General features: G+C 51.4%; 96 protein-coding genes, 3 tRNA genes, 2 rRNA genes and 7 pseudogenes (2 of these 108 cut by a window edge). 63 read left to right on the top strand and 45 right to left on the bottom strand.

Translation table 11 applies throughout. From position 1 onward, the window contains the following. A protein-coding gene (locus NB640_RS09375) for an HDOD domain-containing protein (RefSeq protein ID WP_269308446.1) crosses the window boundary here: on the top strand, positions 1-1,349 show its 3' portion. 790 nt of this gene lie to the left of the window's left edge; 1,349 of the gene's 2,139 nt are visible here — the last part of the coding sequence; the start codon falls outside the window, past its left edge; the stop codon is at positions 1,347-1,349. 23 nt (positions 1,350-1,372) lie between these two features. Then, entirely contained in the window at positions 1,373-3,502 is a 2,130-nt protein-coding gene (locus NB640_RS09370; RefSeq protein WP_269308445.1) for a putative bifunctional diguanylate cyclase/phosphodiesterase, read from the top strand. 7 nt (positions 3,503-3,509) lie between these two features. Here the strand turns inward: NB640_RS09370 and NB640_RS09360 are convergent, their stop codons facing one another. The 4 genes from NB640_RS09360 to NB640_RS09345 all read right to left on the bottom strand — a co-directional run bounded on the left by NB640_RS09360 (position 3,510) and on the right by NB640_RS09345 (position 12,416). Further along, positions 3,510-3,854: a PsiF family protein gene (locus NB640_RS09360; protein WP_332880210.1), complete on the bottom strand. Its 345-nt coding sequence runs from the start codon at positions 3,852-3,854 to the stop codon at positions 3,510-3,512. A gap of 144 nt (positions 3,855-3,998) precedes the next feature. After that, positions 3,999-7,457, bottom strand: coding sequence for a DUF748 domain-containing protein (locus NB640_RS09355; RefSeq protein ID WP_269308444.1), 3,459 nt, complete (start codon positions 7,455-7,457; stop codon positions 3,999-4,001). A gap of 88 nt (positions 7,458-7,545) precedes the next feature. Then, positions 7,546-9,561 carry a DUF748 domain-containing protein gene (locus tag NB640_RS09350; RefSeq protein ID WP_269308443.1) on the bottom strand — a complete coding sequence of 672 codons (2,016 nt, stop codon included), beginning with the start codon at positions 9,559-9,561 and terminating at the stop codon, positions 7,546-7,548. Further along, the gene (locus tag NB640_RS09345) at positions 9,561-12,416 is read right to left on the bottom strand and encodes a DUF748 domain-containing protein (RefSeq protein WP_269308442.1); all 2,856 of its coding nucleotides are present in this window, start codon (positions 12,414-12,416) and stop codon (positions 9,561-9,563) included. Before NB640_RS09345 ends, NB640_RS09350 begins: the two co-directional genes overlap by 1 nt. Positions 12,417-12,749: 333 nt before the next feature. Between NB640_RS09345 and aspT the strand changes: the two genes are divergently transcribed. Both aspT and NB640_RS09335 read left to right on the top strand, forming a co-directional pair. Continuing rightward, entirely contained in the window at positions 12,750-14,450 is a 1,701-nt protein-coding gene (gene aspT / locus NB640_RS09340; protein ID WP_269308441.1) for an aspartate-alanine antiporter, read from the top strand. Between the two features lie 29 nt (positions 14,451-14,479). Then, positions 14,480-16,192, top strand: coding sequence for a bifunctional aspartate transaminase/aspartate 4-decarboxylase (locus NB640_RS09335; RefSeq protein WP_269308440.1), 1,713 nt, complete (start codon positions 14,480-14,482; stop codon positions 16,190-16,192). Positions 16,193-16,266: 74 nt separating this feature from the next. On the opposite strand, the gene cysE is transcribed toward NB640_RS09335, so the two are convergent. From cysE to rnr, 3 genes are all read right to left on the bottom strand, one after another. Then, positions 16,267-17,016: a serine O-acetyltransferase gene (gene cysE, locus NB640_RS09330; RefSeq protein WP_269308439.1), complete on the bottom strand. Its 750-nt coding sequence runs from the start codon at positions 17,014-17,016 to the stop codon at positions 16,267-16,269. An 82-nt stretch (positions 17,017-17,098) separates the two neighbouring features. Beyond that, positions 17,099-17,842, bottom strand: coding sequence for a 23S rRNA (guanosine(2251)-2'-O)-methyltransferase RlmB (gene rlmB / locus NB640_RS09325; protein WP_269308438.1), 744 nt, complete (start codon positions 17,840-17,842; stop codon positions 17,099-17,101). Beyond that, complete coding sequence (rnr, locus tag NB640_RS09320) at positions 17,839-20,322, bottom strand: ribonuclease R (RefSeq protein WP_269308437.1); 2,484 nt, start codon at positions 20,320-20,322, stop codon at positions 17,839-17,841. Before rnr ends, rlmB begins: the two co-directional genes overlap by 4 nt. Before the next feature lie 232 nt (positions 20,323-20,554). Here rnr and NB640_RS09315 point away from each other — a divergent pair. From NB640_RS09315 to NB640_RS09305, 3 genes are all read left to right on the top strand, one after another. Beyond that, a tRNA-Leu gene (locus NB640_RS09315) sits at positions 20,555-20,639 on the top strand. A gap of 200 nt (positions 20,640-20,839) precedes the next feature. Further along, positions 20,840-21,868 (top strand): ParA family protein, encoded by a 1,029-nt coding sequence (locus tag NB640_RS09310; RefSeq protein WP_269308436.1) that lies wholly within the window; start codon positions 20,840-20,842, stop codon positions 21,866-21,868. Beyond that, entirely contained in the window at positions 21,868-22,539 is a 672-nt protein-coding gene (locus tag NB640_RS09305; RefSeq protein ID WP_269308435.1) for a hypothetical protein, read from the top strand. Before NB640_RS09310 ends, NB640_RS09305 begins: the two co-directional genes overlap by 1 nt. Here the strand turns inward: NB640_RS09305 and NB640_RS09300 are convergent. After that, positions 22,517-23,467 (bottom strand): IS481 family transposase, encoded by a 951-nt coding sequence (locus NB640_RS09300; RefSeq protein ID WP_269308434.1) that lies wholly within the window; start codon positions 23,465-23,467, stop codon positions 22,517-22,519. The two genes, NB640_RS09305 and NB640_RS09300, sit on opposite strands and share 23 nt — an antisense overlap. Before the next feature lie 227 nt (positions 23,468-23,694). On the opposite strand from NB640_RS09300, the gene NB640_RS09295 reads away from it, so the two are divergent. The 5 genes and pseudogenes from NB640_RS09295 (at position 23,695) to NB640_RS09280 (ending at position 28,575) form a co-directional block, all read left to right on the top strand. Next, on the top strand, positions 23,695-25,128 hold the full coding sequence (locus tag NB640_RS09295) for a hypothetical protein (RefSeq protein ID WP_269308433.1): 1,434 nt from the start codon (positions 23,695-23,697) through the stop codon (positions 25,126-25,128). Positions 25,129-25,303: 175 nt separating this feature from the next. Continuing rightward, positions 25,304-26,345 (top strand): annotated as a pseudogene (locus tag NB640_RS09290) (IS481 family transposase). A 280-nt stretch (positions 26,346-26,625) separates the two neighbouring features. Next, positions 26,626-26,748, top strand: a pseudogene (locus NB640_RS13060) (tetratricopeptide repeat protein); the annotation flags it as partial. Between the two features lie 15 nt (positions 26,749-26,763). Next, positions 26,764-27,339: a tetratricopeptide repeat protein gene (locus NB640_RS09285; RefSeq protein ID WP_269308432.1), complete on the top strand. Its 576-nt coding sequence runs from the start codon at positions 26,764-26,766 to the stop codon at positions 27,337-27,339. Between the two features lie 285 nt (positions 27,340-27,624). Beyond that, the gene (locus NB640_RS09280) at positions 27,625-28,575 is read left to right on the top strand and encodes an IS481 family transposase (RefSeq protein WP_269308431.1); all 951 of its coding nucleotides are present in this window, start codon (positions 27,625-27,627) and stop codon (positions 28,573-28,575) included. Between the two features lie 89 nt (positions 28,576-28,664). Here NB640_RS09280 and NB640_RS09275 read toward each other — a convergent pair whose 3' ends face one another. Both NB640_RS09275 and NB640_RS09270 read right to left on the bottom strand, forming a co-directional pair. Beyond that, a complete protein-coding gene (locus NB640_RS09275; protein ID WP_269308430.1) occupies positions 28,665-29,720 on the bottom strand; it encodes a linear amide C-N hydrolase in 1,056 nt (351 codons plus the stop codon). A gap of 221 nt (positions 29,721-29,941) precedes the next feature. After that, positions 29,942-30,550 (bottom strand): annotated as a pseudogene (locus NB640_RS09270) (DUF2461 domain-containing protein). Between the two features lie 303 nt (positions 30,551-30,853). Here NB640_RS09270 and NB640_RS09265 point away from each other — a divergent pair. From NB640_RS09265 to NB640_RS09255, 3 genes are read left to right on the top strand one after another with little or no spacing between them, the layout of a single operon-like run. Next, the gene (locus NB640_RS09265) at positions 30,854-32,014 is read left to right on the top strand and encodes an FIST N-terminal domain-containing protein (protein ID WP_269308429.1); all 1,161 of its coding nucleotides are present in this window, start codon (positions 30,854-30,856) and stop codon (positions 32,012-32,014) included. Between the two features lie 32 nt (positions 32,015-32,046). Beyond that, complete coding sequence (locus NB640_RS09260) at positions 32,047-34,428, top strand: PAS domain-containing sensor histidine kinase (protein ID WP_269308428.1); 2,382 nt, start codon at positions 32,047-32,049, stop codon at positions 34,426-34,428. Positions 34,429-34,441: 13 nt separating this feature from the next. Next, entirely contained in the window at positions 34,442-35,359 is a 918-nt protein-coding gene (locus tag NB640_RS09255) for a diguanylate cyclase (protein WP_269308427.1), read from the top strand. Between the two features lie 35 nt (positions 35,360-35,394). On the opposite strand, the gene NB640_RS09250 is transcribed toward NB640_RS09255, so the two are convergent. Next, positions 35,395-35,661, bottom strand: a complete 267-nt coding sequence (locus tag NB640_RS09250; protein ID WP_269308426.1) for a hypothetical protein — start codon at positions 35,659-35,661, stop codon at positions 35,395-35,397. 82 nt (positions 35,662-35,743) lie between these two features. On the opposite strand from NB640_RS09250, the gene NB640_RS09245 reads away from it, so the two are divergent. Both NB640_RS09245 and NB640_RS09240 read left to right on the top strand, forming a co-directional pair. Continuing rightward, positions 35,744-36,331 (top strand): flavin reductase family protein, encoded by a 588-nt coding sequence (locus tag NB640_RS09245; RefSeq protein WP_269308425.1) that lies wholly within the window; start codon positions 35,744-35,746, stop codon positions 36,329-36,331. Positions 36,332-36,364: 33 nt separating this feature from the next. Then, the gene (locus NB640_RS09240; RefSeq protein ID WP_269308424.1) at positions 36,365-37,000 is read left to right on the top strand and encodes a TenA family protein; all 636 of its coding nucleotides are present in this window, start codon (positions 36,365-36,367) and stop codon (positions 36,998-37,000) included. Between the two features lie 60 nt (positions 37,001-37,060). Here the strand turns inward: NB640_RS09240 and NB640_RS09235 are convergent, their stop codons facing one another. Continuing rightward, positions 37,061-37,519, bottom strand: a complete 459-nt coding sequence (locus NB640_RS09235; protein WP_269310439.1) for an Lrp/AsnC family transcriptional regulator — start codon at positions 37,517-37,519, stop codon at positions 37,061-37,063. Positions 37,520-37,658: 139 nt separating this feature from the next. Here NB640_RS09235 and NB640_RS09230 point away from each other — a divergent pair, with 139 nt between their 5' ends. The 3 genes from NB640_RS09230 to NB640_RS09220 all read left to right on the top strand — a co-directional run bounded on the left by NB640_RS09230 (position 37,659) and on the right by NB640_RS09220 (position 40,177). Continuing rightward, positions 37,659-38,390, top strand: coding sequence for an AzlC family ABC transporter permease (locus tag NB640_RS09230; RefSeq protein WP_269308423.1), 732 nt, complete (start codon positions 37,659-37,661; stop codon positions 38,388-38,390). Further along, on the top strand, positions 38,380-38,676 hold the full coding sequence (locus NB640_RS09225) for an AzlD family protein (protein WP_269308422.1): 297 nt from the start codon (positions 38,380-38,382) through the stop codon (positions 38,674-38,676). The genes NB640_RS09230 and NB640_RS09225 overlap by 11 nt, the downstream gene beginning before the upstream one ends. 133 nt (positions 38,677-38,809) lie before the next feature. Next, complete coding sequence (locus NB640_RS09220; RefSeq protein WP_269308421.1) at positions 38,810-40,177, top strand: sodium/glutamate symporter; 1,368 nt, start codon at positions 38,810-38,812, stop codon at positions 40,175-40,177. Between the two features lie 99 nt (positions 40,178-40,276). Here the strand turns inward: NB640_RS09220 and NB640_RS09215 are convergent, their stop codons facing one another. The 3 genes from NB640_RS09215 to trxA all read right to left on the bottom strand — a co-directional run bounded on the left by NB640_RS09215 (position 40,277) and on the right by trxA (position 41,754). Continuing rightward, positions 40,277-40,633, bottom strand: a complete 357-nt coding sequence (locus NB640_RS09215; protein WP_269308420.1) for a DsrE/DsrF/TusD sulfur relay family protein — start codon at positions 40,631-40,633, stop codon at positions 40,277-40,279. 50 nt (positions 40,634-40,683) lie between these two features. After that, positions 40,684-41,349: an ArsR/SmtB family transcription factor gene (locus NB640_RS09210; protein WP_269308419.1), complete on the bottom strand. Its 666-nt coding sequence runs from the start codon at positions 41,347-41,349 to the stop codon at positions 40,684-40,686. A 78-nt stretch (positions 41,350-41,427) separates the two neighbouring features. After that, positions 41,428-41,754, bottom strand: coding sequence for a thioredoxin TrxA (gene trxA, locus NB640_RS09205; RefSeq protein ID WP_269310438.1), 327 nt, complete (start codon positions 41,752-41,754; stop codon positions 41,428-41,430). Between the two features lie 218 nt (positions 41,755-41,972). Between trxA and NB640_RS09200 the strand changes: the two genes are divergently transcribed. The 5 genes from NB640_RS09200 to NB640_RS09180 all read left to right on the top strand — a co-directional run bounded on the left by NB640_RS09200 (position 41,973) and on the right by NB640_RS09180 (position 45,512). Next, positions 41,973-42,416 carry a YgiW/YdeI family stress tolerance OB fold protein gene (locus tag NB640_RS09200; RefSeq protein ID WP_269308418.1) on the top strand — a complete coding sequence of 148 codons (444 nt, stop codon included), beginning with the start codon at positions 41,973-41,975 and terminating at the stop codon, positions 42,414-42,416. A 7-nt stretch (positions 42,417-42,423) separates the two neighbouring features. Continuing rightward, entirely contained in the window at positions 42,424-43,083 is a 660-nt protein-coding gene (locus NB640_RS09195) for a response regulator (protein ID WP_269308417.1), read from the top strand. Beyond that, positions 43,084-44,511, top strand: a complete 1,428-nt coding sequence (locus NB640_RS09190; RefSeq protein ID WP_269308416.1) for an ATP-binding protein — start codon at positions 43,084-43,086, stop codon at positions 44,509-44,511. Between the two features lie 133 nt (positions 44,512-44,644). Beyond that, on the top strand, positions 44,645-45,184 hold the full coding sequence (locus tag NB640_RS09185; RefSeq protein ID WP_269308415.1) for an HdeD family acid-resistance protein: 540 nt from the start codon (positions 44,645-44,647) through the stop codon (positions 45,182-45,184). A gap of 130 nt (positions 45,185-45,314) precedes the next feature. Next, positions 45,315-45,512 carry a hypothetical protein gene (locus NB640_RS09180; protein ID WP_269308414.1) on the top strand — a complete coding sequence of 66 codons (198 nt, stop codon included), beginning with the start codon at positions 45,315-45,317 and terminating at the stop codon, positions 45,510-45,512. A 72-nt stretch (positions 45,513-45,584) separates the two neighbouring features. On the opposite strand, the gene NB640_RS09175 is transcribed toward NB640_RS09180, so the two are convergent. Next, positions 45,585-45,983 carry a rhodanese-like domain-containing protein gene (locus NB640_RS09175; protein WP_269308413.1) on the bottom strand — a complete coding sequence of 133 codons (399 nt, stop codon included), beginning with the start codon at positions 45,981-45,983 and terminating at the stop codon, positions 45,585-45,587. A 135-nt stretch (positions 45,984-46,118) separates the two neighbouring features. On the opposite strand from NB640_RS09175, the gene NB640_RS09170 reads away from it, so the two are divergent. The 11 genes from NB640_RS09170 to NB640_RS09120 all read left to right on the top strand — a co-directional run bounded on the left by NB640_RS09170 (position 46,119) and on the right by NB640_RS09120 (position 55,785). Further along, on the top strand, positions 46,119-46,322 hold the full coding sequence (locus tag NB640_RS09170) for a hypothetical protein (RefSeq protein ID WP_269308412.1): 204 nt from the start codon (positions 46,119-46,121) through the stop codon (positions 46,320-46,322). Then, positions 46,315-46,593, top strand: coding sequence for a hypothetical protein (locus NB640_RS09165; RefSeq protein ID WP_269308411.1), 279 nt, complete (start codon positions 46,315-46,317; stop codon positions 46,591-46,593). Before NB640_RS09170 ends, NB640_RS09165 begins: the two co-directional genes overlap by 8 nt. 75 nt (positions 46,594-46,668) lie before the next feature. Beyond that, complete coding sequence (locus NB640_RS09160) at positions 46,669-47,286, top strand: hypothetical protein (RefSeq protein WP_269308410.1); 618 nt, start codon at positions 46,669-46,671, stop codon at positions 47,284-47,286. Positions 47,287-47,409: 123 nt separating this feature from the next. After that, positions 47,410-47,847 (top strand): hypothetical protein, encoded by a 438-nt coding sequence (locus NB640_RS09155; protein WP_269308409.1) that lies wholly within the window; start codon positions 47,410-47,412, stop codon positions 47,845-47,847. Between the two features lie 192 nt (positions 47,848-48,039). Then, positions 48,040-48,816 carry a hypothetical protein gene (locus tag NB640_RS09150; RefSeq protein ID WP_269308408.1) on the top strand — a complete coding sequence of 259 codons (777 nt, stop codon included), beginning with the start codon at positions 48,040-48,042 and terminating at the stop codon, positions 48,814-48,816. Positions 48,817-48,874: 58 nt separating this feature from the next. Then, complete coding sequence (locus tag NB640_RS09145) at positions 48,875-49,270, top strand: hypothetical protein (RefSeq protein WP_269308407.1); 396 nt, start codon at positions 48,875-48,877, stop codon at positions 49,268-49,270. Positions 49,271-49,401: 131 nt separating this feature from the next. After that, positions 49,402-49,836, top strand: coding sequence for a hypothetical protein (locus NB640_RS09140; RefSeq protein WP_269308406.1), 435 nt, complete (start codon positions 49,402-49,404; stop codon positions 49,834-49,836). A 157-nt stretch (positions 49,837-49,993) separates the two neighbouring features. Continuing rightward, entirely contained in the window at positions 49,994-51,628 is a 1,635-nt protein-coding gene (locus NB640_RS09135) for a sensor domain-containing diguanylate cyclase (protein WP_269308405.1), read from the top strand. A 329-nt stretch (positions 51,629-51,957) separates the two neighbouring features. Continuing rightward, entirely contained in the window at positions 51,958-54,291 is a 2,334-nt protein-coding gene (locus NB640_RS09130; protein WP_269308404.1) for a bifunctional diguanylate cyclase/phosphodiesterase, read from the top strand. A 257-nt stretch (positions 54,292-54,548) separates the two neighbouring features. Beyond that, the gene (locus tag NB640_RS09125) at positions 54,549-55,613 is read left to right on the top strand and encodes a porin (RefSeq protein ID WP_269308403.1); all 1,065 of its coding nucleotides are present in this window, start codon (positions 54,549-54,551) and stop codon (positions 55,611-55,613) included. Between the two features lie 98 nt (positions 55,614-55,711). After that, positions 55,712-55,785 (top strand) — tRNA-Gly (locus tag NB640_RS09120). A gap of 22 nt (positions 55,786-55,807) precedes the next feature. Here NB640_RS09120 and NB640_RS09115 read toward each other — a convergent pair. Together NB640_RS09115 and NB640_RS09110 are read right to left on the bottom strand one after the other, a co-directional pair. Continuing rightward, on the bottom strand, positions 55,808-56,146 hold the full coding sequence (locus tag NB640_RS09115) for a helix-turn-helix domain-containing protein (protein ID WP_269308402.1): 339 nt from the start codon (positions 56,144-56,146) through the stop codon (positions 55,808-55,810). Between the two features lie 134 nt (positions 56,147-56,280). Then, positions 56,281-56,787, bottom strand: a complete 507-nt coding sequence (locus NB640_RS09110; protein ID WP_269308401.1) for a DJ-1/PfpI family protein — start codon at positions 56,785-56,787, stop codon at positions 56,281-56,283. Between the two features lie 113 nt (positions 56,788-56,900). Here NB640_RS09110 and NB640_RS09105 point away from each other — a divergent pair, with 113 nt between their 5' ends. Next, positions 56,901-57,455, top strand: coding sequence for a cysteine hydrolase family protein (locus NB640_RS09105; protein ID WP_269308400.1), 555 nt, complete (start codon positions 56,901-56,903; stop codon positions 57,453-57,455). 157 nt (positions 57,456-57,612) lie between these two features. After that, the gene (trmB, locus tag NB640_RS09100; RefSeq protein WP_269308399.1) at positions 57,613-58,332 is read left to right on the top strand and encodes a tRNA (guanosine(46)-N7)-methyltransferase TrmB; all 720 of its coding nucleotides are present in this window, start codon (positions 57,613-57,615) and stop codon (positions 58,330-58,332) included. 2 nt (positions 58,333-58,334) lie between these two features. Here trmB and NB640_RS09095 read toward each other — a convergent pair. From NB640_RS09095 to rpsO, 3 genes and pseudogenes are all read right to left on the bottom strand, one after another. Beyond that, positions 58,335-59,338, bottom strand: a pseudogene (locus tag NB640_RS09095) (NAD(P)H-quinone oxidoreductase). A 188-nt stretch (positions 59,339-59,526) separates the two neighbouring features. Next, positions 59,527-61,644: a polyribonucleotide nucleotidyltransferase gene (gene pnp, locus NB640_RS09090; RefSeq protein WP_269308398.1), complete on the bottom strand. Its 2,118-nt coding sequence runs from the start codon at positions 61,642-61,644 to the stop codon at positions 59,527-59,529. 215 nt (positions 61,645-61,859) lie between these two features. Then, complete coding sequence (gene rpsO, locus NB640_RS09085) at positions 61,860-62,129, bottom strand: 30S ribosomal protein S15 (RefSeq protein ID WP_269308397.1); 270 nt, start codon at positions 62,127-62,129, stop codon at positions 61,860-61,862. A 178-nt stretch (positions 62,130-62,307) separates the two neighbouring features. Here rpsO and bamE point away from each other — a divergent pair, with 178 nt between their 5' ends. From bamE to NB640_RS09050, 7 genes and pseudogenes are all read left to right on the top strand, one after another. Then, positions 62,308-62,883: an outer membrane protein assembly factor BamE domain-containing protein gene (gene bamE / locus NB640_RS09080; protein ID WP_269308396.1), complete on the top strand. Its 576-nt coding sequence runs from the start codon at positions 62,308-62,310 to the stop codon at positions 62,881-62,883. A gap of 26 nt (positions 62,884-62,909) precedes the next feature. Continuing rightward, entirely contained in the window at positions 62,910-63,410 is a 501-nt protein-coding gene (locus tag NB640_RS09075; protein WP_269308395.1) for a hypothetical protein, read from the top strand. 12 nt (positions 63,411-63,422) lie between these two features. Further along, the gene (locus NB640_RS09070; protein WP_269308394.1) at positions 63,423-63,974 is read left to right on the top strand and encodes a hypothetical protein; all 552 of its coding nucleotides are present in this window, start codon (positions 63,423-63,425) and stop codon (positions 63,972-63,974) included. A gap of 147 nt (positions 63,975-64,121) precedes the next feature. Then, on the top strand, positions 64,122-64,907 hold the full coding sequence (map, locus tag NB640_RS09065; protein ID WP_269308393.1) for a type I methionyl aminopeptidase: 786 nt from the start codon (positions 64,122-64,124) through the stop codon (positions 64,905-64,907). A 201-nt stretch (positions 64,908-65,108) separates the two neighbouring features. Beyond that, positions 65,109-65,975 carry a PAS domain-containing protein gene (locus tag NB640_RS09060; RefSeq protein ID WP_269308392.1) on the top strand — a complete coding sequence of 289 codons (867 nt, stop codon included), beginning with the start codon at positions 65,109-65,111 and terminating at the stop codon, positions 65,973-65,975. A gap of 99 nt (positions 65,976-66,074) precedes the next feature. Further along, positions 66,075-67,116, top strand: a pseudogene (locus NB640_RS09055) (IS481 family transposase). Positions 67,117-67,241: 125 nt separating this feature from the next. Further along, on the top strand, positions 67,242-68,519 hold the full coding sequence (locus NB640_RS09050; protein WP_269308391.1) for a putative bifunctional diguanylate cyclase/phosphodiesterase: 1,278 nt from the start codon (positions 67,242-67,244) through the stop codon (positions 68,517-68,519). A 134-nt stretch (positions 68,520-68,653) separates the two neighbouring features. Here the strand turns inward: NB640_RS09050 and NB640_RS09045 are convergent, their stop codons facing one another. The 3 genes from NB640_RS09045 to NB640_RS09035 form a co-directional block, all read right to left on the bottom strand. Next, positions 68,654-70,165: a 2-isopropylmalate synthase gene (locus NB640_RS09045; RefSeq protein WP_269308390.1), complete on the bottom strand. Its 1,512-nt coding sequence runs from the start codon at positions 70,163-70,165 to the stop codon at positions 68,654-68,656. 296 nt (positions 70,166-70,461) lie between these two features. Beyond that, complete coding sequence (pssA, locus tag NB640_RS09040; protein ID WP_269308389.1) at positions 70,462-71,241, bottom strand: CDP-diacylglycerol--serine O-phosphatidyltransferase; 780 nt, start codon at positions 71,239-71,241, stop codon at positions 70,462-70,464. A gap of 112 nt (positions 71,242-71,353) precedes the next feature. Further along, entirely contained in the window at positions 71,354-72,004 is a 651-nt protein-coding gene (locus NB640_RS09035; RefSeq protein ID WP_269308388.1) for a phosphatidylserine decarboxylase, read from the bottom strand. A 365-nt stretch (positions 72,005-72,369) separates the two neighbouring features. Between NB640_RS09035 and NB640_RS09030 the strand changes: the two genes are divergently transcribed. From NB640_RS09030 to NB640_RS09020, 3 genes are all read left to right on the top strand, one after another. Beyond that, positions 72,370-72,774 carry an Hsp20/alpha crystallin family protein gene (locus NB640_RS09030; RefSeq protein WP_269308387.1) on the top strand — a complete coding sequence of 135 codons (405 nt, stop codon included), beginning with the start codon at positions 72,370-72,372 and terminating at the stop codon, positions 72,772-72,774. Positions 72,775-72,849: 75 nt separating this feature from the next. Further along, positions 72,850-75,243: an endopeptidase La gene (lon, locus tag NB640_RS09025; protein WP_269310437.1), complete on the top strand. Its 2,394-nt coding sequence runs from the start codon at positions 72,850-72,852 to the stop codon at positions 75,241-75,243. 139 nt (positions 75,244-75,382) lie between these two features. Further along, positions 75,383-76,852, top strand: coding sequence for an IS1182 family transposase (locus NB640_RS09020; RefSeq protein WP_269308386.1), 1,470 nt, complete (start codon positions 75,383-75,385; stop codon positions 76,850-76,852). Positions 76,853-77,087: 235 nt separating this feature from the next. On the opposite strand, the gene NB640_RS09015 is transcribed toward NB640_RS09020, so the two are convergent. From NB640_RS09015 to NB640_RS08995, 5 genes are all read right to left on the bottom strand, one after another. Further along, positions 77,088-77,573 carry a YbhB/YbcL family Raf kinase inhibitor-like protein gene (locus tag NB640_RS09015; protein ID WP_269308385.1) on the bottom strand — a complete coding sequence of 162 codons (486 nt, stop codon included), beginning with the start codon at positions 77,571-77,573 and terminating at the stop codon, positions 77,088-77,090. Positions 77,574-77,653: 80 nt separating this feature from the next. After that, positions 77,654-78,157, bottom strand: a complete 504-nt coding sequence (locus NB640_RS09010; protein ID WP_269308384.1) for an Hsp20/alpha crystallin family protein — start codon at positions 78,155-78,157, stop codon at positions 77,654-77,656. A gap of 138 nt (positions 78,158-78,295) precedes the next feature. Further along, positions 78,296-78,571, bottom strand: a complete 276-nt coding sequence (locus NB640_RS09005; protein WP_269308383.1) for an oxidative damage protection protein — start codon at positions 78,569-78,571, stop codon at positions 78,296-78,298. Positions 78,572-78,615: 44 nt separating this feature from the next. Then, positions 78,616-79,428, bottom strand: coding sequence for a pyrroline-5-carboxylate reductase (gene proC / locus NB640_RS09000; RefSeq protein WP_269308382.1), 813 nt, complete (start codon positions 79,426-79,428; stop codon positions 78,616-78,618). A 131-nt stretch (positions 79,429-79,559) separates the two neighbouring features. After that, a complete protein-coding gene (locus NB640_RS08995) occupies positions 79,560-79,916 on the bottom strand; it encodes a DUF488 domain-containing protein (protein WP_269308381.1) in 357 nt (118 codons plus the stop codon). 145 nt (positions 79,917-80,061) lie between these two features. Between NB640_RS08995 and NB640_RS08990 the strand changes: the two genes are divergently transcribed. From NB640_RS08990 to NB640_RS08980, 3 genes are all read left to right on the top strand, one after another. Continuing rightward, complete coding sequence (locus NB640_RS08990) at positions 80,062-80,421, top strand: ArsR/SmtB family transcription factor (protein ID WP_269308380.1); 360 nt, start codon at positions 80,062-80,064, stop codon at positions 80,419-80,421. A 66-nt stretch (positions 80,422-80,487) separates the two neighbouring features. Next, complete coding sequence (locus tag NB640_RS08985) at positions 80,488-81,639, top strand: permease (protein ID WP_269308379.1); 1,152 nt, start codon at positions 80,488-80,490, stop codon at positions 81,637-81,639. Between the two features lie 125 nt (positions 81,640-81,764). After that, a complete protein-coding gene (locus tag NB640_RS08980) occupies positions 81,765-82,028 on the top strand; it encodes a thioredoxin family protein (protein ID WP_269308378.1) in 264 nt (87 codons plus the stop codon). Between the two features lie 114 nt (positions 82,029-82,142). On the opposite strand, the gene NB640_RS08975 is transcribed toward NB640_RS08980, so the two are convergent. Further along, positions 82,143-82,709 carry a bifunctional transcriptional activator/DNA repair enzyme AdaA gene (locus tag NB640_RS08975; protein ID WP_269308377.1) on the bottom strand — a complete coding sequence of 189 codons (567 nt, stop codon included), beginning with the start codon at positions 82,707-82,709 and terminating at the stop codon, positions 82,143-82,145. Between the two features lie 93 nt (positions 82,710-82,802). Further along, positions 82,803-84,116, bottom strand: a complete 1,314-nt coding sequence (gene argA, locus NB640_RS08970) for an amino-acid N-acetyltransferase (protein WP_269308376.1) — start codon at positions 84,114-84,116, stop codon at positions 82,803-82,805. 190 nt (positions 84,117-84,306) lie between these two features. Here argA and hrpA point away from each other — a divergent pair, with 190 nt between their 5' ends. Next, the gene (gene hrpA, locus NB640_RS08965) at positions 84,307-88,248 is read left to right on the top strand and encodes an ATP-dependent RNA helicase HrpA (protein ID WP_408637921.1); all 3,942 of its coding nucleotides are present in this window, start codon (positions 84,307-84,309) and stop codon (positions 88,246-88,248) included. Between the two features lie 185 nt (positions 88,249-88,433). On the opposite strand, the gene NB640_RS08960 is transcribed toward hrpA, so the two are convergent. The 3 genes from NB640_RS08960 to lptF form a co-directional block, all read right to left on the bottom strand. Continuing rightward, positions 88,434-89,375, bottom strand: coding sequence for a CysB family HTH-type transcriptional regulator (locus NB640_RS08960; protein WP_269308375.1), 942 nt, complete (start codon positions 89,373-89,375; stop codon positions 88,434-88,436). Positions 89,376-89,543: 168 nt separating this feature from the next. Beyond that, positions 89,544-90,695: an LPS export ABC transporter permease LptG gene (lptG, locus tag NB640_RS08955; protein ID WP_269308374.1), complete on the bottom strand. Its 1,152-nt coding sequence runs from the start codon at positions 90,693-90,695 to the stop codon at positions 89,544-89,546. Continuing rightward, positions 90,692-91,825: an LPS export ABC transporter permease LptF gene (gene lptF / locus NB640_RS08950; protein WP_408637920.1), complete on the bottom strand. Its 1,134-nt coding sequence runs from the start codon at positions 91,823-91,825 to the stop codon at positions 90,692-90,694. Before lptF ends, lptG begins: the two co-directional genes overlap by 4 nt. A 36-nt stretch (positions 91,826-91,861) precedes the next feature. On the opposite strand from lptF, the gene NB640_RS08945 reads away from it, so the two are divergent. Further along, positions 91,862-93,370, top strand: coding sequence for a leucyl aminopeptidase (locus NB640_RS08945; RefSeq protein WP_269308372.1), 1,509 nt, complete (start codon positions 91,862-91,864; stop codon positions 93,368-93,370). A gap of 132 nt (positions 93,371-93,502) precedes the next feature. Here the strand turns inward: NB640_RS08945 and NB640_RS08940 are convergent, their stop codons facing one another. Then, positions 93,503-94,864, bottom strand: a complete 1,362-nt coding sequence (locus NB640_RS08940; protein WP_269308371.1) for an LTA synthase family protein — start codon at positions 94,862-94,864, stop codon at positions 93,503-93,505. 475 nt (positions 94,865-95,339) lie between these two features. On the opposite strand from NB640_RS08940, the gene NB640_RS08935 reads away from it, so the two are divergent. Then, on the top strand, positions 95,340-95,789 hold the full coding sequence (locus NB640_RS08935; protein WP_269308370.1) for a hypothetical protein: 450 nt from the start codon (positions 95,340-95,342) through the stop codon (positions 95,787-95,789). 60 nt (positions 95,790-95,849) lie between these two features. On the opposite strand, the gene NB640_RS08930 is transcribed toward NB640_RS08935, so the two are convergent. Continuing rightward, positions 95,850-96,260 carry a hypothetical protein gene (locus NB640_RS08930; protein ID WP_269308369.1) on the bottom strand — a complete coding sequence of 137 codons (411 nt, stop codon included), beginning with the start codon at positions 96,258-96,260 and terminating at the stop codon, positions 95,850-95,852. Positions 96,261-96,438: 178 nt separating this feature from the next. Beyond that, positions 96,439-98,070, bottom strand: a complete 1,632-nt coding sequence (locus NB640_RS08925) for an AAA family ATPase (RefSeq protein WP_269308368.1) — start codon at positions 98,068-98,070, stop codon at positions 96,439-96,441. A 570-nt stretch (positions 98,071-98,640) separates the two neighbouring features. On the opposite strand from NB640_RS08925, the gene NB640_RS08920 reads away from it, so the two are divergent. The 6 genes from NB640_RS08920 to NB640_RS08895 all read left to right on the top strand — a co-directional run bounded on the left by NB640_RS08920 (position 98,641) and on the right by NB640_RS08895 (position 101,786). Beyond that, a complete protein-coding gene (locus NB640_RS08920) occupies positions 98,641-99,798 on the top strand; it encodes a glycosyltransferase (RefSeq protein ID WP_269308367.1) in 1,158 nt (385 codons plus the stop codon). Between the two features lie 116 nt (positions 99,799-99,914). Next, positions 99,915-100,472, top strand: a complete 558-nt coding sequence (locus NB640_RS08915; protein WP_269308366.1) for a DUF4142 domain-containing protein — start codon at positions 99,915-99,917, stop codon at positions 100,470-100,472. 107 nt (positions 100,473-100,579) lie between these two features. Further along, the gene (locus NB640_RS08910) at positions 100,580-100,777 is read left to right on the top strand and encodes a hypothetical protein (protein ID WP_269308365.1); all 198 of its coding nucleotides are present in this window, start codon (positions 100,580-100,582) and stop codon (positions 100,775-100,777) included. Positions 100,778-100,812: 35 nt separating this feature from the next. Then, the gene (locus tag NB640_RS08905; RefSeq protein WP_269308364.1) at positions 100,813-100,989 is read left to right on the top strand and encodes a hypothetical protein; all 177 of its coding nucleotides are present in this window, start codon (positions 100,813-100,815) and stop codon (positions 100,987-100,989) included. A 60-nt stretch (positions 100,990-101,049) separates the two neighbouring features. Beyond that, entirely contained in the window at positions 101,050-101,370 is a 321-nt protein-coding gene (locus tag NB640_RS08900) for a BON domain-containing protein (protein ID WP_269308363.1), read from the top strand. Between the two features lie 101 nt (positions 101,371-101,471). Further along, on the top strand, positions 101,472-101,786 hold the full coding sequence (locus NB640_RS08895; protein WP_269308362.1) for a BON domain-containing protein: 315 nt from the start codon (positions 101,472-101,474) through the stop codon (positions 101,784-101,786). A 57-nt stretch (positions 101,787-101,843) separates the two neighbouring features. Here the strand turns inward: NB640_RS08895 and NB640_RS08890 are convergent, their stop codons facing one another. Together NB640_RS08890 and NB640_RS08885 are read right to left on the bottom strand one after the other, a co-directional pair. Beyond that, positions 101,844-102,326, bottom strand: coding sequence for a dihydrofolate reductase (locus NB640_RS08890; RefSeq protein WP_269308361.1), 483 nt, complete (start codon positions 102,324-102,326; stop codon positions 101,844-101,846). Between the two features lie 15 nt (positions 102,327-102,341). Beyond that, a complete protein-coding gene (locus tag NB640_RS08885) occupies positions 102,342-104,174 on the bottom strand; it encodes a tetratricopeptide repeat protein (RefSeq protein WP_269308360.1) in 1,833 nt (610 codons plus the stop codon). Between the two features lie 265 nt (positions 104,175-104,439). Here NB640_RS08885 and NB640_RS08880 point away from each other — a divergent pair, with 265 nt between their 5' ends. Together NB640_RS08880 and NB640_RS08875 are read left to right on the top strand one after the other, a co-directional pair. Then, on the top strand, positions 104,440-104,985 hold the full coding sequence (locus NB640_RS08880; RefSeq protein WP_269308359.1) for a hypothetical protein: 546 nt from the start codon (positions 104,440-104,442) through the stop codon (positions 104,983-104,985). 67 nt (positions 104,986-105,052) lie between these two features. Then, positions 105,053-105,129 (top strand) — tRNA-Arg (locus NB640_RS08875). 52 nt (positions 105,130-105,181) lie between these two features. Here NB640_RS08875 and NB640_RS08870 read toward each other — a convergent pair. From NB640_RS08870 to NB640_RS08855, 4 genes and pseudogenes are all read right to left on the bottom strand, one after another. Beyond that, positions 105,182-106,087, bottom strand: a pseudogene (locus NB640_RS08870) (porin); the annotation flags it as partial. A 240-nt stretch (positions 106,088-106,327) separates the two neighbouring features. Beyond that, positions 106,328-107,500 (bottom strand): quaternary amine ABC transporter ATP-binding protein, encoded by a 1,173-nt coding sequence (locus tag NB640_RS08865; RefSeq protein WP_269308358.1) that lies wholly within the window; start codon positions 107,498-107,500, stop codon positions 106,328-106,330. Then, positions 107,500-108,363, bottom strand: coding sequence for an ABC transporter permease (locus NB640_RS08860; RefSeq protein ID WP_269308357.1), 864 nt, complete (start codon positions 108,361-108,363; stop codon positions 107,500-107,502). Before NB640_RS08860 ends, NB640_RS08865 begins: the two co-directional genes overlap by 1 nt. A gap of 190 nt (positions 108,364-108,553) precedes the next feature. Then, positions 108,554-109,606: an ABC transporter substrate-binding protein gene (locus NB640_RS08855; RefSeq protein WP_269308356.1), complete on the bottom strand. Its 1,053-nt coding sequence runs from the start codon at positions 109,604-109,606 to the stop codon at positions 108,554-108,556. Positions 109,607-110,070: 464 nt separating this feature from the next. On the opposite strand from NB640_RS08855, the pseudogene NB640_RS08850 reads away from it, so the two are divergent. Continuing rightward, positions 110,071-111,202 (top strand): annotated as a pseudogene (locus NB640_RS08850) (IS3 family transposase). 1,172 nt (positions 111,203-112,374) lie between these two features. On the opposite strand, the gene rrf reads toward NB640_RS08850, so the two are convergent. After that, positions 112,375-112,487: ribosomal RNA gene (gene rrf, locus NB640_RS08845) — 5S ribosomal RNA — on the bottom strand. 136 nt (positions 112,488-112,623) lie between these two features. Next, a 23S ribosomal RNA gene (locus NB640_RS08840) occupies positions 112,624-115,343 on the bottom strand; it runs 337 nt beyond the window's last position.

The raw sequence follows: 115,343 nt of genomic DNA, 5'->3' as shown, positions 1-115,343 counted from the left end.
GGGATGCTGATGAATCAGCTGCCTATCTTGGCCTGGATATCTCTGACCTGGGCACACTCCAGGAAGGAGTCGTACAGCAACCGCCACCTTTCCCTGTTCAGCAACAGATCAACCTGGAACTTTCCAGCCTGATACAGGCATCCGAACTGGGACGCTTTTTTCTTGGTCATAAAACAGAAACCGATCTCCAGGACGCGGCACTCAAAGCCGCTTCGGCACTGTTCTCCTTAAACAGTGCCGTTTTACTCTGGCAGGAGGGTACGCCCGGCCAGTACAAGGTCATCGCCATTAACAAAACGGTTGAACAATTGAAAGGACATCCTGTTGCCGCGGTTTCACCGGGATGGATTGCAGAGTCCTTCACTCACATGCTGCCGGCATTTATCCCGGGGCTGGATGATCTTTCTCTCACACCGGAAAAAAACATGGCCAGGCTGCTGGGCGGAACAAGCTGGCTTTTACTGCCGCTGGCAGGCAATGGAGAGTGCCCTGGCCTGATTTTCGCCAGCGTTTCGCCAACACAGCTTGAGGCACTTCGTGAGGATAAATACCGTCTGATCTATTTTGGCAGGCAGTTTATTTCGGCCTGGAACCATCTTCTTGATGTGAAAAAAACGATCGATAATAAAGTCGCGCTGGCAGAAGAAAAACACCGGCGGATTTCACAGGAGATGGCTCACGAAGTCAATACCCCCCTGGCAGTTATCAGGAATTACCTGTTTGTTCTCAATAAACAGGTTGATGAGCATTCGCAGGAGAAAAAGGTTATTTCGATTCTGAATGAGGAAGTAGTCCGTCTTGGCAAACTGATCAACGAAATGAGTGACCCGGCCTATTCCAAAAAAGCCCAGAGCGGGCGCACGGACATCAAGGCACTTGTTCAGGATGTCATTGCCCTTTTTCATGAAACCCGCTTTATTCCGGACAATCTGCAAATCATCACCCATGCCTCATCCGCCCTGCCGGAAAAAATGCTCGTCCGTTCACCGGAAAACCTGCTGAGACAGGTACTGGTAAACCTGATCAAAAATGCGGTTGAAGCCATGCCGGGCGGCGGCTCAATCATGATTACCCATAAAGGCCTGGTTGAACAGGAAAACACGACATACTACGCGCTTTCCATTCGCGATACAGGACCCGGCATTCCTGAAACCATCCTGAAAAACGGGTTTCAGCCAACAACGATAACAACCATAACAGAAGGAAAGGATCACCAGGGATTGGGACTGCGTACCGTCTACAGCCTGATCAACCAGATCGAGGCACAGATAGACTGTCAGTCAGGTGCGGGGGGCACAGTATTCAACCTGTTGATCCCGGCGCATACAGCAGAAGAAGTGAGACCGTAAAACCTTGTATCATAGGCACTCGCGTGACAAGCACAAAAACCCAGCAATCTCTTTTTCCGGCGAATACCCCTGACGCTGTTTTTTCACCAAGCATCCTGCTGGTGGATGGCAAGCCACAGCACCTTGCCAGTATTCTGGCACTTTTGGAGGAGTACCCATCAGAAACGGCCATAGCCACCTCAGGCCTTGAGGCATTTCGCCTGTTGAGAAAGGGCCATTTTGACCTGATCCTGCTGGATCTGGATCTTCCGGATCTTGAAGGGTATGTCCTGATGGATTTCATCAGTAAACAGGCGTTCAATCCCGACATTATTGTACTTTCGGCAACGACGGAAGCCAATGCCGCCAGCCAGGCATACCGCCGTGGTGCCTATCGTTTTCTGAAAAAACCCTATTCTCCGGAAGAGTTGCTCCAGGATGTCAGAAACGCGCTTTCCAAGCGCTTCCTGGAAGCGGAAAACCGTTCCATATCATTGCAATTGCGTTATTCCGAACAGCTGTATCGCAGCCTGGTAAACCATGTGCCGGATATTGTCTGCACGTTGAATGAAGGCGGCCAGATCACCTTTATCAATGAAAGCGTGACAACGCTTTTGGGATACCTCCCCGATGAACTGTCGCTGCAACATTACTCCAGGCTGGTTCACCCGCCCGATCTTGAGCGGGCGACCGCTGTATTTGATCACCGGACCGAGCCATTTCTGCAGACAGAATTGCGGCTGTGCACGAAAGAGGAAGCGCATCCGGCATCATTTTTACTGACCCTGATGAATCTGCAGTTTTCCATCTCATCCATGCATCAGGTCAAGGGAACCTATCTTATTGCGCGCGACATTTCTGATAATAAGCGTGCTGAGGAGATTATTTCTTTTCATGCCAATTACGACGCGCTCACCAGCCTGCCCAATCGTGCACTGCTGAAAGAAAAACTGGATGCCGAACTGCAGCATGCCAAAAAATACCAGGTAGGACTGACCATTCTCTTTATCGATCTTGACCGCTTCAAGCTGATTAACGACTCGCTGGGCCATGCCAAGGGTGACTTCCTGCTCAAACAGGTTGCCGCACGGTTAAAAGAAATCGCACGCTACAGCGACATCGTTGCGCGTCTTGGCAGCGATGAATTTGTCCTGGCAATGCCGGGATTGTCCGACCCGAAACGGGTCCAGGATATCGCAACCCGCTGCGCAGAGAGCCTGGGGGCACCATTTGAGATAGCGGCAGATAAAGAAAAACTGACCATTACCGCGAGCATCGGCATTGCCATGTATCCTGAAGATGGCACGACAGTGGAAGAACTGATCGGCAATGCTGATATCGCCATGAGCCATGTCAAGACACAGGGCAAAAATGGCATCTTGTTTTACAACCAGACCATGGCGCGCGCGCCTCATATCCTTTCCCATGAACGCGCCTTGCGTCGGGCGCTTGAGCGTAATGAACTGGAGATGTACTACCAGCCGCAGGTGGACCTCGCCAGCGGAAAAATCATTGGCGCTGAAGCGCTCATGCGCTGGAACCACCCTGAGCGGGGACTGTTGGCTGCCGGTGAATTTCTGCCGCTGGCAGAAGAAAACGGGCTGATCATTCCGATGACAGAGTGGATGCTGGAAGCCGTCTGTTACGACATCCACATTGCGAAAACGCTCAAAAAAGAGATTGTGCCCATTTCAATCAACCTGTCGCCACAGTATATCGACCGCTGTGACTGCCCCCGCAAAATACAGGGGGCGTTGAAACGGCACAGCATTTCACCCGGGTTATTCCAGGTGGAAATCACGGAAAACATCTGCATCCGCAATCCTGCCAATGCCATTATCCAATTGAATGAACTGAATGATATCGGTGTGGATATCTCGATTGATGATTTTGGAACCGGTTATTCCTCGCTGGCTTACCTGCATCGTTTCCCGATACAGACGATCAAGGTTGACCGCTCGTTTGTCAGTGAGATCAACGATCCGGATGGCGACTACCCAGTTGTCCTTGCAATTATTTCAATCGCACAGGGCCTCGATATGACCCTCATTGCCGAGGGAGTGGAAACAGAAATACAGGCACAATACCTGCAGAAATGGGGATGCCATATCATGCAGGGGTACCTGTATCACAAGCCTCTGCCCTTAAAACATCTGCTGGAACTGCTCGTCTGATACCCTGTCAGTTTGACGTCGTTTCAATGCACTTCTTCATAAAACTGGTTTTGGCTGCGCCATGCAGATTCTTTTCCGCTGCCTTCACCTCACAGCTTTGTGCTGCCGACTCAGAGTGCGTATCCGTTACGCATTTTTTCACAAAGCTGTTTTTGGCTGCACCATGCAGATTCTTTTCTGCCGCTTTTTCTTCACAGGCTTTCTGCGCTGCATCCCTTTCACATTTTTTCACAAAGCTGGTTTTGGCTGCACCATGCAGGTTTTTTCCGAATGCCTGTTCTTCACAGGTTGCCGCCTGAGCCGCCGTTGTAACAAAAAACCCCGCCATCAGCATGATCAACAATTTTCGCATCTTGCTCTCCCTTGAAAATGAAATTACCGCCTGTTGCTCCTGGTACAACCCCTTCCTGATAAAACAGGGTAAGGAGACTCTGCCACAGACATTACGATACCTCATGCTTTTTCGCCCAAAGACTGAGCTGCATCAAACAAAGCCTTAGTGCAGGGAAAAATCCACCCGGGTGGCATTATCACCTGTCTTTTTCTTGCTGGCCTGGATAAAGACCCGCTCCTGGGGAATCTCCCCTTTATCCAGCAGCCAGGCCTTCACATTCGCTGCCCGCTTGTCTGCCAGCCCCATGAATTCTTCCTCTGTCACCGGATAATTCTGGATCATGAGTTTTTCCATCTCGGCTGCCGGTAACGACTTCTGGAAGCCGATAAAATTGCGCGGCTTCTTGAAGTCGGCGTCACTATAGACTTCCTTGAGCAGTTTGGCATATTCCTTGTCGCTGACCGTTATCTGGCTTAAACGCAGGTTTTCTCCTTTTTCCCCCATTTCTTTTCTCTTTAACTCACGCACCTTCCGGTTGATTGCCTGCCTTGCCAGCCCGGCCTTGTCCGCTTCGGGGTCATAACACCCGGTCACATCCAGCTTTAAGGCCGGGCGCCCTTGCAATGCCTTGACCAGCGTACCCAGTTTTTCCAGCCCCTTGTCGGTGACATCGGATTTGCCCGGGTCAAATTCCAGGAAGGAAAGCTCCTCTCCACCGCCAAAAGCCGCTGCCAGCAAAGAAAATGGCGCGGTAACCGCTTTCTTGATCAGATTGACGATCACCCGGAACACGATGCCGCCAACAGAAAACTCCGGGTCGTTAAGTGAGCCGGATACCGGCAGGCTGATATCAATGACACCATCGCCATCTTTCAACAGATTGACAGCAAACTGTATCGGCAGGCTGATAACAGGCTTGGCTTCGGTTTTCTCGCCAAAGGTCAATTGGTCCAGCACCAGGCGGTTTTCCGCACTGAGCTCCCCGTTTTCCACCTTGTATGTCACATCAAAGGACAGCTTGCCCTTTTCAATCCCGTAGCCCACGTACTTCGTTGAATACGAGCTGAACTGCGCAAGCTCCATGCCTTTCACATGCCCTTCCAGCTCCAGTGAGAAGGCGGGATTGAAGGGGTTCAGGCTACCGGTAACCGTGAGCGGTGCCCGGTTGACCTGCCCTCTCAGGTCGACAATGGCAATGGCATTGCTTGCGCTGGATATACGCGTAATCACACCGCGAACCCTGTCCATGTTGGCGGTATAGTGCGGTTTGATAAAATTGTCGGTAAAACGCACACGGCCGTTTGTCATCTGGAAGCGGTCAATCCGGATGGGCGGCATCGTACCGGCTGTCTTGACAGCAGCGACCGGGCGGGAGACAACTTCATTGATCTCCATATCCACCGTTGTTTCAATTGCCGTTGCGGGTGCTGCGGCTTTTTCTTCCCCGGCAGCCTTTTCCTGCTGTGAAGCATCTGCCGGCGGCGAACCCTGACCGACCTGCGACGCTTCTGCCTGCTGCAGGGCCTGTGAAACAGATGCCACCTGCAGGGGTTTTTCCGCGCCGTCAGCCGGCTGCGCCGAAGAGGGCGCTGATGCAACATCTTCTGTTACCGGTGCCTCGTGATGCTCATCGCTGTCTGTCAGGCTCTTTTTGCCGCCGGCTTCGCTTCGCAGGATATTCTGCAGATTCAGGCGGCCTTCCGAACTCAGTATCAGCCGGGCAAAAAAACTGTCCAGGTCAGCCCGTCGGGCTGTCAGTGAAAAGGGAGAAAGCTGCACATGCAGCTGTTTGAGTGACAGGTCTTTCCAGCGGACAAACTGGTCACCCTTTATCTGGTCGGTTGTCATCAGGTTGGCAACACTCACATCCCCCTTGTATTCCCCCTTGAGCGCGCCGCCTTTTCCGGTGGCAAGTGTCAGGTGTCCCTTGGTCGAAACATCTGCCTGGCGCAAGGTCAGATTCACGTATTCGTCAATATACTGCTGGATGGCAACAATACTGACCTGTTTCAAGTCAACCGCAAGATCGGCAGAAAGCGGGGCGATACCCAGCTTGCCGTTCACCGCAATATGCCCTTTCTTGTCCACGTCAGCCGTGATATCAAGTGTAGAGATCTTGCCCGGCTCTGTGGAAATTTCCTGGATACTGGCGGCAAGTCCCGTAATTTTTGCACCCAGCGGCTTTCTCAGGTTTTTGTTCTGCATGTGAGCCGACCAGTTCGTGATATCGACACTCCCGATATCCACCCTGAAGTCAGACGAACCCGAACCGCTCCCTCCTGGAGAAGCCTGGCGGCGCCCCTGCGCTTTTTCCAGCGCCATTTCCAGTTCAGCGCTGTCAGAGGCAATCCTGCTGATACGGGCGGATTTTTCCCCCATATCCACGCCAACATCATCCACGGTCAGGTTAAAGGCATTTACCGTGAAATTATAGGGTTTGCCTGCCGAATAATCGGTATAGCTCAGCTTGCCCCCCGAAAGGACAAATTGTTTCAACGCCAGCTTCAGCGGCATGGCTTTTTCTTTCACCTCGCCATCGGCTGCCGTTTTTTTCGGCGGGGCATTTGCCGTTTTCGGCGCGAGATCCAGTAAATTGAGATGCCCCTCTGCACTGTTGACGGCATAGACTTCCGGGTGGGCCAGCTCGATATGGGCGATATGGTAGTCGCTGGCAAAAATGGCATTTTTATCGAGCTTGATGGCCAGCTTGCTAAAGCCGAGCATGGGTTTTCTGGCAAGATCTGTCAGCATGAGGGAATCAATCTGCGCCGTTCCGCTGATATCCAGATCAGAAGGCTTGCTGGCATACTGGATAAAATGCAGGTTCAAATCGAAACTCAGATTGCCTTTGACCATATGAAAAGCCGGCTTGTAGGGAAGATACTGCATGTACCCGGGCAACTCGATATTTTTGAGCGCCATGTTGAATATGGTTTCCCGGTCTTCGGCAAAGGGACGGGTCTTTCCGGACAACTCCATTTTTGTGCCATTGACCAGCGCAGAGAGATGCGGCTCAATAAACGTTTCAACCCGTGAAGGGCTGGACGAAATATAGGGAATACGGACCTTGATTTCTTCCACCCGGTGCTGTGCTTTCATGGGGTGGTCATCAAAGATGATTTTTCCGCCATCCACCTGGATATTGTTGACCGAATAAGACAGCGGCTCCTTTTTCTCCTCATCCGGCTTCATCACCATGTCGATGATATCGCTGATGTTGTACTGGTTATGCTGCGTGCGGGAAAGATGGATATAAGGGTTTTCCAGCTCGACTTCCCGGATGATGGGAGAAAAGGTGAAAGCGGAAAAAGTGGAAACATTGACGTACAGCCTGTCAAAGGAAGCAAAAACTTCCTCGCTGTCCCGCTCACTGAGTGTTACCCCCTTCAGGGTAACGGACAGGGAAAACGGGTTGAAACTGATATCTTCGATCGTCAGCTTGCGATGAAGCTGTTCGGCTACCGCCTGCTGGGCTTTGGTCTTGATGAATCCGGGCAGGAAAATATAACCCGACAGGCCACTGACAAACAGAATGAAAAACAGCACCGACACACCGATAATGAGCTTGCGGCGATACCGTAAAAACAGCGACTTCAGTTGGGCAATATCAGGTTTTCGCATTCAGCACTCCAGGTGGTCGGATCGTAACATGTGCTGCAACAGAAACGTTGCCTTGCGCAGGTCTTATGATAGCATGCAGCCACTGCGTTTATTGCTGTATGGCAAAATCCACACGTGCAGCGGTTTCACCGTTCTCTCCGGACTCGCCGGCCTTGCTGGCCAAAAGGAAAATCCGTGAGTCGGCCACCTTGCCTTTTTCAACCAGCCATGCCTTGACGCGCTCTGAGCGCTGGTAAGCCAATGCCAGGAATTCTTCTTCGGTGGCTTCATAGCCATCAAGCATCACTTTTTCCATCTCGGGAACCGACAGCTTTTTCTGCATCCCGATAAAGTTGCGCGGCTTCTTGATATCCTCATCCTTGTATACCCGTTCCAGGAGTTCCGGGTATTCGCTGTCCTGAACCTTCAACTGGTTCATCATGACCGTCTGACCCTTTTCCTGGAGATCCTTGCGCTTGAGCATACGCACCTTGCGGTCAATCGCAGCCCTGGCAAGACCGGCGCGATCCGCTGCCGGATCATAACGCCCGGTGATATCGAGTTTGAGTTCAGGACGCTCGGCAAATGCCTTGGCCAGCGCTTCCAGCTTGGGCATTTCTTTTTCCGGAATCACAAAGCTGCCCGGATCGAATTCCAGCCACGCCAACTCCGCCCCGCCACCAAACTTGATGGAGAGGAAAGCAAATGGCGCCAGGATGACACGCTTTAACGAAGAGAGAAAAACCTTGGCAAGGATGCCGCCAATGGAAAAATTCGGGTCATCCAGCGAACCGCCAATCGGCAGGTTGATGTCGATAACCCCGTTACTGTCTTTCAACAGTGATACGGCCAGTTCAACCGGCAGGCTGGTTACCGGCTCACCCGGTGCTTTTTCACCAAAGGTAAGCTGTTCCAGAATAAGCCGGTTTTGTGCGATCAGGACCCCCTCTTCCAGCTTGTATTCCACATCAAAAGAAAGCTTGCCCTTGTCAATGCCATAACCGATGTACTTTGTCGTGTAGGAGCTGAACTGCGCGAGTTCCATGCCCCGCACCTGGGCTTTGACATCCAGTGTGAGATTTTCCTTCAGCGGGCTGATCGTGCCAGCCACGACCAGTGGCGCCCTGTTGACCTGTCCGCGAATATCCAGCTTGGCCGAGGCATCCGGATCAGAGGAAAGTCCCGTGACCGTGCCCTCCATTTCGGAGATATTGGCGGTGTAATTCGGCTTGATAAAGTTATCCGTAAAGCGCACCCGCCCTTTTTTCAGGGTGAGCTTCTCAACCACAACCATCGGCAAATTGGCATCCGTTCCATCCGCATCGGGCCTGACCGTACCGACCATCACGTTACCCTTGTCCTTGACCGCGCTTTCCCGCTTGCCCCCGGTATCGGCCAGGGCATCAAGTTCGCTGTCCGTTTCTGTCAGGCTCATCTGGCCGCCCGCATCGCTTCGCATGATGTTACGCAGATTCAGGCGCCCATCGGCATTCAGGATCACACGGGCAAAGAAATTATTCAGCTCTGCCTCCTTGATATGGACGGACAGTGGCATGAGTTTTGCCTCCACATCCTTCAGGGCAAGCAGATTCCACCGGATGAAAGAATCCTTGTTGACCTGGTCAACGGTTCGCAGCTTCGCGAGGGAAATATCCCCCCGGTACCCGCCTTCCAGAGCACCGTCCTTGTTTTCTTTCAGCGCCAGGGTACCGGTAAGCGAAAGATTGGCCCGGTTCATGGTCAGGTTGACGTAATCCTCAATATACGGTTGGATGGCAACAATACTCAGATCCTTCATGTCCAGCGCCAGGTTCACATTCAGTGGTGAAAGTCCCACCTTGCCATCCGCGGAAAACTTTCCGGTCTTGTCGACCGTGGCACGCACAGAAAACTGGCTGGATTTTCCCGGTGAGGAAGAGATATCCTGACCGGTAACCGACAGATCCGTAATCGCCCCGCCCAGCGGGTTTTTGAGGTTGATATTGCGTCCCTTGACAGACCAGCCCGTAATCGCCAGCTTGCCAATGCTCATGGTATAGGGGTCTTCTGAGGGCATAACCACGGCTTTGGCCCCTTCAGCCGCTTTTTTCGCCTCCACTTTTTCGTGTTTTTCGAGCTGTCCCATCAGGACGCCCCCCTTGAGGCAATCTCACCGATACTGATATCACGCTTTTTCGTATCGAGCTTCACATTGGCCACAGACAGGTCAACCTTCTGGGCACGCCCTGAAATCGGCAGTCCGGCACGATCTGTCGTATTTTTGTTCTTCATGCGGGCCGACCAGTCGCTGACAGCGACCTTGCCCACACTGATGGAAAATCCGTCTGCCTGCTGTGCTTTTTTCGCCTCGATGATGGAAGCCAACAAAGCCGCACGGGCAGCAGCACGCTTGCCCACACTGGTCGGCTTCTTGTAGGGTTCCAGTTCGACATCGGCATTACCGCCCCTGGAGCTGACACTGGCAACCGAAATGGTCTGGTCTTTCAGGCTGATATCGGTATTATCTACAGTGACACCCAGCTTGGTCAGGGTGGCGGAAAACGGCATTTCAAAAGGATCGTACCGGTTACTGTTTTTCACCTTGCCTGACCAGTTGGCAATATCCACCTTGCCGACCTTGATACTGAATGGCGTGCCCGCTTCTTTTCCACTGCTGCTGGCAACAGGCACCCTGGGCGGATGGTTTTCCATCAGCACATCGAAAGACCCGCCTGTCGAACGGATCTGGCTAACAGCGACAGTCGATTGCTTCATATCAACGCGGGTATTGTCGATATTCAGGCCAAATTTGCTGATACTGGCTGATACCGGCAGCGCGGCAAGATCCCCCTGGTTGTTGTTTTTCAGCTTGCCGGACCAATTCGTGATCCCGAGCTGTCCCACCGTAATATGAAACGCCGATCCGCCAGCCGCTGCGGATGGCGCCTTGTTGCCTGCCGGATGATCATCCAGGGTCACATCCACGCTGCCGCCGGCAGACTGGACACAAGCCACGGTAATCGTTTCGTTTTTCAGGTCGACTTCCGTATTTTCCACAGTCACGCCCAGGCGGCTGACCACTGCCGAAAACGGCAATGCCGCCGCGTCACGCGCACTGGTGTTTTTCACCTTGCCGGACCAGTTGGCAATGCCCAGCTTGCCCACCTGCACCGTGAAGGGTGATGTGCTGCCAGCTTTTTTCCCGTCGTTTTTGGAGACCGCCACAGAAGTCGTGCTGTGCATTGCCACATCAAAGCTGCCACCGGAAGACTGTATCTGCCCGACTTTGACTGCGCGGGTATTCAGATCCACCTCGGCATCTGTTATGGTCAGCCCGAATTTATTGACGGTGGCAGAAACCGGCAATGCCGCAAAATCCGCCGTATTACTGTTTTTCAGTTTGGCAGACCAGTTGGCAATCTCCAGTTTGGCCAGGCGCAGGGTATAGCCCTCATCTTCCTTGTCGTTGCCTGTTGATTTGTCTTCATCGACTTTTTCGCCGCCCGGCTTGCCGCGCTCTCGGGAAAAAGCGATATCCATTGCCGTTGAGGGTGAGGATACCCTGCCGACAGTGATTTCGCGCTTTGCCGAATCCAGGAGCACATCATTGACGGTCAGATCGAAACTGCTGGCTGACGCATCCATCGGCATGAGGTCTGACTGGTCGGTATAGCGCAGCCGCGCTTTTTTGATGAGCAGCTCCTTAAGCGCAATGGTCATTCCCTTCGGCTCGGCCTCTTCAACCGATGCCTTCACCACCTTGCCCTCTTCTCCCGGCTTCATGGCGGCATTGCGCACCCCGGCCTGGGGCGGCGTTTCCTCATCCTCAACCGGCGCCACCACCTTGTCGGCATGGGCCAGCAGGTTGGCAAAATTCAGCACACCGTTTTTGTCGCTGATCGCATGGATTTCCGGCTTGACGATTTCCAGCCTGTTGATACGGTATTCGCCCTTGACCGGTGAATTCTGTCCCAGGTGCAAATCCAGCTTTTCCAGGTCAAAAAGCGGCTTGCCCTGCTGGGTCATGTGAACCGAGCGCACAGTCACCTGCCCGCCGATATCCATACTGGTGGCCCCATCTTTCGGGCGGTGGATATAAAACGACAGATTCAGATCCAGCCAGCCTTCATTGAACTTGTAGGCCGGATGGAAAGGCACATAATTGAAGATGCGCGTCAGATCAATATTGTCCATGTTGAGCTTGAGAATACGATCCCGGCTGTCTTCAGACGGTTTTTCCCGGATGATTTCCAGTTTCTTGCCATTGATCATGGCATGAAATTCCGGTTCGACATGGCGTGCAATGCCACGTACCGGTCCCCTGTACAGATAGGGTAAACCCACATTGAAATCACTGATAAGAGTCTTTGTACCCTTTTCCCGGTTTTCCAGCTCGATTCGGGCATCAATGATCTGGAAATTGTAAATGCCGAATTTGCGCTTGCGGATGGCGGCACGTCTCTCCTCGGCATTTTGCGGCCGTTTATCCGGCTCGGCCTGCACAGCCTCTTCCTTGCTTTCCTCGCCCTCGGTTTTTTTGAAAAGTGCCAGGATATCGTCGAAATTGCGTTCCTTTTCCGACAGACGGACAATACGGGCAAAGGGATTGACCAGCCTGAATTCGGTAACAACCGGCGTCATTTTCAGCACAGACCATCCGGACACCTCGACATACAACTGATCAAACCCGACAAAACGTTCTTCGCTGTTGGGCTCGGACAGGCTGAACCCTTCCACATTCAGCGTGAAGGCAAAGGGATTGAAATCCAGCTTGTTGATGACAAGCTGGCGATGCAGCTTTTCTGTGGCGATGCCTTGCGCCTTTGACTTGATATAGGACGGCAGCACCCAAAAGCCAAGGGCCGCATAAAGCAGTGGCAAAGCGATGAGAAAACACCCGATACCAATGCCGATCCGCCGGGAAATGCGGATGCGGGCGGCACGGGAGGCTGCTTTTTTCAGCGCATCTGTTGAAACCGCTTTTTTCAGCCTTTCGATCATTTATGGGCACCTGTCCTGGCTCGTGTTCAGTTCGTTTAAGGATAAACCGTTTCCCATATAATTTCACGCCGTTTCCCCAACAACGATACATATTCTTACAAAAACCCGCCTGCGTGGCGCCCGGCCCGTTTTCTGCTTGTTATTGCGCAACCCGGTCCATTTCGTGTTTGTTTCTGCGCAAAACCGCGCAAACAGCGACTGTATCTAATGAAAGCGTATTCGACAGGACATTTGATAAACCTCTGAACAGCCCCTGTTATTCTGCGGTTCAATACCCAATACAATCGCAACCCGGTGGTGCGATTTTATTGCAACCGTTAAAAGAGGATTCGCATGCACACCATTTATGCTGCCATTCACCATCTTTTCACTGTCTCACCCGAGCTTGCCCTTTTTCTTTCACTGTGTCTTGGCTATCTTGTCGGCAAGATCAATTTCGGCAAATTCCAGTTGGGCGGCGTGGCAGGCTCCCTGCTCATGGCTGTTTTAGTCAGCCAGTTCGGCGTGCACATCAATGATGTGGTCAAAAACATCCTCTTTGCCCTGTTTATTTTCGCCGTGGGCTATACCAGCGGCCCCATGTTTTTCCGCTCACTGGGCAGGCAAAGTATCCGCGAAATCATTCTTTCAGGGGTTCTTGCCCTCACCGGTCTTGCAACCGTCGTCATCCTGGCGCATGTCTTTTCACTGGACAAGGGAACCGCAGCGGGTATCGCTGCAGGCGGGCTGACCCAGTCTGCCATCATGGGCACCGCCGAATCCGCCATCAACAGCATGAATCTGGGGCCTGAGGTCACCTCGCAAATGGTGGCCAATATCTCGGTTGGTTACGGCGTCACCTATATTTTCGGCTCTTTCGGCACCATCCTCATCTGTGTCAACCTGCTGGAAAAATTCATGGGCAGGACGATTCGTGACGATGCCATGAAGGCTGAAGCTGCCCAGCACAGCACCGGCATCATCCTGGGTGAAGGTGAGCAGCTTGCCGCACCGGAATTCATCGGACGCGTCTTTTTAGCCGGTACCGCTGCGGGAAAGACCGTCAGCGAATTTGAACAGTCATTCGGCGCCTACCCGATCACCATTGAGCGCATCCGGCGCAACAATGCGTCACTCGGTGTCTCCCCGCAGACCGTACTGGAAGCAAATGACAAAATTCTTGTCATCGGCCAGCGTTCCGCCCTTTTGGCCACAAGGGAAATGCTCGGCAGCGAACAAGCCGCAGACAGGGACATGCAATTGCCCATCCTGACGCGTGAAATCGTGCTGACCAGTACCAAATACAACGACAAGACATTACGTGAAATCCGGGACATGACGTCCCCCGATATGCGGCACGGCATCTATATCCTCTCCATTTCCCGCGGTGGCAATATTATTCCCGTGGCACTGGATACCCAGGTTGAAAATGGTGACATCTTCCGTTTTTACGGCGCAGAACAGGATATTCGCCGTGTGGCGGCAGAACTCGGCTACGCCATCATCCCGAGCGAAAAAACCGATATGGTCTTCATGAGCCTGGGCGTCGTTGTCGGCCTCCTGATCGGGCTGGTGGTCCTGCACATCGACAGCATTCCCATCACGCTCGGCAGTGGCGGCGGTGCGCTGCTATCCGGCCTCATCTTCGGCTGGTGGCGCAGCCGGCACATGAATATGGGCTCGCTTCCGGGTGCCGCTTCACAGTTGCTGAAAGATCTGGGACTTGCCGGATTTGTTGCCGTGGTCGGACTGAATTACGGCATGCAGGCCGTTGATACCGTCAAGGCGCACGGGGTCTCCATTTTCCTGATCGGCGTGCTCGTCACCATTATCCCGCTTATCATCACCATGGTCTTTGGGCGCTACGTCCTCAAGTACGACAACGTGGCGATCTTTGCCGGGGCCTTGAGCGGCTCGCGCAGCGCCAACCCGGCATTTGGCGAAATCCTGGACAAGGCGGAAAACTCGGTCCCGACAACGCCCTTTGCCATCACCTATGCGCTGGCAAATGTCTTTCTCACGCTACTCGGCCCGCTTGTTGTGGCATTTACCTGAATACACTTTCTCACTGAAAGGAACCAACCATGAGCACGCCCAACCTGAAGGAACTGGCATCCTTAAGCCCCTTTGAACTCAAGAATTTCCTCATTGATACCGCCTCGCAGAACAAGGCCCAGCTGCTTTTGAATGCCGGGCGGGGCAATCCCAATTTCCTGGCAACCGAGCCGCGCCACGGCTTCTTCCAGATGGGGCTTTTTGCCATGCAGGAGTCCGAGCGCAGCTTTTCCTACCTGCCGGAAGGCGTAGGCGGTTTTCCCGAAAAAACCGGTCTGGAGGGGCGATTTGACATCTTCACCAACGAATACCGAAATGTCCAGGGCGTTCCCTTTATCCGCAAAGCCGTTTCCTACGTGCGGGATCACCTTGGCATTCCCGCTGGTGAGTTCATCTATGAAATGTGTGAAGGCATCCTCGGCTGCATGTACCCGGTACCGGACCGCATGCTCACGCTCTCGGAAAAAATCGTCGGCGAATACATCCGCAAGGAAATGATCGGTAATACTCCCTTTACCGGCAAATTCGACATGTTTGCCGTTGAGGGCGGCACGGCAGCCATGACCTATCTTTTCGAGTCGATGAAGGAAAACCATCTGTTAAAAGAAGGCGACACCATCGCGCTGGGCATGCCCATTTTCACGCCTTACATCGAAATCCCCGAACTCAACGACTACCAGCTCGTTGAAATCGGCATCAATGCCGAGCCCGAAAACCAGTGGCAATACAGCAAAAAAGAACTCGACAAGCTGCTTGACCCGAAAATCAAGGCCTTCTTCCTGGTCAACCCGAGCAATCCGCCTTCGGTCAGGATTTCGGATGAAGACCTGCAGTACCTCACTGAAATCGTCAAGAAACGCCCGGATCTCATCATCCTCACGGACGATGTTTATGGCACTTTTGCCGACAACTTTACCTCGCTTTTCGCCACCTGCCCGCAAAATACCATTCTCGTTTACTCCTTTTCCAAGTATTTTGGCGCAACCGGCTGGCGCCTCGGCGTGATTGCCGTCCACGAAAACAACATCTTCGACAAGGCCATTGCCAAATTGCCGGAAAAAACAAAAAAAGCACTGGATGAGCGTTACCAATCCATCACCACCGATCCGCGCCACCTGAAATTCATCGACCGCCTCGTGGCGGACAGCCGTACCGTGGCGCTGAACCATACCGCAGGCCTTGCCACCCCGGCGCAGGTGCAGATGGTGATGTTTTCACTCTTTGCCCTGATGGATGAAAATGACGAATACAAGAAGGCCATGAAACGCCTGATCCGCCGCCGCCTGGATGCGCTCTACCGTGACCAGGAAATCCGGCCGGAACACGACGAGAACGAAGTCGCCTATTACCATCTGCTGGATCTGGAAACCCAGGGGGTACAGCTTTATGGCCCGGATTTTGTCAAATGGCTGCTGAAAAAACTCGAGCCCAATGAATTCCTGTTTGAACTGGCGGAAAAATCCGGTGTCGTGCTTTTGCCGGGTTCCGGCTTTGGCACCAGCCACCCGTCCGCACGCGTTTCGCTGGCCAACCTGACAGAAGTTGAATACACCCGTATCGGCCAGGCCGTGCGTACCCTGCTGGACAAATACTACGATCAGTACAAACGGGGCGGTGGCAAATCAAAAGCTGCAAACGGTTCGGCAAAATCCCGGACAGTCGCCAACGTAAAAAAAATCGCGAAGTCGGCCAAAAAAGTGCTTTCTTCTTCGGCACGCAATAAAACCGCCGGGAAAAAATAAACTTTTCCCGGCCGGCAAAAAAGCCGTACTGCGTAGTGCGCCGTACGGCTTTTTTCTGTTCACGCAATAAGGGCTTATTCCACCAGCTTGCCGAGCTGCTCTGCATCCACCTTCTGGTTTTCCGGCACTTTTTCAAAATCGATACCGGCATTTTCCAGCGCCTGCTTGATGTTTTGGAGCTGGGTATCCTGGGTGGCGGCATTGTTGATCAGCCCGCGCAAGGCCTTGAAAAGCGGATCGTCGCCATTGACTGTGATACCGTAGGATGAGAAGAGCCGGGTCGCCGCATCGTCTCCCTGGTCCCTGTCCGATGGCAGGATAATCCGGGCCGGATTGCCAACGGCTGTCGCCCCGGCAGGCACTTCCCGCACCACCACGGCATTGGAGCCGACTTTTGCATTTTCCCCCACGGTGAAGTTGCCCAGCAGCTGCGCACCCGCACCGACAATCACGCCCCGCCCAAGTGTCGGATGCCGCTTGCGTCCTTCCGCCAGCGTGGTGCCGCCAAGCGTCACGCCCTGGTAGATCGTGCAGTCATCCCCGATCTCTGCCGTTTCCCCGATCACAACACCAAAGCCGTGGTCGATGAATACCCGGCGGCCAATGATGGCGCCCGGATGGATTTCAATACCGGTCATGATCCGCGACAGGTAGGCAAGAAAGCGGCCCAGCCAGCGAAGCCGGTGGCGCCACAGCCAGTGCGAAATCCGGTGCAGCAAAATGGCATGAAGCCCCGGATAACACGTCAGCACCTCCCACGTATTCCGGGCGGCCGGATCGCGTTCAAGGATGCTGGCTATGTCTTCACGAAGTTTCCGAAACATGGGGCTGTCAAAAAAAGAAGGTTAAGCAGGCAGATAATAGCCTGTTTGGGCTTCCCTGCAAAATCCGGGTCCGCCGGACAGGCTACTTTGCCGCAACAAGGCGCTGGCGTCTCGCTTCATACAGACAGACGCCTGATGCCACCGAGACATTGAGGCTTTCCACCTGCCCGAACATGGGAATGCCGATCAATTCATCACAGGTTTCGCGGGTCAGGCGGCGCATGCCGTCACCCTCGGAACCCATCACCAGTGCCACACCCCGGGTAAAGTCCGTCTCGTACAGCGATTTTTCGGCGCTGTCTGCCGTGCCGACCACCCATATATCGCGTTCTTTGAGCTCGCGCAGTGAGCGCGCCAGATTGGTCACGGTGATATAGGGTACAGTCTCTGCCGCACCACTGGCCACCTTTGCCACCGTGGCATTCAGGCCGACCGACTTGTCGCGCGGCACGATGACTGCATGGGCCCCCACACTGTCAGCCACCCGCAGGCAGGCCCCCAGGTTGTGCGGATCGGTAATACCATCCAGCACCAGCAAAAGCGGCGGCCCTTCAATGGCGTCGAGCAGTTCATCCAGATTTCTCGCCAGTGACAGGGCCTGTGCCCGTGCCACGACGCCCTGGTGCCGGTGTGTGCCAACCATGCTGGAAAGCCGTTTATCGTCCGCCTGTATCAGCCTGACGCCTGCGTCCTTTGCCAGACGCAGCAGGTCCTGCATGCGGCGGTCAGCACGTTCGGTGTCGTAGTAAATCTCATCAACGGAAGACGCCTCATGCCGGAGGCGGGCAGTCACCGCGTGAAAGCCAAAAATCATACTTTTTTTCATCGACGTTTCCGTTTCCGTGTTTCGGCCCGTTTTGCTCCGGATTTTGGTTTCCCGGAGAAGGAAGGGACACTGTCATTATTACTGCGGGTTGTATTGCTCTTGCGTTTGGCCGCTGCCACGCCTGGCGGCAGGTTGCCTTTTTCTGACACACGGGCAATGCCGCGCTTTTTGAAGCGGTCAAACAGCACCGGTGGGGGTGCCGAAGCAGTGCCCTGCCCCTGCCCCTGCGCTGCGCCTTCTTTTCCACCTTTGAACGGGCCACTGATGATGACCAGATCAATCTGGCGGCTGTCGAGATCCACCCGGCTGACCTGTACGGTCACGCGGTCAGTCAGTTGGTAACGCACCCCGCTGCGCTCTCCGCGCAACTCATGGCGTACCTCGTCAAAATGGTAATAATCCGAACCCAGGTCGGTGATATGCACCAGGCCTTCAATAAACAGATCATCAAGCTGCACGAAAATACCGAAGGAAGTCACACCCGACACCGTGCCGGTGAAGTGCTCGCCCAGCTTGTCCTTGATGAAGTAGCACTTGAGCCAGGCTTCCACATCGCGCGATGCCTCATCGGCCCGGCGTTCGTTGGCCGAGCAGTGCAGGCCCAGCGCATGCCAGATCGAATCTTCCGCCGTGCCGGTGGCCCTGCCTTCCAGTTTGTCCTTGTTCATCTGACGGCGCATGGCGTTGGACACATTCTTGTTCAAGAGGCGTCGGTCAATACCGGTGGGCTCATAGCGTTTGCCCTGCAAAATCGCCTTGATGGCGCGATGCACCAGCAGATCGGGATAACGCCTGATCGGGCTGGTAAAGTGGGTATACGCCTTGTAGGCAAGGCCAAAGTGACCGACATTATCCGGGCTGTATATCGCCTGCTGCATGGAACGCAGCAGCATCGTCTGTAACAGCGGCGCATCCGGGCGCGGCATCACCTGCTTGATCAGCACGGCATAATCCGACGGCTGCGGTGAATTGCCGCCACCCAGCCTCAGTCCCAGCGGCCCTAAAAAGGCGCGAATCTGGTCCAGCTTTTCCTCACCCGGTGCAGCATGGATACGGTAGGTACCGGGATGATGGTGCCGGATCAGCAAGTCAGCCGCACAGACGTTGGCCGCCAGCATGCACTCCTCAATCAGCTTGTGGGCATCATTTCGCACACGCGGCAGGATTTTTTCAATCTTGCCTTCCGGGTTACTGACGATATACGTTTCCACCGTCTCGAAATCAATCGCCCCCCGCTTTTCACGCGCCTCAAAAAGGACACGATACACAGAAAACAGGTTGCGGATGTGCGGCACCACATTGGCATGGATGGCCGCTTCAGGCCCGCGGGGGCTTTCCAGGATTGAGGCGACAGCGGTATAGGTCATGCGGGCGGCAGATTTTATCACCGCAGGATAAAACTGGTAAAAATCCGGCTTGCCCTCCGCGCTCACGACCATATCGCACACCAGCGCCAAGCGATCCACATCCGGGTTCAGCGAGCACAGGCCATTGGAAAGTTTTTCCGGCAACATGGGAATGACACGACGGGGGAAGTAGACCGAGGTGGAACGCAACAGCGCATCCTTGTCGATCGGGTCATTGGGCTTCACATAATGGCTGACATCGGCAATCGCCACCAGGAGGCGATAACCTGTCGTCTTGCCCATTTCCACCGGCTCGCAATACACCGCATCGTCAAAGTCGCGGGCATCTTCCCCGTCAATCGTCACAAAAGGCACATCACGCAAATCGACACGATCCGTCAGGTCAGCCGGCTGCACCGTATCGGGCAGGCTGTTGGCCCGATCCATCGCTTCCTTGGAAAAGATATGCGGCAGACCGAATTTGCGAACAGCTATCTCGATCTCGATACCCGGATCATCCATATCACCCAGCACTTCAACAATCTGCCCCAGCGGCTGGGCATAACGTGATGGCTGCGTGAGCAGCTTGGCATTCACAAACTGTCCGGCCTGCGCATTTTTCGGCGGTTTTTCGACGATGATGTCATGCGCGATGCGGCGGTCTTCCGGCGCGATCAGCCAGGTGCCGTTTTCATGCAGGAGACGCCCGACCACATGGGTATGCGCACGGGTAAGCACCTCGACAATCGTGCCCTCAAAACGCCCACGGCGATCACTGGCAATCACGCGCACCTGCACGCGGTCGCCATTCATGACCTTCTGCATTTCCTTTTCAGACAGGTAAATATCGTCCCCGCCCTCGTCCGGCAGCAGAAAGCCATAGCCATCCCGGTGGCTTGAGACCTGCCCGACAATAAAGCGTGTGGAATTTCTGATGCTATAACCACCTGCCTCGGTGAAATTCAGTTGTCCGTCACGCTGCATCGCCTCCAGGCGGCGCGTGAGGCCTTCTATTTCGCCGCGCTTCACATGGAGCGTCTTGGCGATGGTTTTCGCGCTCTGGCTGCCTGTGGCATTCCTGAGTGCATCAAGGATTTCTTCCCGGCTGGGAATAGGATAAGGATATCGGCTCAAATTAATCCGTCTTTACTGATAAATATTCGATAAAAATACTGCTTTAGGCTTATTGGCAGCATACCCGAAAAGCGCTGTTTCACTTGCGGAAAGCACAATATTCGCGCTTTTCACATTGAAACGCAAGGAGATTGACTTCGGATAAAATCATGCTAAAATGATTGGCTTCTGTCGGATCAGTATGACACAAAATCGTACTCGTGTCCGACAACCACTCTCTTTATGAGATATTGCCCACGTGGCGGAATTGGTAGACGCGCACGGTTCAGGTCCGTGTGTTGAGAGACGTGGGGGTTCAAATCCCTCCGTGGGCACCAAGCCAAAGTAACAATCAAATCAATCGATTACGCAACAAAAATCCCGTTGAAAAACGGGATTTTTGCATTTTCTTTTTAGGGAACACGTTTACCCTGTTCTCAAGAATTTCTGAGCAGATAAATCTCTCTTTGCTCGCTGTAAAAGACGCCTTGTTTTTACTTTTAAAGATAAGCCTATTCATTCATTAAAGGAAACAATAATGTGCAAAATAGTGTCTCTATACAATAACAAGGGCGGGGTTTCCAAAACAACAACGACCTTTAATCTTGCGGTGCTTTTATCACAGCAAAACAAGAAGGTTCTGCTAGTTGATTGCGATCCCCAATGCAATATGACCGAAATGTTTTTTGCTATCAACGAAGAGTTGAGTGACCCTGATCAGGCATTGCCCGGGACATCCATTTACGACGCCATGCTCCCAAGATTTCAAGGGAAACAGGCGGAAATAGATGCCAATAACGTCACATTGTCTGAACATCAAAAATATAAGGGCTTATTTTTGCTCCGTGGTGATCTGAAATTTTCACGGGCAGAAACGTATTTCGGTACCGCATGGAATCAGGCTGTCACAGACAATATTCATGAAAAAAACACCTATGTCGCCTTTAGCAGGTTACTGCGTGCGTTAGGGCGTATACATGATTTTGCTTTCACCATCTGCGATGTGGGGCCAAGCTCTGGCGCCATCACCCGTACCGTCATATTAAGCTGTGACGAACTGATTGTCCCCCTTGTCCCTGATCGCTTTTGTTATCAGGCGGTTCAGCTTTTGGGCCAGGTCATTCATGAATGGATTGAAAGACACCAGGTCATAGCCAGCACTTTATCTCCTTTTGGCATTGAACCCTTCAGGGGTAAACCGAGACTTGCTGGAACCGTTCTGCAAAATTTTAAAGTGCATGGCGGATCAAAAGTCAAAGAATCCTACACAAAATGGCAGGATAAAATCCTGGAGGAAATCAAGACCTCCCTGGTGGGGCAAAAGGGGTTGAGAGTCAAGTCAAACTTCTCCGCGAAAAAACCCTTTACCGCCTCCATCAAGGATGTAGAGGCTCTTGCTCCGACGGCGCAATTATTCGGCCGGGCCATTTTCGATATCGAGCAGGAACACACCAAGGATGCGTCCAGTGACGGGCGAATGTACTACGGTTCGGTCTGGGAACCCTGGGTAGATCGAATGGAAGACTATCGCAATGAAATCAACAAGCTGGCAAAGGCAATTTCGTGATGAATACGTCATATATCTATCTTGCCCTTCTTGATGTAATCGGCTACCGGGCACGGCTGGAAGAAGACATCCAGAACGCTGATTTCTCCTTCAAGGAAGACCTGCAGAAGGCCTTGTCTTTTCTGTCTTCAGTCAACACCGCTGTATTCAATTACCAGGCGATATCCGATACGATAATCCTGACATGTAACACGCATAACAATTTCCTTAAATTTCTGGAAATTTTAAAGGATACGTTTATTGCATTTTTGGAAAGGGATTTATACATCAGGGGCGGGCTGGCTTATGCGAGGCATTTTCAGAATGGCAATCTCACTTACAGTCACGCGGTTACCCTGGCGCACGAACTGGAAAACAAACATGCTACGTACCCACGCATTCTTATTTCCCCCAACCTGATAGAAATGTATCGCTCCGGGTCAGAGCTTCAGGAAATTTTCGGGAAAAAGCTCCTTGTTTATCAAAACGGTGTTTATTTTCTAAACATACTCGATAACGAAAACTGGGATCAGGTACATGATCTTGCCCGAAAAATATACATCAGCAGTAAAGAGAAAATCACGTTTAATGAATCGGCCTTCATGAAACACCTCTGGTTTGAAAATTACCTTTTTTCTTCTCCTTTCGCAAATCACCAAAAAAAATATATTAAAAATTTTGAAATTGACTAGAGATGTTTAGTCCCGGCCTTTGATGGATAGGGTTTAGAGTAAAACGATGTGGCTGAGTTGTCCAGATTTTGCAAATAAATTCATAAGGCGTAAGCCCTTTTAAAGACTTCAATCGGCGGGCGAAATTATAGGCATTCATGAAATTCTGGAGATAGTTTTCAAACTGCTTGTGATCGTCATAATGATATCGATTGACAGTCGCTTCCTTGATCGTGCGGTTCATTCGTTCAACCTGGCCGTTGGTCCATGGATGCTTTACCTTGGTCAGTCGGTGCTCAATGCCGTTTTCCCTGCAAACACGATCAAAAATATGCTCAAAGGCAAACCGATCCTTTTCTCTGTTGGTGAATTGAATCCCGTTATCCGTCAGGACAGTATGAATGGCATAAGGCAAAGCCTCCTGCAGGTTGCGTAAAAACTGTGCCGCCTGCATTTTTCCTGCTCGCTGGTGCAATTCCACATAGGCAAACTTGCTGGTTCGGTCTATGGCTACAAACAGATAAAGCCGACCTTCAGCGGTTCGTACTTCGGCTATGTCGATAGGGAAGCAGCCAATAGGATAAGTCTTGAATTTCTTTGGCACTGGTTTGTCGCCCTGAACTTCTGGCAAGCGGGATATGCCATGACGCTGTAAACAGCGATGTAATGAAGATCGGCTCAGGTGAGCGATAGTGGGTTGCAGGGCATAAAGGCAATCATCAAGGGGAAACAGGGTATGCCGCCGGAAAGCCACAATAATGGCTTCCTCTTCTACGGACAATACAGTTGAAGAAGGATTTTTCGGGCCAGTGGGCAAATCCTTGACGGTTTCCCGCCTGCGCCATTTCGCCACTGTCTTGGGGTTGATGCCATAGCGCTTTGCTAACGCCCTCACGCTCTCTTGACTATTTTGTATTGCTCGACGCACTGCCTCTGTTGTTGTGGGCATCTCTCCCCCGTAACGAACAGTTGGCAACGTATTTTCAAACTTATTTTTATCCCCTATATTTTAGCCATATATGGCTAAAATATGTTATAATATACAGTAAATGCGCGGGATGAACCGCGCATTTTTTTTATGGAGTAGCTGATGAATGAAAGAGAGCAAATCAGGAAGCACTTTAGAACGGGAGCTGCAGTCCCGTAGTAATAAACACTTTAGCTAAAGGAAAGAGAATGACAAATCAAACGATGTGGGGGCCGCAGGATGATACCGATTATCTGGGCAACCCGGCAAAACGGGCAATGTTTGACATGCGCAACCATTGGGATAGCCATGACCCGCACCCCCTGGACACACTGACACAAACGACTGCCAAGCTGGTTCCGGATGTTTTCCAGTTGGGGCCATCCTACAAATCAGACAAAAGTCTGGATTTTGGATTTACAGCCACCGATACGCTAAATCCATCGACCGGTTTTTCATCCAATACATCACCGTCTGAAAAAGTGAACCAGCAAGGCATGCTCTCGAATCTGAGTACGCCTTCAATGGCGCAAACTACGGTGGATGCGCTGGATTCAGCAGGCGCAGCTTCACACGGGGCAGGTATTCCTTCCTACGGATGGGCAAAAAATCTCTTTAAATCCACTCCCGGGAATAACGAGACGATCAGCGCTGCCCGTCAGCAGGCAGAGGCCGAGACCTGGCCGGGAACTGGACAAAAGGCATCAGAACAGGCAGGAAGAGCGATTGCAACGAGCAATATGAGACGGGGATTCGAGTATGAACATCCCATGGGATCCGTTGTGCAGGCGAGCAGGGGAGATCTGATCCCGAGCAATCTGGAAGGAGAGTCAAGGGCAACGTATGATGTGCTGGCTAATACCGGTTCCATGATTGGGAAATATGGACCTGAGGCAACTGTTTCAGCTCATGGGGCAGATACATCGCCTCAGAAGCTGTTTGCTGAAGAGATGCAGTGGTATCAGGACTATCTTCCTGAAGGGCTGAAAAGTACAGGTCAGGCGTTGCATGACAGCAGGGCAATAGGTGTACAGAACTTCGTTCGTGATCGGGAGAATGCCTTGAAAGGAATTGAAAATCGGGAAAGAGGCATAAAAAATATGACAGCCAAGGCTGCTCTTGTTATCAATGAAATACTTTCCGATGCACATGATAAAAAAGGAAACCGCCCTATTGTTGCAGACCTCGTTCGTCATACCCGTCAAGAGCAGCAAAGGGGGAGAGACGAAATGATTCAATCCAGAGGCATCTACGATGAAGACCCGGAAAAAATGGCACAAAATGCATATGATTACTGGGGTCAGGAGGCTTTAAGCCAGCATGTTGCCGATATCATGCTTGTTTATGCCACGCGAGGCTTCTCTCCAGCTGTTGGGTATGCGGTCAATGTCTTTGATGCGACGATTGATGAGATTGCGGACAGCATTGCCGAAACAGGTGACTATGATCTGCTTTATTCTCTTGGAGAGGAGCTGAAGAAAGGGAAACCTGATGGCGACCAGGTGGTTGTGGATGTGATATCCACTTCTTTGGGAAAGAAAAGCGGTACGGCTGTAAAGACTCTCTGGAGACTTCTCACGGATAAGGAAAGAGGTCTTCTGATGAATCAGGTCAGGGAAAAACAGGCCGGGAAAAACCAGTAATATTTTTTGCAGGAGAGGTCGGTATTTCGGGAAAATCCGCCAATGGCGGATTTCCTGCACTAATGACGTGAAGTAGTTTGAATCTAATCTGACAGTTATCTCTTGCAAAGGAGAGAGTTACCGGTTTTGATATGGGTGTCGAATCCGTAAACAAAACCTTAAGGAGGTAACTCTCATGTTACATACTACCAATCCGATCATCAAACACAAAGTCGGGCTGCTTAATCTGGCATCCGAGCTCAATAACGTATCGAAAGCCTGCAAAGTCATGGGCGTATCACGTGATACCTTTTATCGCTATCACGAGCAAGTAGGACAAGGGGGTATTGATGCCCTGATAAACCAGAGCAGACGTGTTCCCAATCTCAAGAACCGGACAGAAGAAGCCACAGAAAAAGCTGTTGTTCAATATGCCATCGACTACCCGGCCCACGGTCAGGTCCGCACCAGTAATGAGCTGAGAAAGCTCGGCATTTTTATATCTGGCAGCGGTGTTCGATCTGTCTGGCTGCGCCATGACCTGGAGAACTTCAAAAAACGCCTGAAAGCACTGGAAGCCAAGGTAGCCAGCGAAGGTATTATTCTCACGGAAGAACAGGTTGCCGCTCTTGAGAAGAAAAAGCAGGATGACATCGTTCATGGCGAGATAGAAACCGCCCATCCGGGTTATCTGGGTTCTCAGGACACCTTCTATGTCGGTACCCTGAAAGGAGTAGGCCGGATATATCAACAAACGTATGTTGATACCTATAGCCGTGTTGCTCACTGTAAGTTGTATACCAGCAAGACACCCATTACCGCAGCAGATTTGCTCAACGACAGGGTGCTGCCGTTTCACGCATCCCAGGATGTACCGGTATTACGCATCCTTACGGATAGGGGAACAGAGTTCTGTGGCCGCGTTGAGAACCATGATTATCAGCTTTATCTGGCAATCAATGACATCGATCACACGAAAACGAAAGTCAGGTCACCCCAGACAAACGGTATCTGTGAGCGCTTTCACAAGACTGTTTTACAGGAGTTTTACCAGGTGGCATTCCGGAAAAAACTGTACTACGATCTGGATTCACTGCAATCCGATCTGGACAACTGGCTTCATTATTACAATAATGAACGAACCCATCAGGGAAAAAATGTGCTGTGGCAGAACGCCCATGCAGACCTTTCTTGATGGATTGAATGTCTGGAAGGAGAAAAATCTGATCCAGATGTAATCTGACAGATACCCAAACAAAACCGGCTTCTGTCAGATCAGGTCTAAACTACTACAAATGACGCATGGCTTGAGAAATACAGGCTGTGTCCGCTATTATGCTCACTTCCCATAATCCATATTGAGGATTCGCCGTGAATATCATTTCTTCCAGCACTTCCCTTCGTTTTGTGTTCGCATTCCTGTTTCTTGCAGGTTTCGCTTTTTTGGCGAGTGCCGGGGATAAGGAGGATGCCGTTGCTCTTTTGAAGCAGAAGCAGTTGGACAAAGCTTTTACTCTCATGAAAAGAGCCGCTGAAAAAGGGGATGTGGAGGCACAGGGGCTTTTAAGCGGGTTATATCTGACAGGTACGGGTACAGCGAAAGATGAGAAAAGCGCCGCCCAATGGGCAAAAAAAGCCGCTGACAATGGTAATGTCATGTCCATGCACGATATGGGTGTTTTTTATGAAAAAGGTCAGGGCGTTACAAAAAATACTCGTGAAGCTGCTCGTTGGTTCAGAATGGCGGCTGATAAAGGCGACAGAGACGCTCAAAGCCGTATGGGTGAATACTATTCCCACGGGCTTGGTGGCTTGAGGAAAAATGATGCTGAAGCCCTTAAATGGTTCCAGAAAGCAGCAGAGCAGGGAGAGCCGGCTGCAGAATTTAATTTAGGCCTGGCGTATGAAGAAGGAAAAGGCGTAAAACAGGACAGCAGGAAAGCGGTTGAGTGGTATACGAAGTCAGCAGAGCAGGTTTATTTGCCGGCATTGCATAATCTTGGCCTGATGTATATGGCGGGAAATGGCACGCTAAAGAATATTGAGGATGGCCTAGCCATGATTGAGGTTGCCGCAGAACGCGGCCTTGCCGGTTCACAATATTTTATTGGGACTCAGTATGAGAGAGGGGAACATCTCAAAAAAGATATGTCCAAAGCCCGTAGCTGGTACGAAAAAGCAGCGGCCCAGGGGAACACCAAAGCAAGAGAAGCTTTGGCAAGATTGAAATAGGGGCGCATTACCTTTTCAAGGCAGGCACCGGTTTTTGGGATATCTGTCTGATTATCTTTGGGCTGGCTTTTCAGTGTGCACGTGGGTTGGTGATTTTATAAGGTGTCTGCCTCATGCTGAGAAAATGCATGCTCAATATTTGATGAGCCTGTTCTAAATTTTGTGTAAGTGCTTATCATATAGTCAGATAGGAGATAAGCATGAAAAGAGAAGAACTCGAAGCCTTAGATGTTTAGTCCCGGCCTTTGATGGCACAATCATGTCATCTGAATGGAAGGAAATATTATGGGACAGATTTTACACAGCAGCGCCACAACAACAGAGGCAGTGCGTCGAGCAATACAAAATAGTCAAGAGAGCGTGAGGGCGTTAGCAAAGCGCTATGGCATCAACCCCAAGACAGTGGCGAAATGGCGCAGGCGGGAAACCGTCAAGGATTTGCCCACTGGCCCGAAAAATCCTTCTTCAACTGTATTGTCCGTAGAAGAGGAAGCCATTATTGTGGCTTTCCGGCGGCATACCCTGTTTCCCCTTGATGATTGCCTTTATGCCCTGCAACCCACTATCGCTCACCTGAGCCGATCTTCATTACATCGCTGTTTACAGCGTCATGGCATATCCCGCTTGCCAGAAGTTCAGGGCGACAAACCAGTGCCAAAGAAATTCAAGACTTATCCTATTGGCTGCTTCCCTATCGACATAGCCGAAGTACGAACCGCTGAAGGTCGGCTTTATCTGTTTGTAGCCATAGACCGAACCAGCAAGTTTGCCTATGTGGAATTGCACCAGCGAGCAGGAAAAATGCAGGCGGCACAGTTTTTACGCAACCTGCAGGAGGCTTTGCCTTATGCCATTCATACTGTCCTGACGGATAACGGGATTCAATTCACCAACAGAGAAAAGGATCGGTTTGCCTTTGAGCATATTTTTGATCGTGTTTGCAGGGAAAACGGCATTGAGCACCGACTGACCAAGGTAAAGCATCCATGGACCAACGGCCAGGTTGAACGAATGAACCGCACGATCAAGGAAGCGACTGTCAATCGATATCATTATGACGATCACAAGCAGTTTGAAAACTATCTCCAGAATTTCATGAATGCCTATAATTTCGCCCGCCGATTGAAGTCTTTAAAAGGGCTTACGCCTTATGAATTTATTTGCAAAATCTGGACAACTCAGCCACATCGTTTTACTCTAAACCCTATCCATCAAAGGCCGGGACTAAACAACTAAGAAGATAAGGCTGTAATCGAAAGGCGCACCAGGAGCCGGCGGCATTTTTAAGGCCCCAGCCTGTTGCGCCTTGATATGCAGATTGCCGGTCACTGGCCTATTCCAAGAAAGCGAAAGGGCGCGGTTTTCCTGAATTTTTCGCTGGTTTCACCTGCATAGGTCTGGCCGCCGGTGAGTTCCAGTTTTTTGACCGGCGAGCCTTCGCGAAAATCGACCTTGCTGAAATCGACCCAAAAGACATTGGGTAACAGTGTCGATTCGTAAAAATAAAACAGGTTTTTCTGGTCAGCCACAACCCGCCAGCGAGTAGAAGAGATATTCGGCTCGTTTTCTGTGGTTATCCCGTAAGGCACAGAGGTGTTTCTTATCACGCTGAATACACTTGCAACGGCAGTGCGCATATCAGTGGTTTTCGGGATGACGTTAACGTAATACGAGGCCCGCGCAAAGCGATCCGCCGCCCGATTGGTTCCAGGCAGGAAAACCAGGCCACCGATGCTTTTCCAGTACTCATTCAAGGCCAGCTGTTGATCGAAGGTGGGAGAATTGGTCATGACCTGGTATTGACGGCCATGATGAATCACCAGCTTGCCGTTGATGTATTCAAAAATGGCACTGTCCCCGGTCGCATCGGATATCGACAAATGCAGGGTGGCAAAGCGTGATCCGTCAGGCAGATTGTCACTCACGACTTCAAAATGCCCTTCACGCATGTACTGCACCGTTTCTTTTACCGTGGAAAAATTATCGAGGACATACTGTACCCAGGCGGCAATGGAAAGCGCCGGTTTCTTGCCATCCCACGCGGGATATACCGTTTCTGCCAGCCACAGCAGATTGGCAACCAGTCCTTTTTCATTCATGCCGTCCGTACTCGAAAGATTGTAGGCTGATGTAATCACGCTGCCGTATTTCGAGCGCCAGTGAACGGATTGTGTCCCGATTTCACCGTTTCGCTGCATGCCTCGCGGGAAAATCCAGATATCACTTTTCGGGTCTTCTTTCCAGTCCATGGAACGCGCGGTCAGGATCGTATTTTCCGGCCCAAGGTAAACTAGGCGGGTACAGGCATAAGCAGGATGAGTCGAAAACAACATGCCAAGGCTCATCACCAGCGAGCCCAGAGAAAGTGTAAATTTATTCATCGTGGCAATCCCCAAAGTTTTTACGTGCCCGGTATCAGGCAAAAAGGATGATCGGCATAACTCATGGAACGTATTATCGGGGCTATGAAAAAACCGTCCCATGATTTAGTTCATGAAAGGATCATTTGCTCCGCGCAATACGTCCTCTGTCACAGCAGGTACGAAAACCGTTCATGCCGTTTCATCGGCATAAACCATGAAGTCATACACAGGGGCAATACTCAGGAAAACCTCTCCGATGGTTTCTGCCAGTTTTTTGAAAATATCTCTTCCAGAATATGGCTTTTGTGCATGGCAACCATATTTCTTCGTTCAAGCCACTCGCGCTGTGCAGGCGGTGCATCAGGATAACGTGACCGTTTGTAAAAATCGCCTGTGAGGGTAATGAGCGGATGGCCATCCAGCGCCTGCTGCGTCCTGAGATAGCGCTCATCGCCTTCAAGGACAAGCTGCCGTACCCTGGCCATGACTTTGGGGGGCGCTGAGTAATATCCACAACCGTACCAGTAAAAGTCCGGCGCAAACTCAAAAAATCATATCGGCCCGGCCATTCCCTTGCCAAGCTGGAATACCAGCCAGCTACCCCGTTTGAACAGGGATTTGTCACGCGAAAAGCGGGTATCCCGATAAATTCTTGAAAGGGTACGTTTGAGGTCCCTTTCCAGTCTCGGATCAATCTGCACGACCACCGGCAGGAGGTCTTCAGCCAGCTCCCGCATGGGGGGTTGAACATAGTCGATATAATCGCTTTTGTGTGCCTTAAACCATGCCCTGTCATTTCGCTGGTGATTTTCTTCCAGAAAACCGAGGCTTTTTTTCGTGAATGCCATGATCATCCTTTCCTGTATACCGGTATGTCACATACTGTATACCGCACCGATCAATGCCAAGCCCTGCCAGTACCAGGAGGATGCGCACGGTTATTCTCCATCCTCCCTCAACCCCCATTCAACAACCGATACAAAAAAATTGCCGCTACACAACTAATTGTCTTGACGCAACTGTTTTTCTCCGATCATAATGGGTGTACAACAGGTATGTAATAATCCGCAGCGCGCCTCCCCCTGAATGTCCCTGCCCATACTCTGATGTCTGCATATGGCAGACAGCGGGGTACTTCTGATGGAATAATCATGCTGAAAATGCTGACCGCCTATACGCTGGAAACGGATGAGGCCGATGTTGCGGTATCGGACATTCTCGGGCAACTTGAACGTCAATCCCGGCTGCTTGCCAATGCCGTCGGTCTTATTGCATGTGATGTGGAATTTATCGAAACCGGCGTGGTCAGGGCACTTTGCGAGCAGTTGCCTTTTGAGGTTGCCGGCTGCACCACATTGACCAGTGCCGTGCCCGGCGCACACGGGCAGCGGATACTTTCCCTGTCTGTCCTGACCAGCGAGGACGTCAGTTTTTCCACGGCGATATCTGCCCCGCTTCCTGCCGAAGGGATAGGACGGGAAGTTGAAAACGCCTACGAAGCCGCGCTTTCAAAACTTCCCGGCCTTCCCTCGCTTATCCTGGCTTTCACCCCTGTCATGCCGACGATCAGCGGCGCCGTGATCCTGGAACACCTCGACACGGTCTGCAACGGCACACCCATCTTTGGTCCCTTCTCGACAGACTATACGCTGGCTTTCGAGGAAAGCATGACGATACTGAATGGCGAAGCCTCCGAAAATACGGTTGCCTTTATCCTGATGCACGGCGATGTCAATCCGCGTTTTTTCGTATCCGGCAGCGCCGACGGCAACATCCAGAAACAACCGGCAATCATCACGAAATCCGATGGCTACCTCCTTCAGGAGGTCAACGACATGCTGCTGTCAGACTATCTGGATACGCTCGGGCTCAAGCCTGACAACAGGAATGCCAAGACAGCCATTACCCTCCCCCTCGTTGTGACGGATGAAACCATGGTGCCCTTGACACGTGCAATATACAGCCTCACACCGGAAGGGCATGCCATCTGTGGCGGCAAGATGCCTGTTGATGCCGCGCTGGCCATCGGCAGGCTGGATTACAGCGCGGTACTGGAAAAATCAACAGAAACCATGCGGGAATTGCTGGCAGAAGAAAATATCAATGCCATCCTCATGTACCCCTGCATGGTAAGAAATATCATGCTCGGGCCGGATACGGATGATGAGATCAGGGCAATTGTCGACATGATCGGTGATCGGGCGCCTTACCACCTGAGCTATGCGGGTGGTGAGATATGCCCGATGCAAGGCAGCGACAAGCGCCTGATCAACTGTTTCCATAACTTCACGTTTATTGCGTGTGTTTTCTGACGAGAACCGATACGGCAACAACAGGAAAAGCCATGGAACCGAAATGCGCAAAAAAACAGGCTGATACCGCCTCCCCGCCTGAAGCAGAACTGGCGGCAGAGTACGCCAGGCGGATACAGGAACTGGAAAAGGAAAACCAGCGACTGACCCGCCAGTTGCGCCGCCTGGAAAGCACGCTGGAGCGCAATAAGGCAGTCGCATTGACGACCAGAAATCTCGATGCATTCAGGGCGGCAGAGCAGCGCAAGCTGGAGCAGCACATGCAGCGCCTGCTCGAAAACAGCCCGGATCTTATTGTCCTTCTGGACAAGGAAGGACGCTTTGTCTACTGCACGGAGATTTTCCTGAAGCTCTTCAATATCCCGCATTTCGACCGCATCAACGGCCGTCATTTTGAAGAAATCTACCGTGCATTCATCAGTGAAAAACATGTTGAAGGCGCCATTGAGCGTTTTTCCAGGGCAAAGTCAGAGCGCACAACGATTGATGCGGAAATTACACTGGAGACCGGCAATCCTGATCGCCCCCATCATTACACTGTCCATGTCACCCCTGTTTTTTTGTCCTCCGGCGAATTTGACGGGGCCATCGTGCTGTATCACGACGTGACGGAAATGCAACGCGCAAGGACACTCGCTGAAGAAGCCAGCGCAGCGAAAAGCCGCTTTCTGGCTTCCATGAGCCATGAGATCCGCACCCCGATGAATGCCATCATCGGTATGAGTGACCTGATCCGTACCGATAACCTGGACAACCGGCAACGCGGCTTTTTTACCGACATCCAGAAAATGTCGCGTGTACTCCTGCAAATCATCAACGACATTCTGGATTTCTCCCGGATTGAGGCCGGAAAACTTGAAATACGCCCGGTGCATTTCAACCTGGTAACGCTGTGCAACAACATTGCCTCCATGAGCCGTTTCCTGGCCGAATCGAAACAGCTACACTTTTCCCATCATTTCAGTGATGCGCTCCCGCAGGTGGTTTTGGGCGATGACGTGCGTATCCAGCAGATCGTAACCAACCTGCTCAGCAATGCGGTCAAGTACACGGAAAGCGGCCACATCCATTTTGAAGTGGGGAGTGAAGAAAAAGAGGGCAATACCGGCATCACCTTTACCGTGACGGATACCGGCACAGGCATGCAGGAAGAAGACTTTCCCCGGCTCTTTGGCATGTTTGAGCAGGTCGGGCCGGATTCCGTCAGGCGTCCTGAGGGAACCGGTCTGGGCCTTTCCATCACAAAAAGCCTGCTTGAAATGATGGGCGGTGATATCCGCTTTACCAGCACTTACGGCAAGGGCTCCACCTTTACCGCCACGGTCCCGCTGGTACCCGGTGACCCCATGAAAACCGAAACGGCGAGCCTGTCCTCATACGTTGTGGCAAAACCAGGCGTCAATGTCCTGCTCGTTGATGACAATCCGGTAAACCTCAAGGTGGCACAAAGTTTCCTGGGACGCCATGATATCCGGGCAGATAAGGCGGAAAGCGGGCCGGAAGCGATCAGGATGGTTCAGGAAAAGCACTACGACATCGTCTTCATGGACCACATGATGCCAAAAATGAATGGCACCGAAACCACCCGGCGCATCCACGCGCTGGATGATGACTGGTGCAGGCATGTCCCTATCATTGCGCTGACAGCCAATGCCATTCCGGGTGCAAAAGAGCAATTCCTGAGTGCAGGCATGAGCGACTTCCTCGCCAAACCGATAGAAGGACAACGGCTTAACCAGGTCCTGTCCAAATGGCTGCCAGCGGAAAAACAGGGGCTTTCTAACGGCAATGCGTCAACCGCAGCAGAATACGATGAAGGCTCGGATTATAATGCGGCTATTCTGGACAGAAATGAGGGCCTGAAAAATGCTGCGGAGGACCCGGTGCTTTACCAGCAGTTACTGGACAATTTCGGATCGGAAAAAGGCAGGGATTTCCAGCAGATTGTCGAGGCCATCAATGCCGATGACACGCCGTTGGCCCACCGGCTGGTGCATACCCTTAAAAGCAATGCGGCACTCATCGGCGCTTCACGTCTGGCACAGGCCGCTTTCGCCATGGGAAAAGCCCTTGCCGACGACAATCTGCCCTATGCCCGGATACAGATGAAAATGCTTGATACCGAATTGCGTACCGTCATGAGCCAACTGGACCAGGCGGCAGCCAAACCGCACCCTGCCCAGCGACGGCCGGAGCACTCTGACCCGGTGAAAGCCCGTGCACTCATTACGCATCTTATGCCGCTCCTTTCGGCTGGCAATACCCGCTGCCTTGACATGCTTCCCGAAATCGAAAAGACCTTCTCGCCGTTTGGTGAGGCAGGCGATCTCCTCGTTCGCCAGATTGCCGATTTTAACTTTAATCTCGCCAGAGAAACGCTCCTGTCCCTGGAAGCGCTTTGCCGCCGGACATAAAAGGGCGAAGAGCATGGAAAACCATCAGCAATTCACCCTACTGGTCGTCGACGATGAAAAGACGAACCTGATGGTGCTCCATAAAATCCTTTACCCGGAATACAACATCATCACAGCCACATCCGGGGAAGAAGCCTTGAGCCGTGCCATTGAACACCTTCCCGACCTGATCCTGCTTGACATCATCCTGCCTGACATCAACGGGTTTGATGTCCTTTTGCAACTGAAGCAACTGTCGGAAACGAGAAATATCCCTGTCATCATTGTTTCCGGCCTGAACAGCGAAGGGGCCGAAGAAAAAGGGTTTTTCTTCGGTGCGGTGGATTACATTACCAAGCCCTTCAAAAACACGATCGTCAAGGCAAGGGTACGTACCCACCTGCAAACCGTACAGAACATCCGCACGATCGAAAAACTCGGCATGATCGATACACTGACCAATATCGCAAACCGCCGGAGTTTCAATGAGCGGATCGAAATGGAATGGCGCCGCGCAATCCGCAAGCAGGTTCCGATCTCCCTTCTGATGCTTGATGTGGATCGTTTCAAGATTTATAACGATACCTACGGCCACCCGCAGGGAGACATGCTCCTCAGGACAATCACGCAGGTTTTTACCGATACCCTTAACCGGCCGGGTGATATGCCTGCCCGGCTGGGTGGCGAGGAATTTGCCATCATTCTGCCGGACACCACGATGGATGCCGCCCTTTCCGTTGCAGAGAAAATCCGTTCTGCCGTGGAAAAAGCACGGATCATTGCCGCCGTTCCCGAAGCGGATATTGAAACATCCACGAGCATCAGCATCGGCGTTATTTCTACTGTGCCTGGCAATGAGGAAAGCCTCGCCTCTTTTATTGTCCGTGCGGATGAATACCTCTACGCCGCGAAAAACTCCGGCCGCAACCGCGTCTGCTCTGAGCGGGGTTAGGCGCTTGTTGATTCCGGCACCGTATGCATTACCTGCTAAAGCAGATACTGGATAATCTCACCGACATGCCCGGGACGATTGAGGTTAAGCTCAATGGCTTCACCTTCCCTGGTCACAGCTATCCCTTCGTTCAATGGGTTGCCCCCGGTCCAGGTATCCTGAGTATGGAAACGGATACGCCATCGCCATACCGGTTTTCCTTCCCGCTGAACCAGCAGCGTCGATAAATTGGCATTATCCTGAGTATAACGCCACAAAAATTGATGGTTGCGGATCATTATTTTTCTGAGTTTCTTCTTCATGTACTATCTACAGGCCGTCTATGCCGATGAAAAGAGACTATCATTATGGCATCAGGAGCCATCATCTAACCGGGAGATATTCATGAAAACACATATTGCGTCCGTGCCGCTGGAGCAGGTTCTTCGCCTGCTGAACCATGGGCCGGCCACACTGGTATCTGCCCGCCATGCAGGCGTGAATAATGTGATGGCAGCTTCCTGGGTCTGCATGCTCGACTATGACCCGCCCAAAGTAACCGCCATTATCGACAAGGGCGCAAAAACCCGGGAACTGATGGAAAAAAGCGGCATGTTTGCCATACAGGTACCGACCGTGTCCCTGCTCAAGCTGACCTATCAGGTGGGACATATGAGTCTCGCCGATGAACCGGAAAAACTCGAAAAATGCGGCGTGCAACTCTTCGAAATGGAAGGGCATGACCTGCCCCTTGTCGGCGGATGTTCGGCCTGGCTGGCCTGTCGCCTGATTCCCGAAGCCCGCAACCAGGAAACCTATGATCTTTTCATTGGCGAAGTCGTTGCCGCATGGGCAGACACCCGCGCTTTTAAGAGCGGGCGCTGGCAGTTTGAAACCGCAGATCCCCGGTGGCGCAGCCTGCATTACATTGCAGGCGGGCATTTTTATGCCATTGGAGAAGCCATGGATACGGCGGAAGGCATGCCGGACTGACAATAACCACACCCCCGGAAAAAAGGAGAAAACATGTCGGGATTTTTTGAAAAACTGAAAGCGGAAAGCGAACCCAGTTGGAGCGACGCTGTTACGCATCGCTTTGTGAATGAACTGTGTGCAGGCACGGTGGATGATTCCGTTATGGGACGCTACCTGATTCAGGACCACCGTTTCATCAACAACTTTCTGGGGCTTTTAGGCGCAGCCGTCAATTACGCCGACAAATTTGAATCACGCATTGTGCTGGGGCGTTTTATCGGCATGATCAGCAGCGATGAAAACGATTATTTCCTGCGCTCCTTCAAGGCACTGGGCATCACGGAAGACGCCCGACTGGCCCCGTCGGACAGTGCGCCAACGAAAGGACTGAAAAACATTATGCTGGAAGCAGCAAAATCCGGCTCCTACGCTGCTGCGATCTCAGTGCTTTCCGTGGCAGAAAGCGTCTACCTTGATTGGGGATTGCGTGCCCCGAAGCCGTACCCGGAAAACTTCATCTATACAGAATGGATCACCCTGCACAACAATGATTATTTCATCGGGTTTGTGAATTTCCTGCAAAGGGAACTGGACAGGGTAGGCCCTGCCAACGCCGATATCTGCCGTGATTTTTTCATGCGGACGGTTCAGCTTGAAAAAGCCTTTTTTGATGATGCCTATGCATAAGGGCGTTGCAGCATCCCCGCAAAAAACCTGAAGCCTTCCTTCAGGTTTTTTGTTGACCGTTTACAGCAATATCCGCGATGACTGCTTGATTTGCTGCATCGGAATGTCTGTCTTGACATTCTGCACGTCCTTGATGGGATTCAAGCGGGTAATCTGGAACTGGCGATAGGCATCCAGATCCGCCACCGTCACCCGTAACAGAAAGTCGCTATCCCCCGCCATCAAATGGCATTCCATCACCTCAGGCATGGCCATCACTTCCCGGATGAAGCCGTTGACTGTCTTTTCATCCTGCTCTTTCAGCCAGACACGGGCAAAAACCGTAAAACCGGCATCCACCAGTGACGGATTGATCTGGGCGACATACCGTACGATCACGCCGGTATCTTCAAGGAGCCTGACCCGGCGAAGACAGGCCGAAGGGGAAAGGCCTACCCGTCTTGCCAGCTCGACATTCTGGATACGGCCATCCTCCTGCAATACGTTGAGGATACGCCGGTCTATAGCGTCTATTTTTATTGACATAAAAAATCAACTTTCTTTAATTTTTTAAATTTTTATTCGAAATATTCAAGCATTTTACCCGCAAAAAGGAGGAAAATTTCACTGAAAATCGTTCAAAATTGTCACAGAAACATCATCATTTCAGGGAAATATCATGTCACTCGCCGCAGAGATCAGTCCGGCAAAAAAACAGGACACCTGGCAGGGTATAAAAGATGCACTGCCGGTAACAATCGGGTTCATTCCCTTTGCGCTTCTTCTGGGTGCACAGGCCTCACGAAAGGGGCTTTCTGCTGTTGAGGTTCCCCTGATGACAGCACTCAACTTTGCCGGCGGCTCTGAATTTGCCGCGATTGAGCTCTGGTCGTCCCCGCCGCACATCCTGCTGATTGTGGCCATGACGTTTCTGGTCAACAGCCGTCACATGCTGATGAGCGCGACGCTCGCGCCGCTTATCCGGCATTTGCCGCGGCGCAAGGCATTGCTGGCCCTCTTTTTCATGTGCGATGAAAGCTGGGCGCTGGGGCTGTCGCATGCAAGAAAACGGGCTGATGCCGGGGAAATACCGGTATTTTCCCTTCCCTACTATACGAGCGTGGCAGGCACCCTGTACCTCAGTTGGGTACTCTTCACCGCATCGGGGGCGATTCTCGGTCCGGTACTGGGCGATATGGAAACCTATGGTTTTGACATGGCATTTCCCGCCGTTTTCTTTGTCCTGCTCAAGGGGATGTGGCAAGGAAAACGCACGGCCCTGCCCTGGCTTGCCAGCCTGCTGGCTGCCGCCCTGACATGCCGCTTCCTGCCAGGAGCCTGGTATGTGGCAGCCGGGGCATTGACCGGCCTTGCCGTTGCTTTTTGGGGAGCACGCAAACATGATTCATAACTCAACACTGCTCACCATCGTCCTGATGGCAGTTGTCACCTATCTTACCCGGGTTGCAGGATATATTGCCCTGCGCAACCGTACCCTGAGCAAACGCGGGGTGCGAATCATGAGCGCCATCCCGGGCTGTGTGCTCATTTCAGTGATAGCGCCTTACTTCGTTTCCGGCAAACCCGCTGACCTGATCGCGCTGGCCATCACCGCGCTTGCCGCATGCCGCTTTTCCCTGCTGCCCACCGTTTTGGTGGGCGTCATATCAGCGGGCGTCTTAAGACATATCACGTAACCTCATCCCTCACAGCTATCCTGACTGACAGGCTCAAAAATATGCGCTACCATTTCTGACTTTATGTTACCGGAAATGCTGCCGGTGTTTTGAGGCACGTTTTTTCGCCGCGCATCGCCAACCAGAGAGATACATGACGGCTGTAATGTCTTTTTGCGCTATCTGCCTGCTGCTTGTTGCAGGCAAAGCGCTCCGGTCAGCCCTGCCCATTCTGCAGCGGCTGTATCTGCCTGCCTCTGTCATTGGCGGCTTTATCGGATTACTCGTCATCAACACACTCGGCACATGGTTGTCGCCGGACTGGTTTGCCGGTTTTGCGGACCTTCCGGGCTTTCTGATCAATATTGTCTTTGCCGGGCTTTTCCTGGGTGAAGCAGCCACCCCCCTGAAAAAAATCTGGCGCCTGGCCGCGCCGCAATTCTGTTTCGGCCAGATTGTTGCCTGGGGACAGTATGTGGTTGGCCTGGGCCTTGCCATCTTTCTTCTGGCACCGCTTTTCGATGTGCCGGATGTCTTTGGCAATCTGCTTGAAATCGGCTTTGAGGGCGGCCATGGCACCGTAGGAGGCCTTGCTGCCACCTTTTCCGAACTCGGCTGGTCTGAAGGAGCCGATCTGGGTTATACCGTCGCTACCTGCGGTCTCGTATTCGGCATTGTGATCGGCATCATCATGATCAATGTAGCGGTACGCAGGGGGTACATCACCGATGTCCGCACCTATGAGGACCAGGACAAAATGGAACGTCTTGGCATATACCGGCCCGATGCCCAGCCGGAAGCCGGAAAACAGACGGTCTATTCGGATTCGGTGGATTCACTCGCATTGCATATTGCCCTGGTTGGCATTGCGGTACTGATCGGCTACGGCATCAAGGAACTGCTGGTCGTGGCAGACAGCGTTGCCCCGGCAGCGGTGCAGGACCTCAAATTCCTGCCAAGCCTGCCGCTCTTTCCCCTGTGCATGATCGGCGGACTCCTGCTGCAGGCTTTCCTCAGAAAAACGCGGCTCGATTTCCTCGCCAACCATGGACAGATGCAGCGCATCACCGGCGCGTCTCTCGATTTTCTGGTTGTCGCTGCTGTCGCATCCATCCGGCTTGAATTTGTTGCCGCCTACTGGCTGCCCCTTTCCATCCTCGTGGCGGGCGGCATCATCTGGAATGTCTTTACCCTCATTTACATCGCTCCCCGCATGTTCGAGGAAGCCTGGTTTGAGCGCGCCATCGCAGAATTCGGCCAGTCGATGGGGGTTACGGCCACCGGGCTGATGCTGCTTCGCACAGTCGATCCTGATAAAAAAACGGTGGCTGCCGAGGCTTTCGGCTACAAACAGCTGTTGCATGAACCCTTCATGGGCGGAGGGATATGGACATCCCTTGCTGTCCCGCTTGTCATGTATGGAAAAGGCATGACCGTATGGGGGATTTCGATTGCTGCACTCATTATCGCCATTGCCTGCTGGCTGCGCTTTTTCAAAACACGCAACAGCGCTGCGCGCTAGGGGCACCAGCCGAATGCCATCCGAAAAGAGCGGACTGCCTCAGAAAAACAAAAGGGGCCGTGCCAGAAGCCCCCTGTTTCATACACAATATCCCAGCCGCTAAAACGTGATGATCCGGTCACTGTCCACAACCCATTCGGACAATGCCTGCATGGTGGAATGTTCTGCCCCTTCAAAGTACGGATGGTTGGCATAAATACCACAACGCGCCATGCAGGTGCCGCAAACCCTGACTGTTACCCCATCCCGGATCAGGTCCTTGAGCATCTGCACCAGATCCTGGTCATAGCCTTGCGGCGGTTTGCAAACATCACGCGCCATATCAACCGAGTCATTCATCAGGAAAATCCGTACGTCGTGCCCGTTCTTCCGGAGCGTATCGGCCAGCCTGAGGCCGTTCCATGTGACATCCGTCATGTCATATGGGTCACGATTGAAAATGATTAATGCTTTCATGGTTTTCTCCCTGGTATTAAAAAAAGGAAAATCCGGTGCTGTGCTGCCTGTTATTCCTTAATGGCCTCTACCGGCAATCCGGCAGCCTGCCATTCGGCCACGCCGTCAGTTATCTTGCTAACCGTGTAGCCCCTAGCGGCCAGAAGCGCAATGGCTGTATCCGAAAGCAGGCAGAATGGTCCGCGGCAGTAGGCAACAATCTCCTTGTCCTTTGGCAGTTCACCGATTCGCTTCAGAATCTCTTCTACCGGCATGGAACGCGCAAAAGGCAGATGCCCCTGTGCATACTCCTTCTCCGGACGGACATCAATCACAAATACTTCACCGCGGCCGGCCATTTCCAGAAACGCTTCCCTGCCATATGCGGTGAGCGTACCGGGATTGGTCACGATCTGGTTCAATGCCATCTTCAGTTCCAGCAGATGTTCTTCAGCCACTTCACGCATCCTGACCAGCAGCGTTGCTACATCCTGTCCGGCAAGGGCGTAGATGATGTTTTTTCCTTCCCGGCGTGTCGTCACCAGGCGCGCGTTTCGCAGTACCCGCAAATGGGCACTGGCCAGCCGGATATCGATACCCGTCTCTGTTGCCAGCGCTTCCACGGTTTTTTCGCCCTGTGCCAGGAGTTCCAGCAATTCCAGCCGTTTGGGGCTGGATACCGCTTTCCCGATACGGGCCACCTGTTCGTAAAGCATGTTTCTGAGTTCGCGTGTCATCCTCTTTTCCTTGTCCAGCCTTGTTATTTGGGATATCGGCACTTTATTGTCATCAATATCTCAAAGCCTGCGAACCGCTTAAAGGTATCCGTCGACAAACTGTTTCAGATGCTCCTTGCTGAGTGCCCCTGCCTTCTGCGCCACAACCTTGCCATCCTTAAACAGCATCAGCGTGGGAATGCTTCTGATACCCAGTTTGGCTGGCAGTACCGGATTGGCATCAACATCCATTTTTGCCACGATCATTTTGCCGGCATATTGCGCCGCCAGCTCATCCAGATGCGGCGCAATCATCCTGCACGGCCCGCACCAGCCTGCCCAGAAATCCAGCAGCACCGGCCTGGCCGCATTCAGAACATCTGTTTCAAAAGACGCATCGGTGATATCAATCGTATGCTGAGCCATCATTTCCTCCTGCATGAAATCTTCAATTATTGAACCAGTCACATTATTCAGTTACTGCCCGATTTACATACATTCTAACGAATATTTGAATGTATGTAAATCGGGCATGATTCTGCCGTGTCTGCACGCCTTAAGGAAATCCTAAGATCATTATGTTTTCATGACATCAGGCCACAAGACATGGTCATCCCATCATCAAATAACAAAGGAGTCATATCATGAAAAACGAATTTGAAATCACCCGCACTATTTCTCCTATTCACCACCCGGTACGCGCGTTTTTAGCTGTGGCTGCCATTTCCGGCAGCATGATACTGGGCGCAGGCATGGCTTTTGCCGACACCATTCATCCTGTGGGTACCAGCCAGCAGGCATCCCAGGGAGGATTTTACGGGCCGGGTCCGGCACTGGTCACGGTCCAGCAGGCGATGGGGATGCGTGATGATACCCCGGTAACACTTAAGGGGCATATTGTCCAAAGCCTGGGCGATGAAGAGTATCTCTTCAAGGATGCCACCGGCACCATCCGGGTCGAGATTGACCACAAACTCTGGGCAGGCATTCAGGTTTCGCCAGATGAACTGGTGGAAATCCAGGGCGAAATCGAAAAAGAATGGAACAAAACCGAAGTGGATGTTGCGCGGATCATCAAGATAAAATAAGCCGACAATGCGCATACTTTTGATTGAAGACGACAGGCTGATCGGGGACGGCATCAAGGCCGGGCTTGGCCGCATGGGATTTACGGTTGACTGGTTCCCTGAAGGGAAACAGGGACGGGAAGCCATTCATGCCGCCCGGTACGATGCCGTCATACTCGATCTTTCCCTCCCCGGTGAGGACGGGCTGGATATCCTGGCGCACTGGCGCTCGCGCGGCCTGGTGGAGCCTGTCCTCATCCTGACCGCCCGGGATGCGCTGGAAGAACGCGTAAAAGGGCTTAATACCGGTGCCGATGATTATCTGGGCAAGCCCTTTGCACTCGAAGAACTGGTCGCCCGGCTGCATGCGCTTGTCAGGCGGAGCTACCGGGAAGTTGCCCCCGTACTGACACATGGCCTGCTCAGTTATGATCCGGCGGCAAAAGCCGTTTCCCTGAATGGGGAAAACATCCGGCTCAGCCCGAAAGAACTGATGCTCGTTGAGCTTTTCCTGTTAAGCAAAAAAAATGTGCTCTCCAAAGGCGCGATTGAGGAAAAACTGTATGCCTGGGGTGAAGAAATCAGCAGCAATGCGGTGGAAGTTCATATCCACCACATCCGGCGCAAGCTCGGCAGCGGCTTTATCCGGACCATCCACGGTATTGGCTACACCCTGGGAGATACCTGAATGACGCCCTCTTCCAACAAGCGCCCTCCTTCACGATGGAGCCTCCAGCTTCGCCTGAGTGCCTTTTTCACCCTGGCTGTCACTATCGCCTGGCTTTTTGCCGCCGCTTTTGCCTGGTTTGAATCCGCTGAATATATCGATGAGTTTTTTGATACACAGCAATTGCTGTTTGCCAAAAGACTGGCGGCTTCAGACCTGAAATTTGCCCCCCGGCCTGAGGGCATACCCGCTGTTTTCTCCAATAAAAAAGCCAAAGGGGAAGTGGAAGAAGAAGCGCTGCGATTTGCTATTTTCAGCCCGAACGGTGACCTGTTGATGAGTGATGGCATATCGGATGAACGTTTCTGTTTCCGCCCTGGGATGGAAGGGTTTGAAGATGCCACCATGAAAGGCAATGATGACCTCTGGCGCATTGTCTGGCAACCGGCAGTCGATCACAGCTTTATTGTTGCTGTCGGGCAGAAAAAAGAATACCGGCAGGAAATGGCGCTGGAACTGCTGGAAGAACAGATGATGCCCTGGATTGTGATGTTGCCCATCCTGGCTGTCGGCCTGATCATCATGGTAAGGCGGGAGCTTTCCCCGCTGCGCATGGTGAAAAACGAGCTGGAAAACCGCCAGCCCGGCAATGCAGCCCCACTGCCGGCAGAACAGATGCCGCCGGAAATCCGTCCCCTGGTTTTATCGCTTAACAGCCATTTTGAACGGGTGGCATCGCTGCTTGAGCGTGAACGCGCTTTCATTGCCGATGCAGCGCATGAACTGCGCACCCCGCTGGCCGGGCTCCGTATCCAGGCAGAAGTCGCCCAACTGTCAGAGAATGATCCTGAAGCACTCAATACCGCCCTGAAAAACCTGATCAGCGGCATCGACCGCAGCAGCCGGCTGGCGGATCAACTGCTGGCACTCTCGCGCATCGAGGGGATGCAGGCGCTGTCAGCCGCCGGAAAAGAATATGAAAACGCAACGCCTGTTCCTGAAGAAGCCATCCATTGGCCTGAGGTCGTTAACGAAGCGGTATCGGAATACCTCCCCCTGGCAGAAAAAAAGGGCATCACCATGCTTGTATCAAATGATTCCCTGCCGCCGCCCGTGAATACACAACCCGCGCTGCCACGTATGCTGATGCGCAACCTGCTGGACAATGCGGTGCGGTATGCTCCTGAAAACAGCGAAGTCCGAATTATCCTCAAAACCAGTGGCATCACCATGGAAAATACCGGCCCGGCTCTGCCGGACGAGGCTTTTTCACGGCTGGGAGAAAGATTTTACCGCCCGCCAGGGCAGGCCGAGCCCGGCAGCGGCCTGGGTCTTTCCATCGTACACCAGCTTGCCGGCCTTTTGCGCATAACCGTGTTTCTGGAAAAAAAGGACACGGACAACCCGGGACAGATCAAATACATCGCCCATATCCGGCCAGCCGGATAAATCATGTGCCAGGGCGTGTTAACACGCCCTGGCACACCACCTGACACCATCATTGCCCTATATCAGCACCTGCTTTTCCATTAACGCCTATCCTCATTCTTGAGTCCACTACCGGATGCAATGAGAAAAGATCATGAGCACACTGGAAATGTCACCCATTTCACGCAGCTGGTGGCTGCTGGTCGTCTATGGAATAGCAGCCATTTTTTTTGGTATTGTGGCACTGGCTTCACCGCTTGGAGCTGCCGTTGCCATGGCCTGGGTGATTGGCATCCTGGCGCTGGGTGAAGGCGTAGCCTCCCTGATTGCCGCCTTTTCAAAAAATATTTCCCTGTCAAAAGGATGGCTGCTTTTTTACGCGGTGTGCTCCATTCTTTTCGGGCTCGTCACCATCATGAACCCCGAGGCGGTTGCCAGCATGCTATTGATATTTTTTGCGGTGTGGCTGATTATTGCCGGTATTTACCGCATCGTTTTTGCCATCCAGGCACGAAAACGCCTTGAAGGGGAATGGATGCTGATTGTCAGCGGTGTGCTGGCCATCGTGCTGGGTGCCATGCTGATCGCCCAGCCGCTCACCGGCATGATCATCACGACCATCTGGATCGGTGCCATGGTGCTGGTTTACGGCATTTTCCAGATCATGGCCGGCATCCAACTGCGCAAGCTCTGAAGAAAGCCCTGAGCGGAAATTCCTGGCAATCACTGGTACAACCCTCACTGGTTCTGCCCGAAAAATCCGCACCATAATGCCTGCATCATTTCACTTGCCATGGTCGAAAATGACCGCAAAGGAGCATGTCATGAAAGCAGGCAACAAATTCATCACGATCCTTGGCTGGATGGCAACGGCCATGACCGTTGTGATGTACTCCTCCTGCATGGATCAGATCCATCTCAACCTGAACGGCACAAAAGGGTCGGTCATCCTGCCGCTGGCAACCACAATCAACTGCACGCTCTGGGCGGCTTACGGATGCATGAAGGAAAAACGGGACTAGCCGATAATCGTCGCCAACGTACCCGGCATTCTTCTGGGTATGGTTACCCTGATTACGGCACTTTAAGGCAGCCTACTTCTGTTTGTACCCATCGATGGGGCATTCTTTTTCCCGCCAGGCCCTGAAGCCGCCCCGGATATGGGCAACCGGTGAAAGCCCCATCATCTGTGCGGTCTGGGTTGCCAGTGCAGAACGCCAGCCGCCTGCGCAATAAAAAACAAAATAGTGCGGCTCGGAAAAAATCGGCTTGTGGTAAGGGCTTTCCTGGTCAACCCAGAACTCAAGCATGCCGCGCGGACAGTGAAATGATCCCGAAATATAACCATCACGCTCAATCTCGCGGATATCCCGTAAATCCATGAATTTGGCTTTTCCTTCCTTAAACAGGGCAAGCGCCTCTTCGACCTCCAGGGTCGTGATGTTTTTTTCCGCTTCTTTTAGCAGTTGTTTGTATCCGATTTTCGTTTTCATTGTATGTGTGGTGACAGTGAATATATCCTGATTCTGCCATGACAACACCACGATTCCAAGGGGAGAAACCCCGGAAAACCGCAAATGGGCAACACTTCATAATAAAGTATTTTCCGGTATTGGCCTGGAGGCATTATGCGATTCATGGTATTGGGCAACATCCTTATCAGCAGCGCCCTGCTTCTGATCATCCGCGAAACAGCACGATATGACGACTGGCAATTTACCACCGGACGCGCCGAAAACTGGTATGTCACCACCTGCCGGAAAGAAAAACCGCTTGGCGAAGAAGGAAACAGTGTGCGTGCGGCCATCGCCGGAGAAGCCGTACATGAATGAATACACCATTCTGACCACCGACTATCCCAATGAATCCGTCACCGTCCGGATTGATAGCATACGCGTCATGCAGGGCTGGTCTGACAAAAACAAAATCTTTGTTTTTTTGCTTGATCCCCGGATAGCGGACGAACTCGAAGTTGTCGTCCGTTTCAACACACTTCAGGGGAAAATCGGATCAAAATGGAATCCGAAAGTGCGAAAAACCAGGAAAGGAGAAATGATCATCACGGTGCCTCACCCGGTCACACCAGAAAATGCCTGGGAGTAAAGCCGGTATCTGGTAACACGGCAGCTTTTGCTGCACAATGGGCAATACTCTGGATTAACTGAAAGTACTTCGCACATGAACAAGAAAAAAAGACAATGGACAATTGATCTGAATGCCGCCACCGCCACAAGCCATGATGGCTGGGTATTTGCCTTCAGCGAAGCGGATGATGATGATGATGCCCTCGACGTGGAGTGCCTGGACCATCCGGAAAATCTTTCCGAAAAACAGCTCAATGCGGCTGAAGCGATCGCCAGCGAAGCAGCCGACGCCTTTATGGAAGCCATGGGCGAAAGCGAAGCCATCACGATTGACAATGATGGCAGGGAAATCAGTCAGACCAGTTTCTGGGAATCCGGACTCGCTGAAAACGGCTATGTTTTTGTCAGCCTCCATGAGGGAGCCATTCGCATGCTCGTTCCGCCCTCAGCCGAACCATCCTATCTTCCTGAGATGAAAACGGGAAAAAAAATACTGATCGAGCCAAGCGAACAGCATGACGGCAGCCTTGACTTCGTTTTTGATGACGGCACGGATGCTCCGTTCTGGGTTGTCGTGGACACCCGGCAGATTGATGCTGAAATCCTGCCCGGCAAGGATATTCCCTTTTCTGTTTATACCCGAAAAGGAAAACAGCTTGAAATGAAAGCGGAAGTCCGCCTGCCGGAAACGGCCGCCAAAAAGAAAAAATAACCGCCAAAGCACAAATGCAGGGCCCACATGGTTGTCCCGCCTCTTCCGGTCATGCTACATTTAAGCCTGATGCTTTTGGCTGGTTGTATCTTCCAACCTCGACACTGCTGAAAGGAGCAAAGCATGAGTGACCTGGAAACCCTGCTGATGCGGGACCGGCTGACCGACAAGGCCGTGGATTTGTGGAAAACCTACCTGACCGGTCAGGACGCTGTCTATGAGTTCAACCCGGGAACATTCAACAGCGAATCCTTTTCCGTTCCCGTATCCATGCCGCTGGACCGGACCACCTGTTATGAAATGGAAGACAAAATCAGGGAAAGCATCCGTGAGGCCATCCAGCGCGGCCAGTCACGCTGGATCGCTTACTTCAATGTGGATGGTGACGGCCAGGATATCATGACCCTGAATCTGCGGCTCGGGCACATCACGTGGCGCAGCATTAATTACTTTCCCGTGCCGACCGGGCGTTGGCTTGTCACCAAATTAAGCCTGCGCGAAGTCTATCAGGAAGTCGAAAAGCTCCTGCACGAAAACTCCCAGTTTGCCCTTGAGCAGTAACGATCCCTGACATTTCCTCCCGCGTGACAGACGGCCTTGCATTGAAGATGGCCGTCGTTTTATTTCTTTTCCTGTTGTCACTGTTTGCATAACAGCAGCGCCATCCGGCTTTCTGTTGTGACAAATCAATCCCTTTTCCCCTGCTCTCCTGTCTTAACCTGAGGGAGAGGCAGCGCAAAAAGGAAACGCATCATGCCGGAAATGAAGGCAACAGAAGCATTCGTCATGTCCAAAGTATCATGGAGCAGCGTACTGGGCGGTGTTACCACTGTGCTGGCAACATCCATACTGTTTTCGGTACTGGGGATGGCGATGGACAGGATGCTGCCTGATCCGGATGGCAGCCTGACGATTACAGCCGGCCCGGATCTGTGGTCTGTCATCGCGCTGCTGGCAAGCTTTGCGCTTGGCGGCTTTATTGCGGTCATGCAACCGGAATTTATCCCGTCACAAATGGCAAATGCCCGTGATGATGCCGTCCGTTCACTGCAAACGCTGCGCCTTCACCCGGATAACTATGCGAGCATCCTCTCTGATCTGATTGATCGCCTGGACCAGCGTATGAGTGCCATCACGGAAGACATCGATCAGGAACATGCCATTCGCGGGCTGATGAAAAATACCCGGATGAACGGAGATGAAGCACGGGTTAATCTGATTCGCCTTTTGGCAGAGCATCAGCAGGCTACCAATCTGGCCTGTGATGTGCTGGGAGAAGCGGAAGGCCGCCTGCGTGCAGCCCAGCTTGAAATTGATGACATACTGGAAAATGCCCGTCAGATGTCTGAGACACTATCCCGTACGATTACCCGCTCGGCACTCGGCGCCTTCTTCACCCTGGTTCTTTGCGCCCTTCTCCGCAGTTATAGTGGCTATCTTGGAACGATCCGGCAATTGTCCTGGCAAAGACGGAAAAAAAAGATGGTTACAGAAAAAGAAACCCCGGAAAACCGGCAGCACCCTATGTAATCGATATCAAACCAGCTTTTTCCCTCCACGCTATAATTTCCGAAAAAGGAGGTCCAATATGAAAAAAAGCATCTTTTTTTGTTTTTTCCTGAGTGTCTTTGTCTTTGCCGCCTGCAGTGCCACGCCAGAAACCAGCCCTGTCGCGCCTGCTGCCGTTCCGGATATTCATAACGCGCGTAATGCACTTGACTACGAGGGAACCTATCGCCCGCATGCCCTGATTCCGGCAAACGGCTTAAGTGAAATTGAAATCAGGGCAGAAGGCAGGTACAGCTATACCACCGGTACAGGCGCCAAAGTCACCGGCAATTTTCGATGGGATGATTCCGGCAGCCGGATCATCCTTGATCATGCCGCCGAAATACCACTCGTTTTTTTTGTGGGAGAAAATCACCTGAAGCTTCTCAGCAAAGGGCCACAAGAAGGGCTTGTCTTCCAGAAGGAGGGCATGTAGTACCCACTGGCAACCTGATCTGACAGCCCTGAAAAAGCATTTTTTTCAGGGCTTTTTCATGAATAAAGCCCGGTGGCTTCATGCTATATTGCGATATCTGCCCGATTGCAGGCCCACAAGAGGAGAGGTTCATGAGTGAAAAAGAAAAAGCGGATGATACGCTGATGCCGGTCTGGGCATCCATGCTGTCAGCCAGTCTGAAACAGACACTGATTCTGAGTTATCTGAACAAGAAATTTCCTGGCGCCATCCAGGCCATGTTGCAGGAATTTGACACACTGTCCGACATGCTTGATATCCAGCCTGAAGTCAAGGAGGATATCACCAAAACCCTGGATGGCCTGCCGAAAATGAGTGAGGAAAACAATCCCTTTCGCATCATTTCAAATGAAATCATGGCAGACACGGTAATCCAGACGCTCATACTGCGGTACTTCATGAAATCAAACCCGGATATGGCCCGGGCCATGCTGGAAGATTTCCAGCTTATTCTAGCTGAGCTGAACCTGAATGACCCGGTGAAAGAGCGCGTGACCACATCACTTTCAGAATTTCTGCCGGAATAATTGCCGGGAGTTTTTACTGCCTGTTGCCCGACAGTTTTTCATACAAGGCAAATAGCTTATACTGGAAAAAGGCCAGCAAAACGCTGTCGGCATCCTGGTATGACATCACCCGGCACGCCATGCTCCTCCCTTATTGTCAACGGTAACGGGACACGTCATGTTTGAGTCAAAACAGCACTCGCTCTCTTTTCGTCCCTTCATCCTGTGTACGGGCCTGGTGTCGCTCCTGTGGATGTTTATGGCATGGTTTGCCGTAGATGCCTATGTCAGCCTGCAGGCAGACAAGTCCTTTATCGAAACCGAAAAAAAAACCTATAACGCCATTATCGAACTCCGTTCGGGGATGGAAAAAACCTTCAGCATCCTGCATGCCGTACCCGGCATTGTCAGCCGCGTTTCCGAAATACGGCGAATGCTCCATTACGCCAACGCCCGGCAGGATAAAGCCCTCACGTCATCCGAGGCACGGCGTACCATCTATGAAAAAGATCCTTATTTCGCACCCTCAAGCCGCTTCCTTGCCGCAGCCGTCAACGATCTCACCGCCATCAGTGCGCTATGGGTAATGACGCAGGATGGCATTACGATAGCGGCAAGCAATGCGGGGGGAAAAGAAAGTTTTGTCGGTGAGAATTTTTCCCGCCGTGAGTATTTCCATGCCGCCATGATGGGCAAGGAAGGACTGCAGTATGGTGTCGGCTGGACCAGCCATACCGCCGGTCTTTACTTTTCTGCTCCTGTTTGGGATGGCGACAGCATTATCGGTGTCGTGGTTGCCAAAATCGACATACACTATCTGGATTCGATCATGAAGCAGACCAATGCCTTTCTGATTGATGCCTATGGCGTCATCATTGCCGCCAGCGACCCGCAGTATGAAATGATGGTGATGCCGGATGCCGCTATCCAGTCCGTCAGTGAAGAAAACCGGATGGCACGCTACCGGCAAAAAAGCTTTGATCCCCTGCCAATCTCCGCCTGGAAAGACACAGTGGAAACGCCATTTGTCCGGATTGGCACAACGGAAAACCCGTTTTACATCCTTTCCGCAAAATTCCTGGATGGCCAGCTCAAGGTGATGATTGCCATGGAAGCCCCCTTCCTGGGATCGAAAAATGAAGACCGCAGCCTTATTTTCGCCGTACTTCTGGTTACCGGTCTACTGATCATCCTGTTTTCCAGCTCGATGATTTATCAGGTGAAGAATGCGGGGCTCGTCAAAGAAAACAAGAGACATCAGGATATGCTGGAACATCTGGCCATGCATGATGTCCTTACCGGTGTCTATCGCCGCGGCATGACGGAAACCATTATTGAAAACGGTATACGAACTGCATCAGAGACCCGCTCTTACTTTGCTGTCATGTTCGTTGACCTCGATTTTTTCAAGGATATCAATGATAACTACGGTCATGCTGCGGGAGATGAAATCCTGAAAGAAACGGCACGCCGTCTGCAGGGAGCCATTCGGAAATCCGATAATGTCATCCGGTATGGCGGAGACGAGTTTATTGTCATTTTAGGCAATATTGAATCACCGGACATCGCAGGCCACATCGCTTCCCACATCCTGCAATCGGTCAGACAACCCATCATGGTCAATGGCGAAGCAATGTCCCTGACCGCCAGCATAGGCATCGCCATTTACCCGGATGACGGCAATGCGCCGGAACCCCTTTTACTTCATGCTGACACCGCCCTGTACTATGTCAAGGAAAATGGACGGGCGCATTATGCGTTTTATGATAAAAGCCAGCCGCTGGGTACAAAAACCCAACCCATTGAAAATTAACAACTTTTACAAATAAAGCGCCACAAATAAAAAAACGTTGCCCCGGCTCCTGATATCAGAACACATTTTTGTTTCCGGAAGGCACCAAAAATGTGTTGAATTCCAGCATTTTCATCTAAAATAGCGTAATTCCTGCCAGCAAAAAAATAATTTGTCATGCCCATGTAATCCAATGGGGAAGCTGACCGGGAAAGATTGGTATCACCAGAACACCGGATTCACAAAATCCGGCATCTAAATCCGGTCTGGACCTTTATACACAAAAGGCAATGTTAAACGACAACTCCGACCAACTATCAAGCCGTCCATTCATCATCACATCCGCGTTGATGTCATTGATATGCATGGTGGCTTCCTGGTTCATTGCCCATGCCTATGTTTCATGGCAAACCAACCAGGCCTACACTGTCACGGAAAAAAGAGCACGCATTGCCATTGGTGAGCTTTACGAAGGCCTGCACCGGACCATGAGCCTTTTACATTCGTTTCCGGCCATCATCAGCCGCGATGAAAACATACAGCAGACACTCAGGGAGTTCAACCACCGCCCCGAGTTGACCAGCATGCCGCATGAAAACCGCAGCAAATATCTTCACCAGTACCCGACTGTGGCAAAAGCCAGCCGCGAACTGGCCGAAGCGGTAAAAGATATCGGCGTCATCAGTGTTCTGTGGACAATGAGAAAAGATGGTATTGCCATTGCCTCCAGCAATGCGGACACGCCGGAAAGTTTCTCCGGCACGAATTATGGTGACCTGGATTACTTCAAGGCTGCCCTGCGGGGGGAGAACGGGCAGCAATATGCCATGGGGCGCCGGACCAATATTCCCGGCCTTTTCTTTTCTTCCCCGGTACGCGCTGGCAATGAGATTATTGGCGTTGCCGCCGGCAAAATCGATCTTTCCTATCTCTATAACTGGATCAGCCAGACCAATGGCCTTCTTATTGATGAATACGGCGTGATCATTCAGGCTGCTGATCCGGAATACGAAATGATGGCGCTGCCTGGAGCGGAAGTCGGCAAACTTTCCGAGAAACAGCGGCAGACACGTTATCAGCAGACTGAATTCAAGACATTGGAACTCAAACCATGGGATAGCGATTCCGGTTCACCCATCTACAAACTCGGTGAAAGTGAAAAACCTTACTATGTGCTTTCGACCGAACTCAAGGATCATCACTTAAAGCTGATGATCGCAATAGAAAGCCCCGCCACCGCCGAGAAAAGTACCAAACGCCAGATTCTCTTTGTCACACTTGCCGCTGGCGGCATGCTCTTTATCCTGCTCGTTGCCGCACTGACTTACCACTTCAAGGCGCTCCAACTGGCCAGAAAAGCCAGGGCAAGACAGGAACTGATCGAACATCTGGCATCCCATGACAGCCTCACCGGTCTGTACAGCCGTTCATTGACTGACCAGTTGATTACCCAGGGCATTTCCATCGCTTCCCGAAGCGGTACCCGGTTTGCGGTCATGTTTATTGATGTGGATCTTTTCAAGGATATCAATGACAGCTTTGGCCATGAAATCGGTGATGAAGTGCTGCGCGAACTGGCAAACCGGATCAAAACAGCTGTCAGAAAAACCGACATCGTCATCAGGCATGGTGGAGATGAGTTCATTATCATCGTCAATGACATTCGGGATCCGGAAGACGCCGCCGGCATGGCGGTAAACCTGCAGTCCAGCATCCAGCAGCCTTTCCTTATCCAGAATACCTCTTTAGTACTGTCTGCCAGCATCGGTATCGCGATTTATCCCAATGATGGTGAAACACCATCACTCCTGCTGCGCCATGCGGATACGGCACTTTATAACGTCAAGGAAAAGGGCAGGGCAGACTATTCCTTCTACCAGACCCAGATGTCAGTTGACCTGGCCGCGCGCAAGACACTTGAGGCCGACATGATACGGGGCCTCAAGAACAATGAGTTTTTCCTGGTATACCAGCCGCAGTACTCACACATCAAAGGGGGTATCACTGGCTGTGAAGCACTGATTCGCTGGCGTCATCCCACCAGACGGATTGTTCCTCCCATCGAATTCATACCCGCCGCAGAACGCTCCGGATTTATCGGCACGCTTGGTGAATGGGGCTTGAATGAAGCCTGCCGCCAGGCCAACGAGTGGCGTGAGACGCTGGGTGAAATACCGGTTTCCGTCAATCTCTCGACCGTCCAGTTCCAGCGTTCGGATTTGCTTGATATCGTCCGCCGGGTGGTCAAACAACACCATGTCACGCCTGGCGCACTGGAACTGGAAGTCACGGAATCTGTCCTGATGTCTGATACTGAACGAACCTTCGGCATCATGCAGGAAATGAAATCCCTGGGAATTCGTATCAGTATTGACGACTTTGGCACAGGCTATTCCAGTCTGGCCTACCTGAAAAAATTTGATGCCGATGTCCTGAAGATTGACCGTACTTTCGTCAGTGACATGGAAAACAACTCAAACGACCGCGCCATCATCAGCGCAGTCATCAATATGGCACAAAGTCTTGATTACCATGTCATTGCAGAGGGTGTTGAAAGCAGGGAGCAATATGACCTGCTGATGGAAATGGGCTGTTATGCCATCCAGGGTTACTGGTTCAGCAAGCCCTTGCCTGCAGATGAATTTGCCCGTTTTTATACCGAAAACCAGGACAAAATGGCATAACAGATTCTGCCCCTTCTTCTCTCCTGATCTCATGAACAACTGCTTGTCTCCTGAAAAAGCGATGGCAGAATATCATCCTGATAATGTCTTTTTTTTACAACAACTCCACAAATAATAATGATTCTCATTTACAAGTTACATCATTCTCATTTAAAATTTATGCGTAAGGACACTGTGATGTCATAAAATATCGCGCATAAAACAAAATTGTTTTAATTTCCAACTTTTTACACAACCCATTAACTGGATTTTTTATCATGAAGAAAAAAATATTAGTCTTGGCCGTGCTGGGAGCAGCAGCAGGAATGGCCCAGGCACAAAGCAATGTTCAAATCTACGGTACAGTTGATACCGGGTATATCAAGGAAAGTGGCTCTGACGTCCGCATGGGCGAAAATGCAACCAACCTGATTGGTTTCCGCGGTTATGAAGATCTCGGTGGCGGCCTGAAAGCCACCTTTGAGCTGGAAAAACAGTTTAATCTCCAGGACGGTACGACCATGGATACCTTCATGGGAGACAAATTGAGAGGTCAGGAAAGCGCTGACTGGCTTGGTGCAGCCAACATCGGTCTGGAAGGCAACTGGGGTAAGGTTCGTTTTGGCCGTGTCCAGGAAATCTCATTTGAGTATTTCTCCTCCCTTGATCCCTTTGAGCAGGGAACAACCGGTTCATCACTGGCACTGTACAACATGACCCACTCCGAGCAGCTTGCCAATACGGCTCGCTATGACAGCCCGGAATGGAATGGCCTGGGCTTTTCCGCCAACGTTAGCCTGGGACAAGACAGACGCGATAACTCCGATGACAACAAAAATATCGGTTTCGGGGGTGGCATCCACTATGACAATGGCCCGCTGGTTTTGATGGCAAACTATAACCGCCTGGCAGACTCCAATGAGTCCTGGGTCTGGAATATCGGTGGCGGCTACGAATTCGGCCCGGCACGCGTTACTGTTGGCTATCAGTCCAGCAAGTTCAAGGATCAGAAAAATTCCGAGGTCTATCTGGCAAACCCGGATGATTTCCAGAAAATGGATCAGGAAGAATGGATGATCGGCCTGACCTATGATATCGGGCCAGGTCAACTGAAACTCGCCTATAACCGTGCCAGCATCGACAACTGGAAAGAAGGCAAGGATGGCGATACCGATAAATTTGCACTCGGCTATACCTATGAACTGTCCAAGCGCACAGCAATTTACGGTGTGGTTTCCTACACCGACAGTGATAATGGACTGGTCGGCAGCGTATACAACAATAATGGTGCAGAAAGATCAGAAGTCTATGGTATTCAGGTTGGTATGACGCATAACTTCTAAAAAGTTGAGAGAGGGTGTTTCACCCGGGGGGACTGTGAGGGGCAGTCCCCTTTTTTATCGACGAAATGTGTCGCAACGCCGTATAATGCTCCATTATTGCGGGCGTAGCTCAATGGCAGAGCAGAAGCTTCCCAAGCTTACGACGAGGGTTCGATTCCCTTCGCCCGCTCCATACCTCCCGACAATTTCCCCAGTTAATTGATCTTATCTGCCAAATGAATGGCAAACCGCTCGCGATAGTCACGCGGTGAAAGCCCTGTCACCTTGTAAAACACCTGCCGGAATGCACCGGCATCATGATAGCCGACATCCAAGGCAATCTGTTCGATACTGCGCTGGGTAAGCTCCAGCAATTCACGAGCCTGGTTCACGCGCAACCGCTGGGTATATTCTGTCGGCCTAAATCCGGTAGCCGCCTTAAAGCGGCGAAGAAAGGTTCTTTCACTCAATCCGGCACAAGCCGCCATTTCCTGCAGTGTGCCCCTCTGCCTGCCTGTGCCTGAAGCCAGTGCTGTACCTTGGTACAGCCTCATCGCCCTGACTGAAATCAGGCAGAAAACTTCTGAAATAATGCTGCGAATGCCTGCCTGGGTCCATGACCAGAAAACGGGCGGTATGCGCGCTGATACTGGGGCCGAGCAATCGTGCAACCAGGGCCAGCCCCGGATCAATCCATGCCATCAGCCCCGGCAGTGACAATATCTCCATCGTCAATGACCAGGCGATCGGCATCAATCCTGACGGCAGGAAAACGCCCAGCCAGTTCCTCTGCCAGGCACCAGTGCGTCGTCACTGTTCGTCCGTCAAGTGCGCCGCTGTGCGCTAAGACAAACGCTCCGGCACAGACTGATGCAAGAATGGCAGCACGTGCGTGCCGGGCACGAAGCCAGTTGAGCATCGGCCTGATAACAGCATCTTCCGGGCGCTCTCCCAGACAGGGTGGCGCCACAATCACCACCGGCTTTTCCGGGTATCCGGGGTGGCTGTCAAAACAGCAGAGTACTTTCTCATCTGTTTCAGAGAGCTTCCAGTGGCGCACCCGCAATACCGGCAAACGGGTATCCGCATTTTCTGCCGCAATGCGGTTGGCCACCCCGAAAAGATCTGTCAAACCATGGATAGCTTGCCTGTTGTGCGCCGGGATAACACAACAAGCCGATTTCATGTACATCATCTGAAAGTTGCATTTGTCAGTTTCTCCCCCGATATTGCCGATCCGGCCAATCCCGGAAAACAGGCTTCCGGCCGAGAATACAGTCCTTGCATCAACTTAACAAGGAGCACAAAATGCAGAAACAGGCACTGATTGTGGTTGACATCCAAAACGATTATTTCCCCGGCGGCAAGTGGGTTCTTGATAACATTGAAACGGCTGCCGCCAATGCCGGACGGGCCCTTGAGGCCGCGCGCAAATCAGGTGATCTGGTGGTGCATATTCGCCACGAGTTCCCCGATGCCGATGTGCCGTTTCTTGCGCCAGGCTCTGCAGGTGCACAGGTTCATCCTGCCGTTGCGGAGCAGCCTGGCGAACCGGTCATACACAAGCAGCAAATCAACGCATTTTATGAAACGCAGTTACAGGCTGTTTTGCAAAAACATGCCATTGAACATCTGGTCATCACTGGCAATATGAGCCATGTCTGTATTGATGCTATCGTTCGCGCTGCCGCAGACATCTGCTATACCGTCACCGTACTGCATGATGCCTGTGCTACCCACGATCAACAATTCAATGGCATCCATATTCCGGCTGCCCAGGTACAAGCCGCATTTATGGCCGCGCTTGCTTTCGGCTATGCGAAAGTCATTCCGACAGACGAATATCTCAAGCAGGGCCGTTAGGTATCCATCAAAAGAAATCGCGAAAGGAGCCAGCAGTCACTTTTATGCCGGCTCCTTTCTGCGATGAGGCTGACATGCGTTTTCCGGCAGGAACAATACTGGCGTTCATGCTGCGTTAACAGGCATAATAGTGCTTTTGTCAGCCCGGTTGATTTTCATGAGTGAACAATCTGCAGAAAACAAAAAAGGCAAGCCGCTTTTTTATGACCCCACAGAACACCGCATCCGCAGCTTTGTCACCCGGGCAGGCAGGCTTTCTGCTGCACAGGAACGCGCCATCAATGAACTCGGCCCCCAATACTGCATTCCCTTTGAAAAAACGCCGCTGGACTTTATGGAATCATTTGAGCGGGTAGCCGAAACGATACTGGAAATCGGTTTCGGCATGGGAGAAACGACCGCACAGATTGCAGAATCCATGCCTGAGAAGAATTTCCTGGGGGTGGAAGTACATACACCCGGTGTTGGAGGGCTTTTAAAACTGATTGATGATCGCGGCCTGCGAAATATCCGCATAATCCAGCATGACGCAGTAGAAGTGATCACCCATATGATCGCGAAAAGTTCACTTGATGGCGTACATATCTTCTTTCCGGACCCCTGGCATAAGGCCCGCCATAACAAAAGACGGCTGATACAGCCACCTTTTGTGCAGTTTCTGACCACCCGGCTCAAATCAGGCGGATATATCCATTGCGCAACCGACTGGGAACCGTATGCCGAGCAGATGCTGGATGTGCTGGAAGGCGAGCCTTTCCTTGAAAACACCGCAAAAGACTATGCGCCGCGTCCGGACTACCGACCGGAAACCAAATTTGAAAAACGGGGGCGACGGCTGGGACACGGTGTCTGGGATCTGGTCTTTAAAAATCGCTAGGCTCAAGTGGGATCGCTCTCTACTACTTGCAGGATAATCTTGCCGATATGATTGCTGGACTCCATCAGTTCGTGTGCCTGCATGACACGGTCCAGCGGGAAAATACGGTCAACCACTGCCTTCACACGCCCTGATTCCAGAAGCGGCCAGATGTGTTCACGCAGATTTTTGGCAATCTCCCCCTTGAATTCGACCGAACGGGGACGCAACGTGGAACCGGTAACCGTCAGGCGCTTATGCAAAAGCTGTCCGAAGTCAATCGTACCCTTGCGCCCGCCCAGGTGGGCAATCATGACCAGCCGCCCATCCTCGGCCATGCAATCCAGCTCACGCTGGATATACATCGCACCCATGATATCAAGGATGACATCCACCCTTTCCCACCGGTTTCCCTTTTAACGATATCAACAAAATCTTCTGTCATGTAATTGATACCGCGAACCGCACCGAGACTTTCCGCCGCCTGGCATTTTTCCGGTGTCCTGGCCGTGGCAAAGACACGATGGCCAAGTGCAGTGGCAATCTGGATGGCCGCCACCCCGATACCGGATGTACCGCCCTGTACCAGCAGGGTTTCCCCCGGCTTGATGGCTGCGCGATCAAAGATATTGCTCCAGACGGTAAAAAAGGTTTCCGGCAAAGCGGCAGCCTCGACAAAAGTCAACCCGGCAGGCACAGGCAAACACTGCGGTATGGGTGCTATACAATATTCGGCATATCCCCCGCCCTGTAAAAGCGCACAGACCTTATCACCCATCTCAAATCCACTGCTTTCAAGCACGCCGCCGGCAACCACCCCTGCCACTTCAAGACCCGGAATCTCGGACGCGCCTGTCGGGGCGCTGTAACGCCCGCGACGCTGCAACACATCCGGTCGGTTGATACCGGCTGCGTGAACCCGAATCAGCATGTCACCCGGGCGGGGAATCGGAACCGGCAGATCAATCATCTGCAACTGACCGGTGTCACCTGTATTACCAGACTGTACGATCTCAATGGCTTTCATGATGCAAAACTCAACAAATGATGTAAGCAGACCTTACATGATAATCCCAAGCCGGAAAAAAAGCATTGCAAAAAAGGGCAATGCCGGTGAATCACCCGGCTTCTTTCCCGCTGTTTTTCCTTCCCGGACAAAAACCCATAAAAAAACCTCCTGTTAGCACAGGAGGTTTTTTTGACGCAAGTGAAGGCTTATTCAGCCGCTGGTGCCTCTTCTGCTGCCGCTTTCATCGACAGCTTGATACGGCCACGATCATCCGTTTCAAGGACTTTCACACGTACCTGCTGGCCTTCCTGCAGATAATCCGTAACCGCATTCACGCGCTCAGTGGCGATCTGGCTGATGTGCAGGAGACCATCCCGGCCCGGCAGGACCTGGACAATCGCACCAAAATCAAGCAGCTTCAAGACGGTACCGTCGTAAATCTTGCCGATTTCAACAGATGCCGTCAGCTCCTCGATACGGCGCCTGGCTTCCTGGCCTGCGGCGCCATCAACCGAAGCAATCGTTACCACACCCTCATCGCTGATATCGATCTGGGTACCGGTTTCCTCGGTAAGGGCACGGATCACCGCCCCGCCCTTGCCGATCACATCGCGGATTTTCTCCGGATTGATCTTGATGGTAATCAGGCGCGGTGCAAAGTCGGACAGCTCGGTCTTGAACTCCGGCATGGCCTGCTGCATTTTGCCGAGGATGTGCATCCGGCCCTCTTTTGCCTGGGCCAGCGCCACCTGCATGATTTCCTTGGTGATCCCCTGAATCTTGATATCCATCTGCAATGCAGTAATACCATCAGCCGTACCGGCCACCTTGAAGTCCATATCGCCCAGATGATCCTCATCACCCAGGATATCGGTCAGCACCGCGAATTTGCCGCCTTCCTTGATCAGGCCCATGGCAATACCGGCCACATGCTTCTTGATCGGCACACCCGCATCCATCAATGCCAGGCTGCCGCCACAAACGGATGCCATGGAAGATGAGCCGTTGGATTCGGTAATCTCGGAAACCAGGCGAATGGAATAGCTGAATTCATCCGGTGATGGCAAAATGGCTGCCAAACCACGCTTGGCCAGGCGACCATGGCCGATTTCACGGCGTTTGGGCGTACCGACACGACCGGTTTCACCGGTAGCAAACGGCGGCATGTTGTAGTGCATCATGAAGGCATCGCTGTATTCCCCCATCAGTGCATCAATTTTCTGGTTATCACGTGCAGTACCCAGCGTTGCCACAACAAGCGCCTGGGTTTCACCGCGCGTAAACAGCGCCGAACCATGGGTTCTCGGCAACACGCTGGTGCGGATTTCAATCGGGCGCACCGTACGGGTATCACGACCGTCAATACGTGGTTCTCCCTCTAGGATCTGTGAACGGACAATCTTTGCTTCCAGGTCAAAGAGGATATTGCCCACTTCCGTTGAATCAGGCGCATCCTCACCCTTTGCCGCCGCTTCAGTTGCCAGCGCCACATTGACCGTTTCGGTTGCCTGACGCAGCTTGCTGGTACGGGCCTGCTTCTGGCGGATCTGGTAAGCTTCACGTAAAACCGGCTCGGCAACACGGGTCACAGCAGCAACCAGCGTTTCCTTGCTGGCTGGCGCTATCCACTCGATTTCCGGCTTGCCGCCATCACGAACCAGTTCGTCAATCGCATCAATCACGGCTTTCATCTGCTCGTGACCATACACCACGCCCCCCAGCATGATTTCTTCAGAGAGTTCCTGTGCATCAGATTCGACCATCAGCACAGCCTGTTCGGTACCGGCCACCACCAGATCCATCATGGATGCTGCCAACTGTGAGGAGGTCGGGTTCAGGACATACTGCCCATCCACATACCCCACACGAGCAGCGCCCAGCGGGCCGTTGAATGGAATACCGGATACGCAAAGCGCAGCCGATGCGCCAATCATGGCGGGAATATCCGGGTCAATTTCCGGGTTGACTGACAGGACATGGATAATGACCTGCACCTCATTGAGATAGCCTTCCGGAAAAAGCGGACGGATCGGCCTGTCAATCAGGCGGGAAGTCAGGGTTTCCTTTTCAGAAGGACGGCCTTCACGTTTGAAAAAACCGCCCGGTATACGGCCGGCAGCATAACTCTTTTCGATGTAATCCACCGTCAGCGGGAAAAAATCCTGTCCCGGACGGGCTTCTTCCCGTGCAACAACCGTTGCCAGTACAACCGTATCATCCATTGATACCAGAACCCCACCGGAAGACTGGCGTGCAATTTCGCCGGTTTCAAGCGTCACGGTATGCTGACCATACTGGAAGGTTTTGCTCACTTTGTTAAACATTCTGTTCCTTTCAAATTTACCGGCAGTGTTTCAGGCGCTGCCGTTCACCTCATTCATGAAAGCGGGTAAACATGCTCCTGCTTTCCTCTCTTGCGGTCTACTTTACGACCTTTTCACAACACAACAGTTTGACTGTTCCATAACGAAATGCCCGCGACAGAAACCTGACGCAGGCATTAACAACAAGATACAACCGGTAGATAGCGTATCCGCAATTATTTACGCAATCCGAGTTTGCCAATCAGTTCACGATAGCGATTGACATCTTTTTTACGCAGATAATTCAGCAGATCCCGGCGGCGGTTAACCATCATAAGGAGACCGCGACGGGAATGGTGATCTTTCTTGTGTGCCCTGAAATGATCCTGGAGATCATTGATCCGTGCGGTCAGGAGCGCCACCTGCACTTCCGGAGACCCCGTATCGTTCGTGCTGCGAGCGTTTTCCGCCACAATAGCAGCCTTGCTTTCTTTTGCCAAAGCCATAATACTACCCTTTCACATGCGACAACAGGAGTCGGAACCCCAAGGTGTCGTGATTACAAACAAAAAACTGGCCAAAAATCAGCCAATGGCGCAGTATAAAGTAAAAATCTGTTTCTGTACAAATATCCTTCCACGAAATTTGATAAATTTTGAAGAAATAATCTGCAAGGAGAACAGAATGAAGCGTATCGCGCTCTTTTTTACCCTGTTTTTGGCATTATGCCTGACCGGATGTGCCATGTTCGCCCCGCCGCCGGATCCGGGCACCCCGGAACAGGCCATCCTTGAGCGTTATGGCAAACCCGCAGCAACCTACCCCGATGGCGAAACCACCCTGTGGGAGTATCCCGGCGGTTACTGGAGCCAGGAAACCCATATGGCAAGGATGGACAAGGACAAACGCCTGATTTCATGGGAACAGGTACGCACCGACGCGAAATTCGGCACGCTCACTATTGGAAAATCCACTGCCAATGATGTCCTTAAAACTGTTGGCAGGCCAACTGAAACCTCTCAAATCCATATGAACAACTACAAGGTCTGGACTTATCGCTACAAGCAGGATGGTGTCTGGGATTCTGTCATGCATGTGATGTTTGATGACAACGGCATCGTTCAGAAAATGGAAACCGGGCGCGATCCGCTATATGATGATGACAGAGGGATGTGGGGACGAACCGGCGTGGGCATCGGTGTTGGTGGTGGCCGTTGGGGTGGCCGCGGTGGCGGCATCGGTATAGGCATCGGATTTTAACGCCCAAAATACGCGGAGAAAATGACATGAGAGGATTCTTGTATGCACTGATGCTTTTAACCGCTGTGCTGGCAACCGGCTGCGCCAATAAATACGCAACGCCGCTCCCGCCGGGTTCAACAGAAGCAGAAGTGATTGCCCGTCACGGGCAGCCAACCGCACGCTATCAGGAAGGTGACATCACCCTCATGGAATATGCCAGCGGCTACTGGGCCCAGTATGCCTTTTTTGCAACAATGGATGCCAATGGTCACCTGGTGAAATGGGAGCAGGTATTAACCGATGAAAAATTCAATACACTGGAAGTGGGCAAGGCAACAAGAACCGATCTGTTAAAAACCATTGGCCATCCTGCAGAAATTACGCGTATCTACAAGCATAACTACGAAGTCTGGACTTATCGTTACAAAAAAGCCCTCTCCTGGGACTTTGTCATGCATTTCATGTTTGATCCGGATAACCCGAACAGCACCGTAAAAATGAAGGAGAGTGGCATTGACATCATGTATGATCCGGGCGGCGACTGATCGGGTAGGCAGATGGTTATAAGACGCCGCCTTATCCTGCTGTTTTCACTCGTCATACTCTCCGGCTGCGCGGCCATATTCGGCCCGGACCTTTTTCCAGGTGAACCCGAAGAAGCCGTCATTGCCAAGTATGGCAAGCCGACCGCCCGTTACCAGGACGGCGACATTACACTGCTTGAATATGCGAGCTTTTACGGGCAGCAGACCTATATGATCCGCCTGGATGCACAGCGCTGCTTCGTTTCCCGCGAACAGGTCCTGACTGTCGAGCAATTTCAGGCCATTCGTATCGGGAAAGACAACATGCAGTCTGTCCTGCTGAAAATAGGCCAGCCCGCCGAAAAAGACTTTCTGGTACTGAAAAATTTCACCGTCTGGAGCTACCGCTACAAGGAATCCGGCATCTGGGATTCCATGATGCACATCAAATTCGACACTAACGGTATCGTCCGCGACAAGGAAAACGGCCTCGATCCTTTATATTTCCCACGAGGCGCAATCAATGATAATTCCGGCAGATACGTTAACCTGATTGTTTCAGCGGATTGCGAAGCAAAACGCTAAAACGGCCTCGATCCGTTATACTTGCCCCGGGGCTGAATGGATTCAGACCTGCACTGTAACATTTCAGCCAATGACGCAACAAGTCCTCAAAGCAACCTCAATCCGTTAAATACTTGCCACACGCAAAAACGTACCTGCTTTTATCCTATGAAAACACATCCACTTGCAAAAACCCGCGAAGAAATCCGCAAGGCGCGCATTGCCGGCCAGATGGCCGCGCAGGTCCTTCACATGATCGGCCCATACGTCAAAGCGGGCGTTACGACGCTCGAACTGGACCGAATCTGCCATGACTATATCGTCAATGAACTCAAGGCAACGCCGGCAAATATCGGCTACATGGGATACCAGCATACGACCTGCATCTCGGTAAACCATGTTGTCTGCCACGGTATCCCTTCAGACAGAAAGCTGAAAAACGGCGATATCCTCAATATTGACGTGGCGCTCATCAAGGATGGCTGGTACGGTGACACCAGTAGGATGTACACCGTTGGCGAAGCCGGAATTTTAGCAAGACGCCTTATCGACACGACCTATGAAGCGATGATGGCAGGTATCTGGCAGGTACGTCCGGGCAGTACCCTTGGCGATATCGGCCACGCTATCCAGACCGTGGCCCACCGGGAAGGTTTCAGCGTGGTCGAGGAATACTGCGGGCACGGCATCGGCATGACTTACCACGATGAGCCCCAGGTGCTGCATTTCGGCAAAAAAGGCGCGGGCATGGTGCTGGCAGAGGGCATGATCTTTACCATCGAACCCATGATCAATGCCGGGAAAAAACAGGTACGTCTGATGAAAGATGGCTGGACTGCTGTTACGAAAGATCACTCCCTTTCCGCACAATGGGAGCATATGGTGGCGGTTACCGCAGACGGATATGAAATCCTGACCCCCTGGCCGCAAACAGTACCACCACACATGACATAACGCATACCGATCCTTCATTCACCAGACAAGTTGTTAACCTGTTTGTGTCTCACCTGAAGTAATATGATACTTTCCGAAAGTATAAATAAATGTGCGCCGGTACAGCGGGTTTCCCCCCAATAGCAAGAAACCACAAATGCCTGTCTGTCACCAATAACTGGAGCGCTCCTGGTAGACATTGTCTGATAATAGGAGAAGCGTGTGAACCTGCCCAAATCCCCTGACAGGGTTATTGCCGAAGAAATTATTGAACGAAGCCCTTCTGTTGCGCTCCGCGTAACTGGTGAAAACGGAAAATGGGTAACTACTTTCATTACAGAAAATATTGCTGCTTATGGTTACAGCAAGGATGATTTTCTGACCGGGAAAATAACGTGGACAGGGATTGTTCATCCGGACGATATTGATGAGCTGGTTACCGCACTGGATACTTACGAAGCGAACGGCGTTGATGAATATACGACGGTTTACCGGGTGATAAAAGCGGACGGTACGCCCATGTGGGTCATGGATAACAGCAATGTGGTCCGAAATGAAAACGGCGAAGTAATCTATGCGGACTGCATTATTACAGACTATACCGATACAAAAAACAACCTGGAAAAAATTGGAGATAATTTAAGACAGCATGCTGTCTTGAATGACATTCTTCAGGGACTACACAAATCCGACCTGGACAAATCCCTGCAGATACTCCTTGACCGGACCGGTGTCTATCTTGATATCAGCCGTGTCATTCTGTTTGAAGACAGCCCGGATCACACGCAATGCAAGGCCTCTTATGAATGGTGCAACGAGGGCATCTCATCCATGGGAGAGTTCACGATAGATTATGAAAAGGATCTTCCTGAAGTGGCGGATGACCTGAAAAAATACGGTCGCAGTATTATCAATTATGGCGATATTCCGGAAGGATCTGCGGATGAGTTTGATCACGAAGGGGTTATCGCTGCCGCCATTTTTGCCGTTTACATACAGGAAGAACCATTTGGATTTATCTGCTTTGATGAATGTATCAAGGAACGGCAATGGGATAAGGCCACACTTGTGTTCCTTGAAATGAAGTAGTTTGAATCTAATCTGACAGTTATCTCTTGCAAAGGAGAGAGTTACCGGTTTTGATATGGGTGTCGAATCCGTAAACAAAACCTTAAGGAGGTAACTCTCATGTTACATACTACCAATCCGATCATCAAACACAAAGTCGGGCTGCTTAATCTGGCATCCGAGCTCAATAACGTATCGAAAGCCTGCAAAGTCATGGGCGTATCACGTGATACCTTTTATCGCTATCACGAGCAAGTAGGACAAGGGGGTATTGATGCCCTGATAAACCAGAGCAGACGTGTTCCCAATCTCAAGAACCGGACAGAAGAAGCCACAGAAAAAGCTGTTGTTCAATATGCCATCGACTACCCGGCCCACGGTCAGGTCCGCACCAGTAATGAGCTGAGAAAGCTCGGCATTTTTATATCTGGCAGCGGTGTTCGATCTGTCTGGCTGCGCCATGACCTGGAGAACTTCAAAAAACGCCTGAAAGCACTGGAAGCCAAGGTAGCCAGCGAAGGTATTATTCTCACGGAAGAACAGGTTGCCGCTCTTGAGAAGAAAAAGCAGGATGACATCGTTCATGGCGAGATAGAAACCGCCCATCCGGGTTATCTGGGTTCTCAGGACACCTTCTATGTCGGTACCCTGAAAGGAGTAGGCCGGATATATCAACAAACGTATGTTGATACCTATAGCCGTGTTGCTCACTGTAAGTTGTATACCAGCAAGACACCCATTACCGCAGCAGATTTGCTCAACGACAGGGTGCTGCCGTTTCACGCATCCCAGGATGTACCGGTATTACGCATCCTTACGGATAGGGGAACAGAGTTCTGTGGCCGCGTTGAGAACCATGATTATCAGCTTTATCTGGCAATCAATGACATCGATCACACGAAAACGAAAGTCAGGTCACCCCAGACAAACGGTATCTGTGAGCGCTTTCACAAGACTGTTTTACAGGAGTTTTACCAGGTGGCATTCCGGAAAAAACTGTACTACGATCTGGATTCACTGCAATCCGATCTGGACAACTGGCTTCATTATTACAATAATGAACGAACCCATCAGGGAAAAAATGTGCTGTGGCAGAACGCCCATGCAGACCTTTCTTGATGGATTGAATGTCTGGAAGGAGAAAAATCTGATCCAGATGTAATCTGACAGATACCCAAACAAAACCGGCTTCTGTCAGATCAGGTCTAAACTACTACACTTGAAAACATTTCCCAACTGGTTTCCACGGCGCTGATCCGAAGAAAAAATGAGCGCGTCATCCGGGATATGGCGCTGACCGACCAGTTAACAGGGCTGGGTAACCGCCATCACCTTGAAGCCTGCCTGACCCAGGCGCTTGAAGATACCCGGCAGTCAGGGCAGGTCAGTTATCTGCTTTTCATTGACATGGATGACTTCAAGATCATCAATGATGGTTACGGTCATGATTATGGTGATGTCATCCTCAAGGACTTTGCCTCTTTCCTGAAAAGCGATTTCGGCAGCATGGCGAATGTCTTCCGCTTTGGCGGTGATGAATTTGTCATCCTGATGTCGCCGGAGCATACCGATTCCATTTATGCCGTCATCAACAGCCTGCTTGCCCGCGCCCAGCTTCCCTGGCATGTCATCAATAAAAGTTTTTACTGCACGTTAAGTATCGGTGTGGTGCACTTTCCCGAAGATGACGCAAACAGCAAGGACATCATTAAACATGCCGACATTGCCATGTACCAGGCAAAGCGTATGGGTAAAAACAATTACGCTTTTTATTCCAGTACACGGGATAACGACTCCATTGCGCGCGCGGAAATCGAAAAAGAAATGCGTGAGGCCATTGATAACGGGTTTCGGGGATTTTCTGTCGTTTATCAGCCCTTAACGGAGGCAACAGGCAATATCATCGGTGCTGAAGCGCTCCTGCGATGGATACTCTCCACAGGACAAACCATCTCTCCCGCGCAGTTTATTCCCCTGGCAGAATATCTGGGGCTCATCGTTCCTGTCGGAGAATTCGTGCTTCGCGAAGCGACCACCTTCTGCAGGGAAATCAATGCAACGCGTCCGGATTTTTATGCAAGCATCAATATCTCAATCCGCCAGTTCCAGCAACAGGATTTCCTGGAACGTGTTCTTCTGATACTGGAAGAAACCGGCGTCAGCCCTTCAAATATTATTTTTGAGATAACAGAAGGCATGGTCATGCACGACATCCAGCGGGTAAAACATCTTTCTGACGAGTTACGGCAGCATGGCATTCGCATTGCCATGGATGATTTTGGTGTGGGTTACTCCTCACTGGGCAATATGCGCGAATTGTCGATTGATATTGTCAAAATCGACCGGACCTTCATCAGGGATGTCTCAACGGATTCCTATTCAAAATCCTTTATTCGCCTGATTACGGACCTGGTTCATTCTATGGGTAAAATGGTTTGCATCGAAGGCGTCGAAACGACAGAACAGCTTGATTACTGCCGCGAATGCGGCGCTGACTGCATGCAGGGTTTTCTTATCTACAAACCGGTTCCACCGGATGTGCTGCGAGAGCGGCTCGAGACGTAAGGAAAAACAGGGCCACACGCACGAATGCATCGTCTGCACAGTGGGACTTGAACGATAAAAAAGCCGGAAATGATGTGTCCTTCCTTGAATACCATTTCCGGCAATCGATTACATAACGTAAATACGCTCTGCACCTAGTCAATCACCTTGGAAACGGCATCCAGATACGCATTGACTGAAGCGGTCACAATATCGGTATCCGCGGAGAATCCATAAAATACCTTGCCTTTGTATTCTGCCTGGATATGAACCTTGCCGACATCATCCGTGCCACGGGTAATCGCCTGAATCAGGAACTCCTCAAGCGTCACCTTCTGCTTGACCAGTTGTCTTACCGCATTCAATGCGGCATCGATCGGGCCATTGCCGGAAGCCGTTGCCATACAGGGCTCGCCATCAATAACCAGACGAATCGTAGCCATCGGAATGGAGCTCTTGCCACAGACGACCTGCAGGTAGTCAAGCCGGACTCTTCTGGCATCTTCAATGGTGTCAATGCCGGCTAAAATGCGAAGATCATCGTCGGAAACCGTCTTTTTCTCATCGGCCACTACCAGGAATTTGGTATACGCCACATCCAGCGCTTCGGGTGACAGTTCATAGCCCAGCCGGCGCAAGTGGTGGTCAAGCGCAGCACGGCCACTGCGTGCACTCAGCACGATGGAAGAATCGCTGACGCCCACATCAGCCGGATCAATGATCTCGTAATTTTCGCGGTTTTTCAGTACACCGTCCTGATGAATGCCGGATGAATGTGCAAAAGCATTACGGCCGACAATCGCCTTGTTCGGCTGTACCGGCATACGCATGAGATTGGAAACCAGGCGCGACGTCTTCATGATCCGCGTGGTTTCAATATCTGTATAAAACGGCAGATCCTTGCGGCATTTCAGGATCATGACAACCTCTTCCATTGAGGTATTGCCTGCACGTTCACCAATGCCATTAACCGTACACTCAACCTGGCGGACACCATTGACGATACCAGCCAGGGCATTGGCAGTCGCCATGCCCAGATCGTTGTGGCAATGCGCAGAAAGAATCGCCTTATCGATATTTTTGACATGGTTTATCAGGTATTTGATCTTTTCGCCGTATTCGTAAGGCGTGCAGTAACCCGTGGTATCCGGGATATTGATCACGGTAGCACCTGCTTCAATCACCGCTTCCACAATACGCGCCAGAAATTCATTTTCACTGCGTCCGGCGTCCTCGGCAAAAAACTCCACATCATCAATGAAGCGGCGGGTGTATTTCACGGCCTTGACTGCTCGCTCAACGATTTCATCCGGCGTGGAATTGAACTTGGAATAAATATGGTAGGGAGAAACACCAATACCAGTATGGATACGCCCTCTTTCCGCATGTTTCAAGGCATCAAGCGCAATATCGATATCACGCTCAACGGCACGCGTTAATGCCGCAATGACCGGCTTTCTGACAGCCTTTGATATTTCGACCACCGATTTGAAATCACCCGGGCTGGACATGGGGAATCCGGCTTCGATGATATCGACGCCCAGCTCTTCCAGCGCCCGCGCAATCTCGATTTTTTCCAGAGTATTCAGCTGGCTGCCGGGTACCTGTTCCCCGTCTCGCAAGGTGGTATCGAAAATATAAACTTTGTCTGCTGGATTGGAAACCATGTCATGCTCCTTTGGTAAAAACGGCTATCTATTAAATACGTTCAAGTACAGCCTTGCCTCATTCACTCGTGGCGAACGGCAACGACAGCACAAATTGTGGGTATAGGGATATCAGCACGCTTAGCGCGCTAGCGGGGATAGCGGCAGGGCGTGACACCATGCGCATAAAGAAGTGAAAACAGCAATGTCACTGATGATAATCATGCGAGAACTATAAGCCTCTTTTTTGAATCATGCAACTTTTTTGACTGGCAAAAAACAATTATTTTTCCACCAGCCGACTTGTTGGAACCATTCTACCCCGAATTTGAATCCGGTGCTTCAAACTGCTCTTCTTCCGTCTGGACAATACTGACCGGCTTGCCTTTTATCTTGTGCCACACATAAACCACATATCCTGACAGTCCATACAGGACAAAAAGGCCAAACAGGACTTTGGGCGGATCAAAAGAAATCGTCACCACAATCAGCACCAGCACAATAACCGCAATAAACGGTACCGACTTGCGAATATTCATTTCCTTGAAACTGTAAAACGGGACATTGGTGACCATGGTCAGACCCGCATACAGGGTAATTCCCCAGCAGGTCCAGTAAAAATCCCGCCCGAAAAAGCCCAGATCATCCATCAGCCAGATAAAACCGGCCACGATGGCTGCTGCTGCCGGGCTGGGTAATCCCTGGAAGAAACGCTTGTCGACAACCGCGATATTGGTATTGAAACGCGCCAGGCGCAAGGCCGCACAGGCGCAGTAAATAAAGGCGGCCACCCAGCCCATCCGGCCCATGCCTTTTAACGACCACTCATAAGCCACAAGGGCCGGAGCGACCCCAAAGGTGACCATGTCGGAAAGACTGTCGAGCTGGGCGCCAAATTCGCTCTGGGTGCGGGTCAGACGCGCCACCCGGCCATCCATGCTGTCTAAAATCATGCCGATGAAAATGGCCACTGTGGATTGTTTGAATTCGAGATTCAGTGACATCACGATCGCATAAAATCCGCAAAACAGAGCGGATATCGTGATCATGTTCGGCAGGAGGTAAATTCCCCTGCGGCGGGGTTTCAACGGCTTCACAGGGCAACCTTTCCGGGTTGTTCCGGCAAGAAAACAGTCTCTTTAATAGGGTAATAACGCATCATCGCAAGTTCTAGATTAACACGTTATACCCGCTTTTTCTTCATTCTCGTCAATGTGAGGAGAATTCGGCCAGAATCGTTTCCGTAGCATACACCTTGTCACCGACCGCCACTTTGGGTTGCGCGGTAACCGGAAGGTACACATCCACACGCGAACCAAACCGGATAAAGCCAAAACGCTGTCCCCGGGAAAGCGCATCCCCCTTGCCCACATAACAGAGAATGCGCCTGGCAACCAGTCCGGCAATCTGGACACAGGTCACCATGGCGCCGTTATCCGCGCGGATCACCATCGCATTGCGCTCATTTTCCATGGATGCCTTGTCCAGGTCGGCATTGACAAATTTCCCCGGAAAATACGCCACCTTTTCGATCTCGCCATTGACCGGTGAACGATTGGAATGCACATTGAACACATTCATGAAAACACTGATTTTCAGCGCCTCGCGTCCTCCGTAGACATCTTCTGTTTTTTCCACCACGACAATCCGCCCGTCTGCAGGAGACAGTACGGCATTGGCATTTTCCGGAACGGCCCTTGCCGGGTCACGGAAAAACTGCAGGATAAAAAACGTGATCAGCCAAAGCGGCAAGGACCACAGCCCCCACATGAAAGTAACAAGTACAGACGCGACAAAAGCCAGGCCAAGAAAAGGCCAGCCTTCACGTGCAATAATGGGATGAGGATAATTTCTCAACACGTCTCCGAAAATCAGATAGTTAACACACTATATTACAGATAGTTGGTTTTTTGTTCCACTTTATCCAGCCGAGATATCATATTTGCCGCTACGTTTGCTATTGAAAAGACAAAAAGCGGTCCCAGATAAGAAAGGAAATACCGCCTGGCAAGCAAATGAAAAGATACCAGCGTACCGGTTCATTTTCACTTATTGCTCCAACGCAAGCAACAAACCGATTAATATAAGAGAATGTAGCGTTTGCGGCAGAGTTCATGCATGATATACCTTCAAGGCAATAAAATATCCTGAAGGCAATAATTCTACCATAGTACCGGCCTAAAGAAAACGGCTGTCCTTACGACTTTCTGAATAAACGGTAAATTATGACGTTCCGCGATCCTTCCAAACCCATGTGGGTACATGCCCTGAAAATGCTTGAACAGGCTGACAGGCTCCAGCGCCAGTTTTTCCAGCTACGCCAGAGTAGCCAGAGCGGTCCCATGTGGGAGCCGCCTGTCGACATATTTGAAACCAAAAACGAACTCCTCATCTGGATAGCCCTGCCAGGTGTTGCCCCTGACAACATCAGCGTCATCGTGGATAACGATACGCTTGCGATTGTCGGTGAGCGCCCGCTGTGTGCTGAAAAAACCAATGCCATTATCCGCCGCATGGAAATTCCCCATGGCCGTTTTGAACGGCGAATCAACCTGAAAGGCGGCCAGTTTGAAATCTGTGAAAATACACTGGCCAACGGCTGTCTGAAACTGGTTCTGAAAAAAATCTGATACAGGTGACCAATGAATAACCCTCTTAACATCTTTTCACTTTCCGAAGGCTCGGATACCAATCTTTCCGGGGCAATGGCGCCGGAAAATCCGCTGGAAGAAAAAGACAAAACCGATTTCCCGGCTGTCCCGGAAGATGCGCTTATTCTGCTGCCTGTGCGAAATCTGGTCCTTTTCCCGGGCATGGTTGTCCCTATTCACATCGGGCGTGACAGCTCCATTCTCGCTGCGCAGACCGCGATTCGCAACGACCGTCAATTGGGCATTATCCTGCAAAAGGATCCGGAAGAAGACGTTCCTTCCGGCCAGGAAGAGTTGCATGAGGTAGGCACCGCTTCCAATATCCTGCGGTATGTCACGAGCCCGTCCGAATCCCACCACATCGTTTGCCAGGGCGAGGGGCGCTTCCGCATCAGGAAAATGCTTGACGGCTATCCTTTCCTTGTCGCTGAAGTCGATCGCTTCCCGGAAACGAATGAAAAAGACATCGAAATCGAGGGCCGCATGGTGCAGCTCAAGCAGCGCGCCGTCGAAATCCTCCAGATGACGCCCGATGTTCCGCAGGAGATTGCTGATTCCATGCTCAACATCAGCTCACCGGAACTCCTTTCCGACCTGTTGACCGGCCTTATTGATATCAGCCCGGAGGAAAAACAGCGGGTACTTGAAATGCCGGACCTGAAAGAGCGCATGGATAACGTGCTCAAAATGCTCAATTACCGACTTGAGGTCTTAAGGGTATCCCGCGATATTGACAAGCAGACCCAGGAACGGCTGGGTGACCGCCAGCGTGAAGCGCTTCTGCGAGAGCAGCTCAAAACGATCCAGCACCAGCTTGGCGATAATGACAGCGGCAATTCGGAACTGAATGATATCGAAAAAGCCATTGCCAAAGCGAAAATGCCCGAAGAAGTGGAAACGCATGCAAAAAAAGAGCTGAACCGCCTGAAAAACATGCCCGAAGCAGCTGGCGAATACTCCATGCTGCGGACTTACCTGGAATGGCTGATCGAATTGCCCTGGTCAATCGCCAGTGAAGATCAAACCGACATTACCAAGGCACGCAAACAGCTGGACCAGGATCACTATGGCCTGGAAAAAATCAAACGGCGCATTCTGGAATTTCTGGCCGTACACAAGCTCAACCCGAAAGGCAGAAGTCCGCTCCTGTGTTTTGTCGGCCCCCCGGGTGTCGGTAAAACGTCCCTTGGGCAAAGCATTGCCAAAGCCACCGGCCGCAAATTTGTCCGTGTCAGTATGGGGGGCGTACACGATGAAGCGGAAATCCGGGGACACCGGCGCACCTATCTGGGCGCCCTGCCTGGCAATATCATCCAGGCACTCCGCCGCGCCGGCACGAATAACTGCGTCATGCTGCTTGATGAAGTCGACAAGCTCGGCACCGGTGTTCATGGTGACCCTGCCGCAGCGCTCCTTGAGGTGCTTGACCCTGAACAGAACAACAGTTTCCGGGACAATTACCTGTCAGTGCCGTTTGATCTGTCCGGCGTCATGTTTGTCTGCACGGCCAATATGCCGGATACCATTCCGGGTCCGCTTCGTGACCGTATGGAAATGATCGAGCTGCCTGGCTACACAGAGGAGGAAAAAGCACAGATTGCCGAACGTTACCTGGTCAAACGTCAGGTGCAGGCCAATGGCCTGAATACAAAACAGTGCCGTATCACCAAGCGTGCCCTGCATGAAATCATCAACCATTACACCCGTGAAGCTGGCGTTCGCAACCTGGAGCGTGAAATCGGCAGTGTCTGCCGCAATGTAGCCGTACAGGTAGCGGAAGGCATTGTCGAAAGCAAAAAAATCGATGTGAGTGATGTCCACCGGATCCTGGGGGCGCCCCGTTTTGAAAATGAAGTGGCTATGCGCACCGACATGCCCGGCGTTGCAACAGGGCTTGCCTGGACACCGGTTGGCGGAGATATCCTCTTCATTGAAGCCAGCCGGGTGCCGGGCAAAGACAAGCTGACGCTGACCGGCCAGCTGGGTGATGTCATGCGGGAAAGTGCCATTGCCGCCCTGACACTCCTCAAGGCACGGGCGGTTTCGCTCAACCTGGAACCGGGCCTCTTTGAAAACAGTGATATTCACGTTCATGTCCCCGCAGGGGCAATACCGAAAGACGGTCCCAGTGCAGGCGTTGCCATGTTTTTGGCACTGACATCCATGATGATGAACCGCCCCATCCTGGCAGACCATGCCATGACGGGTGAAATCAGCCTGCGCGGGCTGGTTCTGCCGGTTGGCGGCATCAAGGAAAAGGTACTGGCAGCATTACGTGCCGGCATCAAGACCGTCATGCTTCCGGCTCGCAACAAAAAAGACCTGGAAGACATTCCGGACGATGCAAAAAAACAGCTGAAATTTGTCTGGCTGGAGACCGTGGATGATGCGTTAAAAGAAGCGCTCGCAGCCGAGCGCCGCGCGGGTAAAACCAGAAAGGCGAAATAAACCGGCCAACGCAAACAAAAGAGGCAGCGAATGCTGCCTCTCAGACTGCTGACAAAGTATTGCAAAGTCCCTGGCGTTAAGCCGGGGATTTTGCTTTAATGGAATTGCTTATAGATATCCGCATAAAAGGCAGACTCTGATGCTAAAGACACCGACACCGCAGCAACACGAATTGGAGATGGTCACCCTTGAAGAACTGGTTCCCAAAGACCATCTATTAAGACTGATAGACCGCCACATCCATTTTGACTTTATCAGAGAGCACACCGCCCATCTTTACAGTGCGGACAATGGCAGGCCCGCCCTTGATCCCGTAGTTTTATTCAAGATGCTCTTCATTGGGTACCTATTCGGGATAAGATCAGAGCGCCAGATAGAGCGTGAGATTCAGGTTAACGTAGCCTACCGCTGGTTTTTAGGCTTACGCCTGACAGACCGTGTTCCAGACGCCAGCACCCTTTCCCAGAACCGCCGTCGTCGCTTTGCTGGCACAGACATAGAACAAGTCATTTTTGACGAGATTGTTGAGCAGTGCATCCGTCATGGATTAATAGGCGGTCGCGTTTTTTACAGTGACAGCACACACCTCAAAGCCTCGGCCAACAAGAACCGTCACGAACGTCACCTTGTTGAGCAAAAGCCCGTTGCCTACCTTGCAGAACTCAACAGCGCCATAGAAGCCGACCGTTATTCCCATGGCAAAAATCCCCTTTCAGACAGAGACGACGAACCGCCCTCACAAAAAGAAATCAAAGTCAGCCCGGCAGACCCTGATGCTGGCTACCTTGTTCGTGATGGCAAGCCCAAAGGTTTTTACTACCTGGACCACCGCACCGTTGACGGCAAGTACGCCCTGATCACAGACACCCATGTGACGCCGGGAAATGTCCATGACAGTGTTTCTTACCTGAAGCGTCTTGACAGGATGCAGTCACGTTTTGGATTTGAGATACAGGCCGTAGGCTTGGATGCAGGTTATGACACACCACACATAGCCAAGGGACTCATAGAGCGAGGCATATACGGCGTTATCGGTTACCGTCGTCCGAATCACAAGGCGGGCTACTTTTACAAGCGGCAGTACAGCTATGACCCTCAAGGAGACTGTTATCTCTGTCCCAATGGAAAGCTTTTACCTTACCGTACGACCAACCGTTCAGGGTACCGGGAATATGCCTCTCAACAAGGGCAATGTACGGACTGCGCCTTTCTTATGCAGTGTACCCAGAGCCGCAACCAGATAAAACTGATCACCCGGCATATTTGGCAGGGCTTCAAGGAACAGGTTCATGACAATCGCCTGACGGCAAAGGGCAAGGCGATTTACCGTCGGCGACAGGAAACGGTAGAGCGCAGTTTTGCGGATGCGAAAGAGTTGCACGGTCACCGTTATGCGCGTTACCGTGGTTTATCGAAAGTGAAGGGGCAGGCGCTTTTAGCGGCAGCGTGTCAGAACATGAAGAAGATGGCACGCCTGCTTGAGGCAGCAAGCCTTGCTTTTTTGCGCCATTTCCCGGGAAGATTCGGCCTTGTCATTGGGATATTTCGGCCAAGGGGGCTTAATGGAAAATGTGATAGCTATTTTAATTTTGTTTTGATCTCCCGATAATGCGCCAATGAAAAAACCCCACTTCGAAAAAAATGGGGTTTGTCAGCAGTCTGAGAGGCAGCGAATGCTGCCTCTTTTTTATTGGAACTGATGCAGTTTTGGAATCGCTGATTAACGTGTTTTGTGAGATGAAGTGCACGGCGCGCAGCAAGCGCGGCATATCTCACGATAGACAAGCTTGCGAACACCGAAGAGCGCAGCAATTCGCTCAAAGGCGCGTTAATCAGTGATTCCTTTACTTATCCTTGTTCTGCAGAATATACAAACCGATAATTTCAGACTGGGCCAGCACATGGCCTTCCATTTTTTCAACGACTTCAGCCTTGGTGGCATTGCCCATGTCCGGCAGGACGGTGTCCAGCGCATAAATCTTGTGGAAATAGCGATGCGTGCCAATCGGCGGACAAGGCCCGTTATACCCGGCATTTTTCCGGTCATTGATGCCCACCAGCGTACCGGCCGGCAAATCCTTGTTTACAATACCTTCTGGCAGCGTGCCTGGTGCTGGCGGCATATTGTAGAGTACCCAGTGTACCCATGTCATCTTTGGCGCTTCTGGATCCGGCGCATCAGGATCATCAACAATCAGGACGATACTTTTGGTGCCGGCAGGCGGCGCTGTCCACTCTAAAGGCGGTGAAATATTCGGGCCTTCGCAAGTATAAAGCGCAGGCATCATTTCATTATGAGCAAAAGCGGGGGATGACAGTTTGAATGACATGGGCAGACTCCTCCTCTGTTACGGGAAAAAAGGGCAAGAAAAGCGCCTCCCTTTTGACAGGGCAGCGCTTGACATCAGGCTCAGTTAATCGGGATATCCCTGACAGTATCCGTCGCCGCCTTGGGCAGGCGGATCAGCAGTACCCCGTTGATGGCATTGGCCGTGGCTTTTTCCGCATCCACATGACGCAGCAGGGCAATCCGGCGTTCAAAAACACCATACGCCCGCTCCATGGCATGGTAATGGCTTTCAGCACTTTCACGGGCAAAACGCTTTTCTCCGCTGATGATCAGCGTACTGCCTTCCACCCGGATCGTGCAGTCCTGTTTTTCCACCCCCGGGATTTCAATACGCACAATAATGTCGCTGGCCGTTTCTTCCACTTCACTGGCAATCAGCCCCCAGCGCGGAAAATTCAGGTTCGCCTCGTCTTCGAGCTGTCCATCCATCATACCCGGCTCAAAATGGGTCAGTGAATTATTGCTGCGGCTTAACAGTTCACGCCAGCCATCGGACAGGTTTTCCCAGGCCCGGTTCAGCTCACGACCAATATTTTTACTTGCCTGTTTGATTGAATCCAGCATGATGTCCTCCTGTTGTTAAAAAGTTCAGACTTTCAATACATGCATCACTGCAATACCAGGTTTTTATAATAAAACATTCTCCAGCAACCGTTACAACAATCTCATGCTTACACCAGTCTTTTCACCTGTTGAATTCCGTTACTTTTCACCAGGGGGCACGTAATTCGGTACTTCCTCGGCCCCCTCGCCAAAGAGAAATTTTTCCATCTGCTCGGCCAAAAGCTTCCTGGCATGCGGATCCATCATATTCAGACGATATTCGTTAACGAGCATGGTCTGCTGACGAATCCAGGCATCCCACGCCTCTTTTGAGATATTTTCATAAATACGCTTGCCCAGCTCACCGGGATAAGGGGGATAATCCAGCCCCTCCACCTCTTTTTGCAGCTTGGCGCAATAAATCATTCTTGCCATTTTTCTCTCCTTGCCCTGGGCCACACTGGCCTGTTATCCGTTTGTTATTTCTGAAGCAATTCAGCGTCACGTTTCCCGACGGCATCGACGGCCCGCATCACACTGGCACGCAAAGCGTCCTCTTCCAGCGCCATGACACCCGCAATCGTTGTTCCGCCTGGTGACGTTACCCGGTCCATCAGGACCGCCGGATGCTCTTTGCATTCCAGGACAAACTGAGCACTGCCCATGACAGCCTGCGCAGCCGCAATCAGTGCATCCCGCATCGACATGCCCCCTTTCAGGCCGCCTCGTGCCAGCGCTTCAATAAACATGAAAACAAATGCCGGGGATGCGCAGGCAACCGCCGAAAACACGCCAAACTGGGACTCCTCGATCGCCATGGTCCTGCCCAGCGTATCAAAAAGCGCAAAAACAAAACGGGATTGCTCTTCCGACACAATCCGGTTACAGCAGATACCCGTCATACTCTGGCCGATTTCGACATTGATACTGGGAATCACACGCACAATCGGCAGCGAGCCCACACCACCCAGAAGAACGCCGATTTTTTCCATTGACGTACCTGCAGCAACGGATACCACGAGCGGGTTTTTCTTTGCCACCGCCCTGGAAAGGGGCGGCAGCAGTATATCAAACATATCCGGCTTGATTGACAACATCAGCACATCGGCAACCTCAACCAGTTGCTCATTGTCTGCACAGATATTAATGCGCGTTGCCTCGGCAAAGCGTTTCAGTTTTTCCTGATCTCTTGCGGTTGCATAAATATTCTGCGGTTTGGTAAAACCGGAGGCCAGCATGCCCCTGATGATGGATGTGGCCATATTGCCTGCACCCAGAAAACCAATATTCATTTCTTTCTCCCTGAAAAACCTGCGACGCAATGCCTAACGCTACAAGCAACCGCCACAGGCATCAGTATACGCGCTGTGACAAGACAACGAAAACTTTCTCCCTTTGCCACCGTGATCACGGCACACTGTCTTTATTTCCATTGTTTTCGCAAGTACGCCTGCAATACGCGGGCGTGGTTGATTTCCGGGTCTTTTGCACCATAAATCAGCGAGACCTTTTTCTGCCCTCTGACCTTTTCCTTCAGTTCACCCAGTGCTTCAGTTTCCTCTTTCAGCTCTGCCTCATAGCGGCGGGTGAATTCCGTAAATTTGCCCGGTTCATGGTTGAACCATTTTCGCAATTCCGTGGAAGGCGCAATATGCTTGTCCCAGAAATCAATATGCGCCTTTTCCTTTGACAGTCCGCGGGGCCATAACCTGTCGATCAGTACCCGGAAACCATCATCGGCTGAAACAGGCTCATAGGCCCGCTTGATCACAATTTCCATCGTCCTTCCTTTCATGTCTGTTTTTCACCCAATTGCCAGATTAAACGATTTTCACGATTTCATCCTGTTTTGTATCATTGCCCCGTGAGATCAACGGAACCGGATGACGCTTGACACATTTCAACATTTTTTGAATAATCGTTTTATGGAAACCCAAAAAGCCGCTGTATTATTTGAAGCCCTTTCTTCTGACATCCGGCTGGATGTCTTCAGGCTGCTTGTCAAGAATGCGCCGGATGGGCTGGTAGCCGGAGAGATTGCCCGCCAATTGGATATCCCGTCTACCAACCTGTCTTTTCATCTGAAAGTCATCATGCATGCCGGGCTGGTCAGTATGGAAAAAGAAGGCCGTTTCGTGCGCTACCGGGCCAATATTCCTCTCATGCTGGACATGATTGGCTTTCTGACAGAGCAATGCTGTTCAGAAAACCCGGAAGTCTGCCAGGCATTCAGGGACGAAAGCGGCGTATCTCTCCTGCTTTTCCAGAAAAAAAACACACCATAGTCCGCCCTGTATTTTTTTCACCAAACAGCTCAATAATTCAGCAACTATAAAATTATCTATCCGGACATGACGATACAGGATAAAAGAAAAACCATTCCGATCAGCAGTGGCTGTCCCTCGTCTCTCCAGGCAACCGATCAGCAGGACCCGCAGGGAAAGTCCTGGCATGTGCGCTATCTGGTTTCTGTCGGGCTTGGGGCCACTATCTGGGGCATGGCTTATGCCGGTATTCATCCGGCGACCCAGTGGCTGGTTCATGACCTGTTCGGCATGGCACCCGATTCACCCTTGGGGCAATCCCTGGCTTTTTTCCTCTATGACACCGTCAAAATCTTTCTTCTGCTCGTCATGATGGTATATATCATTGCATGGCTTCGTGCCGCATTATCGCTGGAAAAAATCAGAAATTTCCTGGTTGGGCGCGGGCGGGCTGCCGGCTATTTCATGGGGTCGGGTTTTGGTGCTGTCACCCCGTTTTGTTCCTGTTCAAGCATCCCTTTATTCCTGGGCTTTACCACAGCACGCATTCCAGTCGGTGTGAGCATGGCCTTTCTGATCACTTCTCCGATTATCAATGAAATTGCGATTGTCCTGCTGTGGGAACTGCTGGGATGGAAATTCACGCTGGTATATCTCCTCATTGGTATGCTGGCAGGTGTACTGGGCGGTTTTTTGATGGATATGGTGCACGCTGAACGCTGGCTGCAGCCTTTTCTGAGAAAAGCACAGGAAAGACTGCCTGCAGTCAAAACTATCCCCATCCATGCAACGGCTACTGTGATAAAACCCGGCCTTCGCCAGCGCCATACTTTTGCATGGCATGAAACCCGGGATATCGTCATGCGTGTCTGGCTGTGGATCATCATCGGGGTTGCAATTGGCGCCGTATTACATGGCTATGTGCCAGAAACCTGGCTTTCACATTATCTGGGAAAGGGAGAATGGTGGACAGTGCCGTTTTCTGTCATGGTCGGTATCCCGCTTTATGCCAATGTCACCGCCATTATTCCTGTCATGCAAAGCCTGCTGCAAAAAGGACTTCCTGTCGGCACCACCCTGGCGTTCTGCATGAGTGCGGTTGCAGCCAGCCTTCCGGAAATTCTGATGTTAAAGCAGGTCATGAAAGCGAAACTGTTGTGCCTGTTTTTATGCTACCTGCTGTTTATTTTTACGTTGACAGGATGGCTGCTCAACCTGTGTGGCAGATGGGTTCTGTGAAAATGAAGCACCGCATTCAACAGGCACGTTTTCTTGAGCAGACGCAAAAAACACGCATGAACATTTTATGCCGGGAAAGCTCAGAAGGATAATGGCAGATACCTGAAAGCATAAACGGGACAAAAATGGATATACAAATATTCGGGCACAATACCGCAAAATCAGCGGCTCTCACCAGACAGTGTCAATTGGCTGCGGCAAAAAAAGGAAACGACATCTCTGTCAGAAAAATTGCGAATCGTGACAAGCTCAGCGAACTGGGCACTGACGAGCTGCCTGTGCTGGCCATTGACGATATTATCAAATCCGCCGGACGCATTCCTGCCCGGCATGAAATCGAGTCCTGGATTGACAAAATCACCTCCGCACAACATCGGGTTCTTCACTGACACGCGATAATGCCCGCTTTTCCCTGTTTCCTTGGAAAAACAGGCAATCTCTCTACCTTCAGATGTCTGAAGACACGGGGAAAATGGCACAGGCCCTCTGCCGCGAACAGGGATTTATTCCCGCGATTTTTTCCTGCCCGGGACAATACGATAGGCTGTCGGCGTCATACCGGTATATTTTTTGAACAGGCTGTAAAACGAAGACAGGCTGCCAAATCCGCACTCATGGACAATCGTGGCAACAGAAGCCTCTGTCTCCCTCAGCATTTTCCCGGCTTTTTCAACACGTAAGCGACTGCGATACTCGTGCAGGGTGATGCCATACTGCCGTTTAAAAAGGAGAGCCAGGTGGTCCTGCGTGACACCTAGTTTGCCCAGCAGTTGGGGGAGAGAACCTGGCTCTGTAAACGCTTGATCAATTTGTTTTCTGGCTTTTTCCGCTATTATTTTTGTGGGTTCATAGCCGGGAATATCCGGGCGGCAGCGTTTGCACGGCCGATAACTCTCGACAGCGGCCACCTCAGGCGTGACAAAGAAAAGCGTATTGCCCCGTACAGGTTTTCGTGATTTACAGGAGGGGCGACAAAAGATGCCTGTCGTCACCACGGCATAATAAAAAACGCCGTCAAAACGATCATCACAATTCTGTACCGCTGACCACATCTCGTCTTCGGTCAGCATTATCCTGCTTGCATGCCTCATGAACACATTTTCACACGAGAAACATTTCCTGGCTTCCAGAATTCCGTGAAGTCATTGAAATAACATTCCTTGTTACAATTTTTTGATCAGAACCTGGGATTTTCGCTGCCAATTGTAAATATGCTGGCGGTCTTTCGGCAACTCATTGACACTTGCATAGACAAAACCGCGCCGCAAAAACCAGTGTGCCGTCTGGGTGGTCAGGATAAAGAGATGGGTCAGCCCCATTGCTCTGGCCCGGTTTTCAATATGAATCAGGATACGCTCCCCCTCGCCTTCTTCCTGTACTTCCTGATCCACAATAAGACAGGCCATTTCCGCCATCTTTTCAGCGGGGAAAGGATAAAGAGCGGCACAGCCAAAAATCACCCCGTCATGCTCCATGACGGAAAAATTGCCGATTTCCTGCTCCAGAAGCTCACGCCCCCGTTTCACCAACGTACCATCTTCCTCATAAGGCTCAATCAGCTTAAGGATACTGCCGACATCCTGGATCGTTGCTTCACGCAGGACATCAATATTTTCATACGTAATCATGGTCCCGACACCATCGTGGGTGAAAAGCTCCAGCAAAGCAGAGCCATCCATGGCATAAGGCACAATATGCGCTCTGGGCACACCGCCAATGCACGCCTTCGATGCAAAACGCAAATAACCGGCAGCGGCCTCGGAAAGATGACCCGAATTCAAAAGAATTTCTGCCTGCGGTGGCGTGATCTCACGAATTTCCTCTCCTGCCGCATTGGTCATAAGGGGTGTCTCGGTGACAAATATAAGCTTATGTGCATGCAGTGCCAATGCCGCAGACATGGCCACATCTTCCATCCTCAGGCTGAAAATTTCGCCTGTTGGTGAAAAACCCAGCGGGGGCAAGAGGACAAGATCACCGGCATCTAAAATCCGCTGGATACTGTCAAACGCCACCTTTCTCGTCTTGCCTGTCAACTGCATATCGACACCATCTAAAACACCAAGCGGCGTGGCCGTAATGAAATTGCCGGAAATAATCTGGATTTCAGCATGCGCCATCGGCGTATTGGGCAATCCCTGGCTGAAAGCCGCCTCTATATCAAGACGCAATTCACCCGTTGCTTCCTTGGCGCATTCCAGCGCGGCAGGATCCGTAATCAGCGTTCCATTATGAAATGAGCCGCCATCCACTTGCCGCAAGGCGAGCTGCTCTTCCACTTGCGGACGGGAGCCATGCACAATAACCACCTTGATACCCAGGGCATGCAAAAGCGAAATATCGTGTACCAGCGTGGACAGCGCACCCGATCGAACCAGTTCCCCCGGAAAAGCCACAACAAAAGTCTGCCCCCTGAAGGAGTGAATATACGGTGCGACCGAACGCAACCAGTTCACAAACTGCATGGAATCTTCCATGATGTGCCCTACCCTTTAAAAATGGTACAAAACAAAATCCTGCGGGACATCCGCCCCCTGCCTTTTTATGGGTGCAAAACCCGCATTTTCCCCTGAAAAGGCGGCATTCGCAAATTTCAATTGAATCAAAGCCTTATACAGGAGAATAAAAAGACAATCTTTTAATCTTCGGATTATAATTCGCATCGACATGACAGCAACTCAAATCAGTAAAAAAAATCGCCGTTTCCCTGCACAGACGCAAGCCGATAACCTTCAAACCGGTTTTCGCAATCCGGTTCCTCCTGTTATCTACCCGGAAGAACTCCCGGTTTCTCTCAAGCGAGACGAGATTGCGGCTGCGCTGGACGCTAATCAGGTCATCATTGTATGTGGGGAAACCGGCTCGGGCAAAACCACGCAATTGCCAAAGATCTGCCTGGAACTGGGACGCGGTACAAAAGGGCTGATCGGGCATACCCAGCCACGGCGTATTGCGGCAAGTGCAACCGCCAGGCGAATTGCCAGTGAACTCGGCACACCCCTTGGTGAAAACGTCGGCTATAAAATCCGCTTTACTGACAAGCTCAGTCGCGGTGCCTCCGTCAAACTGATGACAGACGGTATTTTGCTTGCAGAAACACAAGGCGACCGTCTACTCAAACAATATGACACCATCATCATCGACGAAGCGCATGAACGCAGCCTGAATATTGATTTTTTGCTGGGTTACTTAAAGCAGCTTTTGCCAAAACGCCCGGACCTGAAACTCATTATCACCTCGGCAACCATTGATGCCGAACGCTTTGCCAGGCATTTCGGATCAGCAGGCAATCCGGCACCGATCATTGAGGTATCAGGCCGACTTTACCCGGTGGAAATCCGCTACCGGCCAGTATACGATCCCGCATTTTCGCCATCCGATGAATCCGGAAAAAACGGACAAAAAACGGCCAGCCGGGCTGAAACCGCCAGAGAGCAGCGTAACCTGATTGAAGCCATTGCCGAAGCCGTTGATGAAGTGGTCCGTATCGGGTCAGGCGATATCCTGATTTTTCTTCCGGGGGAACGGGAAATCCGGGATACAGCCGATGTCCTCAGGCGGCGCCACCCGCCCCATGTGGAAATCCTGCCGCTTTTTGCGCGCCTGTCTGCCCAGGAGCAGGAAAAAATCTTCCGCCTGACCAATGCCCGCAGAATCGTGCTGGCAACCAATGTGGCAGAAACCTCTTTGACCGTGCCGGGTATCCGTTTTGTCATCGACCCCGGCCTGGCCCGCATCAAGCGCTACAGTTATCGGAACAAGGTTGAGCAGCTTCATATCGAACCCATTTCCCAGGCCGCCGCAAACCAGCGTGCCGGGCGATGCGGGCGTGTTGCCTCCGGTATTTGCATTCGCCTGTATGAGGAGCAGGACTTTACCTTGCGCCCTGAATACACCACACCGGAAATCCTGCGCTCATCACTGGCTTCCGTTATCCTGCGCATGCAAGCCTTGAGACTCGGGGATGTCGAAACCTTTCCCTTTCTTGAGCCACCTTTAAAACGCGCCATCGCAGATGGTTACCAGCTCCTGCAGGAGCTGGGTGCATTAGATGAGTTAAACCAAATGACAGCGGTAGGGCAGCAACTGTCCAGACTGCCGCTTGATCCGCGAATCGGCCGTATGATCCTGGCGGCAAGAGATCAGCAGAGTCTGACAGAAGTGCTCATCATTGCCGCCGCACTCTCCACCCAGGACCCCAGGGAAAGGCCGCTGGACGCGCAGGAAGCCGCTGACAACGCGCATCAGAAATTTGTTGAACCCCGCTCGGAATTTATGAGCTACCTCAAAATCTGGAACTGGTTCAATGATGCCGTCAAAAACAAGAAATCCAACAAACAACTGCAGGAAACCTGCCGTGCCAGCTTTCTGTCACAACTACGTCTGCGGGAATGGCGTGATGTGCATTCCCAATTGCTGGCGCTGGTGCATGAACAGGGATGGCGTCTCAATGAGACACCGGCCACCTATGAACAGCTTCATCTGGCCTTGCTGACCGGTCTTTTGGGCAATATCGGCTGCAAGGCCGATGACGGGGCTTACTATCTGGGCGCGCGCGGCATCCGTTTTTATCTCTGGCCTGGCTCAACCCTGGGCAAAAAGGCCGGAAGATGGGTGATGGCGGCAGAACTGGTGGAAACCACCCGCCTTTACGCCCGCTGTCTGTCACAAATCCAGCCGGAATGGCTGGAACGGGTAGGCCGTCACCTGCTGAAAAAATCCTGGGGAGAACCCCGATGGGAAAAACGCCCCGCCCAGGTATCGGCATATGAACGGGCAACGCTTTATGGCCTGGTTGTCTACAGCCAGCGGCGCACGCACTATGGTCCAGTCAACCCGGTTGAGTCACGTGAAATTTTTATCCGCGATGCGCTGGCAGGCGGAGACTTTGAAACACGCGCCCCCTTCTTTGCCCATAACCAGCGACTGCTCCGGGAAATTGAAAATCTGGAGCACAAATCGCGACGGGCGGATGTGCTGGTGGATGATGAGTTAATCGCTGCTTTTTATGATAAACATCTGCCCAAAGATGTCTATAACGGCATCAGCTTTGAAAAATGGCACAAGGATATCGCAGCCAACACACCGAAACTGCTGTATCTGAACAAAGACGATCTCATGCGGCATGAGGCCGCCGGCATCACAACGGATTTTTTCCCCAAACAATTAAAGCTGGCCGGCACGGACATGGCGCTTTCTTATCATTTCGAGCCTGGCAATGTCAGGGATGGGGTGACACTTGCCGTACCGCTTTATGCACTCAACCAGTTATCTGCCGAGCGTTGCGAATGGCTCGTGCCCGGCATGCTCAAAGAAAAAACGCACCAGTTGCTCAAATCCCTTCCGCAACGGCTGCGCCGTCGATGTGTTCCCCTGCCGGATTATGCTTCCCGCTTCTGTGACCGCATCAACGAAACCGATCGTTTCGGGAAAGGCCCCCTTCTGGATGCGCTCATTGCCGACATACGGGAACAGACAGGCCTCACCCCGAAAACCGAGGATTTCCGGCTCGAAACACTGCTGCCACATCTCTTCATGAATTTTCGTGTTGTGGATGAAAACGGGCGTATGCTGGAAATGGCGCGCAATATTGCGACACTCCAGGCGCAATTTGGAGGCAAAGCCAGGGAAAGCTTTCAGCAACTGGCTGAAGACAATCCCATTCGGGCGATTGAACCATCGAAAGAAAAAAACGGCCAGGGAAAAACTCCTTCTGCCAACGCCATCCCGCCAGAAAACCTGCCGATACACCATGAAAAACTCACCTCCTGGAATTTTGGCGAATTGCCCGAACTCCTGGAAATCTCCCGAGGGAAACAATCGCTGATCGGCTATCCGGCGCTGGTGGACAAGGAAACCCATTGTGAAATCGAGGTATTTGATGAACCGGCCATTGCCGAACAAACCCACCGTGCAGGCCTTCGCCGCCTCTTTTCGCTGCAGTTGAAAGACCAGATGAAATTCCTGGCAAAAAACATTCCGGACCTGCAGAAAATGGGCATGCAGTATCTTGCATTGGGCACCCAGGAAGAATTGCGCGACCGTATCCTGCAGGCGGCCCTGGATGCCGCTTTCATGCAGGCGCCGCTCCCGGCAAATGAAACCGGATTTGCCACCCGGATCGGGGAAGGCAAGGCAAGAATAGGCCTCCTTGTCAACGAAATCGCCCGGTTGGCATCGCAGATTCTCACCGAATACGCCCAGTTGCAACGCAAGCTACAAGGCATCAAGGCACATGAAAATGCCCTGACCGACATGCGAAGCCAACTGGCAACCCTGCTCGGCAAAAACTTCCTGACAGAAAATGATCCGGCACGACTGGCCCACTTCCCGCGTTACCTGAAAGCCGCCAGTGTCCGTATTGACAAGCTCCGTACCGATCCGGCACGCGATACCCGCCTTATGGCTGACTGGCAGGCCGTAGCTTCCCCCTGGCAGCGCACATGGCGTGAACGGCAGAAATCAGGCGGCATCATCGACCCGAAAATGCAGGATTTCAGATGGATGCTGGAAGAGTTGCGGGTTTCACTTTTTGCGCAGGAACTGCGTACGCCTATGCCCGTTTCCGTCAAACGGCTTCAGAAAGTCTGGGAATCGATGCAGCGTTAGGCTCAGCCCTCATTAAACTGCTGTCCGCGAAAGGCTGATTTTTCTTGCCTGTCAAGGCGACGGGACAACATTGGACGAAGGCGTATTAGACATACGGCGAGTTCAATTTTGGCCCGACAACGAAGACAGGCGGGGAAAAGCAGCTTTACAGCAGGCAAATTAATGAGGGCTGAGCCTGAGCCGTATCAGATTTCATATTTCGATTTTTCTCCCGAAAGCACCTGTTCGATCATTTTACGATTCAGAATCGGAGACAGCATTTCCAGAAACGCATAGATATAACTGCGCAGGTAGGCATTTTTCCGTATCAGAAGGCGCGAACGCCCCGTTCCGAAAAGATGCCCGGCCGGGATGGGATACAGATTTCTGTCCCGTTCGCTGTCATAAGCCAGGCCAACAATAATGCCGACACCCATTCCGAGCTCAACATACGCCTTGATGACATCCGCTGTCAGTGCGGCAATCTGGATTTCCGGCTTGAGGCCCCGTTGCATAAAGGCCCGCTCAATCCGCTTGCGCCCCGGAAACATCTGCTCGTAAGTGATCAGGGGATAGCTGGCAACATCTTCCAGTGTGATCGGTTTGGGCTGTGCCAGCGCATGACCGTGCGGCACAATCAGGTAGTATTCCCATTGGGAAAACGGTATCCCGATGATATTGTCCACCTCACCATCATGCTCCATCATCAGGGCCATATCAGCGGTGCCATCCTGCACGTATTCCACCAGCTGTTGCGCGGTCCCCTGCAGCATGGACAAGCGGACTTTCGGAAATTTGGCAATGAACTGGGAAATGGTTTTGGGAAGAAAATAACGCGCTTCCGCATAAGACGTCGCAACCGTCAGGTTGCCGGTATCCTGGGACGTAAATTCCTTGGCAATCTGCCTGAGACTGTCAATTTCCTGCATGATTACTTCAACAGACTTCAGGATCATCTGGCCTGGCTCGGTCAACCCGCGGATTCGCTTGCCGTGCCGCCGGAAAATCTCGACCCCGAGCTCATCCTCAAGCTCGATAATCGCTTTTGACACGCCGGGTTGTGAGGTATACAACGCTTTGGCCGCTTCGGTCAGATTAAAATTCTGCCGGACAGCTTCACGCACAAAACGCAATTGGTGCAGGTTCATTGATAATCTCCGATACGACCTGTGCGCCGGAAAGTGACACGATCTCTTATATGGAAAAGAAATATTAAATTACAGGGAACTAGCTTTCCCATTATATACGAAGCCATGAATAAATCCGGTCATGACCGGGAAAAACATTCCGGAGCATCCAGTACCTGTTAACTGACACTAATGCCGTTCCACCCACCATAAGGCACCGCAAGCAAAAAGCAGGAAAATAATACTGGGCAAAATGGCGGTAAGGAAAGCCGGCCAGGTATTTAACAACCCCAAATGGGAAAAGAGGCTGTTTAAGAGCATGAAGAGTACGCCGATCATGATCCCGGTAAAAATTTTCACGCTGATGCCGCCGGATCGGAAATGCAGATAGGCAAAAGGCAACGCTAGCCCCATCATGACAAAAACGGAAAAGGGATAAATGATCTTCTTCCAGAACGCGATCTTGTAAGCCGTGGCATCCTGGCTGTTGGCTTCCAGGTGCCGGTTATATACCGAAAGATCGTAGGCTGACATCAGAGTCGCATCAACAGAAAGCACTGTCAGCAGATCCGGCGTCAGCTCGCTCAACAGCGTCATGGCATCGGCTTTCTTTGTCTTGAATTCGGGAGCAGATGCCGGAAAACGTGTCTCTCCCTTCTTGCCGGGAGCGGTAATGATTTCTTCTGTCACATCACTCAGTTCCCACTGATGGCTGCCCAGATACCGTCCGTTACTGGCCGTGATCATTCGCTGCATCTGCTGATGCAAATCAAACTCATACAAATGGATATCACGGATCGTCCGGTCCGTTCTCAACCCGCCAATATTAATGAAGCGCAAGCCGATAACCTCACCCTCCAGGCCATTGGCATAAATTGAATCACGACTCCAGATACCGGAGCGGAACTTTCCCGGCGTCATATCGCGAAGCAACATGCTGTCTCTGAACGCAGTCGCTTTGGCCGAGGTATAAGGCGTGATCAGTTCACCAACCATAAAAATAAAAATCAGGAATATCAGGCCGATTTTTATCAGGATCCAGCCGGCCTGAAGCGTTGACATTGATGAGGCCCGCATGATGGTGAATTCGGAATTGGCCGCAAACCGTGCCAGGACATAAATCGTGCCGATCAGAACGGCAACCGGCATTAATTCGTATATGTAGCCAGGCAGATTCAGCAGAATATAAATGAAAGCATGCCGCAGCCGGTAGGCTCCCCGCCCCACGGAATTGATTTCCGCAATCAGGTCAAAAAAGGCAAAGAGCGCTAAAAACGCAACCAGCACAAACAGCACGGATTTGATGATCTGGCTGGCAAAATAACGTTGCAGGATTTTCATTTGGCCCTCCTTTCCCTCAAACGCTTTCTCCAGGCCACCCACATCACCATGGGATGGCGGCGGCTGTTTGTTCCCAGACGCCAGGCATAAAGCCCGATGACAATCAGGGCAATCAGCAGATGCAGCGGCCACCAGCCGGCAAGCAGACTGATTCTTCCCCTGGAAACCGAGGTCTGCATCACACTGGTCAGATTGTTATACGCCACATAAAGGAGCAGGGCGAGAAGCAGGTTGAAGGAACGGCCCGCACGGGGATTGACGAAACCCAGCGGCACAGCCAGAAACATCAGCAAGAAAGCCATGATCGGCTGCGCAACACGCCAGAGCATCTCCCCTTTTGCCCGGGGAGTCACAACAAATTGCGCAACCAGTTCCTTCATGGACAGGGCGCGAATGGAGTTGGTGATGTAATCGGTTTCCCGCGAGTTATCGATCAATGAGGTATATCGCTCAAACTCAAGTAGACGGAATTCCGGTGGATCTGCCGATTTTTCATAGCGCAGTCCATCATCCAGCACCAGATAGCGCTCCCCTTTTTCATTGGTACGAACGGTCCCTTCTTTTGACACCACGACACTGATATTGCCGTTTCTGACGTTATGAATGAAAACATTTTCCACATAACTCATGTCTTCAGCCATCTTCTCGACATAAAAAACCCGGTCCTTCTTGGCGGATTCCTGGAATTTCCCCGGTGAGACACGCGCCAGATCTTCCCGCTGGTCAAAGCGCGCCCGATATACCGCATTCTGGTAATACGACCAGGGCGTAATAAAAAAACTGAACAACATCACCAGAATAACGACGGGAACCGCAAATTCAAGAATGGGCCTTAACCACCGGGTCAGGCTTAAGCCCGAAGCAAACCAGACAACCATTTCCGAATCCTGATAACTGCGTGTGATAACCAGCAGCACTGAAATAAAGCCGGTCAGAACGATGATAATCGGGGAATAGGAAAGCGCGGAAAAACCGATCAATGCCACCACGTCTTCCGATGCAACCCTTCCTTTTGCAGCCTGTCCAAGAATCCGGATCAGCATCATGGTGACGGTGATCGTAAAGAGGGTCATGAATACCGCACCCGCAATACTCATCAGTTCTCGTCTGAGGGCACGCTGAAAAATCATGAGACGTTATAATGGCAAAAGACAGGAGGAAAACAAATGGACTTTAGCATAAAAACCATCGACAAAAAAAACACGCTTAAAACGGTAAAAACTGATTGTATCGCCGTAGGCGTGTACGAAAAGGGTGTCCTTTCCCCGGCAGCAAAAGAACTGGACACCGCAAAAGGTATCACCACCGCACTCAAATCCGGCGATATATCCGGCAAAGCCAGCAGTTCATTACTTCTCCACAATATCAAAGGCGTCAATGCTCCCCGTATTCTTCTTGTCGGTTTGGGCAAGAATGAAATTATCGCCGAAAAAGACTTCACTGTGGTGGCAAAAACACTGGCCCAGGCGTTTTCCTCGCTGGGTGCAAAAAACGCGCTGATTGCCCTTCCGCTGGAAAACATCAAGGACCGTCCTATTGAATGGGCAATTGCCGCCATTCTCTTTGCGGCAGGTGAAAAAGCCTACCGCCCTGATGTGATGAAAAGCAAAAAAGACGCATCTTCCGATGGTGTCAAAAAAGCCGCCTTTTATGTATCAGGGCAAAATACGGCTGCCGCCCGGGGAGCCGTTGCGAGAACCCGGGCCATGATAAAAGGTGTGAACCTGGCAAAGGATCTGGGCAATCTCCCGGCCAATGTCTGCACTCCGACCTATCTTGGCGAGCAAGCCAAAAAACTCGCCTCCACTTACAAATTCAATGTGCAGGTTCTGGAAAGAAAACAGCTGCAATCCCTGAAAATGAGCAGTTTCCTTTCTGTGGCACGCGGCAGTGACGAACCACCGAAATTTATTGTCCTGCGCCACAATGGCGGCAAGGCAAAAGAAGCGCCGGTGGTGCTGGTAGGCAAAGGCCTGACATTTGACTCCGGTGGCATTTCGCTCAAACCCGGTCCAGGCATGGATGAAATGAAATATGACATGTGCGGTGCAGCTGCCGTATTAGGCACCTTTGCTGCCATTGGCGAAATGAACCTGAAACAGAATGTCATCGGTGTCATTCCTTCCTGCGAAAACATGCCCTCCGGACATGCCAACAAACCCGGGGATATTGTCACCTCCATGTCCGGCCAGACAATCGAGATACTGAATACGGATGCCGAAGGCCGCCTCATTCTTTGTGATGCCCTTACCTATACGGAAAGATTCAAGCCGGATGTTGTCATTGATATTGCCACCCTGACCGGTGCCTGTGTTGTGGCATTGGGGCATCACAATTCAGGGCTTTTTACCCGTGATGATGATGCGCACAACCAGTTGGCTGCCGATCTGCTTGCCGCAGGAAAAGCCAGTGGAGACACTGCATGGCGCATGCCGATTGAGGATATCTATCAGGAGCAGCTCAAATCCAATTTTGCCGATATGGCAAACATTGGCGGCCAGCCGGCAGGCTGTGTTACCGCCGCCTGCTTCCTGGAGCGCTTCACCCGGAAATATACCTGGGCACACTTTGATATTGCAGGCACGGCATGGAAAAGCGGTGCGGCCAAAGGCGCAACCGGGCGGCCGGTTCCCTTGCTTTGCACCTACCTTTTCAACAGGGAAAGCCGGAAATAGGCCGTAAGGTTCCTGCTTCCCTGGCAACCGCTGGCCGGTAAAAACGAGACGCATCAATCATCGGTGCATCTCGTTTTTTGTTCCGGAAGATTCTTCACCTGCCCACGGTTCTCGCATCAGAGATAACACGGGCTAATGCCTGACGGGTTCCCAAAGTGAATCGTAAAGCAGATTTTTCTTCCGCAACTGACGGTTCAGCTCTTCCTCACCCAGCTCCTCAAGCAGTGTTTTTTCCCCAGAAAACAGAGATGTGCCCAATCCAAGACGGCTTCCCTTGATTTCATAGCCCAACGACTCCACCAATGTGGGAAAAATATCCACCTGGGTAAAATGACGCACCCTCTCCGGCGCTTTTTTTCTCGCATTGACAAAAACATTGAAAATAAACCGCGAATTGAGCGGGACATTCTTGAAGAAAGTGCGGCTTCCCGGATTCTTTCTTCCTCCCACCTTCATCATCAAATGATCACCGATAAAAACAACCGTTGTATTCCTCCCAAAAGGCTGCTTTTTCACCCATTCCAGAAACTGGCTTGCCATATAGGAAGCATGATGGATCGTGTTTGCGGTTTCTGTCGGAAATAACTTCTGTGAATTGGGGGTCGCATTGCCAAAATGGGTATCTATCGTCATCATCACAGCAAAAAACGGCTTGTCAGCCGGAAGTGCTGAAATTTTCTCCTTAAAAAAATCATAGGTGAATTCATCATAAAAGCGGGCGCGCACTCTCGCCTCCAGCGTTTCCTTTGCACGATCCCCCTCAAACCGGCTGGCCAGATGACTCATGTCATAAAACTGATCAAAGCCATGCGATTTCAAAAAAACATCGGTACCACTGAATCGCCCGCTTGTTCCTTGCACATACAAATTCTGGTAACCATATTTCTGTAGCAGCTGACCGATAGAGAACGCATCAGGCGCAAACTCAGACAGCGAGCCACCCACCACAATTGACCGCCCGATCTGCATCAGATAGGTAATCGGCACACCAATCATGCTGCTGACCAGCGCAGCCTGTGTCGGGTATTGCCCATAACCCTGCGTAAAACCGGAAAAAGACAGGTTTTCATCAGCAATCCGACTGAGATGCGGAATCAGATTTTGCGACATTCGTTTTTCATCCGCGAAGGTGGTTTCCATACTTTCCAGATAAACCACAATCAGATTTCCTTTTTTTGCTCCGGCAGGCGGAACAATCTGCGCCTTTTGCGGATCGACATAATACTTTTCATAAAACTGGCTGATTTCCCGGTTGTACTGATTCCGCAGGCTATTCCCCACCTGGAACATCTTGTTAATGCGAAAACCACTGCTAACGATAATCACAATACTGATCAGGCAAATCGCCTTGCCGTAAAAGGGCATGCCTTTTGCCAGTACCGGACCCACACCGCTTTCCCGCCTTGCCAGCCGCTGCCCGACAAACTTCAAAAGAACAAGCGACAAGGTAACCAGTGCAGAAAACAGCAGCACTTTGATATAAAACGTGCGCACAAACTCTGATTCGGCACCTTCAACGGGTACATTGAGAAAAAAGATGACTTGCTCAAATGTGGCGCTATGAAAATTTTTGCTGAACCACTTGATAAACCTGACGGAACAAAGCGAAATAAAAAACAGTAAAAATACAACGGAAGATTTAACAAACTTCATCACAATTAACTCAAGGTTTGGATACATGACCTCCCACGTAAAACCCTGGTTAATGACAGCCTGCCATTTTTCACATCACACCATGCCGTGGGCCTCTTGATCTCCAAGCACCGCATAGCAAGAAAAATGCCAATCTGATTTTTACTGCGCAATCAGAACAACAAAAATGGATATTCCTGGCAAACACAAGCAGAACGATTTTTGATGTTGACGGATATTTCAAAGATTCAAGAAAGCCAATTTAGCTAAATGCTATACGCATGTCAATAGCTTTTTGTGAATCGACATGGTTTTAGCGTATTGCTAATGTTCTGAAATGGATGAAAAGAATTCAAGAAAACGCGGAAACGTTCACAACGAAGCCTTGAAACAGGCACTGATTCGGCTCATTGAAATTAATGTGCCCAGCCGGTTTTCTTCCGAAAGGGAAATGGCGGAAGCGCTGGATTTTTCTCCAGCACACTTCTCCCAGATGAAAAACGGTTTCAGGACAATTGGAAAAGATTCAGCTGAAAAGATTGAGAAGGGGCTTCAACTGGATGTGGGCGGATTGTATCAATACCAAGGCGATGCGGCAGCTTTTGAAATGCCCTCCATTACCGAAAACATGCTATCCCGCTATGAGCGGGCCAGTGAGCCTGTAAAAGCGCTTGTTGATCTGGCATTAAGAGAAAATTCCCCGAAAGCAAAGTGGGTCACAAAATCAATTGAGTATCAGATAAAAGCGTTGATCGAGGCCATTGCAGAAAAAACCGAAAAAAAATAAAGCGCACCGGCCCTTTTACAGGCGCAGCGCGCTTTATAAATTCCAATGCCGGAATCAGATTTACTTCTTCATTTCACTGGCTTTTTCTTTGGCATATTCAGCAGATTTCTCGGCTTCTCTGGCTGACTGCTTTGCCTCATCCGCATAAGCCCTGGCCTCGCTTGCTTCTCTTTTAGCGTCAGCGGCTTCCTGATGGGCATTGGCAACAGATTCTTTCTTCAGGCGGCGACCATCCGCCTGCTTCTGGCGGGCTTGTCTGGCGTTAGGATCCCTTTTGGCTTTTTTGTGAGTATTCGCCACTTTTTTGTTTTTGGCTCGAATAGCATCCGCCTGCCGGTGAACAGACTCAGCGGCCTGAGGATCAGTGGTTGATTCGACGCCGGAAATTGGCTCCTTGAAAGGTTTTTCCTGCGCAAATACAAAAGAACTGGCGAAAAGAGTTGCAATAAGGACGGGAAGAATTTTTTTCATGAGACACTCCGGTTATGGTTAACGATTGCGTGAAGGCAGTATCTTTACTGCCTGTCATCACTACCATGCCAGAATAAAAAAACCACCCGCCGGTTTCTTGATACCGGACAAGGAAAACGCAACCAGTTGAAGAATTTTCCGCAAAAGTAACGTTTTCCTGAAAGCGGTCATCCGAATACTACAACCCCCTGAACTGGGCACAGCTTTTGAATACCTTGACCGATGGTTTGACTTGCTTGCGCCGGCACCATTTAGCTGTCAGCTTCAACAATTCCTTGATGTCACGACCGGATATACCGTCAAATTCCTTGCCAAGATCATTGATCAGCTTGTCAGTCAGCTTGAATTCAAACTGGTCCGCCAGCACTTTCCAGATTCGTTTGGCATCATCCGGGGATGGCGGATCAAATACAATCGTGGCAATACAACGTGAAGCAATCGCATCATCCACATCATCCACCCGATTGGTCGTTAAAAACAGAAGCCCGTGGAAATATTCCAGTGTCCGCAGAAAAGACGCAACCACCGCATTATGATCAATGTCGTTGGAACGCTGGCGGATATAAACGTCAGCTTCATCAATGAGCATAACGGCACCCCATCGCTGCGCCCGCTTGAGAATTTTGTCGAGTGTCAACTCCACAGCTGCCGAATCAACACCCAGTTGTCCGGAGTGTACGCGATACAGCGGACGTCCCACTACCTCGGAATAGACTTCCGCTGTCAGTGTTTTTCCCAGGCCGGGGGCGCCCTTGCATAAAATCGTAGTGCCACCTGATTTGCCTGCAATGATGTCTTCCATCAACACATCCATATCCTGGGTAAGAATATCCACCAGGTCGCGGTGTTCTTCCGGTAGAATCAGCTTTTCACGAAGCGCAGGATTGTAGACATACTCGGTCAGCCTGTCGACATGAATCCACATATTGGTGTGTGTTTCCAGGTTAAAACAGAAAATCTTGGGGTGAATCGGAATCTCGGAATAAATTTTACCGATATTGGCCCACAGCGGTGAATCCAGCTGGGCGAAAAACTTACGGCGCATCACCCCTTCATCATTGATCACCTTATTTGGTCCGTCAAATACGATGCGTTCCGCAGAGCGACGACCTCTTTCATAGTCCACCTCCAATCCTTCGCCCTCGGCAACAAACTGTTCATTGAGTTTGACCAGATAGTCAGAAAATTTGACTGTGGCTTTCAGATAAGCATCCTTAAGCGTCTGCGTTTCCTTGACATACCCCTTGGTAGCCAGGATATCCGCCACACGCTTATGTCTTAAGTCATCACCGAAAAAATACACGAACCGGGTGGTCGGGCGATTGATGTCTTCCATGCTCATCAATGGCGTGTTTGCCACAATCTGCACAACCACATTCGGTGGCGCATTCGAGCCTTCCTGATAATAAATGTTGTTGACAAGCCATGGCATTTGCTCATCCTGACCACCGATGGTATAGATCCACCCGTCAATCATATCCCGCAACAGGTACTGGCCAAGTGCCTGTGCCAGCATCTTGAGCCCCTTGATTTCTGCATTGGCAGGATCTTTTTCAGCCTGACGCAAGCCCGCAAGGGTTCCGGCTGTAACGGAATGTCCACCTTCAGTCAGCCTCTTATGCAGCCAGTCCTTCTGGGCTTCATCCAGCTGATTGAAGTAAATGGTAATCTCATCGTCATCCCGTAACAACAGATAGGCAGGAATATTCTGCGCCCACTCGGCAGCGGAAAAATTTGACTTGGCTTCCTTGGCGATAGCCGTCGAAATCGCAATGGCGATTCCCTGATATCGTTCTTGTTCTTGATCCATGTTATATGCTCCGGTTACGACACATCGTTATTTTTATCTCCACCATCCTTTTACCACTTTTTTCGTCTCATCGATTTTAACGTCTGTTGTGATACTTCAAAAAGAGAATATTCAGGAATCCATGGCAGATCAAACAAGCGGTGTCAAAAAAATTATGGGGGATAGGGTAATAGGGTAAACCTGATAAGGGAAAAATCCGGTACACGTGGCATTTCAGCGCATAAGCCAAAGCCCGGTAGACATTGCGTCATAAGGAGGGGAATGTGGAAGAAGCGAATCACAAAAGACACTTGTGATGGAAAGAATGACCGGAAAACTTATTTTTTACCGACTATATTATTTATATCACATTTTTTGGATCGTGTCTTCCGGATTTTATTTTCCCGCCTGAAACCCCTAAAGCAGCGATGCCAGCCCGTTTTTTGTAATCCCCCTCAAAATCTTCAAACCAAATCCTTTTGTTTCACATCAATTCATACAGGATATCTCACGACATAATAACTTTCCACTTTGCCGTTTTCTGCAAAAAACGGCGTAAATCCTGAGTCGGCTGACAGAACAAAAGGAATCATGCACCTGATCGATATTTCGCAGTGTTATGTGCCGGAATGCCGGAAAATCCGCTCTTATTTTACGGCAAAATCCAAATGGCTTTCCGGATTCTCCCATGTCCGACATACCCTTGTCGTCCCGGGATTCACATCGCCCTGTGAAAACGGGAAAATGGTGAGAATTCCGAGCATTCGTATTCCCTTCTTTCCCGGATTTCGACTGAGCCGCTCCCGAAAATCCATCGAATTCCTGATAAAAAGCATGCATCCCGATTGCATTGAAGTCAGCGATCCTTTCCAGTTTGCGCGCGCAGCCGTCAACATCAGGCAGGAGAGTAATATCCTGATCGGCGCTTTCTGTCACTTTCATCCCGCCTATATCACCCCATGGCGCCTGGGCAGTGAAAAACAGGCGATCCGAAAACTGATCCAGCTTTACAGCCACTTTGACCTGGTTTTTGCTTCCAGCATGAGCCTGCTGGAAAAATTCCATGAATACGGTTTAAAACAGATCAGGTATCTTCCACCGGGTATCGATACCGCGGTTTTTCACCCCGACACCATGGATTGCGCGATGCGCGACCGGTTGGGGTTAAAGGAGAAAACACGCCTTTTGGCTTATGTCGAATATACGCCCGGGCATAAAAACAGGGAAGTTCTTTTTGAAGCCATGCAACGCCTGGATGACAGATATCACCTGCTGGTCATCGGCAGCAACCCGAAAAATATCAACAATGACAGGGTGTCGTATTTTTACTTTCACCAGCAGACGCATCCCCCTGAAATGCTGGCCACACTGATTGCCAGTTGTGACGTGCTTATCCACCCGGAACTGCATCAGAATTATCCGCTGTCCATTCTGGAGGCCATGTCATGCGGTCTTCCTGTCGTCGGATTCGACTCCGGCAGTTTTAAAGAATTTGTGGATGAACACAACGGGATATGCGTGGATGCCATCTGTCCGCAAAAACTGGCAGAAGGTATTGCACTTGCTTATGAGAAGGGCATCATGAGCATGGGAAGTGCTGCCCGGAAAAGGGCTGAGAAAAACCATGACTGGCAGGATCTGCTTGCCCGGTGGCGGGCTGATTATGTCAGCCTCCTTGCCAGCAAAGGCAATTATCCGAAAGACCCTCCCGGTTATCAGGAACCCCCGTCACCGCCAATTCTTCACTAATGCGTCTTCTCATCAGCACTGGCGAAAAAGGCTGATCTGCCTCAAATCACAGGAACCAAACCCTGAAATGATACCTCTATGCTGGTTGATTCACTTCACAGATACAGGAGAACACCATGAAAAAACCGCTTAACGCGCTTACCTGCGCCATTTTATCTGCTTTTGCAGCCAACGCTTTCGCTGATACCGTACCGCAAAACGTCCATCCCGAAACCACCATGACCCAATCGATTGCCGATGGTGAAGTCGTTTCGGCATTACAGGGCATCAACAACGGCGAAATGAAAACCGCAAAAATGGCTGCAAAAAAATCCATGAACCCGTCTGTACAGCAGTATGCACAACAGATCATGACCGACCACAACAATGCGGAAAAACAGCTTAGTGACATCAGGAGCAAAAACCGTATCAAGGTAGAGACGCCTGCCGTTCGCCGCGACATGCGAGAAGAAAATACTGCCGCCATGCGCCGTATCAATAAAATGAACGGTGCAGCCTTTGACCAGGCATTCCTTGACCAGCAGATCAACCAGCATCAGCAGGCACTGCAACTGATCGACAGCCGCTTGCTGAAAACGGCCGACAACATTGACCTGCGCAACTATATTACCAATCTCCGTACGCTGATTGGATCACATTTGCAAACAGCCCAGCAGCTCCGTTCCACGATGTGACAGGCTGATGATTGACCAGAAGGAAAGCTTGAAAACCAGCTTTCCTTTCCTGGTTACTCAGCAAATGAACATTGCTTAATCCCCGTCAAATATCAGTGCAAACCACAATGAATCATAAGCCCTGCTATCTGCCTAACATGGTGATGGATGAAACCCTGTTTTCTGCTTTTGTTCCGCTTCAAAATGAAGACAGGCTCATCAGTCTGGGCTTTTGCAACAGGATTGTGTTTAATGAAGTCGCGGTAGAAAACCAGAAGTCAGATAATGTCATCCGCCTTATCGAAGCGTTGACACGGCGTCATTAATACGGGAAAAGCTGAAAACTGAAAAAGGAAAAAACATGAAAGACCTGAATTTATGCAAGCTGAAGCTGCGGTATGAAATGCTGCGGGCCAAACACTATGCCAACCAGCAAATGCGGGAAGCCAAAGGCCGCATCGAAGAAAAACCGCTAGCCTGCCTGACAGCCGCACTGGGTCTGGGCATCGTCATCGGCAAACTGCTATCGAGGCACTAGGCTTGAACGCTGCTTCAATAACAAATACCCTATTTCCAACATCATTTTGAGAGGAAACCAATGAAAACATTACGCCAATTTTCCGCCTTTGTCATGACGTTCCTTTTCGTTTCGGTACTTGCCTGTGCGGCAGGGCAGAGCCAGGCAAAAGAAACGGCGGCTCAATACGTGGATGACACCGCCATTACCACTGAAGTGAAAACCCGGATTTTTGCCCAGAAAGACCTGAGTGCAGCCGAGATCAATGTCGAAACCTACAAGGGTACAGTACAACTGAGCGGATTTGTTTCCAACCCGGCACAGATCAAAAAAGCCGAAGATGTCGCAAAAAGCGTCAAGGGTGTTAAAAATGTCGACAACAGTATCAAGCTGAAAAACTGATACATTGACGTTGAAATAAAGCCCGACAAAAGCTATTGTTAAGTATCAGCCTGGTTTCCTGAAAAAACCGGGCTGAAAATCTGTCATAGAGAGGGGTCATTATGAAAGTTTTCAGATATGCCTGTTTTGCTTTTTTTGCCTTGCTGGTTGCGTCACTCAGCGCCTGTTCCACCGGCCAGAAGCATGGAACTGTTGGCCAGTATGTTGAAGATTCGGCGATCACAACAAACGTCAAGGCTGCCATTTTTCAGGAATCAGACTTAAGCGCGGCTGAAATCAATGTCGAAACCTTTAACGGTATCGTCCAGTTAAGCGGCTTTGTCTCACAATCCGCGCAAATCTCGAAAGCCGGCCAGGTGGCACAGCGAGTAGAAGGGGTAAAAGGCGTGAAAAACAGCCTGACGGTGAAACGATAGCCCGGTTCACCCGCAAAAAAGCCAGTCTGATGAGACTGGCTTTTTTGCGGGTTTTTCTTAACGCGCGCGTTCGTAAACAACAAACGAGTAGGGAATGGAGGCATCCACCTCTTTTCGGGATACTTCACGAAAGGCTTCAGGTACCCATTCGGGGAAATAAGCCTCCCCCTCAAAGGTTGCGTGGATAATGGAGAGATACATAAAATCCGCCCTATCCAGGGTCTGGGCAAAAAGCTCTCCCCCACCACCGATCATGATTTCCCCACCCAGCGTTTTCGCCAGTTTGAGCGCGTCATCCAGACTGTGAACAACATGTGCGCCCGGCACCACATAATCCTCTTGCCGGGTCACAATGATGGTTGTCCTGTCGGGCAGCACACGACCGATTGATTCATGCGTTTTTCTACCCATAATGAGGATCTTGCCCGTGGTATATTCCTTGAAGATTTTCAGTTCACCGGGAATATGCCAGGGCATCTGGTTGTCCTTGCCGATAACCCGGTTTTCCGCCATCGCGGCAATCAGCGATACAGTCGTCATGCAGATATCCCTGTCTTATTGCCGGCGAAGACCAAGCCGTTTGATGGTCTCAATCAGCACCTCATTTTTCGGATCCTTTTTCTCGGCTTCAGCAAAAAAAGCCCGAGCTTCTTCCTGCTGGTCAGACAGCCAGAGCACTTCGCCCAGATGCGCCATGACTTCCGCTTCCGGCAAGAGTTCATAAGCCCGGCGCAGCATCAACTCAGCCTCCTTGAGTTTGCCCTGCCTGAAAAGGATCCACCCCATGCTGTCTGTAATGTATGGATCATCCGGTGCCAGTGCCAGTGCCTTGGCAATCAGAACATAGGCTTCATCCAGTCGGATATTGCGATCAGCCAGCGAATACCCCAGGGCGTTGTATGCCAGCTGGTTATTGGGATCAATTTCGAGGATACGCCTTAAGGCAGACTCCATTTCATCATAACGCCCGATTTTCTCCGCAGCCAGCGAAAAATCGTAAAGCAGATTGATATTGGATGGCGTTTTTTCAACACTGGTCTTCAAAAGCGCATACGCATCCCGGTTCAGATTGGCCGACCGGAGAATCTGGGCCTCGGCTAGGACCAGGCGCTCTTCTTCTGCCGGGTATTCATGACGTAAAGCAGACAGCGCATTTTTCGCCTCCCGGATTTTTCCCTGTTTAACCAGTATCTGTGCTCTTTTGATCTGAGCCAGCATCCAGGCTTCACTATCAGCATCCTCGGAAATCCGGTTGGTCCACTCTAGGGCAGCCTTGTAATTTTTCTGCTCTTCTGCCAGTTGCGCCAGGAGAAAAATGGTCTGATAAGACTCCGATTCCGGTTTTTTGGCTTTTTTTGCCTCATCCAGATAGCGCTTCAGGTATTTTTCCGCGTTGGGATAATCATTCTGCTGAATGGAAAGCAAACCAAGAGAATACAGGGTGAGAAGATCATCAGGCTGGGTAAGCAGCACATGTTCAAATTCACGCCTTGCCCTGTCATACTCTTTCTGTGCAATCAGCATCCGCCCATTTGAAATACGGACTTCGCGGGAATCCGGATATTTTTTCAAAAACTCAGTCAACGTCTGGATGGAACGAATCGGGTCCGCTTCCGCCTGTGCCAGGGTAAGAACCGCCAGTTCCGAATCAGGTTTTAATCGTAACGCCTCACGCGCTTCCACTTCTGCCCGCGCATTGTCCTTGTTGGTAAACGCCATCTGGGAAAGGGCAATATGTGCTTCAGGCACATCCAGATAAGGCGCTACCACTTTCTCCATCGTCTTGAAAGCCCTGGTTTTATCCTTGCTGCTGGTGAGGAACTGCTGGTACTGATACATCAGGGCACCACGATCAGCAGGCGCTGCCTTTGCCAGTGACCGCGACAGAAGTGACTGCAACTCATCAAGGCGGTCTTCAATAATCAGAAAACCGATCAGGTATTTTTCCGCTTCGGCAGAATCCGGCGCCAGCTTATGCCACAACCGCACCGCATCCAGTGCTTCGTGAGGATTTTTCTCTCTCACTGCAACTTCTGCTGCCCGTTTTGCCAGCCGGGGATCCTGCGTTTTTTTCGCCGCATCCATCATCCCTTCATACGCCAGCCGGTAATCACCCCGCGAATAGGCAAAGTCCGCCATCAGTATCTCGTACAGCAGATCACTGTCGAGATGAACCGAGGGTACCCCGTCCCCTTTTACTGCAGCGGCAGGTTCAGCATCTGTTACCTGCGGTGTCTCATTGGGAGCAGAAGCTGTTTGTCCATTATCACGCTGGTCAACGACCGGACCGGAAGCAGAAGACATTCCTGCATTTTCGGTCGTGCCATCACTAACTGTTGCACATGCCGACAGCAAAAGCACCGGCAAAACAAAAAAGATCCGTTTCAAGAAAATATCCCGGTAAAAAATACAGTAAAGAAGAATTTCGATTTTACGCGTAACTGGCCTTCCAGGGAAACGCTATGAGGCCACTATTCTGATTTATGGCAGAAAACAATCCCATTCTATCGAAAATTGGCCGGTTCCTGTCCCGTATTTCCTTATCTTTTCCTGCCTGTTGCCAGCTCATCTTTTTGCCGTTTGTGACAGATCAATATTGTCACGCCCCAGTCCGCCAAAATGAAAGCCATCTTTACTGGGAAAAAAAGCAGCGATGAAAACAGATATCTCTCCTCCGCTTGTCATCACCGGGCTCCTGTTTTCGATTTTCCTGAGCATTGCACTTCTGGGGGGATGCAATCAGGAAAAAAATAAAACAGCGGAAAACAGCTACATTATCGTCTCCGGCGAAATACTGCCAGCAACGGATCATATCCCCCCACCAGCCTGTCATGCCTCGCCTGTCAAGACAGGCAATGCCACCTCGGGATGTCAGGACAGCAAAAGCATCAAACTGTCCTTTCACCGCACCAATCCCGACATTACCATGTTGACTGTAACCACCGACCTTACCGGCCTCCCGGCAGCACATCCCGGATGGCATACGCCCCAGGAATCATTGACCTGCAGCGGCACCACTATCTGCCGGGAGCAATGCCATCTGACACTGACTTTTACACCACCCCCTGAAAAACCTGAAAGCACACTCTATATCAATTACGAATACCTGGTAAACGGGCAGAAAGCACTCAGGAAAAACCGGGTCAGCATTGTTTACGCCCCCTCTAAAGCCGCTGTTTCAAGTGAGGAAATCTCCTGAAGGGAAATAAAATAATTTGTAAAAATTCCCCCTTAACGCAATTTTATCCGTTATAATTTATGACTTCGCGGCCGTAGCTCAGCTGGATAGAGTACTTGGCTACGAACCAAGGGGTCGTGGGTTCGATTCCTGCCGGCCGCGCCAGAACAGATAAAAAACGGTGAAGTGCGATTGCACCTCACCGTTTTTTATTGCCTCAAAACGAGTGATTCATCCCGACGGCAATACCGTTTATGTGATCGTCGTCATACGCCAGATATTCACGGTAAACATCAAGATAAATATTCGTGCGCTTTGACAGTCCCATGTTGTAGCCCGCCGTGTATTTGTAATCCCCGTTCTCACGAATGCGGCCGTAGCCAAAACGGATCTTGTCCATGCCGAGGGCGTAGATGCCCGCCAGCATGATGCTGCGCTTGTTCGACATGCCTTTATTTACTGCCGACTGCGTTGAAAAATCGGTATGCGAATAGGCCGCCAATGCAGTCCATTGGTCGATGTTGTAACTGCCCGCCACATAAACAATCTCGTCGGACAGGTGATTTCTTTCAACCGCCAGCATGGCGGCCAGAGGGCCGTTACCGTAGTTGAGCGACAGGCCAGCCGAACGCGAGTCCGCGCCGTCGGGCATCTCGGTTTCCATCGAGGCATGCAACTGAAAGCCCGCCATGACGGGCGAACTGTAAAAGGTTGCGCTGCTGACACGGCAGTAATTGCTGAAATCCCCGTGCGGATCAAGACCGTCACTGTCGAAGTCACCGTTGTAATTGGCCAGCGATCCCATCAGGGCACTGTCATACCACGGGTCAAACGGCCACTTCTCTTCCCATAGCGGCGTCATGGCGCGTCCGAAACGGAATGTGCCGATATCCGGATTGTCAAAACCGACCGTGGTTTCCCCCTGCCAGAATGTCGATGCCCGCTCTGCCTCACCGGTTACCGGATCAAAACGGGTCTGCAGGTTAAACGTGACATGGGTGCCATTGCCTATGTCCTCACGTCCCTTAAAGCCGAGCCAGTTGTTCTGCCCCCGGCCGAGACGCAGGTCCTTGCCGCTTTCCCTGATGTAGCCAAGATCAAAATACCCGTAAACAACCAGGTCGGCGGCATATGCGAAGACATGAAAAAAAAAGGCCGGAAAAACCGATGAGTCCGATTATCCCGAGACGTTTGATGAAAACAGGTTGAGTCATGTGTTCGTTGTCCTTTCTTTTTTATGGTTAAGAAAGGCTCTCCCCGCCAGCGCGCGGAAAACCAGTCTTTACCGGAAAACAGCCAGCCGGGAAACAGGCGGCTGGAAATATGGGGAACCGGCTGCGCCTACAGCCGGCATTTGCCAAATCTATTCACGCATGATGGCGCGAATGATCGTTCGGGGGCTGATGATGCCAACCAGCTTTTCCTCTTCGTCAACTACCGGCAAGGGAGCGGGACTGTGCAGAATCTCTCCAAGCGCGTCAACGATAAAAATATTGTCCCGGACACGGTTGATGGGACGCATCAGCCCCGCCAGGTCGGACAGGCCCCTTTTCTTTGCCCGCTCGGCCTCCTCCGCCGAAACAATGCCCAGGAAACGATCATCGTCGTCAACAATATAGGCAAACTTGTAAAAGAGTCTCCTTGTTTCCCTGATGACATCGTCCGGCGTATCTCCGGGTTTGAGGCGCGTCGCGGAAGTCATGATCGAGCGGAGCGTGACGACACGCGCCCGGTTGACGTCACGCACGAATTCATCCACGTAATCATCGGCCGGCTCAAGCAGAATCTCGTTGGACGTTCCGGTCTGCACCAGGTTGCCGTCCCGCAATATGGCGATCTTGTCGCCCAGGAACAGGGCCTCGTCAAGATCATGCGTGATAAAGACAATGGTCTTTTGCAGTTCTGCCTGTAATTCAATCAGCAGCGTTTGCATGTCCTTTCGGATCAGTGGGTCCAGCGCGGAAAACGCCTCGTCCATCAGAAGAATGTCGGCGCCGGTCGCCAGCGCACGGGCCAGCCCGACACGCTGCTGCATCCCGCCGGACAGTTGCCCCGGAAAAGATGCCTCATACCCGGCCAGGCCGACGCGCTCAAGCCATCGCGCAGCCTCCTCAAGACGCTTCTTTTTATTGCCGCCCCTGATCGTCAGTCCATAAGCCGCGTTATCCAGTATGTTCAGGTGCGGCATCAGCGCGAACCCCTGAAACACCATGGAAAAACGATTGCGGCGCATTTCACGCAATTCCCCGGAGCGGAGTTTCATGATGTCCTGGCCGTCCAGCAGGATCTCGCCTGCCGTCGGCTCAATCAGGCGGTTCAGATGCCTGATCAATGTCGACTTTCCGGAACCGGACAATCCCATCACCACGGTCGTCTTGCCCGGCTCAATATCCAGGTTGATCCTGTTCAGGCCAAGCACGTGGCCCGCTTCATTCTGCAGCCGGCTTTTATCCCAGCCCTCATACACCTTTTCGAGCGCCTGTTTCGGTTTGGGCCCGAAAATCTTGGTGACGTTCCGAATCTGGATACCGGACATTACGACACCCCCTTTCCAAAGCGCGTCTGCAACCGTTTCCCCCAGGCCTGGTTGATGCGGTCAAACACGACCGCAAGCAATACGATACAAATGCCCGCGGTGAATCCGCGCCCGACATCAAGCCGCTGGATGCCGTACAGGACCTGCTCGCCAAGACCGCGCGCGCCGATCATTGACGCAATTACCACCATCGAGAGCGCCATCATCGTCGCCTGGTTGATGCCCGTCATCAGCGAAGGGAGCGCCAGCGGAAGCTGGACTTTCAACAACAGCTGAGAGCGGGTCGCGCCAAACGCCAGCGATGCCTCAACCGCATCCTCATTGACACTGCGTATCCCCAGTTCCGTCAGCCGGATGAGCGGCGGCGCGGCATAAATCACGGTAGCAAACAAGGCCGGCACCTTGCCCAGGCCGAAGAGCATCATCGCCGGGATCAGATAAACAAAACTGGGCAGCGTCTGCATGGCGTCCAGCATCGGGTCAAGCAGCCAGCGCATACGCGGTGACAACGCCATCAGGATGCCAAGCGGAATGCCCAGCACAATGGTGACCAGCACGGCGAAAATCATCAGGGCAAGCGTTTGCATCGCCAGGTCCCACATGCCAAGCACGCCGATGAGCATCATCGAAATGACCACCATCAGGGTCAATGCCAGCTTGCGGCTGGCGCCGAAGATCAGGGCTGCAACAATGAGAATGACGCCCCACCAGGGAAGATAACGCAACAGTCCCTCGACTTTTAACAGCAGATTCAGGATGACGGAAGAAAATGCCTCGAACGATTCACCGTGCGTGCGTACCAGCCAGTCCACGAAATCATTGACGGGCTGCTCTATTGGAAACTGCAGATTTTCTGGAAACATACTTTTCAGGGACAGCCCCTTGCTGCCAAAGGATTGTGCAATTGGGTAACAGGGTTAACGAACGGACACCGCAGTTCAGGATGACTGAATGACGTATCCTTTCGGTTCTGTACGGATTGAAAAAGGACGTGCGTGTTTTCACACACACCAGCCCAGGCAGCGGCAATGCCGCCTGGGCCCACGGATATCATCAGAGGGAGGCTTTCACCCTGGCTGCCACATCGGCAGGAATCCATTTTTCCCAGATATCCTGCCGGGTTTTCAGGAAATGCAGCGCGGCATCTTTTGCCGTTACGCCCTTGTTGGCCTGCATATATGCCAGTGCATCCGATGTCAGCTTGTTGCTGGTGCGATACTTTGAAAGAAAGTCCACCAGTTTGGGGGCCTGCTGGTGAAACTTTTTGCTCACAACAACCAGCACGGAAACATCCGGGAATGCAACACCGGCACCCTCAGGGCTCTGCCTGGGATTAATAAGGCGCGCCCATTTTTCCTTGTCGAAAGGCGGCTCCTCCAGCATCACCATATCGTACTTGCCCAGAATCCATGTCGGCCCCCAATAGGCAAAGACAATCGGTCGGCCGCGCTCATAAGCGCTGCTGATCGCCGCATCAAGCGCAGCCCCGGTGCCTGAATGAAAATTGGTAAAGCTGTCATTCAACCCGTAGGCCTGCAGCTTGCGCGTACTGGTTGCCTCAAGCGTCCAGCCGAGAATCCCGTTGTAAAAACGGCCTTTCTGCGGCTCTTCCGGGTCACGGAAAAGCGCCTTGTATTTGGGTAAATCGAATACCGATTTCAGATCCGGTGCCCGCGCCGGAATATGACGCTTCGCATCCCCCTCGATCAGGTAACGCGGCACATACCAGCCCAGTTTGGCATCATCATAGTTGACGCCGACCTGAACCACTTTTCCATCGGCAACCGCCTTGTCATAGACATCCGACAGGTTGCTCAGCCAGGTTTCCATCGTGACATCGATATCGCCACGGACCATCCCCTGAAACATCGGCAGGGTAGAACCGCTCAAATGATCGGTACGGCAGCCATAGCCCGCCTCGACAATCCGTTTGGCCACTTCCATGTGAAATCCGTTGGCATCCCAATCCAGATTGGCAAAAACAACCGGACGGGACACCTCACAGACCTGGGCAACAGCCGGAGCGCTCACGGCAAAAGCCGATGCCAGGCCGGCGGCAAGGGCAACATGCCTGATCAGTTTTTTTATGTTTTCCTTTTTGCTCATACTTTCTCTCTCTTTTGCTATCAAACGGTTTTCGGCATCAAAGGAACTTGCGAAATCGCTGACTCCCCTTTTTCTCTTTATTGAAAAAGATCGCAACTTATGATAAAAGCTGATTATTTCTGCTTAATAACTCGTCTTTTGTTTAATTTTTCTTTTCTCAAAAAAACAGGTCCTTTTTTAGGTATAACATATCTTTTTTGACATTGCAAAAAGTAATCCGCGCATTCCGACGACACGCGAGAAAAAATACACAAACAAAACAATTGGTTACGAAGAGAAAAATCAATCGGTCAGCGATTCGGATTTTTTGACTCCCCCGGCGAGATCGGCCCCATGATCAGTGCCGCAAAAAAAGCCGAAGCACACCACCTGCCGGAGAAGTGGCCCCGGGAATTAGGACAGATTTATAAGTGAGTTTTTTGCTTCACAATAGTGGCTGCGAAGCAGTCAAAGGGAGCGAAATCATGAGCAAAAGAAGCAGAAGAAACCATTCAAGCGTATTCAAGGGCAAAGTGGCGCTGGCGGCGCTCAGGGGAGACAGGACGATAGCCGAGATAGCACAACAGTATGAAATTCACCCCAACCTGGTCACCGAATGGAAACGACAGTTGCAAGAGAACGCTGGCCATGTTTTTGAAGGCAAGAAGCCCGTTGGCAAGGCAGATCCGGATTTGAAGGTACTGCATGCCAAGATTGGTCAACAGGCGCTGGAAATCGATTTTTTAAGCGGCGCGCTCACCAAGGCGGGATTGCTGAGCGCAAAAGAATGATAGACCGTACCCACAACTTGTCGGTTGTCCGGCAATGCCAGATATTGTCACTTTCCAGATCGACGGCCTACTACCGATCCTGTGAGACAAGGCCGGAAGACCTTGCTCTCATGCGCCGAATGGACGAGTTGCATCTTGAGTATCCGTTTGCGGGCAGCCGGATGCTGCGCGACCTGTTGCGTTTTGAGGGGTATGAAGTTGGCAGAAAGCGCATTGGCACGCTGATGAAGAAGATGGGGATATCGGCGATCTACAGGAAGCCCAATACCAGTCGGCGTCATCCGGCCCATCCGGTTTATCCGTACCTGCTGCGCAATTGGAGATCACCCGTCCCAATCATGTGTGGGCAGGAGACATCACCTATATTCCGATGAAACGCGGGTTTGTTTATCTGTTCGCCGTGATGGATTGGGCCAGCCGCAAAGTGCTGTCCTGGCGTATATCGAACACCCTGACAGCGGACTTCTGTATCGAAGCACTCGAGGAAGCAATCCACCGCCATGACAGGCCGGATATCTTCAATACCGACCAGGGCAGTCAGTTCACCAGCCTGGAATTTACGCAGCTGCTCAAAGCCCATCAGATTGCCATCAGCATGGATGGCAAGGGTGCCTGGCGGGATAACGTGTTTGTTGAGCGCCTGTGGAAAACCCTCAAGTATGAGGATATTTATCTGCGTGCCTATGACACGGTAAGCGCGGTAAAACAGGGGATCGGGCGCTATCTTGATTTTTATAACCGGAAACGGCCACACCAATCGCTTGACGGCATACCACCGGATCGGTTTTACTATGACAACCTGCACCAGCCGGAAATGGCAGCGTAGGTGATGAACGGGTTACCCACCGCACTCGCCTCCAGCACCTTTATTGCTGAAGGCGGCACCGTGGATAACCCTTTAACCGCAAGGAACACACTTAAGCAGGACAAAATCCTGTCCAAACAATCGGAGCCACTTCTCGGACGCACAGAAGTACGAAAAAAAATACAGAAACCGACCGGAAAACTGTTTCAATGAAGGCGCGGTGAAACGATCCATTTCATGCGGAGAGCCAAACATTCGCGCCTTGCGGACTTGAACTTTTTCACACATCCGGAAAAATAATAAAATTAATTATTTTTCATTAATATTCATTAAGATCTTTCATATTTATTTATTTCGAACAACCGAAACCGGCAATTTTCATCAGTCGCTCCAGAAAATAATTGGCTCAAATCGCATCGCTTTTCATCAGCCGGAAACGCTCCTGCCCATTCGCCAGGCGGCGCCTTCCCTTCTATCCGCTCCGCCTTGAAAGGGTAAATGATTCCGCCTCCGGGAAATGCCGGTACCGCGAAAACAGGTAGGCAACACCTTCAGTCCATCCCCTGTAATTCCGATATTTCCCGGTCAGGAGGCCACTTTCGAACTACGGCTCTTTTCCGTTGCTGCTGTCGGGTTTGCGCCAATTTCCTGGAGACGAGCCGGGAAGCATCCTGAAGACTGTGATCTGCGCGGGATAGCTGAGGGATAGCTGAGGATAAGCGGGAAGCGTTGACGCCCCGACGGATATCTATTTCATTTAATAGGTTTAGAGACGGCAATAAGGCTGATATTGACCGTCAACCCGTGCGGGGGATACAACTACTACATGAGCCACTCTATCTGCACCCAGACCCAGCGCGGCCACCATCACGAGAAATCCCGCCCTGTGAATTTTTCTACTTTGTAATTTCAGTCTTTATTACAAGCCTTTGATTATGTGGAGGCAGTTCATCGGCATCGTATACCTGCTGCGAGGATGAGGCTCGCCCAGTGCAATACCCGCTGTCACATGATGAGCTGCCCGGTAAGACAAGAGAAGCATTTGGGTGGTGGTTTTTGCGTGATTAAAAAAAAATCCACTGCTTTATGGGCCAGTGGATTTTTTGGTGGTTAACACATCATGGGGATGTGTGAAGGGAGCTTTAAAAGTAAAACCCCCACATCCTTACGGATATGGGGGTTTTCATATAATTGCCTGACAATAACCTACTTTCACACTGGTTTCAGCACTATCATCGGCGCAGAATCGTTTCACTGTCCTGTTCGGGATGGGAAGGAGTGGTACCAACCTGCTATGGTCATCAGGCATAACTTGTTGACCACCTGAGTATAAATCAGATGATCCAATCTGGGAATAAAGTAAAGAAGCTTAGGCGTGATGCATAACGACATACGCTTATATTTTTTATGTAAGCTTAGCTTCCTACAACAATCAATGTTATAGGGACAAGCCTCACGAGCAATTAGTACTGGTTAGCTTAACGCATTACTGCGCTTCCACACCCAGCCTATCAACGTCCTGGTCTCGAACGACTCTTTAGGGAGGTCAAGCCTCCGGGAAGTCTCATCTTGAAGCAAGTTTCCCGCTTAGATGCTTTCAGCGGTTATCTTTTCCGAACTTAGCTACCCGGCGATGCCACTGGCGTGACAACCGGTACACCAGAGGTTCGTCCACTCCGGTCCTCTCGTACTAGGAGCAGCCCTCCTCAAACTTCCAACGCCCACGGCAGATAGGGACCAAACTGTCTCACGACGTTTTAAACCCAGCTCACGTACCACTTTAAATGGCGAACAGCCATACCCTTGGGACCGACTACAGCCCCAGGATGTGATGAGCCGACATCGAGGTGCCAAACTCCCCCGTCGATATGAACTCTTGGGAGGAATCAGCCTGTTATCCCCAGAGTACCTTTTATCCGTTGAGCGATGGCCCTTCCATACAGAACCACCGGATCACTATGTCCTACTTTCGTACCTGCTCGACTTGTCAGTCTCGCAGTTAAGCACGCTTATGCCATTGCACTATCAGCACGATTTCCGACCGTACCTAGCGTACCTTCGAACTCCTCCGTTACACTTTAGGAGGAGACCGCCCCAGTCAAACTGCCTACCATGCACTGTCCCCAACCCGGATAACGGGCCAAGGTTAGAACCTCAAACAAACCAGGGTGGTATTTCAAGGTTGGCTCCACGCAAACTAGCGTTCACGCTTCAAAGCCTCCCACCTATCCTACACAGATTGGTTCAAAGTCCAATGCAAAGCTACAGTAAAGGTTCATGGGGTCTTTCCGTCTAGCCGCGGGTAGATTGCATCATCACAACCATTTCAACTTCGCTGAGTCTCGGGAGGAGACAGTGTGGCCATCGTTACGCCATTCGTGCAGGTCGGAACTTACCCGACAAGGAATTTCGCTACCTTAGGACCGTTATAGTTACGGCCGCCGTTTACTGGGACTTCAATCAAGAGCTCTCACCCCATCATTTAATCTTCCAGCACCGGGCAGGCGTCACACCCTATACGTCCACTTTCGTGTTTGCAGAGTGCTATGTTTTTAATAAACAGTCGCAGCCACCTTTTTATTGCAACCCCTTCTCCCTCCTGGCGCAGGCCAGTCAAGATACAAGGGCGTACCTTATCCCGAAGTTACGGTACCAATTTGCCGAGTTCCTTCTCCCGAGTTCTCTCAAGCGCCTTAGAATACTCATCTCGCCCACCTGTGTCGGTTTACGGTACGGTCTCGTTAGACTGAAGCTTAGAGGCTTTTCTTGGAACCACTTCCAATTGCTTCGCGGCACATGGCCACTCGTCTCAACCCCTTGGATTACGCTGCCGGATTTGCCTGACAGCCTCCTCTAAGTCAAGAACCGGGATTTCCAACACCCGGACAACCTTCCGCGATCCGTCCCCCCATCGCATCTAACGACGGTGCAGGAATATTAACCTGCTTCCCATCAGCTACGCATCTCTGCCTCGCCTTAGGGGCCGACTCACCCTGCCCCGATGAACGTTGGACAGGAAACCTTGGGCTTTCGGCGTGGGGGCTTTTCACCCCCATTATCGCTACTCATGTCAGCATTCGCACTTCTGATACCTCCAGCATGCTTTTCAACACACCTTCTACGGCCTACAGAACGCTCTCCTACCATATCCAAAAGGATATCCGCAGCTTCGGTGACTGGCTTAGCCCCGTTACATCTTCCGCGCAGGACGACTCGATCAGTGAGCTATTACGCTTTCTTTAAAGGATGGCTGCTTCTAAGCCAACCTCCTGACTGTTTCTGCCTTCCCACTTCGTTTGCCACTTAGCCAATCTTAGGGACCTTAGCTGGCGGTCTGGGTTGTTTCCCTCTCGACGCCGGACGTTAGCACCCGACGTCTGTCTCCCAAGCTCGCACTCACCGGTATTCGGAGTTTGCAATGGTTTGGTAAATCGCGATGACCCCCTAGCCATAACAGTGCTCTACCCCCGGTGGTGATACTTGAGGCACTACCTAAATAGTTTTCGGAGAGAACCAGCTATCTCCAGGTTTGTTTAGCCTTTCACCCCTACCCACAGCTCATCCCCTAACTTTGCAACGTTAGTGGGTTCGGACCTCCAATGCGTGTTACCGCATCTTCATCCTGGCCATGGGTAGATCACCTGGTTTCGGGTCTACACCCAGCGACTGGACGCCCTATTCGGACTCGATTTCTCTTCGGCTCCCCTATTCGGTTAACCTTGCCACTGAATGTAAGTCGCTGACCCATTATACAAAAGGTACGCAGTCACCCCTGCTCTAATAGCTCTCTGCGCTCGCTATTAGTCATTTGCTTCGCAAATGTCCAAATGCTCTATTTCATCCTGATTGTCTTTTGATGCTTCGCATCGAAGATCCCCCAACAAACTCTCCAGCTTGTCAGGATTCTTTTTCATCAGCATGGGGCTTTTGATGCTTCGCATCGAAAGCCATTAGAGCAGGGGCTCCTACTGTTTGTATGCACACGGTTTCAGAATCTATTTCACTCCCCTCCCGGGGTTCTTTTCACCTTTCCCTCACGGTACTTGTTCACTATCGGTCGATTACGAGTATTTAGCCTTGGAGGATGGTCCCCCCATGTTCAGACAGGATTTCACGTGTCCCGCCCTACTTGTCGCAAGCCTAGTACTTATCATTGGATTTC

The sequence above is a fragment of the Oxalobacter vibrioformis genome (genome assembly GCF_027118995.1).
Taxonomy (GTDB): domain Bacteria; phylum Pseudomonadota; class Gammaproteobacteria; order Burkholderiales; family Burkholderiaceae_D; genus Oxalobacter; species Oxalobacter vibrioformis.
Note: the sequence above shows the minus strand (reverse complement) of the source record. Positions and strands in the feature narration are given on the sequence as shown.

Coding starts and splice junctions, on each gene's coding strand:
- NB640_RS09180 (WP_269308414.1), top strand. CDS start 45,315: ATGAAAGCAGGCAACAAATTCATCACGATCCTTGGCTGGATGGCAACG.
- NB640_RS09145 (WP_269308407.1), top strand. CDS start 48,875: ATGAAAAAAAGCATCTTTTTTTGTTTTTTCCTGAGTGTCTTTGTCTTT.
- NB640_RS08915 (WP_269308366.1), top strand. CDS start 99,915: ATGAAAAAACCGCTTAACGCGCTTACCTGCGCCATTTTATCTGCTTTT.
- NB640_RS09075 (WP_269308395.1), top strand. CDS start 62,910: ATGAGAGGATTCTTGTATGCACTGATGCTTTTAACCGCTGTGCTGGCA.
- NB640_RS09020 (WP_269308386.1), top strand. CDS start 75,383: ATGCTAAAGACACCGACACCGCAGCAACACGAATTGGAGATGGTCACC.
- NB640_RS08900 (WP_269308363.1), top strand. CDS start 101,050: ATGAAAACATTACGCCAATTTTCCGCCTTTGTCATGACGTTCCTTTTC.
- NB640_RS09255 (WP_269308427.1), top strand. CDS start 34,442: ATGGAAAACCATCAGCAATTCACCCTACTGGTCGTCGACGATGAAAAG.
- NB640_RS08930 (WP_269308369.1), bottom strand. CDS start 96,260: ATGAAAAAAATTCTTCCCGTCCTTATTGCAACTCTTTTCGCCAGTTCT.
- lon (WP_269310437.1), top strand. CDS start 72,850: ATGGCGCCGGAAAATCCGCTGGAAGAAAAAGACAAAACCGATTTCCCG.
- NB640_RS09115 (WP_269308402.1), bottom strand. CDS start 56,146: ATGAGGCTGTACCAAGGTACAGCACTGGCTTCAGGCACAGGCAGGCAG.
- trxA (WP_269310438.1), bottom strand. CDS start 41,754: ATGGCTCAGCATACGATTGATATCACCGATGCGTCTTTTGAAACAGAT.
- NB640_RS09170 (WP_269308412.1), top strand. CDS start 46,119: ATGCGATTCATGGTATTGGGCAACATCCTTATCAGCAGCGCCCTGCTT.
- NB640_RS09250 (WP_269308426.1), bottom strand. CDS start 35,661: ATGAAGAAGAAACTCAGAAAAATAATGATCCGCAACCATCAATTTTTG.
- NB640_RS08985 (WP_269308379.1), top strand. CDS start 80,488: ATGACGATACAGGATAAAAGAAAAACCATTCCGATCAGCAGTGGCTGT.
- NB640_RS09005 (WP_269308383.1), bottom strand. CDS start 78,571: ATGGCAAGAATGATTTATTGCGCCAAGCTGCAAAAAGAGGTGGAGGGG.
- aspT (WP_269308441.1), top strand. CDS start 12,750: ATGCACACCATTTATGCTGCCATTCACCATCTTTTCACTGTCTCACCC.
- NB640_RS09125 (WP_269308403.1), top strand. CDS start 54,549: ATGAAGAAAAAAATATTAGTCTTGGCCGTGCTGGGAGCAGCAGCAGGA.
- NB640_RS09030 (WP_269308387.1), top strand. CDS start 72,370: ATGACGTTCCGCGATCCTTCCAAACCCATGTGGGTACATGCCCTGAAA.
- NB640_RS09110 (WP_269308401.1), bottom strand. CDS start 56,787: ATGATGTACATGAAATCGGCTTGTTGTGTTATCCCGGCGCACAACAGG.
- NB640_RS08905 (WP_269308364.1), top strand. CDS start 100,813: ATGAAAGACCTGAATTTATGCAAGCTGAAGCTGCGGTATGAAATGCTG.
- bamE (WP_269308396.1), top strand. CDS start 62,308: ATGAAGCGTATCGCGCTCTTTTTTACCCTGTTTTTGGCATTATGCCTG.
- NB640_RS09355 (WP_269308444.1), bottom strand. CDS start 7,457: ATGCGAAAACCTGATATTGCCCAACTGAAGTCGCTGTTTTTACGGTAT.
- NB640_RS09210 (WP_269308419.1), bottom strand. CDS start 41,349: ATGACACGCGAACTCAGAAACATGCTTTACGAACAGGTGGCCCGTATC.
- NB640_RS09070 (WP_269308394.1), top strand. CDS start 63,423: ATGGTTATAAGACGCCGCCTTATCCTGCTGTTTTCACTCGTCATACTC.
- NB640_RS09045 (WP_269308390.1), bottom strand. CDS start 70,165: ATGGTTTCCAATCCAGCAGACAAAGTTTATATTTTCGATACCACCTTG.
- NB640_RS09310 (WP_269308436.1), top strand. CDS start 20,840: ATGTGCAAAATAGTGTCTCTATACAATAACAAGGGCGGGGTTTCCAAA.
- NB640_RS09220 (WP_269308421.1), top strand. CDS start 38,810: ATGACGGCTGTAATGTCTTTTTGCGCTATCTGCCTGCTGCTTGTTGCA.
- NB640_RS09190 (WP_269308416.1), top strand. CDS start 43,084: ATGACGCCCTCTTCCAACAAGCGCCCTCCTTCACGATGGAGCCTCCAG.
- NB640_RS08895 (WP_269308362.1), top strand. CDS start 101,472: ATGAAAGTTTTCAGATATGCCTGTTTTGCTTTTTTTGCCTTGCTGGTT.
- NB640_RS09130 (WP_269308404.1), top strand. CDS start 51,958: ATGTCATTGATATGCATGGTGGCTTCCTGGTTCATTGCCCATGCCTAT.
- NB640_RS08995 (WP_269308381.1), bottom strand. CDS start 79,916: ATGGAAATTGTGATCAAGCGGGCCTATGAGCCTGTTTCAGCCGATGAT.
- NB640_RS09150 (WP_269308408.1), top strand. CDS start 48,040: ATGCCGGAAATGAAGGCAACAGAAGCATTCGTCATGTCCAAAGTATCA.
- NB640_RS09245 (WP_269308425.1), top strand. CDS start 35,744: ATGAAAACACATATTGCGTCCGTGCCGCTGGAGCAGGTTCTTCGCCTG.
- lptF (WP_408637920.1), bottom strand. CDS start 91,825: ATGATTTTTCAGCGTGCCCTCAGACGAGAACTGATGAGTATTGCGGGT.
- NB640_RS09140 (WP_269308406.1), top strand. CDS start 49,402: ATGAGTGAAAAAGAAAAAGCGGATGATACGCTGATGCCGGTCTGGGCA.
- NB640_RS09185 (WP_269308415.1), top strand. CDS start 44,645: ATGAGCACACTGGAAATGTCACCCATTTCACGCAGCTGGTGGCTGCTG.
- NB640_RS09345 (WP_269308442.1), bottom strand. CDS start 12,416: ATGATCGAAAGGCTGAAAAAAGCGGTTTCAACAGATGCGCTGAAAAAA.
- NB640_RS09265 (WP_269308429.1), top strand. CDS start 30,854: ATGCTGAAAATGCTGACCGCCTATACGCTGGAAACGGATGAGGCCGAT.
- NB640_RS09105 (WP_269308400.1), top strand. CDS start 56,901: ATGCAGAAACAGGCACTGATTGTGGTTGACATCCAAAACGATTATTTC.
- NB640_RS09350 (WP_269308443.1), bottom strand. CDS start 9,561: ATGGGACAGCTCGAAAAACACGAAAAAGTGGAGGCGAAAAAAGCGGCT.
- NB640_RS08910 (WP_269308365.1), top strand. CDS start 100,580: ATGAATCATAAGCCCTGCTATCTGCCTAACATGGTGATGGATGAAACC.
- NB640_RS09295 (WP_269308433.1), top strand. CDS start 23,695: ATGACAAATCAAACGATGTGGGGGCCGCAGGATGATACCGATTATCTG.
- cysE (WP_269308439.1), bottom strand. CDS start 17,016: ATGTTTCGGAAACTTCGTGAAGACATAGCCAGCATCCTTGAACGCGAT.
- NB640_RS09280 (WP_269308431.1), top strand. CDS start 27,625: ATGGGACAGATTTTACACAGCAGCGCCACAACAACAGAGGCAGTGCGT.
- NB640_RS09165 (WP_269308411.1), top strand. CDS start 46,315: ATGAATGAATACACCATTCTGACCACCGACTATCCCAATGAATCCGTC.
- NB640_RS08960 (WP_269308375.1), bottom strand. CDS start 89,375: ATGAACCTGCACCAATTGCGTTTTGTGCGTGAAGCTGTCCGGCAGAAT.
- NB640_RS09285 (WP_269308432.1), top strand. CDS start 26,764: ATGTCCATGCACGATATGGGTGTTTTTTATGAAAAAGGTCAGGGCGTT.
- NB640_RS09175 (WP_269308413.1), bottom strand. CDS start 45,983: ATGAAAACGAAAATCGGATACAAACAACTGCTAAAAGAAGCGGAAAAA.
- NB640_RS09015 (WP_269308385.1), bottom strand. CDS start 77,573: ATGTCATTCAAACTGTCATCCCCCGCTTTTGCTCATAATGAAATGATG.
- NB640_RS09335 (WP_269308440.1), top strand. CDS start 14,480: ATGAGCACGCCCAACCTGAAGGAACTGGCATCCTTAAGCCCCTTTGAA.
- NB640_RS08855 (WP_269308356.1), bottom strand. CDS start 109,606: ATGAGCAAAAAGGAAAACATAAAAAAACTGATCAGGCATGTTGCCCTT.
- NB640_RS09200 (WP_269308418.1), top strand. CDS start 41,973: ATGAAAAACGAATTTGAAATCACCCGCACTATTTCTCCTATTCACCAC.
- NB640_RS09275 (WP_269308430.1), bottom strand. CDS start 29,720: ATGAATAAATTTACACTTTCTCTGGGCTCGCTGGTGATGAGCCTTGGC.
- NB640_RS09240 (WP_269308424.1), top strand. CDS start 36,365: ATGTCGGGATTTTTTGAAAAACTGAAAGCGGAAAGCGAACCCAGTTGG.
- NB640_RS08890 (WP_269308361.1), bottom strand. CDS start 102,326: ATGACGACTGTATCGCTGATTGCCGCGATGGCGGAAAACCGGGTTATC.
- pnp (WP_269308398.1), bottom strand. CDS start 61,644: ATGTTTAACAAAGTGAGCAAAACCTTCCAGTATGGTCAGCATACCGTG.
- NB640_RS09360 (WP_332880210.1), bottom strand. CDS start 3,854: ATGCGAAAATTGTTGATCATGCTGATGGCGGGGTTTTTTGTTACAACG.
- NB640_RS08945 (WP_269308372.1), top strand. CDS start 91,862: ATGGACTTTAGCATAAAAACCATCGACAAAAAAAACACGCTTAAAACG.
- map (WP_269308393.1), top strand. CDS start 64,122: ATGAAAACACATCCACTTGCAAAAACCCGCGAAGAAATCCGCAAGGCG.
- NB640_RS09305 (WP_269308435.1), top strand. CDS start 21,868: ATGAATACGTCATATATCTATCTTGCCCTTCTTGATGTAATCGGCTAC.
- NB640_RS09260 (WP_269308428.1), top strand. CDS start 32,047: ATGGAACCGAAATGCGCAAAAAAACAGGCTGATACCGCCTCCCCGCCT.
- rpsO (WP_269308397.1), bottom strand. CDS start 62,129: ATGGCTTTGGCAAAAGAAAGCAAGGCTGCTATTGTGGCGGAAAACGCT.
- NB640_RS08920 (WP_269308367.1), top strand. CDS start 98,641: ATGCACCTGATCGATATTTCGCAGTGTTATGTGCCGGAATGCCGGAAA.
- NB640_RS09225 (WP_269308422.1), top strand. CDS start 38,380: ATGATTCATAACTCAACACTGCTCACCATCGTCCTGATGGCAGTTGTC.
- NB640_RS08925 (WP_269308368.1), bottom strand. CDS start 98,070: ATGGATCAAGAACAAGAACGATATCAGGGAATCGCCATTGCGATTTCG.
- NB640_RS08865 (WP_269308358.1), bottom strand. CDS start 107,500: ATGTCCGGTATCCAGATTCGGAACGTCACCAAGATTTTCGGGCCCAAA.
- NB640_RS09050 (WP_269308391.1), top strand. CDS start 67,242: ATGGCGCTGACCGACCAGTTAACAGGGCTGGGTAACCGCCATCACCTT.
- NB640_RS09230 (WP_269308423.1), top strand. CDS start 37,659: ATGTCACTCGCCGCAGAGATCAGTCCGGCAAAAAAACAGGACACCTGG.
- NB640_RS09010 (WP_269308384.1), bottom strand. CDS start 78,157: ATGCTGGATTCAATCAAACAGGCAAGTAAAAATATTGGTCGTGAGCTG.
- proC (WP_269308382.1), bottom strand. CDS start 79,428: ATGAATATTGGTTTTCTGGGTGCAGGCAATATGGCCACATCCATCATC.
- rlmB (WP_269308438.1), bottom strand. CDS start 17,842: ATGAAAAAAAGTATGATTTTTGGCTTTCACGCGGTGACTGCCCGCCTC.
- NB640_RS08990 (WP_269308380.1), top strand. CDS start 80,062: ATGGAAACCCAAAAAGCCGCTGTATTATTTGAAGCCCTTTCTTCTGAC.
- NB640_RS08860 (WP_269308357.1), bottom strand. CDS start 108,363: ATGTTTCCAGAAAATCTGCAGTTTCCAATAGAGCAGCCCGTCAATGAT.
- NB640_RS08980 (WP_269308378.1), top strand. CDS start 81,765: ATGGATATACAAATATTCGGGCACAATACCGCAAAATCAGCGGCTCTC.
- NB640_RS09155 (WP_269308409.1), top strand. CDS start 47,410: ATGAGTGACCTGGAAACCCTGCTGATGCGGGACCGGCTGACCGACAAG.
- lptG (WP_269308374.1), bottom strand. CDS start 90,695: ATGAAAATCCTGCAACGTTATTTTGCCAGCCAGATCATCAAATCCGTG.
- NB640_RS09300 (WP_269308434.1), bottom strand. CDS start 23,467: ATGCCCACAACAACAGAGGCAGTGCGTCGAGCAATACAAAATAGTCAA.
- NB640_RS08880 (WP_269308359.1), top strand. CDS start 104,440: ATGAAAACAGATATCTCTCCTCCGCTTGTCATCACCGGGCTCCTGTTT.
- NB640_RS09215 (WP_269308420.1), bottom strand. CDS start 40,633: ATGAAAGCATTAATCATTTTCAATCGTGACCCATATGACATGACGGAT.
- NB640_RS08935 (WP_269308370.1), top strand. CDS start 95,340: ATGGATGAAAAGAATTCAAGAAAACGCGGAAACGTTCACAACGAAGCC.
- argA (WP_269308376.1), bottom strand. CDS start 84,116: ATGGAAGATTCCATGCAGTTTGTGAACTGGTTGCGTTCGGTCGCACCG.
- NB640_RS09160 (WP_269308410.1), top strand. CDS start 46,669: ATGAACAAGAAAAAAAGACAATGGACAATTGATCTGAATGCCGCCACC.
- NB640_RS09195 (WP_269308417.1), top strand. CDS start 42,424: ATGCGCATACTTTTGATTGAAGACGACAGGCTGATCGGGGACGGCATC.
- hrpA (WP_408637921.1), top strand. CDS start 84,307: ATGACAGCAACTCAAATCAGTAAAAAAAATCGCCGTTTCCCTGCACAG.
- NB640_RS09135 (WP_269308405.1), top strand. CDS start 49,994: ATGTTTGAGTCAAAACAGCACTCGCTCTCTTTTCGTCCCTTCATCCTG.
- NB640_RS08975 (WP_269308377.1), bottom strand. CDS start 82,709: ATGCTGACCGAAGACGAGATGTGGTCAGCGGTACAGAATTGTGATGAT.
- trmB (WP_269308399.1), top strand. CDS start 57,613: ATGAGTGAACAATCTGCAGAAAACAAAAAAGGCAAGCCGCTTTTTTAT.